At 70.5% G+C, this 86908-nt stretch carries 80 protein-coding genes, 4 tRNA genes and 1 pseudogene (1 of these 85 only partly in view); 25 read left to right on the top strand and 60 right to left on the bottom strand.

The features are described 5' to 3' along the window. The 9 genes from rplL to IG54_RS0114420 all read right to left on the bottom strand — a co-directional run. Positions 1–299: the 5' portion of a 50S ribosomal protein L7/L12 gene (gene rplL, locus IG54_RS0114375; protein ID WP_030782597.1), read on the bottom strand. The gene continues 85 nt to the left of window position 1, outside the view; only the first 299 of its 384 coding nucleotides appear in the window; it begins with the start codon at positions 297–299; its stop codon lies off the left edge, out of view. Between the two features lie 108 nt (positions 300–407). After that, the gene (gene rplJ / locus IG54_RS0114380; RefSeq protein WP_030782600.1) at positions 408–938 is read right to left on the bottom strand and encodes a 50S ribosomal protein L10; all 531 of its coding nucleotides are present in this window, start codon (positions 936–938) and stop codon (positions 408–410) included. Between the two features lie 260 nt (positions 939–1198). Beyond that, complete coding sequence (locus IG54_RS0114385) at positions 1199–2056, bottom strand: LppX_LprAFG lipoprotein (protein WP_030782602.1); 858 nt, start codon at positions 2054–2056, stop codon at positions 1199–1201. 122 nt (positions 2057–2178) lie between these two features. After that, complete coding sequence (locus tag IG54_RS0114390; RefSeq protein WP_030782605.1) at positions 2179–3084, bottom strand: hypothetical protein; 906 nt, start codon at positions 3082–3084, stop codon at positions 2179–2181. 170 nt (positions 3085–3254) lie between these two features. Next, entirely contained in the window at positions 3255–3977 is a 723-nt protein-coding gene (rplA, locus tag IG54_RS0114395) for a 50S ribosomal protein L1 (protein WP_030782609.1), read from the bottom strand. Positions 3978–4066: 89 nt separating this feature from the next. Continuing rightward, positions 4067–4501 carry a 50S ribosomal protein L11 gene (gene rplK / locus IG54_RS0114400; protein ID WP_030782612.1) on the bottom strand — a complete coding sequence of 145 codons (435 nt, stop codon included), beginning with the start codon at positions 4499–4501 and terminating at the stop codon, positions 4067–4069. A gap of 194 nt (positions 4502–4695) precedes the next feature. Continuing rightward, on the bottom strand, positions 4696–5631 hold the full coding sequence (nusG, locus tag IG54_RS0114405) for a transcription termination/antitermination protein NusG (RefSeq protein ID WP_030782615.1): 936 nt from the start codon (positions 5629–5631) through the stop codon (positions 4696–4698). Positions 5632–5708: 77 nt separating this feature from the next. Then, the gene (gene secE / locus IG54_RS0114410; protein ID WP_030782618.1) at positions 5709–5993 is read right to left on the bottom strand and encodes a preprotein translocase subunit SecE; all 285 of its coding nucleotides are present in this window, start codon (positions 5991–5993) and stop codon (positions 5709–5711) included. 107 nt (positions 5994–6100) lie between these two features. Then, positions 6101–6173: transfer RNA gene (locus IG54_RS0114420), tRNA-Trp, on the bottom strand. A gap of 181 nt (positions 6174–6354) precedes the next feature. Between IG54_RS0114420 and IG54_RS0114425 the strand changes: the two genes are divergently transcribed. Continuing rightward, positions 6355–7581 carry a pyridoxal phosphate-dependent aminotransferase gene (locus IG54_RS0114425; protein ID WP_030782621.1) on the top strand — a complete coding sequence of 409 codons (1227 nt, stop codon included), beginning with the start codon at positions 6355–6357 and terminating at the stop codon, positions 7579–7581. Positions 7582–7710: 129 nt separating this feature from the next. Then, positions 7711–8739: an adenosine deaminase gene (locus IG54_RS0114430; RefSeq protein WP_030782624.1), complete on the top strand. Its 1029-nt coding sequence runs from the start codon at positions 7711–7713 to the stop codon at positions 8737–8739. Here the strand turns inward: IG54_RS0114430 and IG54_RS0114435 are convergent. From IG54_RS0114435 to IG54_RS0114470, 8 genes are all read right to left on the bottom strand, one after another. After that, entirely contained in the window at positions 8729–9784 is a 1056-nt protein-coding gene (locus IG54_RS0114435; protein ID WP_030782627.1) for a UDP-N-acetylmuramate dehydrogenase, read from the bottom strand. The two genes, IG54_RS0114430 and IG54_RS0114435, sit on opposite strands and share 11 nt — an antisense overlap. A 60-nt stretch (positions 9785–9844) precedes the next feature. Continuing rightward, on the bottom strand, positions 9845–11287 hold the full coding sequence (locus tag IG54_RS0114440) for a DHA2 family efflux MFS transporter permease subunit (protein WP_030782629.1): 1443 nt from the start codon (positions 11285–11287) through the stop codon (positions 9845–9847). Between the two features lie 101 nt (positions 11288–11388). Next, positions 11389–11946 (bottom strand): TetR/AcrR family transcriptional regulator, encoded by a 558-nt coding sequence (locus IG54_RS0114445; RefSeq protein ID WP_030782632.1) that lies wholly within the window; start codon positions 11944–11946, stop codon positions 11389–11391. 131 nt (positions 11947–12077) lie between these two features. Then, entirely contained in the window at positions 12078–12506 is a 429-nt protein-coding gene (locus IG54_RS0114450) for a MaoC family dehydratase (protein WP_030782634.1), read from the bottom strand. Between the two features lie 4 nt (positions 12507–12510). After that, the gene (locus IG54_RS0114455) at positions 12511–12975 is read right to left on the bottom strand and encodes a MaoC family dehydratase N-terminal domain-containing protein (protein WP_030782637.1); all 465 of its coding nucleotides are present in this window, start codon (positions 12973–12975) and stop codon (positions 12511–12513) included. A gap of 90 nt (positions 12976–13065) precedes the next feature. Further along, positions 13066–13230: a 50S ribosomal protein L33 gene (gene rpmG, locus IG54_RS0114460; protein WP_006604855.1), complete on the bottom strand. Its 165-nt coding sequence runs from the start codon at positions 13228–13230 to the stop codon at positions 13066–13068. An 88-nt stretch (positions 13231–13318) separates the two neighbouring features. Next, positions 13319–13391, bottom strand: a tRNA-Met gene (locus IG54_RS0114465). 47 nt (positions 13392–13438) lie between these two features. After that, positions 13439–13511: transfer RNA gene (locus tag IG54_RS0114470), tRNA-Thr, on the bottom strand. Positions 13512–13870: 359 nt separating this feature from the next. Here IG54_RS0114470 and IG54_RS0114475 point away from each other — a divergent pair. Together IG54_RS0114475 and IG54_RS0114480 are read left to right on the top strand one after the other, a co-directional pair. Continuing rightward, on the top strand, positions 13871–15166 hold the full coding sequence (locus IG54_RS0114475; RefSeq protein ID WP_037897097.1) for an amidohydrolase family protein: 1296 nt from the start codon (positions 13871–13873) through the stop codon (positions 15164–15166). A gap of 114 nt (positions 15167–15280) precedes the next feature. Next, positions 15281–15937, top strand: a complete 657-nt coding sequence (locus IG54_RS0114480; RefSeq protein WP_030782647.1) for an SDR family oxidoreductase — start codon at positions 15281–15283, stop codon at positions 15935–15937. 112 nt (positions 15938–16049) lie between these two features. Here the strand turns inward: IG54_RS0114480 and IG54_RS40245 are convergent, their stop codons facing one another. Further along, positions 16050–16262 carry a hypothetical protein gene (locus tag IG54_RS40245; RefSeq protein ID WP_078594090.1) on the bottom strand — a complete coding sequence of 71 codons (213 nt, stop codon included), beginning with the start codon at positions 16260–16262 and terminating at the stop codon, positions 16050–16052. A gap of 222 nt (positions 16263–16484) precedes the next feature. Between IG54_RS40245 and IG54_RS37950 the strand changes: the two genes are divergently transcribed. After that, the gene (locus tag IG54_RS37950; RefSeq protein WP_078594092.1) at positions 16485–19205 is read left to right on the top strand and encodes an NACHT domain-containing protein; all 2721 of its coding nucleotides are present in this window, start codon (positions 16485–16487) and stop codon (positions 19203–19205) included. 90 nt (positions 19206–19295) lie between these two features. On the opposite strand, the gene IG54_RS0114490 is transcribed toward IG54_RS37950, so the two are convergent. Then, a tRNA-Tyr gene (locus IG54_RS0114490) sits at positions 19296–19377 on the bottom strand. Between the two features lie 196 nt (positions 19378–19573). On the opposite strand from IG54_RS0114490, the gene IG54_RS0114495 reads away from it, so the two are divergent. After that, positions 19574–20062, top strand: coding sequence for a YajQ family cyclic di-GMP-binding protein (locus IG54_RS0114495; RefSeq protein ID WP_030782653.1), 489 nt, complete (start codon positions 19574–19576; stop codon positions 20060–20062). A gap of 256 nt (positions 20063–20318) precedes the next feature. Further along, on the top strand, positions 20319–20612 hold the full coding sequence (locus tag IG54_RS37955; protein WP_158708872.1) for a hypothetical protein: 294 nt from the start codon (positions 20319–20321) through the stop codon (positions 20610–20612). A gap of 31 nt (positions 20613–20643) precedes the next feature. Here IG54_RS37955 and IG54_RS0114505 read toward each other — a convergent pair whose 3' ends face one another. After that, a complete protein-coding gene (locus IG54_RS0114505; protein WP_030782659.1) occupies positions 20644–20910 on the bottom strand; it encodes a GlsB/YeaQ/YmgE family stress response membrane protein in 267 nt (88 codons plus the stop codon). A gap of 103 nt (positions 20911–21013) precedes the next feature. Between IG54_RS0114505 and IG54_RS0114510 the strand changes: the two genes are divergently transcribed. Then, positions 21014–22249, top strand: coding sequence for an APC family permease (locus tag IG54_RS0114510; RefSeq protein WP_030782663.1), 1236 nt, complete (start codon positions 21014–21016; stop codon positions 22247–22249). Positions 22250–22518: 269 nt separating this feature from the next. On the opposite strand, the gene IG54_RS0114515 is transcribed toward IG54_RS0114510, so the two are convergent. The 13 genes from IG54_RS0114515 to IG54_RS0114575 form a co-directional block, all read right to left on the bottom strand. Continuing rightward, positions 22519–23067 (bottom strand): SMI1/KNR4 family protein, encoded by a 549-nt coding sequence (locus IG54_RS0114515; RefSeq protein ID WP_030782667.1) that lies wholly within the window; start codon positions 23065–23067, stop codon positions 22519–22521. A 91-nt stretch (positions 23068–23158) separates the two neighbouring features. Continuing rightward, the gene (locus IG54_RS0114520; protein ID WP_030782671.1) at positions 23159–23554 is read right to left on the bottom strand and encodes a YccF domain-containing protein; all 396 of its coding nucleotides are present in this window, start codon (positions 23552–23554) and stop codon (positions 23159–23161) included. Beyond that, complete coding sequence (gene htpX / locus IG54_RS0114525) at positions 23551–24414, bottom strand: zinc metalloprotease HtpX (protein ID WP_030782674.1); 864 nt, start codon at positions 24412–24414, stop codon at positions 23551–23553. Before htpX ends, IG54_RS0114520 begins: the two co-directional genes overlap by 4 nt. Before the next feature lie 183 nt (positions 24415–24597). Next, positions 24598–26142: an NADH-quinone oxidoreductase subunit N gene (locus IG54_RS0114530; protein WP_420712252.1), complete on the bottom strand. Its 1545-nt coding sequence runs from the start codon at positions 26140–26142 to the stop codon at positions 24598–24600. Positions 26143–26144: 2 nt separating this feature from the next. Then, on the bottom strand, positions 26145–27734 hold the full coding sequence (locus tag IG54_RS0114535; protein ID WP_030782680.1) for an NADH-quinone oxidoreductase subunit M: 1590 nt from the start codon (positions 27732–27734) through the stop codon (positions 26145–26147). A 6-nt stretch (positions 27735–27740) separates the two neighbouring features. Further along, on the bottom strand, positions 27741–29735 hold the full coding sequence (locus IG54_RS0114540; RefSeq protein WP_030782684.1) for an NADH-quinone oxidoreductase subunit L: 1995 nt from the start codon (positions 29733–29735) through the stop codon (positions 27741–27743). Then, on the bottom strand, positions 29732–30148 hold the full coding sequence (nuoK, locus tag IG54_RS0114545; RefSeq protein ID WP_030782687.1) for an NADH-quinone oxidoreductase subunit NuoK: 417 nt from the start codon (positions 30146–30148) through the stop codon (positions 29732–29734). Before nuoK (IG54_RS0114545) ends, IG54_RS0114540 begins: the two co-directional genes overlap by 4 nt. Beyond that, entirely contained in the window at positions 30148–30762 is a 615-nt protein-coding gene (locus IG54_RS0114550; RefSeq protein WP_030782690.1) for an NADH-quinone oxidoreductase subunit J, read from the bottom strand. The genes nuoK (IG54_RS0114545) and IG54_RS0114550 overlap by 1 nt, the downstream gene beginning before the upstream one ends. Further along, complete coding sequence (locus IG54_RS0114555; RefSeq protein ID WP_030782694.1) at positions 30759–31319, bottom strand: NuoI/complex I 23 kDa subunit family protein; 561 nt, start codon at positions 31317–31319, stop codon at positions 30759–30761. Before IG54_RS0114555 ends, IG54_RS0114550 begins: the two co-directional genes overlap by 4 nt. A gap of 2 nt (positions 31320–31321) precedes the next feature. Next, positions 31322–32290, bottom strand: a complete 969-nt coding sequence (locus IG54_RS0114560) for a complex I subunit 1/NuoH family protein (protein ID WP_030782697.1) — start codon at positions 32288–32290, stop codon at positions 31322–31324. Beyond that, a complete protein-coding gene (locus tag IG54_RS0114565) occupies positions 32287–33756 on the bottom strand; it encodes an NADH-quinone oxidoreductase subunit C (protein ID WP_030782700.1) in 1470 nt (489 codons plus the stop codon). Before IG54_RS0114565 ends, IG54_RS0114560 begins: the two co-directional genes overlap by 4 nt. Further along, the gene (locus tag IG54_RS0114570; protein ID WP_030782703.1) at positions 33753–34361 is read right to left on the bottom strand and encodes an NADH-quinone oxidoreductase subunit B; all 609 of its coding nucleotides are present in this window, start codon (positions 34359–34361) and stop codon (positions 33753–33755) included. The genes IG54_RS0114565 and IG54_RS0114570 overlap by 4 nt, the downstream gene beginning before the upstream one ends. Continuing rightward, positions 34352–34741 (bottom strand): NADH-quinone oxidoreductase subunit A, encoded by a 390-nt coding sequence (locus tag IG54_RS0114575; RefSeq protein ID WP_030782706.1) that lies wholly within the window; start codon positions 34739–34741, stop codon positions 34352–34354. Before IG54_RS0114575 ends, IG54_RS0114570 begins: the two co-directional genes overlap by 10 nt. 208 nt (positions 34742–34949) lie before the next feature. Between IG54_RS0114575 and IG54_RS0114580 the strand changes: the two genes are divergently transcribed. The 5 genes from IG54_RS0114580 to IG54_RS0114600 all read left to right on the top strand — a co-directional run bounded on the left by IG54_RS0114580 (position 34950) and on the right by IG54_RS0114600 (position 41974). Continuing rightward, positions 34950–36245: a sensor histidine kinase gene (locus IG54_RS0114580; protein WP_420712253.1), complete on the top strand. Its 1296-nt coding sequence runs from the start codon at positions 34950–34952 to the stop codon at positions 36243–36245. Between the two features lie 112 nt (positions 36246–36357). After that, positions 36358–37713 carry a sensor histidine kinase gene (locus IG54_RS0114585; RefSeq protein ID WP_030782712.1) on the top strand — a complete coding sequence of 452 codons (1356 nt, stop codon included), beginning with the start codon at positions 36358–36360 and terminating at the stop codon, positions 37711–37713. A 222-nt stretch (positions 37714–37935) separates the two neighbouring features. Beyond that, entirely contained in the window at positions 37936–38595 is a 660-nt protein-coding gene (locus IG54_RS0114590) for a response regulator transcription factor (RefSeq protein WP_030782716.1), read from the top strand. A 393-nt stretch (positions 38596–38988) separates the two neighbouring features. Continuing rightward, positions 38989–40920: a 2-oxoacid:acceptor oxidoreductase subunit alpha gene (locus tag IG54_RS0114595; RefSeq protein ID WP_030782719.1), complete on the top strand. Its 1932-nt coding sequence runs from the start codon at positions 38989–38991 to the stop codon at positions 40918–40920. Next, positions 40913–41974 carry a 2-oxoacid:ferredoxin oxidoreductase subunit beta gene (locus tag IG54_RS0114600; RefSeq protein WP_030782721.1) on the top strand — a complete coding sequence of 354 codons (1062 nt, stop codon included), beginning with the start codon at positions 40913–40915 and terminating at the stop codon, positions 41972–41974. Before IG54_RS0114595 ends, IG54_RS0114600 begins: the two co-directional genes overlap by 8 nt. A gap of 37 nt (positions 41975–42011) precedes the next feature. Here IG54_RS0114600 and IG54_RS0114605 read toward each other — a convergent pair whose 3' ends face one another. Next, positions 42012–42383, bottom strand: coding sequence for a winged helix-turn-helix transcriptional regulator (locus IG54_RS0114605; protein WP_030782724.1), 372 nt, complete (start codon positions 42381–42383; stop codon positions 42012–42014). A gap of 121 nt (positions 42384–42504) precedes the next feature. Between IG54_RS0114605 and IG54_RS0114610 the strand changes: the two genes are divergently transcribed. Further along, positions 42505–43365 carry an SDR family oxidoreductase gene (locus IG54_RS0114610; protein WP_030782726.1) on the top strand — a complete coding sequence of 287 codons (861 nt, stop codon included), beginning with the start codon at positions 42505–42507 and terminating at the stop codon, positions 43363–43365. Between the two features lie 146 nt (positions 43366–43511). Next, positions 43512–44504 carry an EamA family transporter RarD gene (rarD, locus tag IG54_RS0114615; protein WP_051819508.1) on the top strand — a complete coding sequence of 331 codons (993 nt, stop codon included), beginning with the start codon at positions 43512–43514 and terminating at the stop codon, positions 44502–44504. A 351-nt stretch (positions 44505–44855) separates the two neighbouring features. Here the strand turns inward: rarD and IG54_RS0114620 are convergent, their stop codons facing one another. Beyond that, entirely contained in the window at positions 44856–45770 is a 915-nt protein-coding gene (locus IG54_RS0114620) for an NAD(P)H-binding protein (protein ID WP_078594098.1), read from the bottom strand. Between the two features lie 80 nt (positions 45771–45850). On the opposite strand from IG54_RS0114620, the gene IG54_RS0114625 reads away from it, so the two are divergent. From IG54_RS0114625 to IG54_RS0114640, 4 genes are all read left to right on the top strand, one after another. Next, positions 45851–46780, top strand: coding sequence for an AraC family transcriptional regulator (locus IG54_RS0114625; protein ID WP_030782735.1), 930 nt, complete (start codon positions 45851–45853; stop codon positions 46778–46780). A gap of 32 nt (positions 46781–46812) precedes the next feature. Next, positions 46813–47265 (top strand): VOC family protein, encoded by a 453-nt coding sequence (locus IG54_RS0114630; protein WP_030782739.1) that lies wholly within the window; start codon positions 46813–46815, stop codon positions 47263–47265. 174 nt (positions 47266–47439) lie between these two features. Next, the gene (locus IG54_RS42010; RefSeq protein WP_158708873.1) at positions 47440–49158 is read left to right on the top strand and encodes a hypothetical protein; all 1719 of its coding nucleotides are present in this window, start codon (positions 47440–47442) and stop codon (positions 49156–49158) included. 149 nt (positions 49159–49307) lie between these two features. After that, positions 49308–49904: a flavodoxin family protein gene (locus IG54_RS0114640; protein WP_030782745.1), complete on the top strand. Its 597-nt coding sequence runs from the start codon at positions 49308–49310 to the stop codon at positions 49902–49904. A 17-nt stretch (positions 49905–49921) separates the two neighbouring features. On the opposite strand, the gene IG54_RS0114645 is transcribed toward IG54_RS0114640, so the two are convergent. From IG54_RS0114645 to IG54_RS0114660, 4 genes are all read right to left on the bottom strand, one after another. Then, entirely contained in the window at positions 49922–50818 is an 897-nt protein-coding gene (locus tag IG54_RS0114645) for an ABC transporter permease (RefSeq protein ID WP_030782748.1), read from the bottom strand. Further along, positions 50805–51803 (bottom strand): ABC transporter ATP-binding protein, encoded by a 999-nt coding sequence (locus IG54_RS0114650; protein WP_051819509.1) that lies wholly within the window; start codon positions 51801–51803, stop codon positions 50805–50807. Before IG54_RS0114650 ends, IG54_RS0114645 begins: the two co-directional genes overlap by 14 nt. Positions 51804–52292: 489 nt before the next feature. Continuing rightward, complete coding sequence (locus IG54_RS0114655) at positions 52293–53558, bottom strand: LolA family protein (protein WP_030782757.1); 1266 nt, start codon at positions 53556–53558, stop codon at positions 52293–52295. Between the two features lie 271 nt (positions 53559–53829). Further along, a complete protein-coding gene (locus IG54_RS0114660) occupies positions 53830–54840 on the bottom strand; it encodes a polyprenyl synthetase family protein (RefSeq protein ID WP_030782759.1) in 1011 nt (336 codons plus the stop codon). Positions 54841–55282: 442 nt separating this feature from the next. On the opposite strand from IG54_RS0114660, the gene IG54_RS0114670 reads away from it, so the two are divergent. Continuing rightward, positions 55283–57289 carry a CocE/NonD family hydrolase gene (locus IG54_RS0114670; protein ID WP_030782762.1) on the top strand — a complete coding sequence of 669 codons (2007 nt, stop codon included), beginning with the start codon at positions 55283–55285 and terminating at the stop codon, positions 57287–57289. Positions 57290–57577: 288 nt separating this feature from the next. Here IG54_RS0114670 and IG54_RS0114675 read toward each other — a convergent pair whose 3' ends face one another. Then, positions 57578–58414, bottom strand: coding sequence for an HAD family hydrolase (locus IG54_RS0114675; protein ID WP_030782769.1), 837 nt, complete (start codon positions 58412–58414; stop codon positions 57578–57580). A gap of 270 nt (positions 58415–58684) precedes the next feature. Here IG54_RS0114675 and IG54_RS37965 point away from each other — a divergent pair, with 270 nt between their 5' ends. Then, positions 58685–59125: an SUKH-3 domain-containing protein gene (locus tag IG54_RS37965; RefSeq protein WP_078594100.1), complete on the top strand. Its 441-nt coding sequence runs from the start codon at positions 58685–58687 to the stop codon at positions 59123–59125. Positions 59126–59166: 41 nt separating this feature from the next. Beyond that, positions 59167–60594 carry an SUKH-3 domain-containing protein gene (locus IG54_RS40250; protein WP_078594102.1) on the top strand — a complete coding sequence of 476 codons (1428 nt, stop codon included), beginning with the start codon at positions 59167–59169 and terminating at the stop codon, positions 60592–60594. Positions 60595–60838: 244 nt separating this feature from the next. Here IG54_RS40250 and IG54_RS0114690 read toward each other — a convergent pair whose 3' ends face one another. Further along, positions 60839–61102 (bottom strand): hypothetical protein, encoded by a 264-nt coding sequence (locus tag IG54_RS0114690; protein ID WP_030782779.1) that lies wholly within the window; start codon positions 61100–61102, stop codon positions 60839–60841. Positions 61103–61344: 242 nt separating this feature from the next. On the opposite strand from IG54_RS0114690, the gene fahA reads away from it, so the two are divergent. Next, positions 61345–62664 (top strand): fumarylacetoacetase, encoded by a 1320-nt coding sequence (gene fahA / locus IG54_RS0114695; RefSeq protein WP_078594104.1) that lies wholly within the window; start codon positions 61345–61347, stop codon positions 62662–62664. A 355-nt stretch (positions 62665–63019) separates the two neighbouring features. Here the strand turns inward: fahA and recQ are convergent, their stop codons facing one another. The 15 genes from recQ to IG54_RS0114770 all read right to left on the bottom strand — a co-directional run bounded on the left by recQ (position 63020) and on the right by IG54_RS0114770 (position 81372). After that, positions 63020–64999, bottom strand: a complete 1980-nt coding sequence (recQ, locus tag IG54_RS0114700; RefSeq protein ID WP_030782784.1) for a DNA helicase RecQ — start codon at positions 64997–64999, stop codon at positions 63020–63022. A gap of 253 nt (positions 65000–65252) precedes the next feature. Further along, positions 65253–66902: an NADH-quinone oxidoreductase subunit NuoN gene (gene nuoN, locus IG54_RS0114705; RefSeq protein ID WP_030782788.1), complete on the bottom strand. Its 1650-nt coding sequence runs from the start codon at positions 66900–66902 to the stop codon at positions 65253–65255. Beyond that, on the bottom strand, positions 66899–68470 hold the full coding sequence (locus IG54_RS0114710; protein WP_030782791.1) for an NADH-quinone oxidoreductase subunit M: 1572 nt from the start codon (positions 68468–68470) through the stop codon (positions 66899–66901). Before IG54_RS0114710 ends, nuoN begins: the two co-directional genes overlap by 4 nt. 5 nt (positions 68471–68475) lie before the next feature. Next, entirely contained in the window at positions 68476–70371 is a 1896-nt protein-coding gene (gene nuoL / locus IG54_RS0114715) for an NADH-quinone oxidoreductase subunit L (RefSeq protein ID WP_030782794.1), read from the bottom strand. Positions 70372–70381: 10 nt separating this feature from the next. Beyond that, a complete protein-coding gene (nuoK, locus tag IG54_RS0114720) occupies positions 70382–70681 on the bottom strand; it encodes an NADH-quinone oxidoreductase subunit NuoK (protein ID WP_030782797.1) in 300 nt (99 codons plus the stop codon). Further along, entirely contained in the window at positions 70678–71517 is an 840-nt protein-coding gene (locus IG54_RS0114725) for an NADH-quinone oxidoreductase subunit J (protein ID WP_030782800.1), read from the bottom strand. Before IG54_RS0114725 ends, nuoK (IG54_RS0114720) begins: the two co-directional genes overlap by 4 nt. Continuing rightward, positions 71514–72221, bottom strand: coding sequence for an NADH-quinone oxidoreductase subunit NuoI (gene nuoI / locus IG54_RS0114730; RefSeq protein ID WP_051819512.1), 708 nt, complete (start codon positions 72219–72221; stop codon positions 71514–71516). Before nuoI ends, IG54_RS0114725 begins: the two co-directional genes overlap by 4 nt. Beyond that, positions 72214–73563 carry an NADH-quinone oxidoreductase subunit NuoH gene (gene nuoH, locus IG54_RS0114735; RefSeq protein ID WP_234336171.1) on the bottom strand — a complete coding sequence of 450 codons (1350 nt, stop codon included), beginning with the start codon at positions 73561–73563 and terminating at the stop codon, positions 72214–72216. The genes nuoI and nuoH overlap by 8 nt, the downstream gene beginning before the upstream one ends. 38 nt (positions 73564–73601) lie before the next feature. Next, positions 73602–76112 carry an NADH-quinone oxidoreductase subunit G gene (locus tag IG54_RS0114740; protein ID WP_030782809.1) on the bottom strand — a complete coding sequence of 837 codons (2511 nt, stop codon included), beginning with the start codon at positions 76110–76112 and terminating at the stop codon, positions 73602–73604. Further along, positions 76109–77470: an NADH-quinone oxidoreductase subunit NuoF gene (nuoF, locus tag IG54_RS0114745; RefSeq protein ID WP_030782812.1), complete on the bottom strand. Its 1362-nt coding sequence runs from the start codon at positions 77468–77470 to the stop codon at positions 76109–76111. The genes IG54_RS0114740 and nuoF overlap by 4 nt, the downstream gene beginning before the upstream one ends. Further along, entirely contained in the window at positions 77470–78342 is an 873-nt protein-coding gene (gene nuoE, locus IG54_RS0114750; protein ID WP_030782816.1) for an NADH-quinone oxidoreductase subunit NuoE, read from the bottom strand. The genes nuoF and nuoE overlap by 1 nt, the downstream gene beginning before the upstream one ends. Continuing rightward, the gene (locus IG54_RS0114755; RefSeq protein WP_030782819.1) at positions 78339–79661 is read right to left on the bottom strand and encodes an NADH-quinone oxidoreductase subunit D; all 1323 of its coding nucleotides are present in this window, start codon (positions 79659–79661) and stop codon (positions 78339–78341) included. The genes nuoE and IG54_RS0114755 overlap by 4 nt, the downstream gene beginning before the upstream one ends. Then, positions 79661–80380, bottom strand: coding sequence for an NADH-quinone oxidoreductase subunit C (locus IG54_RS0114760; protein ID WP_030782822.1), 720 nt, complete (start codon positions 80378–80380; stop codon positions 79661–79663). Before IG54_RS0114760 ends, IG54_RS0114755 begins: the two co-directional genes overlap by 1 nt. Positions 80381–80436: 56 nt before the next feature. Continuing rightward, the gene (locus tag IG54_RS0114765; protein ID WP_030782826.1) at positions 80437–80991 is read right to left on the bottom strand and encodes a NuoB/complex I 20 kDa subunit family protein; all 555 of its coding nucleotides are present in this window, start codon (positions 80989–80991) and stop codon (positions 80437–80439) included. A gap of 21 nt (positions 80992–81012) precedes the next feature. Next, a complete protein-coding gene (locus IG54_RS0114770) occupies positions 81013–81372 on the bottom strand; it encodes an NADH-quinone oxidoreductase subunit A (RefSeq protein WP_003992243.1) in 360 nt (119 codons plus the stop codon). A gap of 782 nt (positions 81373–82154) precedes the next feature. Between IG54_RS0114770 and IG54_RS0114775 the strand changes: the two genes are divergently transcribed. Continuing rightward, positions 82155–82988, top strand: coding sequence for a C40 family peptidase (locus tag IG54_RS0114775; RefSeq protein WP_030782829.1), 834 nt, complete (start codon positions 82155–82157; stop codon positions 82986–82988). A gap of 90 nt (positions 82989–83078) precedes the next feature. Here IG54_RS0114775 and IG54_RS0114780 read toward each other — a convergent pair whose 3' ends face one another. Genes IG54_RS0114780 through IG54_RS0114790 form a run of 3 tightly spaced genes read right to left on the bottom strand, consistent with a single transcriptional unit; the run spans position 83079 to position 85483 of the window. Continuing rightward, on the bottom strand, positions 83079–83408 hold the full coding sequence (locus IG54_RS0114780) for a putative quinol monooxygenase (protein WP_030782832.1): 330 nt from the start codon (positions 83406–83408) through the stop codon (positions 83079–83081). A 48-nt stretch (positions 83409–83456) separates the two neighbouring features. Then, complete coding sequence (locus IG54_RS0114785) at positions 83457–84203, bottom strand: IclR family transcriptional regulator (protein ID WP_199809539.1); 747 nt, start codon at positions 84201–84203, stop codon at positions 83457–83459. Further along, entirely contained in the window at positions 84200–85483 is a 1284-nt protein-coding gene (locus tag IG54_RS0114790) for a geranylgeranyl reductase family protein (RefSeq protein ID WP_030782836.1), read from the bottom strand. Before IG54_RS0114790 ends, IG54_RS0114785 begins: the two co-directional genes overlap by 4 nt. 97 nt (positions 85484–85580) lie before the next feature. Between IG54_RS0114790 and IG54_RS0114795 the strand changes: the two genes are divergently transcribed. Next, positions 85581–86129 (top strand): GNAT family N-acetyltransferase, encoded by a 549-nt coding sequence (locus IG54_RS0114795; protein WP_234336167.1) that lies wholly within the window; start codon positions 85581–85583, stop codon positions 86127–86129. Positions 86130–86167: 38 nt separating this feature from the next. Here the strand turns inward: IG54_RS0114795 and IG54_RS0114800 are convergent. Beyond that, positions 86168–86908: pseudogene (locus IG54_RS0114800) on the bottom strand (hypothetical protein); the annotation flags it as partial.

The raw sequence follows: 86908 nt of genomic DNA on the forward strand, positions 1-86908 counted from the left end.
GGCTTCGGGGTGCCGTCGACGAGGTCCTTGGCCTCCTTCAGACCCAGCGAGGTCAGCTCACGCACGACCTTGATGACCTGGATCTTCTTCTCGCCGGCGCCCGTGAGGATGACGTCGAACTCGTCCTGCTCGGCCTCGGCCTCGGCCGGGGCGGCAGCGGCGCCACCGGCGGCAACGGCGACCGGGGCGGCGGCGGTGACGTCGAACTTCTCCTCGAAGGCCTTCACGAACTCGGAGAGCTCGATGAGGGTCATCTCTTCGAACTGCGCGAGCAGGTCGTCCTGGGACAGCTTCGCCATGATGGCGTCCTTCCACTAATTCGGCAGGTGCCGGGTGTATATGGAGGCGGGCGTACGTTGGGCCCGCTGTGACCGTCGCCTCAGGCGGCGGTCAATGTGCGAGCCGAATTACTCGGCACCGCCCTGCTCGGCCTTCTTGGCACGAAGCGCCTCCGCGGTGCGGACGAACTTCGAGGGAAGCGCCTGGAAGAGCGCGGCAGCCTGCGACTGCTTGCCCTTCATGGCGCCCGCCAGCTTGGCGAGCAGAACCTCGCGGGACTCGAGGTCCGCGAGCTTCTTGATCTCATCGGCGGACAGCGCCTTGCCATCAAGGACACCGCCCTTGATGACGAGGTTGGGGTTCTCCTTGGCGAAGTCACGAAGACCCTTCGCCGACTCCACCGGGTCACCGGTGACGAAGGCGACCGCCGTCGGACCCGTGAACAGGTCGTCCAGCGTGTTGATCCCGGCCTCGTTGGCCGCGATCTTGGTCAGCGTGTTCTTCACCACGGCGTACTCGGAGTTCGCACCGAGGGAACGGCGCAGCTGCTTGAGCTGGGCCACGGTGAGACCCCGGTACTCGGTCAGCACGGCGGCGTTCGAGCTGCGGAACTTGTCCGTGAGCTCGGCTACCGCGGCAGCCTTGTCGGGCGTCGGCATGAGCGTCGGCCTCCTTCCGGGTGATGAGGACCGCTCAGAAGGGGCTGGGAAAAACGAGACGCCCCGGCGCAGGCGCACGGGGCGTGAGCTCGACCGAACAGAACCCGTCCGGGAGCACATCCACAGTCACCTACGCGGGTCGTCCGCAGTTTCAGCGGATCCTTCGGCCACTGCACCCTCATACGAGAACACAGCAACGACCAGCGGTCTTTGGCTTCTGGGGAAGACTACGCGAAGGGGTTTGCGTCAGGCAAATCGGGTCAGCCCCCGAGGCCCTTCATCTCCTTGGCGAGGTCCATGACCAGCTTCTTCGGCGGAGCCTCGACGTTCACCGGCTTGTTGTAGTCGACGAAGGTGATGGTCATGTCGAGGGGGCCCTTGTCGCCCTTTCCGCGGGCGCGGAACTGCTTGGTGTGGTCCTCGCCGTCGACCCACAGGTCCATCGTGAGCTTCTCGACGCCCATTTCCTCGTACTGCTTGATGCTCTTCTCGTGACGCTTGCGGGTGGCCGCGTCCTTGTCCTTGTTCAGCTCGCGGATCCGGTCCAGCGTGACCGTGCCGGTGTAGCGGGTGGTCTTGACGCCGTCGACCGACTCGCCGCCGACCTTCTTCAGGTCCTTGGAGTTGGTCAGGAGCGTGGACTGGTCGGCCGGGTTGTTCTCGGCCTGCCCGGCCGCCGAGGTGGCGGCGGGCTTGCCGCCGGCCTTGCCCATGGCCGCGGCGTCGAACTTGATCCAGCTCTTGCCGTCCATCTCCTTGGCGGCTTCCTTGCCGCCGCCGAGGTAGACCGCGCCGTCGACGAAGCGCAGCTCCATCTTCTCCGGGCCCTGGTCGGGCGCGGACATCTTCATGCTCATGGCGAGCGGCTTGGTGCTCATCGCCGCGTCGGCCTTCACCCGCCCGTCCCCCGGGACGGTGCCCTTCATCCGGAAGGTGAACGAGGTCAGCTCCTCGGTCTTCTCCGCGGCCTTCTTCACGGCCGCCGCCGGGGCCATGTCCTCCCCCGCCTTGTCGGACTTCTCCGACCCGCAGCTGACCGCGCCACCACCGGCGAGCAGCACGGCGGCCAGCGCGGCGCCCGCGGTTCTCTTGCGTCCCGTACGTACGGAAATACTCATGACCCCACCCCTAGGAACATCAAAACATTTGATCAACTTTATGCGGTGGGCTGAGATTACCCGAAGGAAAGGGGCGCTTTCCTCCGGGTTATCCGCCGGTCAGGGCCACACGTTCCTCGTCATCAGGCGGCGGGCTGCTTGTTCATGACGTCCTGGAAGCTCACCGTGTCCGAGGCCGGGGGCTTCTGGACGGAGAGCGGCGTGCCGTAGTCGCTGTAGTGGGCGGTCTGGGAGAAGGAACCGGTCTTCATGTCCGCCTTCTCGACCTTCTTGACGAGCAGGTCGTCGCTGTTCACCCAGATGTCGATCGTCTCGGTGGTCAGCCCGGCCTGCTGGAACTGCTGCTTCAGTTCCTTCATCTGCTGCTCGTCCAGGTCGGAGTTCTTACCCGTGAAGTCGGCGACGTCGACGGTCCCGCGGTAGTGGGTCGCCTCGGTCCCCCGGACGGTCTCCTTGCCCACGCGCTTCACGTCGCCCGAGGCCAGCAGCATCTTCACCGACTGGTTCGGGGTGGTCTTCTGCGCCTGGTCCTTCAGGGCCGCACCGGCGGCGCCGGACAGCTTCTCCAGCTCCGCGTAGTCGTACGCGATCCAGTGCTTGCCGCCACCCGCCTGGGCCGCGAACTTGTCGCCCATGTTCGCGTAGAAGCCGTTCTTCAGGTAGCGGTACTCGATCTTCGTCTGGCCGAGCTGCCGCATCTGCTCGGCCTGGGTGCCGCCCGTGATGGTCGCCTGGACGTTGCCGGTGAGGCCGTCCGACCAGCCCATGACGCCCTTCATGTCGGTCGATATCTGCGACCCCATGACGGTCTGAACCTCGACCCGGGCGGTGTCCGCCTTGTCCGTGCTGGTCTCGACGCTGCGCAGTGCGGCGACCGGGCTGAGCTTGATGCCGCCCTTGTCCCCCGCCCCGCCCCCGGCCTTGTCGGAGGAGTCGCCCGAGTCGCCCGAGCCGCAGGCCGCCAGGCCCGTCAGCGCGGCCGCCACCGCGATCGAAAGGCCCGTACGCCGCATGGTCGTGCTGTTCATCTCGTCCCACCCCTTGGCTTAGTGACGCCCGCGCACACCGGCGCGGGCCTGTGACAGACGTATCCGAATGACTCGTACACAAACTCGCACATAAACAGGACGGGCCCCGCACCTCGAAAGGTTGCGGGGCCCGTCCACAGAACGCGTGCGCGACGCGGCTGCCGTCAGTTTCAGACGGCGGCCGGGTCCTCCTCGACGAGGAGGTTGCGGGTGCGGTTCGAGTCCAGCGGGATGCCGGGGCCCATCGTGGTGGTGATGGCGGCCTTCTTGATGTAGCGGCCCTTGGCGGCCGACGGCTTCAGACGGAGGATCTCCTCCAGGGCCGCGGCGTAGTTCTCCACCAGCTTGGTCTCGTCGAAGGAGACCTTGCCGATGATGAAGTGCAGGTTCGAGTGCTTGTCGACGCGGAACTCGATCTTGCCGCCCTTGATGTCGTTGACAGCCTTCACGACATCGGGGGTCACGGTGCCGGTCTTCGGGTTCGGCATCAGACCACGCGGACCGAGCACGCGGCCGAGGCGGCCGACCTTGCCCATGAGGTCCGGGGTGGCGACGACGGCGTCGAAGTCCAGGCGGCCCTTCGCGACCTCGTCGATCAGCTCGTCGGAGCCGACGATGTCGGCGCCAGCGGCTTCCGCGGCCGCAGCACGGTCACCGGTCGCGAAGACCAGGACCCGGGCGGTCTTGCCGGTGCCGTGCGGGAGGTTCACGGTGCCACGGACCATCTGGTCGGCCTTGCGCGGGTCGACGCCCAGACGCATGGCGACCTCGACGGTGCCGTCGAACTTGGTCGCGGAGGTCTCCTTGGCGAGACGGACGGCCTCGAGCGGGGCGTACAGCTTCTCCCGGTCGATCTTGGCGTCCGCAGCGCGGAGAGTCTTGCTGCGCTTCACTTCTGCTCCTGGTGTGTTCAGGTATGGAGTCGTGGTGCGGGCCAGCGCTTGGCCCTACCACTGGAGAAAGGTCAGACGGGGGAGGAGTCTCAGCCCTCGACCGTGATGCCCATGGAACGGGCGGTGCCAGCGATGATCTTCGACGCGGCGTCCAGGTCGTTGGCGTTGAGGTCTTCCATCTTGGTCTGCGCGATCTCGCGGATCTGCGCCTCGGTGACCTTGGCGACCTTGGTCTTGTGGGGCTCGCCGGAGCCCTTCTCGACACCAGCGGCCTTCAGGATCATCTTGGCGGCCGGCGGCGTCTTGGTGATGAAGGTGAAGGAACGGTCCTCGTAGACCGTGATCTCCACCGGGATCACCCAGCCACGCTGCGACTCGGTCGCGGCGTTGTAGGCCTTGCAGAACTCCATGATGTTGACGCCGTGCTGGCCCAGCGCGGGGCCGACCGGCGGGGCCGGGTTGGCGGCACCAGCCTGGATCTGGAGCTTGATCAGCCCCGTGACCTTCTTCTTCTTGGGAGGCATTGCTCTCTCCGGGTCCTAGTGAGAGTTTTCAGCCGGCCATCCGGTCATCCGGATGGAGGCATACCGCACAACGATAACGGGTATAGTCGCGCGGCTAAAAACCGAGCAGGTCAGACCGGCTTTGGCAGCCCGTCTGACCTGTTCGGAGGCGTGTGTTCCAGAGGAAGCCGAGGAGCCCTGGGGGCTCGGCCCGGCTAGTTCTTCTGGATCTGGTCGAAGCTCAGCTCGACCGGGGTCTCGCGGCCGAAGATCTCGACGAGGCCCTTGACCTTCTTCGAGTCGGCGTTGATCTCGTTGATCGTCGCCTGGAGCGTCGCGAACGGGCCGTCGGTGACGGTGACCGAGTCGCCGACCTCGAAGTCCAGGACCTGGACCTCGACCTTGCGGGCGGGAGCGGGCTTGCCCTCGGCCTCGGCGGCCTCGCGGGCGGCCTTCTCCTCGGCCTCGGGGGCGAGCATCTTGACGATCTCGTCCAGGGTCAGCGGGTACGGGTCGTAGGCGTTGCCCACGAAGCCGGTGACGCCGGGGGTGTTGCGGACGACGCCCCAGGACTCGTTCGTCAGGTCCATGCGCACCAGCACGTAGCCGGGGAGCTTGTTCTGACGGATCGTCTTGCGCTCGCCGTTCTTGATCTGGGCGACCTCTTCCTGCGGCACCTCGGCCTGGAAGATGAAGTCCTCGACGTTGAGCGAGACGGCGCGCTGCTCGAGGTTGGTCTTCACGCGGTTCTCGTAACCGGCGTAGGTGTGGATGACGTACCACTCGCCGGGGAGGGTGCGCAGCTCTTCGCGCAGGGCGACGATCGGGTCGACCGGCTCGGACACCTCGTCCTCGGCGGCCTCGTCCTCGGCGGCGTCGTCCTCAGTGGCCTCTGCGGTGTCGTCCGCGGCGGCTTCGTCGGCGTCCTCGGCGAGGGCGGCCTCGTCCTCCTCGGACTCGGCGACAGCCTCGGCGTCGCCCTCCAGGTGGATGGCGGCCTCTTCGGCGGGCTCGCCCGCGGCGGCGTCGGCAGCCTCGGCCTGATCCGGCTCCTCGGCGTCCGCCGCCTCGACGATGTCGAGCTGGTCCTCCACGGACTCCGCGTCCTCTCCGCGAGGCGCGACGGCGTCGTTCAGGTTCGGGTCAGACACGGTGGCTGCTTCTTCCTGGATACAAGGGGTGGAACACGCGAATAGGGGCGCCGGATAGGGCGCCCTTCGCTCTCGGCTCAGCCGAAGATGTACTTGACAGCGTGGCTGAAGCCATAGTCAATCACGGTCACAAGGCCGATCATGATGACGACGAAGACAATCACCACTGAGGTGTAGGTCGTGAGCTGGCTGCGAGTCGGCCAGACGACCTTGCGGAGTTCCGCGACGATCTGGCGGTAGAAGAGCGCGAGACGGCCGAGAGGGCCCTTCTTGCCGCGCTTGCCGCCCTTGCGGGCCTTCTTGGACTCCGGCGCCTCGTCCTGGGCATCAGGCATGTCGATGGAGCCCACGGCGTCCGTCACTCGTCCTCACCTGATTCCGGGTCGTGGCCGTGCCGCGCCCGGTTGAGCCGCACGGCGGTGCATTGCAGTACGTACATGCGCACACATCCTGGCGAAGGAGTGTGTAGCAGGGCCGGAGGGACTTGAACCCCCAACCGCTGGTTTTGGAGACCAGTGCTCTACCAATTGAGCTACGACCCTTTGATTTCCCCCAACCTACCGCATCCGCCCACATGCACGGAGTGCGTCGAGAGGGTGCGGCCGGTGAGGGCCAACGAGCAGTGAGTGTACGTGCTCCACGGCCCCCCGTCGAACAGAATGGGTCCCGATGGTCTTGGAAACCCGCGCGCCGGGGGCGTTTCAGGTCTGGAACGATGGGGCCATGAGCGCTGAAACTTCTCCGACCGAGCGCCGGGTGTCCGCGCGCATCGGCGCGATCTCCGAGTCCGCGACCCTCGCCGTCGACGCCAAGGCCAAGGCCCTCAAGGCCGCCGGGCGTCCGGTGATCGGCTTCGGCGCGGGCGAGCCCGACTTCCCCACTCCGGACTACATCGTCGAGGCGGCCGTCGAGGCCTGCAAGAACCCGAAGTTCCACCGCTACACACCGGCCGGCGGCCTTCCCGAGCTGAAGGCCGCGATCGCCACGAAGACACTGCGCGACTCCGGGTACGAGGTGGACGCCTCGCAGATCCTGGTGACCAACGGCGGCAAGCAGGCCATCTACGAAGCCTTCGCCGCGATCCTCGACCCGGGTGACGAGGTCATCGTCCCGGCCCCCTACTGGACGACGTATCCGGAGTCGATCCGTCTCGCCGGCGGTGTCCCGGTCCCGGTCGTCGCCGACGAGACCACCGGCTACCGCGTCTCCGTGGAGCAGCTGGAGGCGGCCCGCACGGAGCGCACGAAGGTGGTGCTCTTCGTGTCGCCGTCGAACCCGACGGGTGCCGTCTACAGCGAGCCCGACGCCGAGGCGATCGGCCGCTGGGCCGTCGAGCACGGCCTGTGGGTCATGACCGACGAGATCTACGAACACCTCGTCTACGGAGACGCGAAGTTCACCTCGCTCCCCGCGATCCTTCCCGAGCTGCGCGACAAGTGCATCGTGGTCAACGGCGTCGCGAAGACGTACGCGATGACCGGCTGGCGGGTCGGCTGGATCATCGGCCCGAAGGACGTCGTGAAGGCCGCGACGAACCTCCAGTCGCACGCCACGTCCAACGTCTCCAATGTCGCGCAGGCCGCCGCGCTCGCGGCCGTCTCCGGTGACCTGGTCGCCGTGGAGAGGATGCGGGAGGCCTTCGACCGGCGCCGCAAGACCATCGTGCGGATGCTCAACGACATCCAGGGCGTCATCTGCCCCGAGCCCGAGGGCGCCTTCTACGCCTACCCCTCGGTGAAGGGCCTGATCGGCAAGGAGATCCGCGGCAAGCGCCCGCAGGACTCCGTCGAGCTGGCCGCGCTGATCCTGGAGGAGGCCGAGGTCGCGGTCGTCCCGGGCGAGGCCTTCGGGACGCCGGGTTATCTGCGCCTGTCGTACGCGCTCGGGGACGAGGATCTCGTCGAGGGCGTGTCGCGGCTCCAGAAGCTGCTCGCCGAGGCCCGCGACTGAGGTCGGACGCGCCACGCGCGCGTGCGGGCCGTCTCTCCCCGGAGAGGCGGCCCGTTTCTGCGTTCGGGGAAGCCCACGAAGGTGGAAAGGCGCTACCGGGACACCAGGTGCGTACGGCAAGATCCTGGAATGGAGCGCGTACGACACGTAAGAGAGCTGCCGAAGGCCCATCTGCACCTGCACTTCACGGGGTCGATGCGGCCGGCCACCCTGCTCGAACTCGCCGACAAGTACGGGGTACGGCTCCCGGACGCGCTGACCGGCGCCGAACCGCCGAAGCTGCGCGCCACCGATGAGCGGGGCTGGTTCCGCTTCCAGCGGCTCTACGACGCGGCGCGCTCGTGCCTGCGGGAGCCCGAGGACATCCAGCGGCTGGTGCGGGAGGCCGCGGAGGAGGATCTGCGGGACGGTTCGGGATGGCTGGAGATCCAGGTGGACCCGACGTCGTACGCGCCGCGGCTCGGGGGGCTCATCCCGGCCCTGGAGGTCATCCTGGACGCCGTCGAGAGCGCCTCGCGGGAGACCGGCCTCGGAATGCGCGTCCTCGTCGCCGCGAACCGCATGAAGCACCCGCTGGACGCGCGCACGCTGGCCCGGCTCGCGGTGCGCTACGCGGACCGGGGCGTCGTCGGCTTCGGGCTCTCGAACGACGAGCGGCGCGGCATGGCGCGGGACTTCGACCGGGCGTTCGCCATCGCGCGGGACGGCGGGCTGCTCGCGGCGCCGCACGGCGGCGAGCTGACGGGGCCCGCTTCGGTGCGGGACTGCCTGGACGACCTGGAGGCGGTGCGGATCGGGCACGGGGTGCGGGCCGCCGAGGACCCGCGGCTCCTGAAGCGGCTCGCGGACCGGGGTGTCACGTGCGAGGTGTGCCCGGCGTCCAACGTCGCCCTCGGGGTCTACGAGAAGCCGGAGGACGTGCCGCTGCGGACCCTGTTCGACGCCGGGGTCCCGATGGCGCTCGGCGCCGACGACCCGCTGCTCTTCGGGTCGCGTCTGGCCGCCCAGTACGACATCGCGCGCAAGTACCACGGCTTCGACGACGCCGAACTGGCCGAGCTGGCGCGCCAGTCGATCCGCGGCTCGGCCGCCCCCGTCGACATACGGGAGAAGCTGCTGTCCGGGGTCGACGCCTGGCTGACCGCCCCTACAGGCTGACGCCGACCGTCACCGGTTCGTTGACCAGCGTGATCCCGAAGGCGTCCCGCACCCCGGCGACGACCTCGCGGGCGAGGGCCAGCAGTTCCTCGGTGGTCGCGCCGCCGCGGTTGGTGAGGGCGAGGGTGTGCTTGGTGGAGATGCGGGCCCGGCCCTGTCCGTAGCCCTTGGTGAAGCCGGCCTTGTCGATGAGCCAGGCGGCGGAGGTCTTCACGTGGCCGTCGCCCGTGGGGAAGGCGGGCGGGGCGGTGTCCGGCCCGAGTCGGTCGGCCACGCGCGCGTGGAAGGCCCCGAACTCCTCGTCGGTGAGGATCGGGTTGGTGAAGAAGGATCCGGCCGACCAGCTGTCGTGGTCCTCGGGGTCGAGCACCATGCCCTTGCCCGCGCGGAGCTTCAGGACCGTCTCGCGGGCGGCCGCCGCGGGGACGCGCTCGCCCGCCTCGACGCCGAGCGCGCGGGCCGTCTCGGGGTACTTCAGGGGGGCGCTCATCCCCTGCGCGTCCTCCAGTTCGAAGCGGACCCGCAGGACCACGAAGCGCTCGGGGTCGGCCTTGAAGCGGCTGTGGCGGTACGAGAAGTCACACTCGGCGTTCGGAATGACGACCGTCTCGCGCGTCTTTCGGTCGTACGCGACCACTTCGGTGATCGTGGACGACACTTCCTGGCCGTACGCCCCCACGTTCTGGATCGGCGTCGCGCCCGCGGAGCCGGGGATGCCGGCGAGGCACTCGATGCCCGCGAGGCCCGCCTCGACGGTGCGGGCGACCGCGTCCGTCCAGATCTCGCCGGCCGCCAGCTCCAGCTGCGTACCGTCGAGTGCGAAGCCTTGGGTGGCGATGCGCAGGGCGGTCCCGTCGAAGCCCTTGTCGCCGATGACCAGGTTCGAGCCGCCGCCGATGAGCAGCAGCGGGGTGCCGGTGTCGTCGGCCTCGCGGACGGCGGCGATCACCTCGGCGTCGGTCGTCGCGGTGATCAGGCGGGTCGCGGGGCCACCGAGACGGAAGGTGGTCAGCGGGGCGAGGGGGGCGTCGTGGAGTTCCTGCACGTGCTCAAGAGTACGAGAACGGCCCCGCCGGTCCTGGCGGGGCCGTGTCCATGCGAGCGGTCAGGCGTCGGCCAGGGCGTCCTGGCGCTCCACGCGCCCCACCTGGCCGGGCGCGGGCGCGTCGGGCTTCCGGCGGCCGGGGATGCACAGCGCGGCCACCGCGGCGAGGGCCACCACCGCGGCACCCACCCACAGCGCGGGCTCCAGGCCGTCCACGAAGTTCCACGGGGAGCCGTAGCCGCCGCGGGCCGAGAAGATCGAGGACATCACGGCGATGCCGAGGGCGCCGCCGACCTCGCGCAGCGCGTTGTTGGCGCCGGAGGCGATGCCCTGCTCGTGCGGCCGGACGCCGGACATGACCAGGTTGGAGGCGGGGGCGAAGAACAGGGACATGCCGATACCGCTGATGATCAGGGCCGGGAGCTGCACGGCGTACGAGGCGTCGGGCGCGACCACGACGGCGTACCAGCCGAGGCCGGTGGCCTGGAGGAAGAGCCCGGCGGCGACGACGGGGCGGCCGCCGAACCGGTCGGAGAGGTAGCCCGCGAGGGGCGAGACGAGCATCGGCATGCCGGTCCAGGGCAGCATCCGCAGGCCCGCCTCGGTGGGCGAGTAGTGGAGGACGGTCTGCATGTACTGGCTGAGCAGGAAGATCGAGCCGAACATCCCCAGGAACATCAGCAGGCTCGCGGCGTTGATACCGGAGAACGCGCGGCTACGGAAGAGGCGCATCGGCAGCATCGGCGCCTTGTGGCGTATCCCGTGGCGGACGAAGCCGCCGAGGAGCGCGGTGCCCGCGACGAGGCCGCCGAGTACGGTGCCGCCGGTCCAGCCGTCGAGGGGCCCGCGGATCAGGGCGTACACGATTCCGAAGAGGCCGCCGCTGGCGAGCAGGGTGCCCACGATGTCGAGGCGCGCTCCGGGGGCGTGCGACTCGGCGAGGCGGAGGCGGGCGAGCGGCAGCAGGGCCAGGCCGAGCGGAACGTTCAGCCAGAAGATCCACTGCCAGGAGACGTGCTCGGTGAGGCTGCCCCCGATGAGCGGGCCGCCGGCTACCGCGAGGCCGTTGACGGCGCCCCATATTCCGTACGCCATTCCGCGCTTCGCCTCGGGCACGGCGGCCGTCAGGAGGGTCAGCGTGAGCGGCATCATCACCGCGGCGCCGACGCCCTGTACCGCGCGGGCGGCGATCAGGGCCTCGATGCCGGGTGCGAGGGCCGCGGCGGCGGAGGCGCCGGTGAAGACCGTGAGGCCGATGATGAAGAGCTTGCGGCGGCCGAAGCGGTCGCCCAGGGCCGCGCCGAACATGAGGAGCACGGCGAAGGTGAGGGTGTAGGCGCTCACCGTCCACTCCAGGTCGTGCAGCCCTCCCCCGAAGTCCTCTCGGATGGACGGCAGGGCGGTGGTGACGACGAGGTTGTCGAGAGCCGCCATGAATCCAGCGGCGCTGGTGATGACCAGGGCCCAGGCCGCTCCCCCGGCCCGCGCGGTCTTCTGTGGCATTGCTTTCCCTGCTTTCCCCTGTGAATGACTGGTTGGTTAGTTATTGATTACTAACTTTCGCGGGCGCAAAGAAACACGCCCCCTGCGGGGACGGGCCCGACCTACTCCGACGACCGCACCGCGTGCTCGAAGCCGCTCCACACGCGGTGATCGGACCGGTAGCCCATCGACACCAGGACATTGATCAACATCCCGTACGCGAGGAAGGTCGTCCCCTCGTCGATGTCGGCGCCCAGAGCCAGGCTGACCGTGTCGTACATCTCCATCCAGGCGGCGCGCAGCGCCTCGCCGAACTCCCGGTCCCCGGACGCCTCCGCGGAGGCCACCGCGACGTACATCTGCATCTGCATGAGCAGCTTGTCCGGGTCATCGGCGATGAGCGCCCGGTAGGCGTCCCCCATGGCGAGCGCGGCCTCCTCCGCCTCCAGCCCTTCGGACGCCCGCCTGAAGACCTCGGTGATCTCCTGGCTGCACCGCAGGGACGCGGCGAGGAAGATGGCCTGCTTGCTCGGGAAGAGGCGGAAGAGGTACGGCTGCGAGACGCCCACACGCTTGGCGATCACCTCGGTGGAGGTGCCCTTGTAGCCGCCGCGCGCGAATTCGACCATCGCCGCGCGGATGACGCTCTCGCGCCGCTCCTCTGCGCTCATCCTGACCATGCAGGTAAGTTAGTGGCCAATCACTAAGGGAGTCAAGGGGCGCGTTCATGGGCGGTCATGGGGCGCACACAGGTAAGGGGCGCTCCTCAATAGAGGGCGCCCCTTACCGCGTATCCGTGAACGGCCGTCCGTCAGGCCAGCTGCACGACCGCCCGCGACATGCCGAGGACCTTCTGGTCCGCGCTCTTGGCGAGCAGGTCGACCCGGACGCGCCGGTCGTCCAGCTTGGCCGCGACCTTGGCACCGACCTCTATGGTGGCGCCCTTGTCGTCGTTGGGGACGACGACCGGCTTGGTGAAGCGCACGCCGTACTCGACGATCGCTCCCGGGTCGCCCACCCAGTCGGTCACGACTCGGATCGCCTCGGCCATGGTGAGCATGCCGTGCGCGATGACGTCGGGGAGGCCGACCTCGACCGCGAACTTCTCGTTCCAGTGGATCGGGTTGAAGTCCCCCGAGGCACCCGCGTATTCGACGAGCGTGGCGCGTGTCACGGGAAAGGCCTGGGCCGGCAGCTCCGTGCCGACCTCGACATCGTCGTAGGAAATCTTCGCCGTCATCGCTTCAGGCCCCCTCTGCCGCGGGCTCCGCCGCACGCGCGACGAGCTTCGTCCAGGCGGTCACGACGTGCTCCCCGGCTTCGTCGTGGACCTCGCCGCGGACGTCCAGGATGTCGTTGCCCGCGAGCGACTTGATGCTCTCGATGGTCGAGGTGACCGTGAGCCGGTCCCCCGCGCGCACCGGGCGGGTGTAGGAGAACTTCTGGTCGCCGTGCACGACGCGGCTGTAGTCGAGTCCCAACTGCGGGTCCCGGAACACCTGTCCCGCGGCCTTGAAAGTGATCGCGAACACAAAAGTCGGCGGGGCGATCACATCGGGGTGACCGAGTGCCTTGGCGGTTTCCCTGTCGGTGTACGCGGGATTGGCGTCCCCCACCGCCTCGGCGAACTCGCGGATCTTCTCCCGGCCGACCTCATAAGGATCAGTGGGCGGATAGGACCGCCCCACGAAGGACTGGTCGAGCGCCATGGACTCGGTACCTCCTGTGGTTGGTTTCGTAAAAAACGACGCGAGGCCGCCCCCAACAAACGGGGACGGCCTCGTGTACGAGCCTGTGTGTCAGCGCGTTTCGCGGTGAGCAGTGTGCGAGTTGCAGCGCGGGCAGTGCTTCTTCATCTCAAGACGGTCCGGGTCGTTACGCCGGTTCTTCTTGGTGATGTAGTTCCGCTCCTTGCACTCCACGCAGGCCAGCGTGATCTTCGGGCGGACGTCGGTGGCAGCCACGTGAGTGCTCCTTGACGGACGGATGGACGGATGAACGCATACAAGAGTAGCCGATCGAAGGACCGACCCCACAATCGGCTACCAGGAGTAGCGGTGACCGGACTTGAACCGGTGACACAGCGATTATGAGCCGCTTGCTCTACCGACTGAGCTACACCGCTGCGATGCCGGATCCCCTCGCCCGAAAGCGAGGATCACTCGACATCAGAGCCCCAATGCGGAATCGAACCGCAGACCTTCTCCTTACCATGGAGACGCTCTACCGACTGAGCTATTGGGGCGAGCGATGAAGACATTACACGGTTGGTCGCCGATCGCCCAAATCCGTTTCGCCAGGGCCGTCCGGGGGGATCTGGAGGGCCGCCTCAGAGGTCTCCGAATGCCTCGTCCGTGCCGTTGCGCCACACCGATGCGGCTTGTGGCATCCCGCCGAGACGGCTGGTGACAGCACGTCGGTACGGCTCGTGGCATCCGGCCGGTTACGGCTCTGGGCATGGCACCAGTACGGCTCGTGCCACCACACCGGTACGACTATTGCGCTCCTCCTCGAAGCGGACGTTTCGCCGTCCTAGGCTCGGCACACGCTGCGTGATCTTGACGCCCCGAACGACAGCAGCCGCCCCCGAACGCCAGGAGCGCGATGCCCGACAGCCAGCCGCAGCAGCCCCACTCATCCGGCTCCTCCGGTTCCTCCGGTTCCGACCCCACGGCCGACTCGGGGTCCCTGCTGCTCTGCGGCGCCCGGCTCACCGACGGCAGGACCGTGGACGTCCGGCTCGGCGGCGGGCGCATCGAGGCGGTCGGCACCGTCGGCAGCCTGACCGCGCACTCCGCGCGCGTGGACCTCGCCGGCTATCTGCTGCTGCCGGCCGCCGCCGAGCCGCACGCCCACGGCGACACCGCGCTCTCGGCGGACGTGCCGGGCCCGGTCTCGTACGACGTACCCGACGTGCAGCGCAGGGCCACGGAGGCGGCTCTGCTCCAGCTCGGGCACGGCGCGACGGCCCTGCGGTCGCATGTGCGGATCGGGGACGTCCAGGGGCTGGGCCCGATGGAGGCCGTGCTTCAGGCGCGGCGCTCGCTGCGGGGTCTGGTCGATCTGACAGCCGTCGCGGTGCCGCGGCTGCTGACCGGCGCCGCGGGTGCCGATGGGCTCGCGATGCTGCGGGACGCGGTGAAAATGGGCGCCTCCGTAGTAGGCGGTTGCCCGGATCTCGACCCCGATCCGACGGGGTACGCGGAGGCGGTCCTGGAGCTTGCCGCCGAGCACGGCTGCCCCGTCGACCTGCATACGGACGGTGACGATCCGGCGCGGCTCGGGCGGCTCGCGGCGATGGCGGCCGGGGTGCGGGCCGGGGTGACGATCGGCCCGTGCGGCGGCCTCGGACGGCTGCCGAGGGAGGTGGCCGCGCGCGGCGCCGAACAACTGGCGGCGGCCGGCGTGACCGTGATCTGCCTGCCCCAGGGCGGCTGCGGCAGCACGGATCGACGTGGACTCGCGCCGGTGCGGCTGCTGCGGTCGGCCGGGGTGCGGGTGGCGGCGGGGAGCGGGGCGATGCGGGATGTGTCGAACCCCGTGGGGCGGGGGGATCCGCTGGAGGCCGCGTATCTGCTGGCCTCGCGGCGCGGGCTGCGCCCCGAGGATGCCTACGACGCGGTGAGCGGGGCGGCGCGGACGGCCATGGGCCTGCCCGAGATCCGGGTGGAGGCGGGCTTCCCCGCCGAGCTGCTCGCGGTGCGCGGCGACCGGCTCGCGGGCGCGCTGTCGCTCGCGTACAGCCGGATCGTGGTGCACCGGGGGCGCGTGGTGGCGCGGACCAGCGCGGTACGCGAGTACTGCGACTCGGCCGCCGCCGTGGCCCTGGACCTGCCGCGCCAGGGGCGGGCCAAGGGAGGCGAGCCGGGGCGGCCGAGAGGGGACGAGGCGGCGCCTTGAGGGTGACGCTTCGGGAGTGCGGCGGCGCCTTGAGAGCCAGGTGGGGCGGGCGGGGCGGGCGGTCGGGACCTCCGCGTGCGGCGAACGCGCCCGTGCTGCCGTACGGTCGGAGACATGCGCATTGTCATCGCTGGAGGTCATGGTCAGATCGCGCTGCGGCTCGAGCGTCTGCTCGCCGCGCGTGGTGACGAGGTCGCCGGACTGATCCGCGACGCCGGGCAGGAAGCCGATCTGCGCGAGGCCGGTGCCGAACCGGTGCTGTGTGACCTGGAGTCGGCGTCGGTCGACCAGGTCGCCGAACACCTGCGCGGAGCCGACGCGGCGGTCTTCGCGGCGGGCGCGGGACCGGGCAGCGACGTCGCCCGCAAGAACACCGTGGACCGGGGCGCCGCCGTGCTCTTCGCGGACGCGGCGGAGCGGGCCGGGGTGCGGCGGTACATCGTCGTGTCGTCGATGGGCGCGGACCCCGCGCACCAGGGCGACGAGGTCTTCGACGCGTATCTGCGGGCCAAGGGCGAGGCGGACGTGAACGTACGCGCGCGTGCCGCTCTGGATTGGACGATCCTGCGTCCCGGGATGCTGACGGACGACGCGGGCACGGGTCTCGTACGCCTGGAGGCGTCGACCGGGCGGGGGCCGATCCCACGCGACGACGTCGCCGCGGTGCTCGCGGAGCTTCTGGAGACACCGGCGACGGCCGGCCTGACGCTGGAACTGGTCAGCGGTTCGGTGCCGGTGTCGGTGGCGGTCAAGTCCGTCGCGGGGAACTGAAAGGTTTTCCGGGCCGCCGCCTCCGGCACACGATCCACGGGTTCAGATGAGCCCCGCGAAGCCCGGGAGGCCTGGAGGCGCCTGGGAGGCCCTGAGGGCCCCTCAGGGGCGCTCAGAACAGCGGGAGCTGGCCCGGTAGGTCCGGGACCGTGTAGCCGTCCAGGGCGGGCTGTGCGGCGCCCAGCTGGGCGTGCCGGCGGGATCCCGGACAGGAGACCAGGTCACCGGTGGCGCGCGAGCCCGGCGGGTCGTGACGGGCGAACCGCCCGCCTACGACGGCGATCTCGCGGCGGCACTCCGGGCAGCTTCTGCGACGGGATGACATGGTCCCATTCTGAGCCCTGCGGATCTGATCTCGGCTTCGAGCAGTGCGGACCTCGGCTTCGAGCCGTACGGACCTCGGCTTCGAGCCCTGCGGACCTCGGCGGCGCCCGCGATCCAACTCCGCCCCCGGTTTGTCAAGTTGGGCGATGCCTGCGAGCGCTCCGCCCTATCCTGCCCCGAAGGCGACGTGCACATCGCGCCGCATGGACGCCTCGGAGGGCTGATGGAACCCGCCGTGATCGGGGCTCGGCTCGCGTCGAGCATCGTGGGGCCGCTGGTCAGAAAACTGTTCGTATCCGAAGGCCCCGGGGCCGACCTGGTGGACCGTCCCGTGGCCGTATCCGGTCTCGTCTCGTTCCGGGGCGAGAAGCGGACGCTCTCCGACAAGGACCTGTACAAGATCGCGGAAGAGCTGGTCAGGCGGGCCGCCCACTCGACAGGCGTCGAGGACGAACTGCCCTCCTTCGAGAAGCGGGCCGTCGTCCACGCCGTCACCGATTCACTGCGTTCCCTCGGCACACTCGCGATGGACGACGTCCAGGCCGTACGCCTCGGTCATCTCGCGCTCTCCAGACAGCTGCGCGCCCAGAACAGGACGGCCACGCTCGGCCTGTCCCACGACGCGGTCACGCTGCATGCCGGCGTGATGGACACCGCCTGTCTGCACATTCTGAACTTCTTCACCCAGCGGTCCACCTTCGTGCCGCGCACACTCCTCGAACAGAGCCGCGGCATCGAGGAGCTGACCCGGAAGATCGACGCTCTGATCACCCGGTCGCCGCCGCCCGCGGACGGTCCCTTCGAGAAGCGGTACGCGCACTACATCGCCGCCAAGCACGGCAAGTTGAGCATCTTCGGTCTCGACCTGTCCGGGGCTCCGGAGAGCTGGCGACTCGACGTGGCCTATCTCCGCTTGGACGCGGCCGTCGACGCGCTGAGTCCCGTCCCCACGGTGGTCTCGGCCGACCATGTCCTCGCGGGCCGCGACCGCGTACTCCTGCGCGGCGTGGCGGGCTCGGGGAAGACCACCCTCATCCAGTGGCTGGCGGTGTCCACGGCGAACAAGTCGCTCAACGAACAGTTGCTCTACCTCTATGGGCTCGTACCGTTCGTGCTGCCCCTGCGCACGCTGACGCGCAGCGGCGCCCCGCTCCCCGCCCCCGACGGATTCCTGTCGGCGGTGGACTGCCCGATCGCCGGGAGCCAGCCGCCCGGGTGGATCGACCGGGTGCTGCAAGCCGGCCGGGGGCTCATCCTGATCGACGGGATCGACGAGATTCCCGAGGACGACCGCGGTGACGCCCGCCGCTGGCTCCGCGAACTCCTCAGCGCCTACCCGGACAACCGCTGGCTCGTCACCTCCAGGCCCTCGGCCGTACGGGAACGCTGGCTGGCCGAGGACGACTTCGCCGAGCTGGACCTGGCCCCCATGAACCGGGACAACATCGCCGAGTTCATCCAGCGATGGCACAAGGCCGCCGGTATCAGCGACCAGTACGCCACCGAGTTGCTCCGTGCGGTCCGGGCCCAGCAGGATCTGAGCGGGCTCGCGGTCAACCCCCTGATGTGCGGCCTGATCTGCGCCCTGCACCAGGACCGCCGCGGCTATCTGCCCGACGGCCGCAAGGAGATCTACGACGCGGCCCTGTCCATGCTGCTCTTCCGGCGCGACCGCGAACGCGGAGTCCTCAAATCCGGCCCGATCCACATCAGCGAGGCCGAACACATCCAGCTCATCCAGAAACTGGCCTACTGGATGATCCGCAACGGCCGCTCCGAGATGAACCGCACCGACGCGGTGGAGCTGCTGCGCCGCGTCCTGCCCGCCATGCCCAAGGTCGCGGAGCAGGGCACGCCGGAAGCCGTGTACCGGCATCTGCTCGTCCGCAGCGGTCTGCTCCGGGAGCCGAGCGCGAACTCCATGGACTTCGTCCACCGGACGTTCCAGGACTACCTGGGAGCCAAGGCGGCGGTCGAGGAGCTGGACTTCGACTTCCTCATCGCCAACGCGCACCTGGACCAGTGGGAGGACGTCATCAGGATGGCCGTCGCCCACGCGCGGCCCACGGAGCGGACGCACCTCCTGACGGGCCTCATCAGGCGTGAGAACGCCTCCCGGCAGGGCCGGGACCGTCTCCATCTCCTCGCGGCCGCCTGCCTGGAACACGCCACGGAGCTGGATCCAGCGGTGCGGGCCGAGGTGCAGGAGCGAGCCGCGGCGCTGATCCCGCCGCGTTCGACGGACCGGGCCCGCGCCCTGGCCGCGATCGGCCCTGTCGTACTCGAACTGCTGACCGGCCCCCGGGAACTCCCGCCGCGCCCTGCCGCCCTGGACCCCTTCGCCACGGACGAGCAGAAGGCCGAGGCGGCGGCGGCCGAAGCCGCGTACCAGGCGGTGGCGGATGAGGCGTACTTCACAGTGCTCACGGCCACGCCCATCGCGACCGATGCCGCCGTCGAGGTGCTCGCCCTGTACCGCGACCATCCGGACCTGCGGGTGCGCAGCGAACTCGCCCAGGCGTGGAGCAGGTACGACACCGACCTGTACGGCCAGGAAGTCGTCGCACACCTCGCCGAGGACGGCCTCTACTTCCCCGTCTCGAACCTGCGGGAACTCTCCGCGCTGCGGAGTTTCGGCGGCCGTTCCCGCATCAAGATCACCGGGGAGTTCGCCGTCGACGAGTTCATCGCCACGTGCCCGAGCCAGCGCCTCACGCACCTCTGGGTCGAGTCCGACATGGGCCCCGCCTGGGACTGGCTGAGCCACTTCCCCGCACTGCGTGTACTCACCATTGAGACACTCCATCCGAGCATCGACCTCAGCACGCTGGAGAGGGTGCGCTCCTTGCTCACGCTCCGCGTCCCGGAAGACGCCGAACTCGTCGGCTCGCATCTGCTTCCGGAGTCCACGAAGGTCGTACGGGGCTGCCCCAGTACGGCGTGATGCCGCGCGAGAACTGGCACGCGGCCGGGCGAAACGAAGAAACCCCCTCCGGTCTACGTTTCCGCAGATCGGAGGGGGTTTACCTTCATGTGGCGGCGCCAGGATTCGAACCTGGGAAGGCTGAGCCGGCAGATTTACAGTCTGCTCCCTTTGGCCGCTCGGGCACACCGCCGGGGTTGCTGCCTCGCTCCGCTTTCGCGGCGCTCCGTGGCAACGACGTAAACGATACCTGATGCACCGGGGTGCTTCGCCACCCGATTGATCGGCACCCGGCGCGGGCGCGGTGGCTAGGCTTTGCGGATGCGGCCAGCGTCAGGCGGCCGTGTATCCGCTGAGTACGCACACCCCGATACAAGGAGCCACAGGACATGGCCGACTCCAGTTTCGACATCGTCTCGAAGGTCGAGCGGCAGGAAGTCGACAACGCCCTCAACCAGGCCGCCAAGGAGATCTCGCAGCGCTACGACTTCAAGGGCACGGGTGCCTCGATCTCGTGGTCCGGCGAGAAGATCCTGATGGAGGCGACCGGTGAGGAGCGGGTCAAGGCGATCCTCGATGTCTTCCAGTCCAAGCTGGTCAAGCGCGGCATCTCGCTGAAGGCACTGGACGCGGGCGAGCCGCAGCTGTCCGGCAAGGAGTACAAGATCTTCGCGTCCATCGAGGAGGGCATCTCCCAGGAGAACGCGAAGAAGGTCGCAAAGATCATCCGCGACGAGGGCCCGAAGGGCGTCAAGGCGCAGGTCCAGGGCGACGAGCTGCGCGTCAGCTCGAAGAGCCGCGACGACCTCCAGGCCGTGCAGACGCTGCTCAAGGGCCAGGACTTCGACTTCGCGCTCCAGTTCGTCAACTACCGGTAAGCAAGAACTACCGGTAAGCACGTTCGCAGGGCGCGACGGGGGCACATCGCCGAGGACGGTCTCGGCGGTGTGCCCCCGTCGCGTCTCCGCCGTCCGGGCGGCGCCGCTCCTGGCTCATTCTCGCCCTGTTCATGATCGTCGCCCCGGCAGTACCGTCCCGAGCCATGAACATGAGGGGGATGCGGACGTACTGGGGCTACATCGCGGCGCGGCTCTGATCGCCGCCTGGAGCAGTCGTGCCGCCACCGCTGTGATCGTGGTTCTCTCACTGGCGGTCGTCTCGTACGCGACCTTTCAGTTTCCCGTGTGGTGCGGGGCGGTCAATCGCAACGGCACCTACTGCCGGCGCAACGCTTCAGGGATCTTGATGGGCTGCAATCTCCGTCAGCACCGGTGGCAGAAGATCAAGCTGGTGGTTCTGCGGAGCAAGGCGGGAGACATCTCCAGGGCGGTCTTCCCGACCGCGAAGGAGAAGTTCGCGGCATTCATCGCCATCGGTGGTCTCGCGTCCGCCATCGCGGCCGTGATCGTGCCGGTGGTGACCGACTGAGCCGGCCGACGCAGTACGAGGGAACGGCCTCTCAGCGCCGCGAGTGGCCGAAAAGGATGCGGTAGGCGACGAGCAGGACGAGGGAGCCGCCGATGGCCGCCGCCCAGGTGGCGCCGTCGTAGAAGTCGTTGACGATCGGGCGGTCGAGGTAGCGGGCGGAGATCCAGCCGCCGATGAAGGCGCCCGCGATGCCGATGACGGTCGTGCCGATGAAGCCGCCGGGGTCGCGGCCGGGCAGCAGCAGTTTGGCGACGGCTCCGGCGAGCAGCCCCAGAACGATCCAACTGATGACGCCCATGCGATGACCCGGCCTTTCTCGCGCGGTGAGCTTTTGTGCGCTGTTGTCCTGAAGGACGCCTCTACGGAGAGCCGCGGTTGCGGTGATCCGTAAGGTGCGGCGCATGACACAGCAACCAGAGCTGCGGCGGACCCTCGGTGTCTTCGACGCGGTGGTGATCGGCCTCGGGTCGATGGTGGGCGCGGGGATCTTCGCCGCGCTCGGGCCCGCGGCGGGCGCGGCGGGGTCGGGGCTGCTGCTCGGGCTCGCGATCGCCGCGGTGGTGGCGTACTGCAACGCGACGGCGTCGGCGCGGCTCGCCGCCCGCTACCCCGCGTCGGGCGGGACCTACGTCTACGGGCGGGAGCGGCTCGGGGAGTTCTGGGGGTACCTGGCGGGCTGGGCGTTCGTCGTCGGCAAGACCGCGTCGTGCGCGGCGATGGCGCTGACCGTGGGGGCGTACGTCTGGCCGGGCCAAGCCCATGCGGTGGCGGTGGCAGCCGTGGTGCTGCTGACGGCCGTGAACTACCTGGGCGTCCAGAAGTCGGCGTGGCTGACGCGGGGGATCGTGGCGGTGGTGCTCGCCGTGCTGGCGGCGGTCTTCGCCGTCTGCCTCGGGTCGGGGGCGGCCGGCGCGGAGCGGCTCGATGTGGGGCTCTCAAACGGGTTCGGTGGGGTGCTGGAGGCCGCGGGGCTGCTGTTCTTCGCCTTCGCGGGGTACGCCCGCATCGCGACGCTCGGCGAGGAGGTGCGCGATCCGGCGCGGACCATTCCGCGGGCGATCCCGGTGGCGTTGGGCATCGCCTTGTGCGTGTACGCGTGCGTGGCGGTCGCCGTGCTCTCCGTCCTCGGGCCCTCGGGGCTCGCCGGGGCGACCGCACCGCTGGCCGACGCGGTGCGGGCGGCGGGCGTGCCGGGGCTCGTGCCCGTCGTGCGGGTGGGGGCCGCGGTGGCGGCGCTCGGCTCGCTCCTCGCGCTGATCCTGGGCGTCTCCCGGACGACGCTGGCCATGGCGCGGGACCGGCACCTGCCGGGCGCGCTGGTGGCCGTGCATCCGCGCTTCCGGGTGCCGCACCGCGCGGAGCTGGCCGTGGGCGCGGTGGTGGCGGTGGCCGCCGCGACGGTGGATGTGCGTGGGGCGATCGGCTTCTCCTCCTTCGGGGTGCTCGTCTACTACGCGATCGCCAACGCCTCTGCGTGGACGCTCGGTTCGTCACCCACCGCGCGGATCCTGCCCGTGGTGGGCGGCCTCGGGTGCGTGCTACTGGCGTTCGCGCTGCCGGTGACCTCGGTGGTGGCCGGGGTGGCTGTGCTGGCGGTGGGGGTGGCGGCTTATGGGGTGCGGATGCGGATGCGTTGAGGGCGGGGGGCCTTCGGGTGGGCGCACCTTTAGGCAAGAGGCCCAGCGGGCGTGGGCGTGCGGCACGGCCCGGACGTGGGCGCGTGCGGCATGCGGGCGTCGACCGGACGTCGTAGGGCCGTCGTACGGGCGCGCTTGCCGGGCGAGCGGCACGCGCGAGGGTGCTTGCCAGGCGAGCACGGCGCCGCCGCGCGCCGCAGCTCCTCAGGGGAGCGGCACGCGCGGCGCGCTTCTCGGCCGAGCGGCACGCGCACGCCCCCGGTCGACTGTCACGCGTGCGCTATCCGCACCTGGGCGTCGTGCCAACTCGGCAGCTCCAGGCCCTCGTTGTCCTCCTCGTACCACCCGGTGCCGTCGAGCCACGCGGTCAGCCAGACCGTGAGGCTCGGGGAGTCGACGAACCAGGCGTGGTCGGGGTCGCCGCCGTTCGGCTCGAAGAGCAACACCTGGGCCGAGTCCGTGCGGCAGTCCACGCACGCGTACATTCCGCAGCCCCAGTGGGATATCGGCAGTACGCCTTCCGGCCAGCCCCAGTCGTCGGCGTGGCGCATCGCTAGGTACTTCTCGACGACCGCGGGCTCGCCTCCGGAGGACTTGTTCTCCAGCAGGGGCAACAGGCCGTACTCCGGGCCGAATCCGCCGTCGCCTATGCGGGTGTACAGCGCGGCGAGCAGCGGAGGCAGGCGGAAGCCCAGGGCCGCCTCCGCCCGGGCCAGGGTGTCCGCGTCCACGGGGGCGGGCAGGACGTCCCAGCCCCAGGGGCGGGTGGCGCGCGCCTCGGCGGCGACGCGGGCCAGCAACTGCTCGGTGTCCGTCATGAGTTCATGGTGGACCACGGCACTGACAATCGGCGCCGAGCGCGGTGTGCCCCCAAGGCCCTCGGGGGCCGCGTCCCGGAAGGTGCTGGCTCTAGTAGCGCGCGGTGAACGGCTGGTCCGTGCGGACGATGTCGCGGCCGAGCGGCAGCAGCGAGACCGGGATCAGCTTGAAGTTGGCCACGCCCAGGGGGATGCCGATGATCGTGACGCACAGGAGGATGCCCGTCACGATGTGACCGAGGGCGAGCCACCAGCCCGCGAGGACCAGCCACAGGACATTGCCGACGCAGGAAGGCGCGCCCGCGTCGCGGCGCTCGACCGTGGTGTAGCCGAAGGGCCACAGGGCATAGCGGCCGATGCGGAAGCTGGCGAGGCCGAACGGGATGCCGATGATCGTGACGCAGAGCAGCACGCCCGCCAGCAGGTAGGCCAGGAACATCCAGAAGCCGCAGAGGACGAGCCATATGACGTTGAGGATTGTCTTCACTGGTGGCGACCTGCCATCTGCTCGAGTCGGGCGATGCGCTCCGCCATCGGCGGATGCGTGGAGAACATCTTGGACATGCCCTGCCCCGGGCGGAAGGGGTTCGCGATCATCATGTGACTCGCCGTCTCGAGACGGGGCTCGGGCGGTAGCGGCAACTGCTTCGTGCCCGCTTCGAGCTTGCGCAGGGCGCTCGCGAGCGCGAGCGGGTCGCCGGTCAGTTGCGCGCCGGACGCGTCGGCCTCGTACTCCCTGGAACGGCTGATCGCCAGCTGGATGATCGAGGCCGCCAGCGGGCCGAGCAGCACGATCAGGAGCATTCCGAAGATGCCGGGGCCGTCGTTGTCGTTCGAGCGGCCGATGGGGATCAGCCAGGCGAAGTTGACCAGGAACATGATCACGGAGGCCAGGGCGCCCGCGACCGAGGAGATCAGGATGTCGCGGTTGTAGACGTGACTCAGCTCGTGGCCGATGACGCCGCGCAGCTCGCGCTCGTCGAGAAGGCGCAGGATGCCGTCGGTGCAGCACACCGCCGCGTTGCGCGGGTTGCGGCCGGTCGCGAAGGCGTTCGGGGCCTCGGTGGGTGAGATGTACAGGCGGGGCATGGGCTGGCGGGCCTGGGTGGAGAGTTCGCGGACCATGCGGTACAGCGCGGGGGCCTCGAATTCGCTCACCGGGCGGGCGCGCATGGCTCGCAGGGCGAGCTTGTCGCTGTTCCAGTACGCGTACGCGTTGGTGCCGAGGGCTACCAAGAGCGCGACGAAAAGGCCCGTACGCCCGAAGAAGCTGCCGATGACGAGGATGAGTCCGGACAGTCCCCCGAGGAGTACGGCGGTCTTCAACCCGTTGTGCCGGCGGTGCACGGTACGCCCTCCTGGTGGTGCGTGGGGGAACCCTCTGCTGGTTGGTGCTTCCACTGTTCAGTGGACCCTCCCGTACTGGTCAACGCCAGGCGGGGAGCACTAGTTCCCTTGTGCGCTCAGGAGCGGTGTAGGCCACGCGGGTGAGGGGCCGCGTGGCACGCCGGGGCGGCCCGGGGGCCCGTGTCAGAACAGGCCGGTGTCCGAGAACCTCAGGACGAGCTGGGGCGCTCCGGAGAGCGCGACGCCGAGGACCGCGGTCAGCGCGATGGCCGCCGTGAGGGGGGCCGGTACGCGGTGCCTGACCGGCTCGCCCTCGGGGGCGCGGAACAGGAGCGCGGTCCACTGGAGGTAGTAGTAGAGCGCGATCACGACGTTCGCGGCCATCACCACGGCCAGCCAGCCGAGGCCCGCGTCGACCGCGGCCGAGAAGACCGTGACCTTGGCGAAGAGGCCGATGATGCCGGGCGGCAGGCCCGCGAGGCAGAGCAGGAAGAAGGCCAGGACGAGGGCGGCCAGAGGACTGCGCGCGTACAGGCCCCGGTAGTCGCTGACGCGGTTCAGGCGCTGGGTGCGGCCGACGAGCGCGGCCACGGCGAAGGCGCCGAGGTTCACTGCCGCGTACATCAGGGCGTACGCGACGGTGGAGCCGATCGCCTTCTCGGCGCCCGCCTCGTGGTCGGCGTATCCGGCGGCGGCGATCGGCACCAGGAGATAGCCGGCCTGGCCGACCGAGGACCAGGCGAGGAGGCGGACCGCGCTGTACGCGCGCGTGCTCTGCTGCCGCAGGGCGGCGACGTTGCCCGCGGTCATGGTGAGCGCGGCGAGGACGGCGAGCACGGGGCCCCAGACATCCGCGTACGAGGGGAAGGCGACCACGGTGACGAGGATGAGGCCGGTGAACCCGACGGCCTTGCCGACGACCGACAGATAGGCGGCGACGGGCAGCGGCGCGCCTACGTAGGTGTCCGGTACCCAGAAGTGGAAGGGCACGGCGGCCACCTTGAAGGCGAAGCCGACGAGGGTGAGGGCGACACCGGTCTGGGCGAGGGTGTGCAGCTGTCCGTCGGTGACCTGGTCGCCTTGGAGCTTGGTGGCGATCTCCGTGAGGTGCAGGGTGCCGGTCGCCGCGTACACGAAGCTGACGCCCAGGAGGCTCACGGCGGTCGCGGTGACCGAGGACAGGAAGAACTTCAGGGCCGCTTCGGAGGAGCGCTTGTCGCCGTGCCTGAGGCCGACGAGGGCGAAGGCGGGCAGGGAGGCGACCTCCAGGGCGACGATGAGCGTCGCGAGGTCGCGTGAGGCGGGCAGCAGGGCGGCGCCCGCGGCGGAGGAGAGCAGCAGGAACCAGTACTCCCCCGCGGGGAGTTCGCCCTTGGTGCCCTTCTCGTCCTTCAGGGTGCTCATGGAGAGCAGGGCGGCCAGCAGGGCGCCGCCGAGGACGAGGAGTTGGATGACGAGGGTGAAGCGGTCGGCGGTGTAGCTGCACGCGTGCGTGCCGCCTCCGGTCAGGCAGAAGGTCGAGCGGTCGTCGTCCAGGAGGGGCAGCAGGGAGAGTGCCGCCGCGGCCAGGCCCGCCACGGACATCCAGCCGAGGAGCGCCTTCTTGCCGTCGCCTACGAAAAGGTCGGCTACGAGCACGACGAGGCCGACGACGGCCGCGATGGTCGGCGGCGCGATCGCGAGCCAGTCGACGGACTGGACCAGGCTTGCGGCGCTTTCGGCGGCCACGATCACGACTTGCCTCCAGTGAGGAGCTTCTGCACGGCCGGGTCGGTCAGGCCGAGGAGAGCCGCGGGCCAGAGTCCGGCGAGGACGGTGAGGGCGACGAGCGGGGTCCAGGCGGCGAGTTCGTAGCCCTGGACGTCGGCGAGCGCCTGGGGCGCGGGCTCGGCGGCGGGCCGCGGCATGGGGCCCATGCAGACACGGCGTACGACGATGAGCATGTACGCGGCGGTGAGCAGGGTGCCGAACGCGGCGATCGCCATGAAGGTGAGGAAGGCGGGGCGGCTCAGGTCGTCGGCGGGCTCGAACGCGCCGAACAGCGCGAGCATTTCGCCCCAGAACCCGGCGAGGCCGGGCAGGCCGAGCGAGGCGACGGCGCCGAAGGCGAGCAGGGCGCCGAGGCGGGGAGCCTTGCCGTAGAGGGCGGCGCCGGACTCCTGTGCGAGGGAGTCGAGGTCGGTGGTGCCGGTGCGGTCCTTGAGCGCGCCGACGAGGAAGAAGAGCAGGCCGGTGATGAGGCCGTGCGCGATGTTGGCGAACAGCGCGCCGTTCACGCCGGTCGGGCTCATCGTGGCGATGCCGAGCAGGACGAAGCCCATGTGGCCGACGGACGAGTACGCGATGAGGCGCTTGAGGTCGCCCTTCGCGCCCCGCTTGGCGAGCGCGAGGCAGGCGAGGGAACCGTAGATGATCCCGACGACCGCGAAGGCCGCGAGGTAGGGCGCGAACTCCCGCATCCCGTCGGGAGCGATGGGCAGCAGAATGCGGACGAACCCGTACGTACCCATCTTCAGCAGTACGCCGGCCAGCAGGACCGAGCCGACGGTCGGCGCGGCGGTGTGGGCGTCCGGCAGCCAGCTGTGCAGCGGCCACATCGGCGTCTTGACCGCGAGCCCGATCCCGATCGCCAGAACGGCGATGACCTGCACGGATGCACTCAGGCCCGGGTCGTTGTCAGTGGCGAGTGCCACCATGTCGAACGTGCCGGACTTGAGACCGATCAGGAGGAGGCCGAGCAGCATCACGACGGAGCCGAGCAGCGTGTAGAGGATGAACTTCCAGGCCGCCTGGGTTCGTTGTTCGCCGCCCCAGCGGGCGATGAGGAAGTACATCGGGATGAGCACCATCTCGAACGCCAGGAAGAACAGCAGCAGATCGAGGACGGCGAAGGTCGCGAGGGTGCCGGACTCCAGGACGAGGATCAGTGCCACAAATGCCTTGGGGGACGGCCCGGAAGGCATTTTGAAATAGCTGTAGAGCGCGCAGAGGAAGGTCAGCAGCGCGGTCAGGACCAGAAGGGGGAGCGAGATGCCGTCGATGCCGAGGTGGATGCGCACGTCGAGTGCGGGGATCCAGCTGATATCGGTCGTGGCCTGCATCTTCGACGGGTGGTCGTGGTCGAAGCCGAGCGCGAGGATGATCGCGGCGAGCAGGATCGCGCCGGTCACGATCACGCCGTGGCGCAGCACGGCCTGGTCGGGCGACTTTCCCTTCAGCCCGGGCGGGGCCGGCAGGAGAGCGGCCACCGCGCCGATGAGCGGGCCGACGACGATCAACGCCAGAAGAAACTGCATCACGGACTCACTGATACCGATCACGGCTGCTCACGCTCCGGCGGTGGCGACGAGGACGGCGGCGACGGCCAGGACGACCGTGCCTGCGAGCAGCGCGCTCAGATAGGTCTGTACGTTGCCGGTCTGCGCGCGCCGGACGGCCGCGCCGAGCCAGCGGGGTGCGGTGCCCGCGCCCCGCACGTATGTCTCGACGACCTCGCGGTCGAGGAAGCGCACGAGGCGTGCGGCGGCCTGGACCGGGCGGACGAACAGGACGGCGTAGACGGCGTCCAGGCGGAAGCCGGCGGCGGCGTGGCGGTGCAGGGGGCCGAGCAGTAGGCGGCCCGGGTCGGCCGGGTCGTGGGCCGAGGCCACATCTCCGTACGCGGGGGCGTGCGAGGCGATGGCCTCCGACTCGACCTGCCCCCCGTCTCCGTCCGGGCTCACCGCGACCGCGCCCATCGGGACGCGGGCGGCCAGCGAGGTGGTGTGCCGCCAGGCGCCGTAGGTGACGAGACCGCCGATGAGGGCGAGGCCCGTCCCGAGGACGGAGGTCGTGAGCGTCGGGGAGAGCGAGCGGCCGTCGAACCAGTCCGGCAGGACACCGACGGCCAGGCCGAAGGCGAGGGAGGGGACGGCGAGCACCCACAGCACGGCCGTCATGGCGAGGGGCTGCCGTCCGTGGTCCGGGGCTTCGGCTCCGCGGCCGTTGAAGGCGAGCAGCCACAGGCGCGTCGCGTAGGCGGCGGTGAGGAGGGCGGTGAGCAGACCGGCGACGAGGACGATCCAGCCGGCGGCGGTGGGCACGGACGCGGCGTGGCCCGTGGCCGTGTGCTCGGCGGCGCCGAGCACGGCCTCCTTGGAGAAGAAGCCGCTGAACGGCGGGATCGCGGCGAGCGCGAGGAGCGCCACGGTCATCGTCCAGTAGGCGTCGGGGATGCGGTCGCGCAGGCCCTTCATACGGGACATGGCGGCCAGCGAGTTGGTGCCGGCGGCGTGGATGATCACGCCCGCGGTGAGGAACAGCAGCGCCTTGAAGGCGCCGTGGGACAGGAGGTGGAAGACGGCGGCACCGCGGTCGCCGACGGCGAGGGCGCCGGTCATGTAGCCGAGCTGGCCGATCGTCGAGTACGCGAGGACGCGCTTGATGTCGTCCTGGGCGAGCGCGGCGAGGGCCGAACCGGCCATCGTGACGGCCGCCATGACGGCGAGGACCACCAGGGCCGCCCCGGAGGCGGCGAAGACGGGCAGGAGGCGGGCCACGAAGTAGACACCGGCGGCGACCATCGTCGCGGCGTGGATCAGCGCGGAGACGGGCGTCGGGCCCGCCATCGCGTCGGGCAGCCAGGTGTGCAGCGGGAACTGCGCCGACTTGCCCGCCACGCCCGCGAGGAGCAGCAGGGCGATGAGCGTGGGGTGGTCCAGGCGGCCGTCCGCGACCGTCGCCAGGATCGTCGTGACGCGGAACGAGCCCGCGTCCGCGGCGAGGGCGAACAGACCGATCAGGAAGGGGACATCGCCGAGCTTGGTGACCAGGAAGGCCTTCAGGGAGGCGGCGCGCGCCTCGGGCGTCTCCCAGTAGTGGCCGACGAGGAAATACGAGCAGATGCCCATGATCTCCCAGCCGACCAGGAGCACCATCAGGTCGCCGGAGTAGACGACGAGCAGCATCGCGGAGGTGAAGAGGGAGACGAGGGCGGCGTAGGAGGGGTAGCGCGCGTCGTCGCGCAGGTAGCCCGTCGAGTAGATCTGCACACAGGAGGCGACGACGCCGACCAGGACGGCGACGAGGGCGGCGAAGCCGTCGATGTGCAGGGCGAGTTCGATGGGGACCGAGCCGGTCGGGGTGAGTTCGGTGGCGGCGTCGACGGACTTCTCGCCGCCCTGGCGGACGGCCACGAGCACGGCGAGGAGCAGGGCCGTCAGCGTGGGCAGGACCGCGAGGGGGCGTACGAGTCCGGGGGTCCTGCGGCCGAGCAGCAGGCCCGCGGCCGCGCCCAGGAACGGGAGGAGGGGGACGAGGACGGCGAGGGTGGTCGTGGTCACGCGGTGGCCTCGGCCTTCTGCGACTGCGGTGACTGCTGCGGTTTCTGGGACTCGTCCGGCTCCTGGGACTCCCGTGCGTCCTGGGAGTCGTCCGGCGCGGAGGGCTCGGCGGTGTCGCGGAGGTCGTCGACGGCGGAGGTGCCGCGGTTGCGGTAGACGGCGAGGACGATCGCGAGGCCGATGCCGATCTCGGCGGCGGCGATGGCGATGACGAAGAGGGTCAGGGCTTGGCCGGCGTGGAGGGAGTCGCGGAGCCAGACGTCGAAGGCGACGAGGTTGAGGTTGACGGCGTTGAGCATCAGCTCGACGGACATCAGGACCAGGATCGCGTTGCGCCGGGCGAGTACGCCGTAGAGGCCCACGCAGAAGAGGAGGACGGCGAGGACGGCGGGATAGGCGAGGTGGAGGTGCATCAGCGGTCTTCCTCCGGGGCGGGTGTGCCCTTGGCCGTCTTGCGGGACAGGACGATCGCGCCGACGAGGGCGGCGAGGAGGAGGACCGACAGCGCCTCGAAGGGGAGCACCCAGTGCCGGAAGAGGACCGAGCCGGTCACGTCGGTGGAGCCCTGGGCGGCGCCGTCCAGGTCGATCACCGTGGTACGGAAGGCGTCCACGACGACCCAGACCAGGGCGGCGGCAGCGGCGGCCGCCACCGCGAGCGCGACCGGGCGGTTGCCCGAATCGGCGTCCGGGGAGCGGCCGATGGGTGCCCTGGTGAGCATCAGTCCGAAGAGGAGGAGGACCACGACGGAACCGACGTAGATGAGGACCTGCACCCAGGCGATGAACTCCGCGGTCAGCAGGAGGTACTCGACGGCGAGGCCGCCGAGTGCCACGACCAGCCATAGGGCGGCGTGCACCAGTTGGCGGGTCGTGACGGTGATGACCGCCGCGCCGAGGGTGACGAGGCCGACGAGGAGGAAGGCGATCTCGACGCCGGTCGGGGAGAGGAATCCGTGGGTTTCGGCGGTCCTGGCGGTCTCGGCGGCCTTGGCCACGGACGCCGCGGTGGCTGCTGCGAAGGTCACGACTGCCCCTCCTTCGGCCCGGGCGGGGTGGCCTCGGCGGCGGCCAGTTTTTCGGCGGCCTTGCGGGCCGCGGCGATTTCCTTCGGCTCCTCGGCGCCGGGGTCGAGGGCGGGCGGGGCCGGGACCGTCCACATCCACTCGCGGAGTTTGTCGCGCTCGTGGGTGAGTTCGTGGATGTCGGTCTCGGCGTACTCGAACTCGGGGGACCAGAAGAGGGCGTCGAAGGGGCAGACCTCGATGCAGATGCCGCAGTACATGCAGAGGGAGAAGTCGATGGCGAAGCGGTCGAGGACGTTGCGGCTGCGCTCGCGGCCGCCGGGGGCGGCGGGCGGGACCGTCTCCTTGTGGGAGTCGATGTAGATGCACCAGTCGGGGCACTCGCGGGCGCACAGCATGCAGACCGTGCAGTTCTCCTCGAACAGGCCGATGACGCCCCGGGTGCGGGGCGGCAGTTCGGGCTGGTGCTCCGGGTACTGCTCGGTGACGGTCTTCTTCGTCATCGTGCGGAGGGTGACGGCGAGCCCCTTGGCGAGGCCGGATCCGGGGACGGGAGACATGGTTAGGAGATCGCCACCTTCACGATTCCGGTGAGCGCGATCTGCGCGAGAGCGAGGGGGACGAGGGTGGTCCAGGCGAGTTTCTGGAGCTGGTCCTCGCGGAGACGGGGGTAGGAGACGCGGAGCCAGATGACGACGAAGGCGAGGACGGCCGTCTTGAGCAGGGTCCAGACCCAGCCCAGGCCGTCGGCGCCCCAGGGGCCGTGCCAGCCGCCCAGGAAGAGGACGGTGGTCAGGCCGCACAGGACGACGATTCCGGCGTACTCGGCGAGGAGGAAAAGGGCGAAGCGCAGGCCCGTGTACTCGGTGTAGGCGCCGAAGATGATCTCGGAGTCGGCGACGGGCATGTCGAAGGGCGGGCGCTGGAGTTCGGCGAGGCCCGCGATGAAGAAGACGAGGGCGCCGACGATCTGCCAGGGCACCCACCACCACACGAACGCGTCGACGATGCCGGGCAGGGAGACCGTGCCGGCCGCCATCGCGACCGAGGCGGCGGCGAGGAGCATCGGGAGTTCGTAGGCGAGGAGCTGGGCGGCGGTGCGCAGGCCGCCGAGGAGGGAGAACTTGTTGGCGCTGGCCCAGCCCGCCATGAGCGAGCCGAGTACGCCGATGCCCATGACCGCGAGGACGAAGAAGATGCCGGCGTCGACGACTTCGCCGACCGCGCCCTCGTCGGGGCCGATCGGGATGGCGACCAGGACGAGGAGGTAGGGCAGGAGGGCGATCGCCGGGGCGAGCTGGAAGACGCGGCGGTCGGCCTCGGCCGGGACGATGTCTTCCTTCTGGGCGAACTTGACGCCGTCGGCGACGAGTTGGGCCCAGCCGTGGAAGCCGCCCGCGTACATGGGGCCGAGGCGGCCCTGCATGTGGGCCATCACCTTGTGCTCGGTCTGGCCGATGACGAGGGGCAGGACCAGGAACGCCGCGAAGACGACGAGGAGGCGCAGGGCGACGTCGAGGGCGTCGTTCACTCGGTGCCTCCTGGGCGTTCGCCGTTCTCCGGGTTCTTGTCGGGGTCGGGCTCTGTCGTGGGCTCGGGGGCGCGGGCCTGTTCCGGCTCCGCCGGGGTCTGTTCGGGCTTCGCCCCGGCTTGCTCGGGCTCCGCGAGGGGCTGCTCCGTGGCTTCGGGCTGCGCCGAGGCCTCGGGCTGCTCCGGCGCGGTTTCCGGCCGGTCGGCCCCAGCGGGCTTCGCGTCGTCGAAGGTCGGGCGGGCGTGGTGCCACGGGGCGTCGGAACTGCGTGGCGCCGGACGCCGCTTGGCCTCGGGCTCGGCCTTGGACTGGGCCTCGGGCTCGGCGGCGGGCGCGGCTTCGGAGGCGGGGGTCGCCTGAGTCGCCGGGGCCTCTCCCGTCGCGGGGGCCGATTCCCTCACCGGCGGTGCCACCGGCGCCGCAGCAGCGGGCGAGGCCCCAGCCGTGGGCGAGGCTTCCTCCGCAGGTGGAGTCGCCGCTCGCTGGGACGCCGAGCCCTGGCTGACGCTGCGCGAGCGCCTCGGGGGGCGGGACCCGGGCGCGGGCTGCTGCGCCTCGACGGACCCAGCAGAACGAGCGGACCCAGCAGACCCACCAGGCCCAGCCGACCCAGCCGACCCAGCCGACTCCCCGGACCCACCGGACGCACCGGTCCCGCCGGACCCACCAGACCCAACCGCCCCCTGCCCCGCAGCCGAACCCGAAGCCACAGGCCCAGCCGTGGGCCCAGCCCCGATCCCAGCATCGGGCCCAGCCGCAGGCCCAGCCGCCGCCTGGCTGGCCGAACCCTCGCTCACGGAGCGAGCCCGCCGCACCGGACGCTCACCGGCCGCCGCACCCGCCGCACGGCCAGCCGCACCCGCGCCCCGGGCCGGGCGGGCCGGGCGGGCCGGGGCTGCTGGGAGCTGGCCCTTGAGGGGGCCCCACTCGTTGGGGTCGGGGACGCCGGGGGGCAGCATCTGCCGGCGCTTGGGGCCGCCGTGTTCGGACTCGCCCGGCTCCTTGGCGCCCGGCCAGGCCTTCGCGACGCGGGCCGCGAGGACGAAGTCCTTGCGCAGCGGGTGGCCTTCGAAGGTCTCGGGGAGGAGGAGCGGGGTCAGCCCGGGGTGGCCCTCGAACACCACGCCGAACATCTCGTGTGTCTCGCGCTCGTGCCAGGCGGCGCCCGCGTAGACGTCGACCGCGGAGGCGAGTGCCGGGGCCTCGTGCGCGACCGTCGTGCGCAGGAGGAGACGGCGTACGGGAGCGAGCGCCACCACGTGGGCGCAGACCTTGAAGCCCGTGCCCGGCTCGTCGACCGCGCTCAGCCAGTCGAAGTAGGTGCAAGCCAGTGTGGTGCGCGCGGTCTCAAGGGCGGTGGTCCACGCGGCGGGCGGGACGTCGACGGTCAGTACGTCGTACGACTCGTCGGCCGTGGCCTCCGCGCCGAACAGCTCCTCGACGGGGCTCGGCAGCCAGCCGGTCATGCCTGGGCCTCCCCCGGCGCGGGCGCCTTCACCAGGCCGCTGCGCAGCGCGGCCGGGGAGGGGCGGGGGCCGGTGCCGTTCCCGTACCGCTCCCCCAGCGACTCGGCGGCGATCTTCTCCTGGAGTTTGAGGATGCCCTGGAGCAGCGCCTCGGGCCGGGGCGGGCAGCCGGGCACGTACACGTCGACGGGGATGATCTGGTCGACGCCCTTGGTGACGGAGTACGAGTCCCAGTAGGGGCCGCCGCAGTTGGAGCACGCGCCGAAGGAGATGACGTACTTCGGTTCGGGCATCTGCTCGTACAGGCGCTTCACGGCGGGGGCCATCTTGTCCGTGACCGTGCCGGAGACGACCATCAGGTCGGCCTGGCGCGGGCCCGGTGCGAACGGGATGACGCCGAGCCGGATGAAGTCGTGGCGCGCCATGGAGGCGGCGATGAACTCGATGGCGCAGCAGGCGAGGCCGAAGTTGAAGACCCAGAGGGAGTAGCGGCGGCCCCAGTTGAGGACCACCTTCATCGGCTCGGGGGCCAGGCGGGAGAGCACGCCGAGCCGCTTCGGCTCCGGGAGGTCCACGGGGGCGGGGGTCACGGCACTCACGTCCATGTGAGGACGCCCTTCTTGTATGCGTACAGCAGGCCCACGGCGAGGAAGCCGAGGAAGATGAACATCTCCACGAGTGTCGTCGCGCCGTAGCCGGGCGCGGCGAAGACCGTCGCCCAGGGGAAGAGGAAGATCGAGTCGACGGCGAAGATCACGTAGAGGAAGGCGTAGACGTAGTACCGGACCTGGGTGTGGGCCCAGCCCTCGCCGACGGGGTCGACGCCGCACTCGTACGTCAGGAGTTTCTCGGGGGTCGGCACCACCGGGCGCAGCAGCCTGCCCGCCCCGAAGGCGACGGCGACGAACAGCACGCCCACCAGGGCGAGCAGTCCGACGACGGAGTACGACTGGTAGTAGCTCGCCGCGACGTTCGTCACGTGCACGTCAGCCCCTCACACACGTCAGCCCCTCACTCCCTGACCGCCCTTGGTCCTGATCCTGATCCTGTTCGACGATCTGTACGCACGGGAGTCTAGGGCCTGCTAAAGGTTCAGTAAGCAGAGCGTCACGCTTCGGTGCGGGTGGGGTGGGGTTATCCCCCGGACGCCCGGGCGGGGGCCCTCATGGCGTTCCGGCGGCGCGCCGGGCACTCTGGCGCGTATGACCGCACGCACCACGCCCCTGCCCGAGGACCGGCCGCCGACCGGACCCTTGGATGATGTCCGGCCGCCGACCGGACCCCTGGATGATGTCCGGCCGTCGGCCGGGGCCCTTGACGACGATCGGCCGCCGCCCGCGCGGCTCGCGTTCGGGGGGCACACCTGGAGGGAGATCGCGCAGCTCCTGGGGAACCTGCCGATGGGCATCGCGGGCTTCCTCTACGCGGTGTTCACGTTGTCGCTGGGCGCGGGTCTGACGGTGACGGTCGTCGGTCTGCCGCTGCTCGCGGTGGGGCTGGTCGGCGCGCGCTGGCTGGGCAAGGTGGAGCGGGCGCGGGCCAGGAAGCTGCTCGGGGTGCGGGTCGAGGAGCCGAGCCCGATGGCGGTGTTCGGCGGGAGCGGCTTCTTCGGGTGGCTCTGGTCGAGCCTGAAGGACCCGGTGGGGTGGCGCGCGATGCTGTACGCGTTCGTCCGGTTGCCGTGGGGGGTGTTGACCTTCGTGGTCACGCTCGTGGGGCTGTTGGTGCTCTGGCCCGTGCTGCCTTTCGTCGTGCGGGGGCTCGCCAATGCCGATCGGGCGATGGTGCGCGGACTGCTCTGCCCCTCCGACGAGTTGGAGCGGCGTATCGCCGAACTGGAGTCCGACCGGGGGGTGGTCGTGGACACGGCCGCCGCGGATCTGCGCCGTATCGAGCGCGATCTGCACGACGGCGCGCAGGCCCGTCTCGTCGCCCTCGCGATGGGGCTCGGCCTCGCCAAGGAGAAGCTCCTGGAGGACCCCGACGCCGCGGCGACGATGGTCGACGAGGCGCACGGCGAGGTGAAGCTGGCCCTTCAGGAGCTGCGCGACCTGGCCCGCGGCATCCATCCGGCCGTCCTCACCGACCGGGGGCTGAACGCGGCTTTGTCCTCCGTCGCCTCCCGGTGCACGGTGCCGGTGAAGGTGAGCGCCGATCTGCCGGCCCGCCCGGCGGCCGCCATCGAGGGCATCGCGTACTTCACGGTCTCCGAGCTGCTCCAGAACATCAGCAAGCACAGCGGGGCGAGGAGCGCGAGCGTGGAGGTGTGGCGCGCGGAGGACCGGCTGCTCATCCAGGTGCGGGACGACGGCCGGGGCGGGGCCCGGCTGGACGGCGGCACGGGCATGGCGGGCCTCGCGGACCGGCTCGGCGCGGTCGACGGTCTCTTCGTGATCGACTCCCCGCAGGGCGGCCCGACGACGATCACCGCGGAGCTGCCGTGGCGCGACCGCGCGGGGGACCACGCTTCCGGGACGCGCCGGGCGTGAGGTAGGGAAAACCCCCGCCTCAGGACGCCGACGCGCTCCATGGCCCGGGCGCCCGGCGGAGGCGAGGCTGGAGGCACGAACACAGACAGCTCGGCAGAAACGGATAGCAGCGATGGCCGCGGAGTACGGACAGGGGCACATACACATGGACCGGCCGGAATTCCGGGGGCCCGACATCAAGGGGTGGCGGCGCCTCCCCGCGGGACTGCGCGCCCCGTTCGAGGCGCGGACCTGGAAGGAGTTCGGCTACCTCCTGCTGAGCCTGCCGATCGGCCTCACGTCCTTCGCCTTCGCGGTCACGATGCTCTCGCTCGGCGTGGGCCTGCTCGTCACCTTCGTAGGCATCCCGGTGCTGGCCGGTGCCCTGGCCGGCTGCCGCGGTATCGGCGCCCTGGAGCGCACGCGGGCCCGCGGCCTGCTCGACCTGGACGTCGCCGCCCCGGAGCCGCTGCGGCCCAAGGGCCGCGGCCCGATGGCGGTCATCGGCGCCGTCCTCAAGAGCGGCGCGTCCTGGCGGCATTTGCTCTACTCCGTGGTGCTGCTGCCGTGGTCGCTGTTCTCGTTCACCGTGGCGGTGATCTTCTGGTGGTACGGCTGGCTGATGGTCACGTACCCGCTCTGGTTCTGGCTCTTCCCGATGTACGCGGGTCAGGACGGCATCCAGCTCGTCGGCGGCGACGGCCGCAACATCTACCTGGACAACCCCTTCGAGATCGGCGTCACCGCGGGCACCGGCCTGCTGATCACGCTGGCCACGCCGTGGATCCTGCGGGCCCTGACGACCGTGGACCGCCTGCTGGTGATCAGTCTGCTCGGCCCCTCGCGGCTCGCGACCCGCGTCGTCGAGCTGGAGTCGGACCGGGGCGTGGTCGTGGACACCGCCGCCGCCGACCTGCGCCGCATCGAGCGCGATCTGCACGACGGCGCGCAGGCCCGCCTGGTCGCCCTCGCCATGGATCTGGGTCTCGCCAAGGAGAAGCTGACCGAGGACCCCGAGGCCGCGGCCCGCATGGTCGACGAGGCGCACGGCGAGGTGAAGGTCGCCCTCCAGGAACTGCGCGACCTGGCCCGCGGCATCCACCCGGCCGTCCTCACCGACCGCGGCCTGGACGCGGCGCTCTCCGCGCTGGCCGCGCGCTGCACCGTGCCGGTCCAGGTCGAGGTGGACCTGGCGAGCCGGCCGGCGGCGGCCATCGAGGGCATCGCGTACTTCACGGTCTCCGAGCTGCTCCAGAACATCAGCAAGCACAGCCGGGCGACGCGGGGTTCGGTCGACGTGTGGCGGTCCGAGAACCGGCTGATGCTCCAGGTCACGGACGACGGCTCCGGTGGCGCCGACGCGTCGGCGGGCTCCGGGCTCGCGGGCCTGGCCGAGCGCCTCGACGCGGTCGACGGGATCCTCGTGGTCGACTCGCCGAGCGGCGGCCCGACCGCGATCACAGCCGAACTCCCCTGGCGCAAGGCCTGAGTCGGCCCCCGCCCGCACACCCCGCGCCGCCCCCGGTCCCGCGTACGGACCGGGGGCGGCGCGGCACGTGCGGGAGGTACGAGTTTTGACGACTGCGCCGGTGGGCGGCCCCGGATCGGGCGATACTGAGGTGCCGGATGTCCGGGCGACGGGATGAATGTACGTCGGGCCGGGGCCGGTCGGACAAGCGCGCCCGGGGGGCCGAGAACAGTGGAGGACAAAGTGCGGGTGGTCATCGCCGAGGATTCAGTGCTGCTCAGGGAGGGCCTGACCCGGCTGCTGACCGACCGCGGACACGATGTGGTCGCCGGGGTGGGCGACGCCGAGGCGCTGATCAAGACGATCACGGACCTCGCGGCGCAGGACGCCCTGCCGGACGTGGTCGTCGCCGATGTGCGGATGCCGCCGACCCACACCGACGAGGGGGTGCGGGCCGCGGTGTACCTGCGCCACCAGCATCCGGGGCTCGGAGTGCTGGTCCTCTCGCAGTACGTGGAGGAGCAGTACGCCACCGAGCTGCTCGCCGGGTCGAGCCGGGGCGTGGGCTATCTGCTCAAGGACCGGGTGGCCGAGGTCCGCGAGTTCGTGGACGCGGTGGTGCGGGTGGCCGAGGGGGGTACGGCGCTCGACCCGGAGGTCGTGGCGCAGCTGCTCGGCCGCAGCCGCAAGCAGGACGTCCTCGCGGGGCTTACCCCGCGTGAGCGCGAGGTACTGGGTCTGATGGCCGAGGGCCGGACGAACTCGGCGGTCGCCCGGCAGCTCGTGGTGAGCGACGGCGCCGTCGAGAAGCATGTGAGCAACATCTTCCTCAAGCTCGGGCTGTCCCCGAGTGACGGAGATCACCGCCGCGTGCTGGCGGTCCTCACCTACCTGAACTCATGACGAGCTGACACCCTGCCAGTGATCGGCAGGGCCGGAAGGGCGGAAGCCGTAGCCGAGCCGGGCCGAGCCACGCCGGAGACCAGAGCCACACCAACGCCAGACCGAAGCCAGACCAGAGCCACACCGAAGCCAGACCAGAGCCAGACCAGAGCCAGACCGGAGATCAGCGCCACGCCAAGGCAGTCCTAGACCGAAGGATGAGCGGGGAGCGTCATCTATGAAGGGCCGGGGGGTAAGGCAAATCATGGCAAACCAGGACATCGATGCGTCTCAAAAGGACGTCCAAAATGCGATCTACCCGAGGAAGGCACCCCTTACAGACGTAGGGTGGGCCTTGGGAACGCCGGGCGTCCCGGCGTTATCCCTCAGCCGCCTCGAGGGAGGTCCAGTTCAGTGACCAGCCAGGTCAGTAGCCAAGCCGAGCAGGCCGACGGGGCACGCGTCGGAGAGCAACGCAAGCCCGCGGGTGAGAAGGACGTACGGCGCCTGGACCGGGTGATCATCCGCTTCGCGGGTGACTCCGGTGACGGGATGCAGCTCACGGGTGACCGCTTCACTTCGGAGACCGCGTCCTTCGGCAACGACCTGTCGACGCTGCCGAACTTCCCGGCCGAGATCAGGGCGCCCGCCGGCACCCTGCCGGGCGTCTCCTCCTTCCAGCTGCACTTCGCCGACCACGACATCCTCACACCGGGTGACGCGCCGAACGTCCTGGTGGCGATGAACCCGGCGGCGCTGAAGGCGAACATCGGCGATGTGCCGCGCGGCGCCGAGATCATCGTCAACACGGACGAATTCTCCAAGCGGGCGATGCAGAAGGTCGGCTACGACGTCTCGCCGCTGGAGGACGGCTCCCTGGACGGCTACAGCGTGCACCCCGTGCCGCTGACCACGCTGACGGTCGAGGCCCTCAAGGACTTCGACCTCTCACGCAAGGACGCGGGCCGCTCCAAGAACATGTTCGCGCTCGGCCTGTTGTCGTGGATGTACCACCGGCCGACGGAGGGCACCGAGAAGTTCCTGCGGACCAAGTTCGCCAAGAAGCCCGAGATCGCCGAGGCGAACATCGCGGCGTTCCACGCGGGCTGGAACTTCGGCGAGACCACCGAGGACTTCGCGGTCTCCTACGAAGTCGCCCCGGCCGCCAAGGCGTTCCCGACCGGCACCTACCGCAACATCTCCGGGAACCTCGCGCTGTCGTACGGCCTGATCGCGGCCGGCCGCCAGGCCGATCTGCCGCTGTACCTCGGCTCGTACCCCATCACGCCCGCCTCGGACATCCTCCACGAGCTGTCCAAGCACAAGAACTTCGGGGTGCGCACCTTCCAGGCGGAGGACGAGATCGCCGGGATCGGCGCGGCGCTCGGCGCGGCGTTCGGCGGTTCGCTGGCGGTGACGACGACCTCGGGGCCCGGTGTGGCGCTGAAGTCGGAGACCATCGGCCTCGCCGTCTCGCTCGAACTGCCGCTGCTCATCGTGGACATCCAGCGCGGCGGCCCCTCCACCGGTCTGCCGACCAAGACCGAGCAGGCCGACCTGCTCCAGGCGATGTTCGGCCGCAATGGCGAGGCGCCGGTGCCGATCGTGGCGCCGAGGACCCCGGCGGACTGCTTCGACGCCGCTCTGGAGGCGGCCCGGATCGCGGTCACCTACCGGACGCCGGTCTTCCTGCTGAGCGACGGCTACCTGGCCAACGGCAGCGAGCCGTGGCGGATCCCGGAGGTGGACGAACTGCCCGACCTGCGCGTGCAGTTCGCCTCGGGGACCAACCACACGGAGGACGACGGCACCGAGGTCTTCTGGCCGTACAAGCGCGACCCGCAGACCCTGGCCCGCCCCTGGGCGGTCCCCGGCACCCCCGGGCTCGAACACCGGATCGGCGGCATCGAGAAGCAGGACGGCACGGGCAACATCTCGTACGACCCGGCCAACCACGACTTCATGGTCCGCACCCGCCAGGCCAAGGTCGACGGCATCCAGGTCCCCGACCTGGAGGTCGACGACGCGCGCGGGGACGCCACCACGCTGGTCCTCGGCTGGGGTTCGACCTATGGGCCGATCACCGCGGCGGTCCGGCGGCTGCGCGCGGCCGGTGTGCCCATCGCCCAGGCCCATCTGCGCCATCTGAACCCGTTCCCGCGGAACCTGGGCGAGGTCCTCGGGCGTTACGAGAAGGTGGTGATCCCCGAGATGAACCTCGGTCAGCTCGCCACCCTCATCAGGGCGAAGTACCTGGTGGACGCGGTCTCGTACAACCAGGTCAATGGAATGCCGTTCAAGGCCGAGCAGCTCGCCACGGCTCTCAAGGAGGCCATCGATGACTGACGCCGGAAATGGTCTGCTGAAGCTGGTTCCCAAGGCCGAGGCGAAGCAGTCCATGAAGGACTTCAAGTCCGACCAGGAGGTGCGCTGGTGCCCGGGCTGCGGTGACTACGCCGTGCTGGCCGCCGTGCAGGGCTTCATGCCCGACCTCGGCCTGGCGAAGGAGAACATCGTCTTCGTCTCCGGGATCGGCTGCTCCTCCCGCTTCCCGTACTACATGAACACGTACGGGATGCACTCCATCCACGGCCGAGCCCCGGCCATCGCCACCGGCCTCGCCTCCTCGCGGCGCGACCTGAGCGTGTGGGTGGTGACCGGTGACGGCGACGCGCTGTCCATCGGCGGCAACCACCTCATCCACGCGCTGCGCCGCAACGTGAACCTGAAGATCCTGCTCTTCAACAACCGGATCTACGGCCTCACCAAGGGGCAGTACAGCCCCACCTCCGAGGTCGGCAAGATCACCAAGTCGACGCCGATGGGTTCGTTGGACGCGCCCTTCAACCCCGTCTCCCTCGCCATCGGCGCGGAGGCGTCCTTCGTCGCCCGTACCGTCGACTCCGACCGCAAGCACCTCACGTCGGTGCTGCGCGAGGCCGCCGACCACCCGGGCACCGCGCTGGTGGAGATCTACCAGAACTGCAACATCTTCAACGACGGCGCCTTCGAGGTCCTCAAGGACAAGCAGCAGGCCGAGGAGGCGGTGATCCGCCTGGAGCACGGGCAGCCGATCCGCTTCGGCACCGACGGCTCCAAGGGCGTCGTACGCGACCCGCTGACCGGCGATCTGGCGGTCGTCGCGGTCACCCCGGAGAACGAGCGCGACATCCTCGTCCACGACGCGCACTCCGCGTCCCCGACGACCGCGTTCGCCCTCTCCCGGCTGGCCGACCCGGACACCCTGCACCACACCCCGATCGGCGTCTTCCGCGACGTCGAGCGTCCGGTGTACGACACGCTCATGGCCGACCAGCTCGACAGCGCCATCGAGCAGAACGGCAAGGGCGACCTCGCGGCGCTGCTCGCGGGCGGCGACACATGGACGGTCGTCGGCTAGCGCCACCCGTGCGACAAGGAAGCCCGGTTCTGGAGCGTCAGAGCCGGGCTTCGTCGTACTCCCGCCGCGCCTTCTGTACGTCGTCCATGCGCCGTTCCGTCCAGGCCGCGAGGGTCCTGACCTGCTCGGCGGCCTCGCGGCCGAGGTCCGTGAGGGAGTAGTCGACGCGGGGCGGGATGACGGGCTTGGCGTCGCGGTGCACCAGGCCGTCGCGCTCCAGGGTCTGGAGGGTCTGGGTCAGCATCTTCTCGCTGACGCGCCCGATGGCGCGGCGCAGCTCGCTGAAGCGGTACGAGCGCTCTTCGAGCGCGATCAGGATGAGGACACCCCAGCGGCTGGTGACGTGCTCCAGGACCAGGCGGTAGGGGCACATCTCCTCGCCGTCGCGGCTCCAGCTACTTACGGACATGCCAGTACCTTACTTCAAAGTGGGTACTTACGGATAGTTAGTGCCGGGCCTAGGGTGAGTGGCAGACCGCTTCGAACCTCTTTGAACCGCCCCGAACGGCCACCAATAGGAGATTTAAGACATGAGCATCGTCATCACCGGAGCCACCGGACACCTCGGCCGCCTCGTCATCGAGGGCCTGCTCACCGCCGATGTCCCCGCCGGGGAGATCGCCGCCGTCGTACGCGACATGGACAGGGCCGCCGACCTCGCCGAGCGCGGCGTCGAGCTGCGGGTGGCCGACTACAACGCCCCCGAGACCCTGCGCGGCGTCTTCACCGCGGGCGACCGCGTGCTGCTGATCTCCAGCAGTGAGGTCGGGCGGCGGGTGGCGCAGCACGGCGCGGTGGTCGACGCGGCGCGCGAGGCGGGTGTGGCGCTCCTCGCCTACACGAGCATCCTGGGCGGTCCCGACGCCGACTTCGACCTGGCGGCCGAACACAAGGTCACCGAACGGCTGATCGCCGAATCCGGCCTGCCGTACACCTTCCTGCGCAACGGCTGGTACCACGAGAACTACACCGAGCACCTGGCCCCGGTCCTCGAACACGGCACCGTCATCGCCTCCGCGGGCGAGGGCCGGGTCGCCTCCGCCGCGCGCGCCGACTACGCGGCGGCCGCCGTCGCCGTCCTGACCGGCGAGGGCCACGAGGGCAAGGCCTACGAGCTGAGCGGCGATGTCGCGTGGAGCATGGCCGAGTACGCCGCCGAGGTCGCGGCGCAGAGCGGCAAGGACATCTCCTACACCGACGTGCCCGCCGAGCGGCATCTCGCGGTGCTGACCGGGGCGGGAGTGCCGGAGCCCATGGCGGCGATCCTCGTGGACGTCGACGCGGCCGTCGGCCGGGGGCGCCTCGCGGGCACGACCGGCGACCTGGCCCTGCTGATCGGGCGGCCGACCACGCCGCTCGCCGACGCGGTGTCCGCGGGGCTGCGGGGGTGACACGCGGCTCCCGGCCGCCGTGTCAGGAGTGTCACGGGCGTACGGGTATGACAGACGGGGGCTTTCGGCGCTACCTTCAGTGCGGGCCCGCGTTTTCGCCATAGGCCCGCGGGCAGCGTCGGACTGCCGTGTGCCGAGGAGGGGCCGTGGACAGCGGGGAAGCCGGACAGGCCAGGGGTGAGCAGCGCACAGGGCTGCTGAACGGTTTCGCGGCCTACGGGATGTGGGGCCTCGTCCCTCTTTTCTGGCCGCTCCTCAAGCCGTCCGGGGCCGCCGAGATCCTCGCGCACCGCATGGCGTGGTCGCTCGTCGTGGTGGGTGTCGTGCTGCTCTTCGTACGGCGCTGGGGCTGGGCGCGCGAACTGGTGCGCCAGCCGCGCAGGCTGGGCCTGGTGGCGATCGCCGCGGCGGTCATCACCCTCAACTGGGGCGTCTACATCTGGTCCGTGAACACCGGCCACGTCGTTGAGGCCTCCCTTGGATACTTCATCAACCCCCTGGTCACCATCGCGATGGGCGTCCTGCTGCTCGGCGAGCGGCTGCGGCCGGTGCAGTGGGCGGCCGTCGCCGTCGGGCTCGCGGCGGTCCTCGTGCTGGCGTTCGGCTACGGACAGCCGCCGTGGATCTCGCTCTGCCTCGCCTTCTCCTTCGCGACGTACGGCCTGGTGAAGAAGAAGGTCAATCTCAGCGGCCTGGAGTCGCTCGCGGCCGAGACCGCCGTGCAGTTCCTGCCCGCCGTCGGCTATCTGGTGTGGCTCGGCTCGCGGGGTGAGGCCACGTTCGGCACGCAGGGCGCCGGGCACGCGGCGCTGCTGGCCGCGACCGGTGTGGTGACCGCCGCTCCCCTGGTCTGCTTCGGGGCGGCGGCGATCCGGGTCCCGCTCTCCACGCTGGGGCTGCTCCAGTACCTCGCGCCCGTCTTCCAGTTCCTGCTCGGGATCCTGTACTTCCACGAGGCGATGCCGCCCGAGCGGTGGGCGGGCTTCGGGCTGGTGTGGCTGGCGCTGTCGCTGCTGACGTGGGACGCGCTGCGGACGGCTCGTCGCAACGCGTCCCGTATCGCCGCCGCCCGGCGGACGGCGGCGGCCGCGCGGCCCGCGCCGCCCGCGGTCGACGGCGAGCGGGAGCCGGCGGCCTGACCCGCGGGGCACTCCCCGCGAGCGGGCACAGTCTCCACAGCTGCCGCCGCTGGTTCCAACACCACGCGGGGCTCGTTTCGCCGCCGCTCGGCGGGCGGCGGCGGGCGGAGGTCGGCGGCCTGATGCGCGGGGCACTCCCGCGAGCGGGCCAGTCTCCACAGTTGCCGCCGCTGGTTCCAACCCCACACGGGGCTCGTATCGCCGCCACCCGGCGGACCGCGGCGGTCGCGCGGCTCGCGGCCGACGGCGGGCGGAGGTCGGCGGCCTGATGCGCGGGGCACTCCCCGCGAGCCGTCACAGCTGCCACCCCTGCCCCCGCTGCCATAACGGTCGCGGCTGCCACCGCCGGCTCTAACCCCACGCGCCCGCCGCCGCGGCCCTCTTCGCGTACTCGGTGAAGTCGCGGGGCTCGCGGCCGAGTACGTCGCGGACGCCGGACACGGGTGCGGAGTTGTGGCCCCCGGCCAGGAAGGCGAGCACCTCCGCCAGTGACGTGGCGGCTTCCTCGGGCAGGCCCCGGCCGATCAGCTCGGCCACGTACGCCTCCTCCGTGACGTCCTCGAACCGCATCGGCCGCCCCGACGCCTCCGCCATCTCCGCCACCGCTTCGGCGAAGCTCAGCGAGCGCGGCCCGGAGAGTTCGTACGTACGACCTGTGTGCCCGTCCTCGGTGAGCAGGGCGGCGACCACCTCCGCGATGTCCTCCACGTCGATGAACGGCTCCGGCACGTCGCCGACCGGCAGCGCGAGACGGCCTTCGACGAGGGGCGCGTGGAAGACGTCCTCGTCGAAGTTCTGGGAGAAGTTGTTCGGGCGGATCACCGTCCAGTCCACGCCGGCCTCGCGGACCACGCGCTCGGCCTCCGCCATGGACGGTTCGAAGGAGTCGCCGTAGACCTCGATGCCCCGGCCGGACAGGACCACGAAGCGGCGTACGCCCGCCGCCTTCGCCTGCTCGACGAAGGCGGCGATCGGCTCGGGGTCGGGCGGGCCGACCAGGTAGAGGGCGCCCACCCCGGCCAGGGCGGGGGCCCAGGTGGCGCGGTCGGTCCAGTCGAACGGGGTTTCCGCGGTGCGGGACGCGGCGCGGACGGTGCGGCCCGCCGCGCGGAGCGTGGCCACCACGCGGCGGCCGGTCTTGCCGGTGGCGCCGAGGACGAGGATGGGGGCGTCGGGGCCGGGGGCCTCGGCGGTGCTAGCGGTATCGGCGCTATCGGTGGTGATCGCGGTGACGGCGGTCGTGGGGTTCTGCGGGTTGTTGGTCATGCGTTCAGCCAACCTCCCGGGCCGCCGCGGTGACATGGGCATCCGTCTCGGGGGGATGGGTGTCCGTCTACCGTGGGGCCATGGACGCTCTGGGGGATCTGCTGCGAGGGGTGCGCGCGGACGGCGCGCTGTTCAACCGGACGGTGCTGACGCGCCCTTGGGAGACGAGCCGCGCCGACGGGGTGGCGCTCGAACTGATCACAGTGGTGCGGGGCGCGGCGCGGATCTCCGTGGCGTCGGGCGAGCCGCGGTTCCTGCGGGAGGGCGGGGCGGCGATCGTGTGCACGGGCGAGCCGTTCACGCTGGCCGCGGCGGGGGGCGGTGATCTGCGCGCGGCCGGGCTCGATGCGGGACTCGGTGCCGGGGCCTCCGCCGGATCCTCCGCCGGATGCGAACTGGTGACCGGCGCCTACCAGTTGGACAGTTCCGTCGGGCGGCGGCTGATCAGCGCGCTGCCGCCGCTGCTCGCCGTGCCGGCCGGCGAGGAGTGCATGCCCATCGTGGAGCTGATCGCCGCCGAGATCGCCGCCGACCGGCCGGGACGGCAGTACGTGATGGACCGGATGCTCGACTGGATGCTGGCCTGCACCCTGCGCGAGTGGTTCGACCTGCCCGAGGCCTGCCCTCCCGCCTGGTACCGCGCGCTCGGCGACGACGTGGTCGGCCCCGCGCTGCACGCCATGCACGACGAGCCGGCCCGGCCCTGGACGGTGGCGGCGCTCGCCGCGCGCGCCCAGGTCTCGCGCGCGGCGTTCGCCAGGAACTTCACCGACCTGGTCGGCAGGCCCCCGATGGCCTACCTCACCGAGTGGCGCATGACGCTCGCCGCCGAACTGCTCGCCGAGCCCGGCGCGACGGTCGCCTCGGTGGCGGCACAGGTGGGGTACGCCGACGGGTTCGGCTTCAGCGACGCCTTCAAGCGGATCCGGGGCATCGCGCCGAGCGGCTACCGCGCCTCGCTGGCGTCCCGCGGCGAGAACGCACGCGCCCTGAGCGCGCGCTCCGCGTGACCCGCCCCCTCGTAACCGGTATAACTAGTTACATGACCACTCTGCACTGGAAGCTAGTCATCGACGCGACCGACCCGCATGCCCAGGCCGCCTTCTGGGGCGAGACGTTGGGGTACGAGGTCGAGGACAACAGCGCGCTGATCGAGCGTCTCCTCGGCTTCGGCGCGGTGCCCGATGAGGCGGCCGTCGACTTCCGCGGCCGCCGCGCCTGGCGCGACCTCATCGCCGTACGACACCCCGATGACCCCTACGAGGAGGAGACGGGGGTGGGACTCGGCCGCCGGATCCTCTTCCAGCGCGTCCCGGAGGCCAAGACCGGCAAGAACCGGCTGCATCTCGATGTGCACTCCGCGCCCGGGTGCCGGGACGAGGAGGTGACCCGCCTGAAAGGGCTCGGCGCGACCGTCGAGCGGCACGTCAAGGAACCGGGCGGCGAGTGGGTGATCATGCGGGACCCGGAGGGGAACGAGTTCTGTGTCCACTAGGGGTGACGGGTCGGCGATGGCAGGCTTGCGGTGACGTTTCCTCCCTGACCGGACGTCAGCGAGGCGCCCGCCATCTCCGCCATCTCTGCCAGCGAGGAGGCCGTCCCTTATGGCCATGAACGGTCGGCTCGTGGAGATCGCGGCGGCGAGGACACGGTGAGCGCCGAGGAGCGGGTGAGCGTCAGGAGGGGCGCGGGGGGCGCGGCCGGTGAGGAGCCCGCGGTCGGCGAGGGGGCCGCAGGGCATGCCGGAGCCCGTGACGGAGCCGTGCTCCGGGCCCACCGGATCCTGCTCGGCGTCTGCTGCGCCTTCGCCCTGCTGTCGGCGGTCCTCGTACCGCTCACCCTGCCTCTCGGCTGGGACGAACTCGTCTACGCCAGCCGGTACTCCCCTTACGGGCCCGCCACCCCCTTCAGCGCGCCCCGCACCCGCGGAGTGCCGCTCCTCATCGCGCCCGTGGCCCTCTGGAGCGACTCCGTCGTACTCCTGCGGGTGTGGCTGACGCTACTCTCGACCGCCGCCCTGTACCTGGGGTTTCGGCCCTGGCTGCGCGTCGCGTACCAACCCTCGGTGGCCCCGGTCGCCGCCGCGCTCTACGGCGGGCTGTGGATCACGCTCTTCTACGCGAGCGCGGCGATGCCCAACCACTACACCGCCATGGGCGCCGTCGGCGCGGTCGGCCTCTTCGTCAGGTCGCGGCAGACGCCCCTCACGTACGCGGGGGTCGCGGCGGGCGTCGCCCTCGCCACCCTGATGCGGCCCAACGACGGCTTCGCCATAGGGCTGCCCCTGCTCCTCGCCGCCCTGCTGGTGCCCGCCTGGCGGGGGCGCGGCCGCGTCACGGCCGTGCTCGGGGGGCTCGCGGCGGGCGCGCTGCCCTGGGCCGTCGAGGCGTACGTCCGTTTCGGCGGCGTCCGCGAACGTCTGACGGAGGCCAGCGAGGTGCAGGGCGATCTGCGCCCGCTGCTCTCGTTCGTCCACCACCTCACGGTCATGGACGGGCCCCTGCTCTGCCGCCCCTGCGACAACGACGGCATCCGTCCCGTGGCGGCGGAGTGGTGGCTCCTGTTGTCCTTCCTGGTCGCCGTCGGCCTGTGGGCCCTCCGCCGGGGCCCCGCGGTCGGGAGCGGGGGCGGGAGCGGTAGCGGGCCCGCAGCCCGTCAGGACCTCCGTCAGGACCTCCGTCAGGACCTCCAGCAGGACCTCCGTGAGGACCGCCAGCAGATCCTCCGTCAGGACCGCCGTCAGGACCGCCGTCAGATCCTCCGGCAGGACCTCCGTCAGCCCGATGGTCCACGCATCCCCACCATCGCCCTCCCCCTCCTCACCGCCCTCGCCATCGCCCTGCCCTATCTCCTCCTCGTCCCCTACGCCGCCCCCCGTTTCCTCCTCCCCACCCACGCCCTGCTCGCCCCTACCGCCGCCCTGGGCCTGCTCACCCTGCTGGGCCACGCGCGGGCGTTCCGGCCGCGGTGGGCCGGTGTCGTCGTGCCGGGGCTCGTGCTCGGCGGGCATCTGGCCGTGCAGGTTCTCCTCGCTCACGGCAACGCCACGATCCAGGCGGGCGCCCGCGGCGACTGGACGCGGATCGCCGAGGCGCTGGAGCGGCACGGCGTCGGCAACGGCTCACGGAGCGGCAGCGACACCGACGACCCGTGCGTGCTGGACGGCAACACCGCCGTCATCCCGCTCGCCCATGTCGCCGGATGCGCGCCCGGCGGCTCGGCGGGCGGCTCGGAGGGCGGCTCGGAGGGCGGCTCGGAGGGCGATCCGCGTGAGCCGGACGCCCTCGTGCTGCGCAGGGCGGCGCCCCCGCACTGGGCGCGCGACTGGCCCCACCACGCCGTGCCCGGCACGTACGCCTCCGGGTGGGTCATCCACGTACGCCCCTAAGGGTTCAAGCTCCCGCTCCCCTAGAGCCCGGGGCGCCCAGTACCGACCCCCGCCGACCCCCTGGACGACATTGCTTGCGCATGCATATAGTGCGCGTGCAAGCAATTGCCGCGCCCGGTCGCACCGGGCCACACCCAGGGGGGATACCCATGACCCGCTCGTTCCTCTTCGTCGTCGGCAGCGCCCGCCGCGAGGGCAACACCGAGATCCTGGCCCGCAAGGCCGCCGAGCAGCTGCCCGCGGAGGTCGAGCAGCGCTGGATCCACCTCGCCGACCACCCGCTCCCCGACTTCGAGGACCTGCGGCACGACGCCACCCGCCCCCGCGCCCGGACCCGCCCCGAAGGCAACCAGGAGGCGCTGCTCCTCGACGCCACCCTCGCGGCCACGGACATCGTCATCGTCTCGCCGCTGTACTGGTACTCGGTGTCGGCGACCGTCAAGCGCTACCTCGACTACTGGGACGCCTGGCTGGAGACCCCGGAGCTGGCGTTCAAGGAGTCGCTGAAGGACCGCACCCTGTGGGGCGTGACCGCGCTCGCGCACTCCGAGGAGGAGGTGGCCGAGCCGCTGATCGGCACGCTGAACCACACCGCCGCGTTCTTCCCCATGCGCTTCGGCGGGGTCCTGCTCGGCAACGGCAGCCGCCCCGGCAACGTCCTGGACGACGAGCAGGCGCTGCTGCGCGCCAAGACGTTCTTCGCGCGGGAGGCGCCGCCGGCCCGCTTCCCCTACGACGAGGCGTGATCACGGCGGCGCCCGGCTCACGCCATGATGTCCTTCGCCCCGAACCGCGCCCACGCCGCCGAACCGAAGACGGCGGCGTAGAGCCCCTGGATCTGGAAGTTCTTGATGAGGTCGTCCCAGTAGACGGGCTCGCGCATCAGATCGGCGAAGGACAGCCAGTAGTGGGAGAAGAAGTAGGGGTGCAGGGCGTCCAGTTGCGGGATCTGGTCGAGGATCTGGACGGTGATCAAGAGCCCGACCGTCGTCGCCATCGCCGCGATGCCGCTGCTGGTGAGCGTCGAGACGAACAGGCCGAGCGCCGCCACACCGATCAGTGACGCGGCGACGACGAGCGCGATGAGCAGGGCCCGCGCCAGCCCCTCGCCGAAGCTCATGCGCGTACCGGAGATCGTCGTGACCTCGCCCAGCGGGAACAGCAGCGCGCCCGTCGCGAGCGCGGACGCGGCGACGACCAACGTCGCGACCAGGCAGAACGTCAGCGTGGTCGCGTACTTGACGAGGAGCAGCCGGGTGCGTCCCGCGGGCGCGACCAGCAGATAGCGCAGGGTGCCCGCGTTCGCCTCGCCCGCGATGGCGTCGCCCGCGACCACGCCGATCGCCATCGGCAGGAAGAACGGCAGCGTCGCGGCGAGCGCGGTGAAGACCAGGAACAGGCCGTTGTGGGTGACCTGCGCGATGAACGCGGGGCCGCCGCCCTCACCGCCCCCGCCGACCGTCGAACCGTCGCTCGTCTCGATCCTGACGGCGACGCCGACGAGTACCGGCACGGCCGCGAGCACGCCGAGCAGCGCGATGGTCCGCCAGCGGCGGAAGGTGATCACCAGCTCGCTGCGGAAGAGGCCGAGCGTCCAGATCCACCGCGGCTCCCTCGGGGCGCTCGCCCCGGATACGTCCACGACCTCAGCCCGCGACATCGAAGCCCTCCCCGGTGAGCGCCACGAACGCGTCCTCCAGCGAGGCCCGTTCGAGCCCGAAGCCGCGGACGCGTACGCCCGCGCCGACCAGCGCGGCGTTCAGATCGGCGAGGTCCGTCTCCCGGCCCGAGCCGTCCTCGCCCGGCGGCTCGCCCGTCACGCGGTCCTCCGCCAGGACGAGGTCGCTCACGCCGTGCTCCTTCAGGACGCGGGCCGCCTCGCCCGGGTCCGGTGTCGTCACGACCAGCCTGCCGCGCGCGCCCGCCGCCAGCTCGGCGACCGGGCCCTGGGTGATCAGGCGGCCCCGGGTCATCACGGCGGCGTGCGTGCAGACCTGCTCGATCTCGTCGAGGAGGTGCGAGGAGAGGAAGACGGTCGTGCCCTCGGACGCCAGCTCCCGCACCAGGGTGCGGATCTCGCGCATGCCCTGCGGGTCGAGGCCGTTCGTCGGCTCGTCCAGGACGAGGAGCCTGCGCGGCTGGAGGAGGGCGGCCGCGAGGCCGAGCCGCTGCTTCATGCCCAGCGAGTACGCCTTCGCCTTCTTGCCGGCAGCCGCGGTCAGGCCCACCCGGTCCAGCGCCGCCTCGGCCCGCGTCCGCCGGGTGCGGGGGTCGGCGGCCGGGTCGGCGGAGTCGTACCGCAGGAGGTTGTCGCGGCCCGAGAGGAAGCCGTAGAGGGCGGGGCCCTCGATCAGCGCGCCCACGTGCGGGAGCACGGCGCGGGTGGCGCCGGGCATGGGCCTGCCGAGGACCCGGGCGGTGCCCGAGGTCGGCTCGATGAGGCCCATCAGCATGCGGATGGTGGTCGTCTTGCCCGAGCCGTTCGGCCCGAGGAACCCGAAGACGCTGCCTTCGGGGACGGCGAGGTCCAGCCGATCAACGGCGAGATGCCTGCCGTAACGCTTGGTGAGCCCGCGCGTCTCAATGACGTACGCCGCCCCGCCCCGGCCACCGGGCACCCGGGCCCCGCTCCGGCCACCGGCCACCCGGGCCCCACTTCCTCCGCCGAGCACCCGGCCCTCGTCCCGGCCACTGGGCTCCTGGCCCTCGCCCCGGCCACCGGGCTCCCGGACCCCGCTCCGGCCACCGGCCACCCGGGCCCCACTTCCGCCGCCGGGCACCCGGCCCTCGTCCCGGCCACTGGCCTCCCGATCCCCGCCTTGGCCGCCCGGCTCCCGGCCCCCATCCCGGCCGCCGGGCTCCAGTTCCCCGTCGAGCGCGTCGGCACCACACACCGGCCCCCCATCACGCGGCTCCGCACCACCGGCCGTCGCTCCACCGGCCGTCGCTCCACCCCCAGGCGGCTCCTCGTCACCCTCCGCCCGCGCCTCGCCCGGCGTGGGCCATCCCCCGATGGTGTCCGGCACCGCTTCCTCCCGTCACCCGGCTCCCCGGCTCCCCGGTTCGCCGCTCCCGGTGTTCCACGGTGGTGCCGCCACCCGGCGCCGCCGTGGAACACCGCTCAGGCCCCACGCCTAGTGGGCCGCGTTCGCCGCCTTGACCAGCGCGTCCTTCGTGACCGCGCCCGCGTACACCGTGCCGTCGTCCGTGATGAGGGCGTTCACCAGGCGGGTCGAGAAGACCGTGCCGGAGCCGAACTTGCCGCTCACCTGGTCGCCCAGCGAGTCGAGCAGCCTCTGCGCGTCCGGCGGGACATCGCCCGAACCGGACGTCGGCAGGCCCTTGCCACCGGGCAGCTTCAGCTCGGCGATCGCGCTCCAGCCCTTGCCGATGACCTTCAGGTCGTCCAGGCCGTTCAGGTCCTCGTCCCTGAACTTCTTGCCGCCCTTGTTCCTGTCCTCGGTGTCACGCTCGCCCGCGGCGTCTTCATCCGCCTCGGTGACCTTCGCGCCCTTGGGCGGCGCGAAGTCGAACGTGTCCGCCGACGGCTTACCGAAGTCGACCTTCGTGAAGCCCGCGTCGATCACCGCGGCGCCCCCGGCGGCCGGGGTGAGGGTGAACTTGAGCGGTGTACCCGTCTTCGCGTCCACGGCGACCGTGATCCGGCCGACCGTCGAACCGGCCTGCTTCGGCTCGATGACCAGGCGGTACGCGTCGCGGCCCGCGACCTGCGCGGTCCCGTCGACCTTCACCGACGTCGTGTCGTCGACGGCCTTCAGCGCCTGCTCGGCGAAGTCCTCGGGCGTGGCGGGAAGATCCTTCCGGGCCTCTCCCTTCGGGGCCTCTCCCTTCCCGGACTTGTCGCCCGAGACCTGGAAGCCCTTCGCGTGGTACGCCTCGTTCGACGCGCTGTCGTACGCCCACATCTCGTCGCCGTTGTGGATCAGGCTGTACTCGGAGGCGTCGCCGAGGACGGACACCTTCTGCTTGTCGGGGCCATCGGCCGCGACCCGTAGGGTGTGCGTGCCCGAGGCCAGCTCCATCAGCTTGTCCTTGGGGTCGGCGGCCGAGCCCTCGCCGTCGCCGCCGCGGTCCGCGCCGCCACCGCCGCCGAGCCCGCCCGGCACGCCGCCCAGCGACGGCAGGCCCAGATCCGTGCTGATCTTGACGTTGCCGGAGAGCTGCTGCGTGTCCGACGCGGCTATCTTCTCGACGAGTTCCTGAGCCGTGACCTTCGGCAGATCCGGGTCGCCCGAGGTGGCGAGCGCCGGGACGAGCCCGATGGTCGCCGCGGCCACCCCCGCCACCGCGACCGGGACCACGTAACGCGCCGCCTTGCGGCGGCCGGTGCGCAGCTCCCCGGCCTCACTGGTGTCCTGTTCCGGTTCGTACGGTGCCATTGTGTGCCCTACCTCCGTGGTCGGCGGCGGCCTTCCCTGTACGTGCTTGTACGTGCATACATGCGTACGTGCCATCGTCCACCCCGCGCCGCCATTCTCACCCGAATTGGTCAGGAGTGGTGGTCCTTGATGGGTTCTATCCGATCAAATCGGCCGACGTTTGGCGTCAGACCCCGGGCGCAACTCCACGTACTGCCCAGGGATGACATGAAGCGGCGGCGCCTCCCCCGTCCCGTAGGGGTGACGCCGCCGACCGTCGGTACCGGATCGCTCAGCCGGCCCGGTGCACGACCAGGTCGCAGAGTTCCACCAGGGAGATCTTCGCGTCGCACGCCGGCAGCGGCGCCAGCGCGGCCCGCGCCTCCTCCGCGTACCGCACGGTGTCCCGGCGGGCCTGCTCCAGGGCGGGGTGCGCGCGCAGCAGGGCGAGCGCCTCGGCGTGCCGGGCGTCGTCGGTGAGATCGGAGTCGAGCAGCTCGCTCAGGGCGATGTCCTCGGCCAGGCCGAGCCGCGCGACGCGCTCGCGCAGCCGCAGGACGGGCAGGGTGGGGATGCCCTCACGCAGGTCCGTGCCCGGCGTCTTGCCGGACTCGTGCGAGTCGGAGGCGATGTCGAGCACGTCATCGGCGAGCTGGAAGGCGACGCCGAGCCGCTCGCCGTACTGCGTCAGGACGTCCACGACCGTCTCGTCGGCGCCCGACATCATCGCGCCGAACCGGCAGGCCACGGCGACCAGCGAGCCCGTCTTGCCGCCGAGCACGTCGAGGTAGTGGTCGACCGGGTCGCGTCCCTCGCTCGGCCCCGCGGTCTCCAGGATCTGTCCGGTCACCAGGCGTTCGAACGCCTCGGCCTGGATGCGGACGGCCTCCGGACCGAGGTCGGCCAGGATGTACGAGGCGCGGGCGAAGAGGAAGTCACCGGTCAGCACGGCCACGGAGTTGCCCCAGCGCTGGTTGGCGCTCTCGACGCCGCGACGCACGTCCGCCTCGTCCATCACGTCGTCGTGGTAGAGCGTCGCGAGGTGCGTCAGTTCGACGACGACGGCGGAGGGCACGACGCCCGGCGCGTACGGGTCGCCGAACTGGGAGGCGAGCATCACGAGCAGCGGGCGGAAACGCTTCCCCCCGGCGCGGACGAGGTGCTGGGCGGCCTCCGTGATGAAGGGGACCTCGCTCTTGGTGGCCTCTAGCAGGCCCTCCTCGACAGCCGCCAACCCTGCCTGGACATCGGCTTCGAGAGCCTGGTCCCGCACGCTCAGCCCAAAAGGCCCGACGACGGTCACGAGAGGTTCTCCTGTCTGCTGACGATCACATGGCGAACTCGGTCGATCATTGGATCTCGGTCGATGACACGGTTTGTCGATGTGTCGCTGCCATCACTCAAGTCAGCGTATCCGGTCGCGTTTCGATCACAGCGAGCACCTGCCCGCACAAACGCGGCCGGGCACTCCCCGATCACCACCGGTATGTTCGTGATCAGCCCATACGACCGACAGGACCGACCCGCACCACTACGCGGGCAACGACCGGGAGCATCCGCTTTGTCCCGTACTACTGGCGAGTACGAGCCGTCGGCGGCACCGTCGGCGGACCCGCCCCCGGGCGGCGATGACGTGGGGCGGTGCTCACGGGCCTCGCCGTGATCGCGGGCCTCGCCATGACCGCGCTCGCGCCGTGGCTGGGCCGCACCCCGAACCTCGCACCCCGTCCACTGAGGTACCTCCCATGACGCACCTGAAGATCCGATCCGAAAGCGACTTCCCGTACGGGACGACGCACGAGGACGTCCGCGTACCCCTCGCCGACGGGACCACGCTCTTCGCGCGCGTGTGGCGCCCGGTGACCGACGAGCCCGTCCCGGTGCTCCTCGAATACCTCCCCTACCGCCTCAGCGACTGGACGGCGCCCCGCGACTGGCAGCGCCACCCCTGGTACGCGGGACACGGCTACGCCTCCGTGCGCGTCGATGTCCGCGGCCACGGCAACAGCGAGGGACTGCCCACCGACGAGTACTCCGCGCAGGAGCTGGCCGACGGCGTGGAGGTGGTGAACTGGCTGGCCGCGCAGGACTGGTCGACCGGCAAGGTCGGCATGTTCGGCATCTCCTGGGGTGGCTTCAACTCCCTCCGGATCGCGGCCCTCGCGCCCGAGCCGCTCAAGGCGATCGTCACCGTCTGCTCGGCGGACGACCGCTACGACAACGACGCGCACTACATGGGCGGTTCCGTCCTCGCGGCGGGCATGCACGCGTGGGCCGCGACGATGCTCGCCTTCGTGGCGCGCCCGCCGGACCCGTACTTCGTCGGCGACGCGTGGCGCGAGATGTGGCTGACGCGCCTCGAAGCCGTCGAGCCGTTCCTCCACACCTGGCTGAGCCACCAGACCCGCGACGACTACTGGCGGCACGGCAGCGTCTGCGAGGACTACTCCGCGATCGGAGCCGCGGTCCTCGCGGTCGGCGGCTGGCACGACCCGTACCGGGACACGGTCCTGCGCCTGGTCGAACACCTCCCGGACGACCGGGTACGGGGACTGATCGGCCCGTGGTCGCACCAGTACCCCGACCGGGGCCTGCCGCCCGGCCCGGCGATCGGCTTCCTCCAGGAGACGCTGCGCTGGTGGGACCACCACCTCAAGGGCGTCGACACGGGCATCATGGCCGAGCCGAAGCTCCGCTCCTGGATCAGCGACTCGCACCCGCCGGCGACGGTCTACCCGGAGCTGCGCGGCGGCTGGGTCGGCGACCCCGCCTGGCCCTCCCCGAACGTCACCCCCACCACCTACGCCCTCCAGGGCACCCCCCAGCCGGTCGACTCCCCGCAGCACACCGGCCTGGACGCGGGCCGCTTCCTCCCCTTCGGCAACGACGCCGACCTGCCGCCCGATCAGCGGGCCGAGGACGCCAAGTCGGCGTGCTTCGAATTCGAGGTCCCCGCGGAAGTACGGATCCTCGGGCGCCCCAAGGTGACCCTGCGGCTGCGGATGGACGTGCCCTTCGGCCAGGCGATCGCCCGCCTGTGCGACATCGCGCCGGACGGTTCGTCCACGCTCGTCACCCGGGGCGTGCTGAACCTCTCCGCCCGGCACGGCAGGGACCGCGCGGACGCGTGGCCGCTCGGCGCCACCGAGGACGTGACCTTCGACCTCAACGGCATCGGCCACACCTTCCCCCCGGGCAACCGCATCCGTCTCTCAATCTCCTCCGCGTACTGGCCGTGGATCTGGCCGCAGGCGGACTCGGCCGGCTTCACCCTGGACCCGGTCGGCAGCTCCCTGGAACTGCCGGTGCGCACCGGCGACTTGGACCCGACGATCACCTTCGAACCCCCCGAGCAGGCCGAACCGCTCGGCGTGATCCACCCGGCGACACTCGACGAGGAGCGCCCCGAACGTCTGGTCGTACGCGATGTGGCCAAGGGCGAGTGGCGCCTGGAGGTCGACCCGCGCTACGGCGGTACGCGCGTGTACCCCGACGGCCTGGAGTCCACCGAGGACGCCGTGGAGACGTACACGATCCACGAGAAAGACCCCCTGAGCGCCCGCACCCACTCCGCCTGGACGATCCGCCTGCACCGCCCCGAACTCGCCTGGGACACGAGGATCGAGACGCACTCGGAGATCACCTGCGACGCGGCGGACTTCATCACGACGAACGAGGTCATCTGCCGGGACGGCACCGAGGTGGTCTTCCACCGCACGTGGGAACGGCGGATTCCGCGGATGGCGGGGTAGGGCGGGCGGGGAGGCGGATCGACGGGTCGGCAGGTCGTCAGGGCGCAGGTCGTCAGGTCACAGATCGGCAGATCGGCAGGCCAGCAGGGAGACCCGGCGGGCGCGAGCCGGGAATGGCGCGATCACGGAATCGGGCGGGTCGACACGCCCGGCGCGCGCGCCCGGCAACTCGCTTCCGCCCTACGGGAGCTGGCCACGACCGGGCGCGCTCTGGCCTAGGTGTACGCCCCCTCGCCGTGCCGGCCGCGTTGCTCCACCCGCGCGTCGACGAACGAGCCGTGGGCGCCCTCAGCTCCGGGCGTCCGTGGCGCCCTGGGCGGCCGCGAGTAACCCCTCCAGGAAGACCGCGACCCCGTCCTCCTCGTTCGACCGGGTCAATTCGTCCGCCACCGCCTTGAGTTCGCTGTGGGCGTTGGCCATCGCCACGCCGTGGGCCGCCCACCGGAACATGGGGATGTCGTTCGGCATGTCACCGAAGGCGACCGTGTCGGCGGCCGTCAGGCCCATGCGCCCGGCGGCCAGCGCGAGGCCGGTCGCCTTGGTCACCCCGCACGGTTGCAGCTCCACGGTGCCGGGCCCCGACATCGTCACCGTGGCGAGCGAGTCGACCGCCCCGCGCGCCACCTCCGCCAACTCGTCGTCCGTCAACGTCGGATGCCGGACAAGCACCTTGCTGATGGGCACCTCCCAGAGCACGTCACGTCCGGGCACGCGGACCGCGGGGAGCGTGGGGTGCGGCATCTCGTAGCCGGGCTCGATCAGCGTGAGGCCGTCGACGCCGTCCTGGTCGACGGCCGCGAAGACCTGCCCGACCTCCGCCTCGATCTTCCCGAGCGCGACCTCGGCCAGCTCGCGGTCGAGCGTCACCGACCACACCATGCGGTGCGCCCCGGCGTCGTAGAGCTGCGCCCCCTGCCCGCAGACGGCGAGACCGGCATAGCCGAGATCGCCGAGAAGCGACCGCACGCGCGGCGCGGGCCGCCCCGTCACCACGAGGTGCCGCGCGCCCCCCTCACCCGCGGCGGCCAGCGCCCGCCGCGACCGGTCCGAAACCGTGTCGTCGCCGCGCAGCAGCGTCCCGTCCAGGTCAGTGGCGATAAGTGCATATGCGAGGGGAGCGGCCATGATCCAGAGAATACGGATCCTGAGCCGCGCCGGAAGCGGCTTGGCAAGGCCCGTGCGGGAGGAGGGAGGTGGGAGCCATCAGGGTTCACCAGAAAGTGGAACCTCTCATTCCGCAGAACGGACTTGGCGGGGCGCGCGAGCCGGGGGCCCGACGCCGGGTGATCCGCATCGGGTGATCGCACCGGGTGATCCGCACCGGGTGCGCAAGCTCGCCAAGGACCTGCATGACTTCCGACTTGGACGACTCAGCATCAGAGCGGTGAGCTAGAGATGAGTGATGAGAAACCACGGCGTTGGTCCGCGGTGACCGACCGCGTGCTGCGGAGAGCGGGATGGAGCCCGGGCCGCTCGGTTCCCACAGCACAGTGGGAATCCGTACTGCTCGAAGCGGCCGACTTTGACATTCATGAGGCGGCCCGCCGCTTCCTTGCTGAGTTCGGCGGCTTGGAGGTCATCAGGGAGCCGGACCACGCCAAGGGCTGGCGTCAGTTCCAGTTGGATCCGCTCCTGGCCAAGTGGGACAGCGTGATCTTCGAAGAGCTGAGCGAGGAGGCCGGCGCCGACCTCTTTCCCCTCGGAATGGCGGATCACCGAAACTTCTACTTGGGCATGGCCCCAGGTGGTGCGGTCTACGTAGGAACGGACTACCTGAGCCTTTTGGCGGACAGCCCCGACGGCGCCCTGGAGAAGCTCATCCGAGGGACGCCGTAACAGCCGACGCCCCTCTCGGATACGACTCGCACTGGTGGCCCATGAACGACAGGACGCGGTATTGGTCCGCAGGGACCGAGCAGATCTTGCGTAAGGCGGGCTGGCACCCCGGCCGTGAGGTGTCCACCGAGGAGTGGCGGCGGGCGCTGCTGGGACGCGGCGGGATCGACATGTCCGCGGCGGCCCGGGGGTTCCTGGCCGAGTTCGGGGGCCTGGTCGTCGCGGGGGACGCCGGACGGTTCCGGATCGACCCGCTCACGGCCGACTGGGACGACAAGGTCTTCGACGTGCCGGGCGAGGGCTCACCGGCGTACCTCTACCCCGTCGGCGCCACGGACCGTGGTGACGGCGTGGGCGTGGCTCCGAGTGGAGCGGTCTACATCGGCCGGGAGAGCGTGCGGCTGCTCGCGCCGTCCCTCGGCGAGGCGTTGGACAGGCTCGTGTCGGGCGAGGGCGAGGGCGAGGGCGGGGGCGGGGACGCGGGAACGTACGGGAGAACGGGTACCGGAAAGGGCGGCGGGCCCGAACTCCGCTCCCGATGGTCCGCGTTGACCAAACGTGTACTCCGGTCATCCGGCTGGGATCCGGACCGCTGGGTTCTCCGGCCGGAGTGGGAGAGCGAGCTGCGGGAGCGCGGTTTCCCGGTCCATGAGGCGGCCCGGCGGTTCCTCGCCGAGTTCGGCGGGCTACGGACCGACGAGTGGACGCCAGGACCGGTCATGCCTCAGTCGCCGTACCGCTTCGATCCGCTCTCCGTACCGATGGAGATCGAGGCCTTCGCCAGGTTCAGCGACACGGCCGGGGAGGACCTCTGCCCCATCGGCCGGGCGGACAACGGTGACAGCTATCTGGGCATGGCCGCGAACGGCGCGGTGTATGTCGGCACCGACCGCGCCGAGCTGCTCGCGGACAACGGCTACGACGCCGTGGAGAAGCTCGTGATGGAGCGCCGCACCGATGCCCCGCTGCCGTTCGTCCTGGTGGGGGGCCACCTCGTGCTCCCCCACAGCTCCGCGCACGACCTGAGCGCGGAGATCGGGACCCGGTGGTCCGCCGAGACCGACCGCGTACTGAGGCTCGCGGGGTGGTGCCCCGGCCGGTCCGTCTCCACGGAGGAGTGGGAGCGGAGACTGCACGCGGCCGACGAGGACTTCGAGATCCACGAGGCCGCGCGGGGCTTCCTGCGGGAGTTCGGCGGTCTGGAGATCCACCAGCGCGGCCCCGGGCGGACGGCAGCGCGCTCTCCGTTCCGGCTCGATCCACTGGTGGCCGAGTGGGACTGCGAGATCTTCGACGACCTGGGCGAGCGGGCGGGGAAGTACCTCTACCCCATCGGCGGGATCGGCCGCGGTGTCTCCTACCTCGGCATGGCCGTGGACGGCACCGTCCATGCCGGCATGGACAACGTGGAGTTTCTGGCGGAGACGGGCGACGAGGCCTTGAGGAAGCTCATCGAGGGGGTCCGGTAGCCCGGTGATCCGGCGCAGTGGTCCGGCACAGTGGTCCGGCACGGTGGTCCGGCGCAGTGGTCCGGCACTGTGGTTCGACACGGAGCTTCCGTCAGCCAGTTCTCCGCACCGAGCGGCACCCTCACCTGCATGCCCGAACGGCACCCTCACCCGCACGCCCGAGCGGCACCCTCACCCCAACACCCGCGCACATGCCCGTCCCCCGGCCTCGGTGACGCGAACCGTGTGCCCCACACCAACCGCATCACCGGCCCCTACGACGCACCGCCAGCATGCCGGTGAAGGATGGGCCCGGTATGGACGAGGCACAGCCCGCGCCCAGCCTCGGCGTGCCGCGGCTCACCGCGAGGCGGGCGCGCAGGGCGTTGCCGATGCAGTAGCGGCCCCGCAGCCACCACGCGCCGAGCGGCCCCAGGACGCGCCGGACCAGGAAGTGCCGGACCAGGAAGTGCCGCGCCTGCGGCGGCAGACGGCGGTACAGGCTGGCGTGGTAGCTGATCGCGTACATGACCAGGCCCTACCGAAGGACGGCCCGGTGCGGAACTTCGGTTGCCACCAGGGGAGTTCACCGAAGGGAAGACCCACCCCGCCCGTGTCCACCAAGAAACGCTGAGGCAAAAGACGCTAAAGGCCTAATTGCCCCCTCCAGTAAGGCCTATCCGGACATTACGAACTCTTTAGGCACTGCCGAAACAGGGGACTACACACGTAACGTGTGGCACACCCCTATGGAAAGCGAGGCAGGTACGCATGTCCGAGCAGACCCCGCTCGACCCGGCCGCCGGTGACACCCCCGGCCTCCCCGAGAGCGACTCCATCGGCCTCTCCGAGGGCGACCCCTTCGGCCTGCCCGAGGGCGATCCCTTCGGACCGCACAACCTCCCCTACGGCGTGTTCTCCCTGGCCGGGGAGCGCACCGACCAGCGCAGGGTCGGCGTACGACTCGGCTCGTACGTCCTGGACGCGGGCGCCGCCGCCGCCGCGCTCGGCTCCCCCTACGTGTCCCTCCTCGCCCGGCCCACCCTGAACGCTCTCCTCTCCGCGGGCCGCACCGCCTGGTCCGACGTGCGGCGCGCCCTGACGGCGTGGGTGACCGTCCCGTCCTACCGGGATTCCGTACGCCCCCTGCTGCACCCCCTCTCCGACGTCACCCTGCACCTGCCGTTCGAGGTAGCGGACTACGTCGACTTCTACGCCTCGGAGAACCACGCGACGAACCTGGGCAGGATGTTCCGCCCGGACTCGCCGACGCCGCTCACCCCCAACTGGAAGCACCTGCCCATCGGTTACCACGGCCGGTCCGGCACCGTCGTGGTCTCCGGGACGGACGTGGTGCGCCCCTCGGGCCAGCGCAAGGCACCCTCCGACGCCGCCCCCGTCTTCGGCCCCTCGGTCCGCCTCGACATCGAGGCGGAGGTCGGCTTCGTGGTCGGCGCCCCCTCGACGCACGGAACTCCCGTGCCCCTCGCCGACTTCCGCGAGCACGTCTTCGGCCTCACCCTCCTCAACGACTGGTCGGCGCGCGACATCCAGGCCTGGGAGTACGTCCCTCTCGGCCCGTTCCTCGGCAAGTCCTTCGCCACCTCGGTCTCCGCCTGGATCACCCCTCTCGACGCACTGGACGCGGCCCGGGTCGCGCCCCCGGAGCGCACGCACCAGCTGCTGCCCTACCTGGACGACTCCGCCGAGTCGGCCACGGATGAGCCCGGCGGCTACGACCTGCGCATGACGGTCACACTCAACGGCCACGTCATCTCCGAGCCGCCCTTCTCCACCGTGTACTGGACGGCCGCGCAGCAGCTCGCGCACATGACGGTCAACGGCGCCTCCCTGCGCACCGGTGACCTGTACGGCTCGGGCACGGTCAGCGGCCCCTCGGCCGGTCAGTACGGCTCACTGATTGAGATCACCTGGAACGGCCGGGACCCCCTCGAACTCCCCGACGGCAAGCGGACGTTCCTGGAGGACGGCGACGAGGTCACGCTCTCGGCGTGGGCCCCGGGGCCGGACGGCACCAAGGTGGGCCTCGGCGAGGTGACGGGCCGGATCGTGGCGGCGCGGGCGCGGTAGAACCACCTCGCGGCGATTCGGTCGCGGGGCGGCGCGATAGAGCCACCTCGCGGCGCGATCCCTTCGCGGGGCGGCGCCGCCGAGCCCGGCGCCACCCCGCGGCCAGCACGGCCCCGCGGCCCGGACGGCCCGCGACCAGCACGGCCCCGCGACAGCTCCTCCCGCGACCAGCACGGCCTGCGGCCCGGGCGGCCCCGCGACCAGCACGGCCCGCGGACACCACGGCCCCGCGGCCAGGACCGCCCTCCCGCCCAGTCGGCCCGTGAAGGCGGCCCGTGAAGGCGGCACCGTCAAGGCGGCCCTGCCAACCCTGCCCGCCAAGTCCGCCCCGTCACGACAGCTGCCAGGGCCGACCTCAGGACGTCCAGTCCGGCTCCTCCTCGTCCCCCCAGCCCAACTCGGCGTCCCCGCCCGGCGCCGCCGACCGCGGGCCACCGGGGGAAGCCTCCCCGGCGGGCGGCACATCCCCTCCGGGCGCCCCGCCCGCACCCGCGAACTCCGCGACGACCCCGACCACCCCCTCGCCATACGTCGCCCGCTTCTTCTCGCCCACCCCGCTGATGCCCGCGAGGTCCCCCACAGACGTGGGCCGCAGTGTGGCGATCTCGCGCAGCGTCGCGTCGTGGAAGATCACATAGGCGGGGACGCCCTGCTCCTTGGCCTGGGCGCCGCGCCAGGCACGCAGCGCCTCGAAGACCGGCACCGCCTCCGGGGGCAGCTCGGCGACCGCTGCCGCCGCCTTCGCCTTGCGCTCACCCTTCGCGGCCCGCGCGGCCGGGGCCCGCTTCGGCTCCTTGCGCAGCCGCACCTCGCGCTCCCGGCCGAGGACGGAACCGCTCGTCTCGGTGAGCACCAGCGTGCCGTACTCCCCCTCGACCGCGAGCAGGCCCTGCGCCAGCAACTGCCGCACCACACCCCGCCATTCGGCCTCGGCCAGCTCCTCGCCGATGCCGAAGACCGAGAGCTGGTCGTGGTCGAACTGGATGACCTTCGCGGTCTTCTTGCCGAGCAGGATGTCGATGATCTGGCCCGCGCCGAACTTCTGGCCGCGCTCACGCTGAAGGCGCACCACCGTGGAGAGCACCTTCTGCGCCGCGACCGTGCCGTCCCAGGTCTCGGGCGGGGCGAGGCACGTGTCGCAGTTCCCGCACGACTGCGGCGCCTCCTGGCCGAAGTACGTCAGCAGCTGGGCCCGGCGGCAGCGCGCGGTCTCGCAGAGCGCCAGCATCGAGTCCAGGTGGGAGGCGGCCCGGCGCCGGAACGCCTCGTCGCCCTCGCCGCCCTGGATCAGCTTGCGCTGCTGGACGACGTCCTGAAGGCCGTACGCCATCCAGGCCGTCGAGGGCAGGCCGTCGCGGCCCGCGCGGCCCGTCTCCTGGTAGTACCCCTCGACCGACTTGGGCAGGTCGAGGTGGGCGACGAAGCGGACGTCCGGCTTGTCGATGCCCATGCCGAAGGCGATCGTGGCGCAGACGACGAGGCCTTCCTCCCGCAGGAAGCGGGACTGGTGGCGCGCGCGTGTGCCGCCGTCGAGCCCCGCGTGGTACGGGACCGCCTCGATGCCGTTGTGGCACAGGAACTCGGCGGTCTTCTCCACCGAGTTCCGCGAGAGGCAGTAGACGATGCCGGCGTCGCCCGCGTGCTCCTCCTTCAGGAAGGACAGGAGCTGCTTCTTCGGCTCGGCCTTGGGCACGATGCGGTACTGGATGTTGGGCCGGTCGAAGCTCGCCACGAAGTGCTTGGCGTCCGGCATGCCGAGCCGCTCGGTGATCTCCCGGTGCGTGGCGTGCGTGGCCGTCGCCGTCAGCGCGATGCGCGGGACGTCCGGCCAGCGCTGGCCGAGCACGGAGAGCGCCAGGTAGTCGGGCCGGAAGTCGTGCCCCCACTGCGCGACGCAGTGTGCCTCGTCGATGGCGAAGACGGAGATCTTGCCGCGCGAGAGGAGGTCCAGGGTGGCGTCCAGGCGCAGCCGCTCCGGAGCGAGATAGAGCACGTCCAGCTCGCCCGCGAGGAACTCGGCCTCCATCACGCGCCGCTCGTCGAAGTCCTGCGTGGAGTTGATGAACCCGGCGCGGACACCGGCCGCCCGCAGCGCGTCCACCTGGTCCTGCATGAGTGCGATGAGCGGGGACACCACCACGCCCGTGCCCGGTCTGACCAGGGCCGGGATCTGATAGCAGAGGGACTTGCCGCCGCCGGTGGGCATGAGGACGACGGCGTCACCGCCGGCCACCACGTGGTCGATGACCGCTTCCTGCTCGCCGCGGAAGGCGTCGTACCCGAAGACGCGGTGGAGCGTGCGCAGCGCGTCGCTCTGCGTCACCCCGCCGGTCATCGTCCCGGTCGCTCCGCCCGGCGCCGATACCGAAGCCGTCACCTCGCTCATGCCCTTGGTCCCATCCATCGCCCTGTCCCCCGCCGTACGTCCTGCCTCGGTCACCGCTCCGGTCGCTGCCCCGACCACTGCCCCCACGATAGGGCCCCGCACCGACAGCCCGAGAAGTTATCCACAGGCCACCGCCCGGCATCCCCAGATCGGGATGCCGGGCGGGCGACACACAGACGCGACACACAGACGAACGGGCGGGTTACCGGACGAAGACCCCCGCCTGCCCCGCCAGATCCAGGAAGTACTGCGGGGCCACACCGAGCACCAGCGTCACCGCGACACCCACGCCGATCGCCGTCATGGTCAGCGGCGAGGGCACGGCGACCGTGGGGCCGTCCGCCTTGGGCTCGCTGAAGAACATGAGCACGATCACACGGATGTAGAAGAACGCGGCGATCGCCGACGACAGCACACCGACCACGACCAGCGCGCCCGCGCCGCCCTCCGCCGCCGCCTTGAAGACCGCGAACTTCCCGGTGAACCCGGAGGTCAGCGGGATGCCCGCGAAGGCCAGCAGGAAGACCGCGAAGACCGCGGCGACCAAGGGAGACCTGCGCCCGAGCCCCGCCCACTTCGACAGGTGCGTGGCCTCGCCCCCCGCGTCGCGCACCAGGGTGACCACGGCGAAGGCGCCGATCGTCACGAAGGAGTACGCCGCCAGGTAGAAGAGCACCGAGGAGACGCCGTCCGGGGTGGTGGCCACGACACCGGCGAGGATGAAGCCCGCGTGGGCGATGGACGAGTACGCGAGGAGCCGCTTGATGTCGGTCTGCGTGATGGCGACGATCGCGCCGCCCAGCATCGTGATGATCGCGATGCCCCACATGACCGGCCGCCAGTCCCAGCGCAGGCCCGGCAGGACCACGTACAGCAGGCGCAGGAGGGCGCCGAACGCGGCCACCTTCGTCGCCGCCGCCATGAAGCCGGTGACCGGAGTCGGCGCTCCCTGGTAGACGTCGGGGGTCCACATGTGGAACGGCACCGCGCCCACCTTGAAGAGCAGCCCCATGACGACCATCGCGACGCCGATCAGTAGCAGCGCGTCATTGCCCATGGTGTCGGCGAGGGCCGGGTCCATCGTCGAGATGTCGCCCTCGACGACGTTCGCGATCGTCGCGTACGACACCGAGCCCGCGTACCCGTACAGGAGCGCGATGCCGAAGAGCGTGAACGCGGAGGCGAACGCGCCGAGCAGGAAGTACTTGACGGCGGCTTCCTGCGACATGAGGCGCTTGCGGCGGGCAAGCGCGCACAGCAGGTACAGCGGCAGGGAGAAGACCTCCAGCGCGATGAAGAGCGTCAGGAGGTCGTTCGCCGCGGGGAAGACGAGCATGCCGCCGATGGCGAAGAGCGCCAGCGGGAACACCTCGGTGGTGGTGAACCCGGCCTTCGTGGCGGCCTGTTCGCCCTCGCTGCCCGGCACGGCCCCGGCCTGCGCGACGAAGGAGTCCACGCGGTTGCCGTGCGTCACCGGGTCGAGCCGCCGCTCCGCGAAGGTGAAGACGGCGACGAGCCCGGCGAGCAGGATGGTGCCCTGGAGGAAGAGCGCGGGTCCGTCGACCGCGATCGCGCCCATCGCCGCGATCTGCGCCTTCGTCGTACCGAATCCGCGGGCCGCGAGCCCGACCACGGCGGCGAAGGCCGCGGTGAGGGCTACGACGGTCACGAACAGCTGGACGTAGTAACGGGACTTGCGCGGGACGAAGGCTTCGATGAGCACTCCGAGGACGGCCGCGCCGATGACGATCAACGTCGGCGACAACTGCCCGTACTCGATCTTGGGCGCGTCGATCTTGTCGATCGGATCGGCGGCCATTGTCCACAGGCTGTGGACGGCTGATGCGCTCACTTGGCCGCCTCCACCTCGGGCTCGGGGTCCTTCTGCTGTACGTCGGACATGGTGTGCTTGACCGCCGGGTTCACCAGCTCGGTGAGCGGCTTCGGGTAGACCCCGAGGCCGATCAGGAGCGCGATCAGCGGGGCGACGACGAGCAGTTCACGCACCCGCAGGTCCGGCATGGCCGAGACCTCCGGCTTCACGGGGCCCGTCATCGTCCGCTGGTAGAGGACGAGGGTGTAGAGCGCGGCGAGCACGATACCGAGGGTCGCGACGATCCCGGCCACCGGATAGCGCGCGAACGCGCCGACCAGGACGAGGAATTCACTCACGAAGGGCGCGAGCCCCGGCAGCGAGAGCGTGGCCAGGCCGCCGATCAGGAAGGTGCCCGCGAGCACCGGGGCGACTTTCTGCACCCCTCCGTAGTCGGCAATCAGACGCGAGCCGCGCCGCGAGATCAGGAAACCGGCCACCAGCATCAGCGCGGCGGTCGAGATTCCATGGTTGACCATGTAGAGCGTCGCGCCCGACTGGCCCTGCGAGGTCATCGCGAAGATGCCGAGCACGATGAACCCGAAGTGCGAGATCGACGCGTACGCCACCAGGCGCTTGATGTCGCGCTGGCCGACCGCGAGCAGCGCGCCGTAGATGATGCTGATCAGTGCGAGTACGACGATGACGGGCGTCGCCCACTTGCTCGCCTCCGGGAAGAGCCCGAGGCAGAACCGCAGCATCGCGAACGTGCCGACCTTGTCGACCACCGCCGTGATCAGCACGGCGACCGGGGCCGTGGACTCCCCCATCGCGTTCGGCAGCCAGGTGTGCAGCGGCCACAGCGGCGCCTTCACCGCGAAGGCGAAGAAGAAGCCGAGGAAGAGCCACCGCTCGGTGCTGGTCGCCATGTCGAGCGTGCCGTTGGCGCGGGCCTCGGCGATCTCCTGGAGCGAGAAGTTCCCCGCCACTACGTAGAGCCCGATCACCGCGGCCAGCATGATGAGGCCGCCGACGAGGTTGTAGAGCAGGAACTTCACTGCCGCGTAACTGCGTTGCGCCGAGGCGTTCTCGTCGCTGCCCGCGTGGGCGCGGTCCCCGAAGCCGCCGATGAGGAAGTACATCGGGATGAGCATGGCTTCGAAGAAGATGTAGAAGAGGAAGACGTCGGTGGCCTCGAAGGAGATGATCACCATCGCCTCGACGGCCAGGATCAGGGCGAAGAAGCCCTGCGTCGGCCGCCACCGGGACGACTTGGTTTCGAGGGGATCGGCGTCGTGCCACCCCGCCAGGATGATGAACGGGATCAGCAGCGCGGTGAGTCCGATGAGCGCGACGCCGATGCCGTCGACCCCCAGTTCGTACCGGACCCCGAAGTCCGCGATCCACGCGCGTGACTCGGTGAGTTGATAGCGGTCGCCGTCCGGGTCGAACCGCACGAGCACGGTCACGGCCAGGGCCAGCGTGGCGAGTGAGACGAGCAGCGCGAGCCACTTGGCGGCGGACCGCCGGGCGGCCGGAACGGCTGCCGTGGCGATCGCGCCGACCGCGGGCAGCGCCGCCGTCGCTGTCAGCAGAGGAAAGGACATCGGTATCAGACCGCCCTCATCAGCAGGGTCGCCGCGATGAGTACCGCAGCGCCGCCGAACATCGAGACCGCGTAGGAGCGGGCGTAGCCGTTCTGGAGTTTGCGCAGCCGTCCGGAGAGGCCGCCCATCGAGGCCGCCGTGCCGTTGACGACCCCGTCGACCAGGGTGTGGTCGACGTACACCAGGGAGCGCGTGAGGTGCTCGCCGCCGCGCACCAGGACGACGTGGTTGAAGTCGTCCTGGAGGAGGTCGCGGCGGGCGGCCCGGGTGAGCAGCGAGCCGCGCGGGGCGGTGACCGGGACGGGCCTGCGCCCGTACTGGACGTAGGCCAGGGCGACGCCGATGACCAGGACGACCATGGTGGCTCCGGTGACCGTGGCGGCGCTCAGCGGGGAGTCGCCGTGGTCGTGGCGGGTGACCGGCTCCAGCCAGTGCGTGAAGCGGTCGCCGATGCTGAAGAAGCCGCCCGCGAAGACCGACCCGAAGGCGAGGACGATCATCGGGATCGTCATGGATGTGGGCGACTCGTGGGGGTGCGGTTCGTTGCCGTCGGCGTCCGGCTGCCAGCGCTTGTCCCCGAAGAAGGTCATGAGCATTACGCGCGTCATGTAGTACGCGGTGATGGCCGCGCCGAGGAGCGCCACCGACCCGAGGATCCAGCCCTCCGTGCCGCCCTTGGCGAACGCCGCCTCGATGATCTTGTCCTTGGAGAAGAAGCCGGACAGGCCAGGGAAGCCGATGATCGCGAGATAGCCGAGCCCGAAGGTGACGAAGGTGACCGGCATGTACTTCCTGAGGCCGCCGTACTTCCTCATGTCCACCTCGTCGTTCATGCCGTGCATGACCGATCCGGCGCCGAGGAAGAGCCCCGCCTTGAAGAAGCCGTGCGTCACCAGGTGCATGATCGCGAAGACGTAGCCGATGGGGCCGAGGCCGGCGGCCAGGATCATGTAGCCGATCTGGGACATCGTCGAGCCCGCGAGGGCCTTCTTGATGTCGTCCTTCGCGCAACCGACGATCGCACCGAACAGGAGCGTGACCGCTCCGACGACCGTGACGGCGAGCTGTGCGTCCGGGGCGCCGTTGAAGATCGCTCCGGAGCGGACGATGAGGTAGACACCTGCGGTCACCATCGTGGCGGCGTGGATGAGGGCCGAGACCGGGGTCGGGCCCTCCATCGCGTCACCGAGCCAGGACTGGAGCGGCACCTGCGCGGACTTGCCGCACGCGGCGAGCAGCAGCATCAGGCCGATGGCGGTGAGCTTGCCCTCGCCGGTCTCACCCGTCGCCTCCAGGACGGGCCCGAAGGCGAACGTCCCGAAGGTGGTGAACATCAGCATGATCGCGATCGACAGGCCCATGTCGCCGACGCGGTTGACCAGGAAGGCCTTCTTCGCGGCGGTGGCGGCGCTGGGCTTGTGCTGCCAGAAGCCGATCAGGAGGTACGAGGCGAGACCGACGCCCTCCCAGCCGACGTACAGGAGGAGGTAGTTGTCGGCGAGGACGAGGAGGAGCATCGCCGCGAGGAAGAGGTTCAGGTAGCCGAAGAAGCGGCGGCGCCGCTCGTCGTGCTCCATGTACCCGATGGAGTAGATGTGGATCAGGGTGCCGACGCCGGAGATCAGCAGGACGAACGTCATCGACAGCTGGTCGAGCTGGAAGGCGACGTCCGCCTGGAAGCCCTCGACGGGGATCCAGCTGAACAGGTGCTGCGACAGGGCCCGCTCCTCGGCGCCCTTGCCCAGCATGTCCGAGAAGAGCACCACGGCCACGACGAAGGAGGCGGCCGCCAGCAGCGTGCCGAGCCAGTGGCCCGCGCGGTCCAACACCCGCCCGCCGCACAGCAGTACGGCCGCTCCGAGCAGAGGCGCCGCGACGAGCAGCGCAATCAGGTTCTCCACTTTCAGCCCCTTACAGCTTCATCAGGCTGGCGTCGTCGACCGAGGCCGAGTGGCGGGAACGGAAGAGCGACACGATGATCGCGAGCCCGACCACGACCTCCGCGGCGGCGACGACCATCGTGAAGAAGGCGATGATCTGGCCGTCGAGGTTGCCGTGCATCCGGGAGAAGGCGACGAACGCGAGGTTGCAGGCGTTGAGCATCAGCTCGATGCACATGAAGACCACGATCGCGTTCCGCCTGATGAGTACGCCGCTCGCGCCGATCGCGAACAACAGGGCGGCGAGATAGAGGTAGTTGACGGGGTTCACTTCGACGCCTCCTCGGTCCGCCCGCTGCCGGTGCCGCGCAGGTCGGGCCGCTCCAGCCGGTCGGCGGAGCGCTGCTCCAGCGCCCGCAGGTCGTCCAGGGCCTCGCTCGACACGTCACGGATCTGGCCGCGCTCGCGCAGGGTCTTGTTGACCGTCAGCTCCGACGGGGTGCCGTCCGGGAGCAGGCCCGCGATGTCCACGGCGTTGTGCCGGGCGTACACCCCGGGGGCGGGGAGCGGCGGCAGGTGCTTGCCCTCGCGCACCCGCTCCTCGGACCGCTCGCGCTGGGTCTTGGCGCGCTCCGTGCGCTCCCGGTGGGTGAGCACCATCGCGCCGACCGTGGCGGTGATGAGCAGCGCACCGGTGATCTCGAAGGCGAAGACGTACTTGGTGAAGATGAGCCCCGCGAGGCCCTCCACATTGCCGCCGGCGTTCGCCTTGCCGAGGCCGTTGAACTCCTTCACCGAGGCGTTCCCGATGCCCGCGAAGAGCAGTACCGCGAAGCCGAGGCCGCACAGGGCGGCCAGCCAGCGCTGCCCCTTGATGGTCTCCTTCAGGGAGTCGGCGGCGGTGACGCCGACGAGCATGACCACGAAGAGGAAGAGCATCATGATCGCGCCGGTGTAGACGACGATCTGGACGATGCCCAGGAAGTACGCGCCGTTGGCGAGGTAGAAGACCGCCAGGATGATCATGGTCCCGGCGAGGCAGAGCGCGCTGTGCACGGCCTTCTTCATGAGGATCGTGCACAGGGCGCCGATCACGGCGACCGTGCCGAGGATCCAGAACTGGAAGGCCTCGCCCGTGGAGGTGGTGTAGGCGGCGAGCTGCGTCATCGGCGGATCACCTTCTCCGACCCCGGCCCGCCGGCCACCTTCCCGGAGGCCGGTTCGCCGTCCCCGAAGTCGGAGGCCGCCTCCTGGGGCGTCTCCCCCTTGGAGAGGGCCACTTGGGGAACCGTCCCGGGAGCGGCCTCGGTCACCAGGCCTCGGTAGTAGTCCTGCTCGTCCATGCCCGGGAAGATCGAGTGCGGACTTTCGACCATGCCCTCCTCGAGCCCGGCGAGCAGCTGCTCCTTGGTGTAGATGAGGCTCTCGCGGCTGCTGTCGGCCAGCTCGAACTCGTTCGTCATCGTCAACGCGCGCGTGGGGCACGCCTCGATGCACAGGCCGCACAGGATGCAGCGGGCGTAGTTGATCTGGTAGACGCGGCCGTACCGCTCACCGGGGGAGTACCGCTCCTCCTCCGTGTTGTCCGCGCCCTCCACGTAGATGGCGTCGGCGGGGCAGGCCCAGGCGCACAGCTCGCAGCCGACGCACTTCTCCAGGCCGTCCGGATGGCGGTTCAGCTGGTGCCTGCCGTGGAAGCGGGGAGCGGTGATCTTCTGCTGCTCCGGATACTGCTCGGTCAGCCGCTTCTTGAACATGGCCTTGAAGGTCACGCCGAAGCCCGCGACAGGGTTCTGGAACCCCTGCTTCGATTGGTTCGACTCGTGGGGTGAATCCGGCGATGCCGGTGATTCGTTGTTCGGCTCAGCCATCGGACGCCTCCTTTCCGTCACTTGGGGTTCCACCACTTCGACTTCCGTCACTTTGAGTATCCGACCCACCACTGACAATCAGCTCCCGCTCCTGGCGCGAGCGTCGGCGCGGGACGGGCGGCAGGCTCTGGCCGGGCAGTGGCGGCACCGGGAATCCGCCCGCCATCGGGTCGAAGGCGACCGGCTTCTCCTCGGCGGCGGCCTCCTTCTCCCGCTTGTCGCGGAAGATGTCGACGACCACGGAGAGCAACAGAAGCGCGATGACCCCGCCGCCCACATAGAGCGCGATCGAGGTGAAGTCGTAGTCCTCGTTCCGCATCGCCCTGACCGTGGCGACGAGCATCAGCCAGACGACCGAGACCGGGATGAGGACCTTCCAGCCGAGCTTCATCAGCTGGTCGTAGCGGACGCGTGGCAGCGTGCCGCGCAGCCAGATGAAGAAGAACAGCAGCAGCTGGACCTTGATCACGAACCAGAGCATCGGCCACCAGCCGTGGTTCGCGCCCTCCCAGAAGGTGCTGATCGGATACGGGGCCCGCCAACCGCCCAGGAAGAGCGTGACGGAGACCGCCGAGACGGTGACCATGTTGACGTACTCGGCCAGCATGAACAGCGCGAACTTGATGGAGGAGTACTCGGTGTTGAAGCCGCCGACGAGGTCACCCTCGGACTCCGGCATGTCGAACGGCGCGCGGTTGGTCTCACCGATCATCGTCACGATGTAGATGAGGAACGACACCGGCAGCAGGAGGACGTACCAGCGGTCGGCCTGCGCCTCCACGATCGCCGAGGTCGACATCGACCCGGAGTAGAGGAAGACGGAGGCGAACGCCGCGCCCATCGCGATCTCGTACGAGATCATCTGCGCGCAGGAGCGCAGACCGCCGAGGAGCGGATAGGTGGATCCGGAACTCCAACCCGCGAGCACGATGCCGTAGATGCCGACGGAGGCGACCGCGAGGATGTACAGCATCGCGATCGGCAGGTCGGTGAGCTGCATCGTCGTGCGCTGGCCGAAGATCGAGACTTCGTTGCCCGCGGGCCCGAAGGGGATCACGGCGATCGCCATGAAGGCCGGGATCGCCGCGACGATCGGCGCGAGGACGTAGACCACCTTGTCCGCGCGCTTGACGATGACGTCTTCCTTCAGCATCAGCTTGATGCCGTCGGCGAGGGACTGGAGCATGCCCCACGGGCCATGCCGGTTGGGGCCGATGCGCAGCTGCATCCACGCGACGACCTTGCGCTCCCACACGATGGAGAAGAGGACCGTCACCATCAGGAACGCGAAGCAGAAGACCGCCTTGAGGGCGATCAGCCACCAGGGGTCGCGGCCGAACATGGACAGGTCTTCCGCCGCAAGCGGCACCACGGTGTGCGTCACGACGTCACCTCCGGGGCCTCGATGGGCTCCGGCAGGACCGCCGGGCCGATACGGACGAGATCGCCGGGGCGGGCACCGGTGTCCGAAGTGACGCCTCCCCCAGTCGAGTTCAGCGGCAGCCAGACCACCCGGTCGGGCATCTCCGTGACCTGGAGCGGCAGCGCGGTCGAACCGGCGGGGCCGGTGACCGCGAGGAGGTCGCCGTCCTTCACGCCCGCCTCTGCCGCCGTGGCCGCCGACACGCGCGCGTGGGCGGCGTGCCGCGTACCGGCCAGCGCCTCGTCGCCGTCCTGGAGGCGGCCCTGGTCGAGCAGCAGCCGGTGACCGGCCAGGACGGCCTCTCCGGAGGCGGGCCGCGGCGGCTGTGCCGCCGTCTCGCGGGGCTCGCCCGCGTACGACCCGTCCCAGCCGCCGAGCCGATCCAGCTCGCGGCGGAGCGTCACCAGGTCGGGCAGTCCGAGGTGGATGTCACCGGCGTCGGCGAGCATGTGGAGCACACGCGCGTCGGTGGGCGCCAGCCTGCGCGTCATGTGGTCCGGCTTGAGCGCGGCGTCGAACATGCGCGCACGGCCCTCCCAGTTGAGGAACGTGCCCGGCTTCTCCGCGACCGCGGCCACCGGAAGAACGACGTCCGCACGCTCCGTCACCTCGCTGGGCCGCAGCTCCAGCGAGACCAGGAAGCCCACCGCGTCGAGCGCCTCACGCGCGCGTGCCGGGTCGGGCAGGTCGGCCACCTCGACGCCCGCGACGAGCAGCGCGCCGAGTTCACCGGTCGCGGCGGCCTCGACGATCTGTCCGGTGTCGCGGCCGTAGCGGTGCGGGAGTTCGGCGACGCCCCAGGCGGCCGCGACCTCGTCCCGCGCGCGCGGGTCGGTCGCCGGGCGCCCGCCGGGCAGCAGCGACGGCAGCGCGCCCACCTCGACGGCGGCCCGCTCCCCCGCCCTGCGCGGGATCCACACCAGCTGGGCGCCGGTCGCGGACGCGGCCCGCGCGGCCGCGGTGAGCCCGCCGGGCACCGCCGCGAGCCGCTCCCCGATGACGATGACAGCGCCTGAAGTGCGCAGCGCCTCGGCTGCCTTGGCCCCGTCGTCCGCGAGGACCGTCGCGCCGGCGAGCGCGTCCAGCCACTCGGTCTCGGTGCCGGGAGCCGCGGGCAGCAGCGTGCCGCCCGCCTTCTCCAGACCCCGGGTCATGTGCGTGGCGAGGGAGAAGGTGCGCTGGCCGTGCTTGCGCCAGGCCTTGCGCAGCCGCAGGAAGACGCCGGGTGCCTCCTCCTCGGACTCCAGGCCGACCAGCAGGACGGCGGGGGCCTTCTCCAGAGCCGCGTACGTGACACCGGTCCCGTCGAGGTCCAGGCCCCGTCCGGCCACCCGCGCCGCGAGGAAGTCGGCCTCCTCGCTGCTGTGCACGCGCGCGCGGAAATCGATGTCGTTCGTGTCGAGCGCCACGCGCGCGTACTTGCTGTACGCGTAGGCGTCCTCCACGGTCAGCCGGCCGCCAGTCAGCACCCCGGCCCGGCCGCGCGCGGCGGCAAGGCCACGGGCCGCGGCGGCAAGGGCCTCGGGCCAGCTGGCGGGCTCCAGCTCACCCGCGGCGTTGCGCACCAGGGGGTGGGTGAGCCGGTCGGGCCGCTGGGCGTAGCGGAAGGCGAAGCGTCCCTTGTCGCACATCCACTCTTCGTTGACCTCGGGGTCCTCCGCGGCGAGGCGCCGCATGACCTTGCCGCGGCGGTGGTCCGTGCGGGTCGCGCAGCCACCCGAGCAGTGCTCGCACACCGACGGCGAGGACACCAGGTCGAAGGGGCGCGAGCGGAAGCGGTACGCCGCCGAGGTCAGCGCGCCGACCGGGCAGATCTGGATGGTGTTCCCGGAGAAGTACGACTCGAAGGGGTCGCCCTCGCCCGTGCCGACCTGCTGGAGGGCGCCGCGCTCGATCAGCTCGATCATCGGGTCGCCGGCGATCTGGTTGCTGAACCGGGTGCAGCGCGCGCACAGCACGCACCGCTCGCGGTCGAGCAGTACCTGCGTGGAGATCGGCACCGGCTTCTCGTAGGTCCGCTTCTTCCCGTCGAAGCGGGAGTCCGGGTCGCCGACCTGCATCGCCTGGTTCTGCAAGGGGCATTCACCGCCCTTGTCGCACACCGGGCAGTCCAGCGGGTGGTTGATGAGCAGCAGCTCCATCACACCGCGCTGCGCCTTCTCGGCGACCGGCGAGGTCAGCTGCGACTTCACGACCATGCCGTCGGTGCAGGTGATGGTGCAGGACGCCATCGGCTTGCGCTGGCCCTCCACCTCCACGATGCACTGGCGGCAGGCGCCCGCCGGGTCGAGCAGCGGGTGGTCGCAGAACCGGGGGATCTCGATGCCGAGCAGCTCGGCGGCGCGGATCACGAGCGTCCCCTTGGGGACGCTGATGTCGATGCCGTCGATCGTCAGCGACACGAGGTCCTCCGGCGGGACGGCCGCCTCACCGCCCCCGGAGGGAGCGCTGTTCGTGGTCACTGTCATGCGTTCACCTCCGAGTTTTCGGCGGGCCGGTCGGCCCAGAGAGTCGACTTGGCCGGGTCGAAGGGGCAGCCCCTGCCGGTGATGTGCTGCTCGTACTCCTCGCGGAAGTACTTCAGCGAGGAGAAGATCGGCGAGGCCGCGCCGTCGCCGAGGGCGCAGAACGACTTGCCGTTGATGTTGTCGGCGATGTCGTTGAGCTTGTCGAGGTCGGCCATGACGCCCTTGCCCGCCTCGATGTCGCGGAGCAACTGCACCAGCCAGTACGTCCCTTCACGGCAGGGCGTGCACTTGCCGCAGGACTCGTGGGCGTAGAACTCGGTCCAGCGGGTGACGGCCCGTACGACGCACGTCGTCTCGTCGAAGCACTGGAGCGCCTTGGTGCCGAGCATCGATCCGGCGGCGCCCACGCCCTCGTAGTCGAGGGGGACGTCGAGGTGTTCGTCGGTGAACATCGGCGTCGAGGAGCCGCCGGGCGTCCAGAACTTGAGCCGGTGTCCGGCGCGCATGCCGCCGCTCATGTCGAGCAGTTGGCGCAGCGTGATGCCGAGCGGGGCCTCGTACTGGCCGGGGTTCGTGACGTGGCCGCTCAGCGAGTAGAGCGTGAAGCCCGGGGACTTCTCGCTGCCCATCGATTTGAACCAGTCTTTTCCGCGGTGGAGGATCGCGGGAACCGACGCGATGGACTCGACGTTGTTCACGACAGTGGGGCATGCGTAAAGGCCCGCGACAGCAGGGAAGGGGGGACGCAGTCGCGGTTGGCCTCGACGGCCTTCGAGCGAGTCGAGCAGCGCGGTCTCCTCACCGCAGATGTACGCGCCCGCGCCCGCGTGCACGGTGAGTTCCAGATCGAGTCCGCTGCCCAGGATGTTCTTGCCGAGGTAGCCCGCCGCATAGGCCTCGCGGACGGCTTCGTGCAGCCTGCGCAGCACGGGGACGACCTCGCCCCGCAGATAGATGAAGGCATGCGACGACCGGATCGCGTAGCACGCGATCACGATCCCCTCGATGAGGGAATGCGGGTTCGCGAAGAGGAGCGGGATGTCCTTGCAGGTCCCCGGCTCCGACTCGTCGGCGTTGACAACTAGATAGTGCGGCTTGCCGTCTCCCTGCGGGATGAACTGCCACTTCATCCCGGTGGGGAATCCGGCGCCGCCGCGGCCCCGCAGACCCGCGTCCTTCACATACGCGATGAGGTCGTCCGGGGCCATGGCGAACGCCTTGCGCAGACCCTCGTACCCCTCGTGGCGCCGGTAGGTCTCCAGCGTCCAGGGCTTCTCCTCGTCCCAGAAGGCGGAGAGGACCGGCGAGAGAAGCTTCTCGGGGCTGGTCTCGTTGTCGATCTCGGCTGCCAAGGTCATCACTCCCCCTCCTCGGCGGTCGGTCCGGCCGGGTGGGCCGGGTCGGATGCCGAGGTCTGCTGCGGTGCGTCGTGCGAGCTGAGGTGCTCGGCGGCGTCCTTCGTGCCCGCGTGGGAGCCGTCGTCCTGCGGGCCGCCCGCGCGCGGGTGGACCACGCGGCGTTGCGGAGCCTCGCCCTTGGCCAGGCGCAGTCCGATCAGTGAGGCGGGGCCCGCCCCGCCGCTCGCCTCGACGGCTCCGGGCCGCTCGTCGGGGAAGCCCGCCAGGATCCGGGCGGTCTCCTTGTAGGTGCAGATCGGCGCGCCGCGGGTGGGTTCGACGGGGACGCCCGCGCGCAGGTCGTCGACGAGGCGCTTGGCGGACTGGGGGGTCTGGTTGTCGAAGAACTCCCAGTTGACCATCACCACGGGGGCGAAGTCGCAGGCGGCGTTGCACTCGATGTGCTCAAGGGTGATCTTGCCGTCCTCGGTCGTCTCGTCGTTGCCGACGCCGAGGTGGGCCTTGAGTTCGTCGAAGATCGCGTCGCCGCCCATGACCGCGCACAGGGTGTTGGTGCAGACGCCGACCTGGTAGTCGCCGGAGGGCTTGCGCCGGTACATGGTGTAGAAGGTCGCGACGGCCGTGACCTCAGCGGTGGTCAGGCCCAGCGTCTCGGCGCAGAACCGCATGCCCGTGCGCGTGACGTGGCCTTCCTCCGACTGCACCAGGTGCAGCAGGGGCAGCAGCGCGGACCGCGCATCCGGATAGCGGGCGATGATCTCCTTGGCGTCCGCGTCGAGCCGGGCGCGGACGTCGGCCGGGTAGTCGGGGGCGGGGAGTTGGGGCATGCCCAGGCTGACGCCCGTGGCCTGTTCCGAAGGAGTGGTGGTCACCGGTCGACGCCTCCCATCACGGGGTCGATGGACGCGACGGCGACGATGACGTCGGCCACCTGGCCGCCCTCGCACATCGCCGCCATGGCCTGGAGGTTGGTGAAGGACGGGTCGCGGAAGTGGACCCGGTAGGGGCGGGTGCCGCCGTCGGAGACGACGTGCACGCCGAGTTCGCCCTTGGGCGACTCCACCGCGGTGTACGCCTGTCCGGCGGGGACCCGGAAGCCCTCGGTCACCAGCTTGAAGTGGTGGATCAGGGACTCCATGGAGGTGCCCATGATCTTCTTGATGTGGTCGAGCGAGTTGCCGAGGCCGTCCGGGCCGAGCGCCAGTTGGGCGGGCCAGGCGATCTTCTTGTCGGCGACCATGACCGGTCCGGGCTTCAGCCGGTCCAGGCACTGCTCGACGATGCGCAGCGACTGGCGCATCTCCTCGAGGCGGATGAGGAAGCGCCCGTAGGAGTCGCAGGTGTCCGCGGTCGGGATGTCGAAGTCGTAGTTCTCGTAGCCGCAGTAGGGCTGGGACTTGCGCAGGTCGTGCGGCAGGCCCGCCGAGCGCAGGACGGGGCCCGTGGCGCCGAGCGCCATGCACCCGGCGAGGTCGAGGTAGCCGACGTCCTGCATACGGGCCTTGAAGATGGGGTTCCCGGTGGCGAGCTTGTCGTACTCGGGGAGGTTCTTGTTCATCTTCTTCACGAACTCGCGGATCTGGTCCACCGCGCCGGGCGGCAGGTCCTGGGCGAGTCCGCCGGGCCGGATGTACGCGTGGTTCATGCGCAGGCCGGTGATCAACTCGTAGATGTCGAGAATGAGTTCACGATCACGGAAGCCGTAGATCATGATCGTGGTCGCGCCCAGTTCCATGCCGCCGGTGGCGATGCACACCAGGTGCGAGGAGAGGCGGTTCAGCTCCATGAGGAGGACGCGGATGACCGAGGCGCGGTCCGGGATCTGGTCCTCGATGCCGAGGAGCTTCTCGACCCCGAGGCAGTACGCCGTCTCGTTGAAGAACGGCGTCAGGTAGTCCATGCGCGTGACGAACGTCGTGCCCTGCGTCCACGTGCGGTATTCGAGGTTCTTCTCGATGCCCGTGTGCAGATAGCCGATGCCGCAGCGGGCCTCGGAGACGGTCTCGCCCTCGATCTCCAGGATCAGGCGGAGCACGCCGTGCGTGGAGGGGTGCTGGGGCCCCATGTTGACGATGATGCGCTCGTCGTCGGCCTTCGCGGCGGACTGGACGACCTCGTCCCAGTCGCCGCCGGTGACCGTATATACGGTCCCCTCGGTCGTCTCCCGAGCAGAAGCATGAGAAGCAGACATCAGCTGTACGACCTCCGCTGGTCCGGAGCCGGGATCTGGGCGCCCTTGTACTCGACGGGGATGCCGCCGAGGGGGTAGTCCTTGCGCTGCGGGAAGCCCTGCCAGTCGTCCGGCATCATGATCCGCGTCAGGGCCGGGTGACCGTCGAAGACCAGGCCGAAGAAGTCGTACGTCTCGCGCTCGTGCCAGTCGTTCGTCGGGTAGACGGAGACGAGCGAGGGGACGTGCGGATCGGCGTCGGGTGCGCTGACTTCGAGCCGGATCAGCCGGTTGTGGGTGATCGAGCGCAGGTGGTAGACGGCGTGCAGCTCGCGGCCCTTGTCCTCCAGGAAGTGCACGCCCGAGACGCCCGTGCACAGTTCGAAGCGCAGGGCGGGGTCGTCGCGCAGCGTCCGGGCGACGCGCGGCAGGTGCTCGCGCGCGATGTGGAAGGTCAGCTCGCCGCGGTCGACGACCGTCTTCTCGATCGCGTTCTCCGGGAGCAGGCCCTGTTCCTCCAGGGCACCCTCCAGCTCGTCCGCGACCTCGTCGAACCAGCCGCCGTAGGGGCGCGCGGAGGCGCCGGGCAGCGTGATGGTCCGTACGAGCCCGCCGTAGCCGGAGGTGTCGCCGCCGTTCTCGGCGCCGAACATGCCCTTGCGTACGCGGATGACCTCACCGGCCGCGTCGCGCGGGGCGGGGACGCCGTTGCCGTTCAGGTGCTCGTCGTTGCCGTTCAGCTGCCCTTCGGACGCGTCAGGCGTGCCGGGCGAGTCCTGCTTGTCGTGCGAGTCGCTCACCGCAGCAGCCCCTTCATCTCAATGGTGGGGAGCGCCTTGAGGGCCGCCTCCTCAGCCTCGCGGGCCGCGTCTTCCGCGTTCACGCCGAGCTTGGAACCCTGGATCTTCTGGTGGAGCTTGAGAATCGCGTCCATCAGCATCTCGGGCCGCGGCGGACAACCGGGCAAATAGATGTCAACAGGGACGACATGGTCCACACCTTGCACAATCGCGTAATTGTTGAACATCCCGCCCGATGAAGCACAAACCCCCATCGAGATCACCCACTTGGGGTTGGGCATCTGGTCATAGACCTGCCGCAGGACCGGCGCCATCTTCTGGCTCACCCGGCCGGCCACGATCATCAGATCCGCCTGGCGCGGCGAGCCGCGGAAGACCTCCATACCGAAGCGCGCCAGGTCGTACCGCCCCGCGCCCGTCGTCATCATCTCGATGGCGCAGCACGCGAGGCCGAACGTGGCGGGGAAGACGGATGACTTGCGCACCCAGCCCGCGGCTTGTTCGACGGTGGTCAGCAGAAAACCGCTCGGCAGTTTCTCTTCGAGTCCCATGCTCTTTGGCCCCTCAGACCTTTAGTCCCATTCCAGGCCGCCGCGCCGCCATACGTACGCGTACGCGACGAAGACGGTGAGCACGAAGAGCAGCATCTCCACGAGCCCGAAAATCCCCAGCGCGTCGAAGGTGACGGCCCAGGGGTAGAGGAAGACGATCTCGATGTCGAAGACGATGAAGAGCATCGCCGTCAGGTAGTACTTGATGGGGAATCGCCCACCACCGGCCGGCGTCGGCGTCGGCTCGATACCGCACTCATAGGCCTCTAGCTTCGCGCGGTTGTACCGCTTTGGACCGATAAGCGTGGCCATGACCACGGAGAAGATCGCAAAGCCTGCCCCGAGGGCTCCCAGCACGAGGATGGGCGCATAGGCGTTCACGCTCCTCGCTCCTCTCAGTCGGCACTGACTGTTGGCGGTTACGTCGGACCCGGCCCGGCTCCCACCGAAGATCGCTTACATGTGAAGCAGGTCACAAGCCCAACTGCCCCGCATCTTATGCCCGCCGGTCTGTGATCTGCGACACGGGGTGCGACAACGGCTTTGTGATCTCCACCACCTGACGAAGGATCATGAAGTCGGATGAGCGGTGATCTTCGTACGCGAAGCGCCTGAGTGATCACTAGAGGTGACATCCCGGCGCGTCATGCCTGGTCGAAGGCGTGTCGCTCTATCAAGAGGTGGTCAGCCCAGGCAAATTGGCGCTGGACGCGTTCCCTTGATAAAGGCGTCGCGTTCACACTTTGGCGGCAGCGGCGGGGACAGATGTGGACGCGTGCGTCGATTCACGAGGAACCGTCGGCGTCCGCGCGAACGGTTGGGAATCCACGCGTAGGGCAGCCGAAAAGTACGGAAGATCTCAGGGAGGTCTCAGCGAGATCTCAGGGAGATCCCCGAGCGGGTACCCCTGTGACCTGCGTCACAGCCCCCCCCTATGCCCAATCAACCGGGCTTGGCCAACGGCCTCAACCGGTGGTAGACCGTGGGCAATTCGGGCGTATCTCAGAAAACCCATGATCACAGGCGTGATCACCGGTGTCCGCATTGCCCGTTACGGCGTCAATAAAGAGCGACACGCCCGGGATTCAGGGCCGCGAGTGACAACTGTGGCGCAGCACACGTTTCTTGAAGGGAACCACGAGTCCCTGATAGCGGTTGTTCTCATGTCCCACACCGCTCACATACCCAGCCACCGGAAGCCCCGTCGCAGCGCCTCCAAGCTCGCCCTGCGCGCCGGAGTTGCCGGTGGCGTCCTCAGCACCCTGGCAGTGGCCGCGGCGGCCGGTACGGCGAACGCGGCCGAGCCGGTGACCGAGACCATCGAAATGCCCACCCTCACCACCGATCTGTCCGCGCAGATCGCGCAGTCGGCCGACCTCACCCAGCAGGCCGCGGACACCTACGAGTCCCGCGCCGAGCAGGACGCCGCCGCCGCCAAGGCCGCCAAGCAGGCCAGGGAAGACCAGGCGCAGGCCGAGAAGAAGGCCGAGGCCAAGCGCAAGGCCGAGGCCGCCGCGAAGAAGAAGGCCGACGCGGAGCGCGCCTCCCGTGCCACCGAGCGCACCCCGCTCTCCACCCAGTCGACGTCCGGCTCCGGTTCCGGTGGCGCCGCCACCGCCTCGGACTCCGTCGCCCCGGCCAGCGGCAGCGTCGGCACGGTCATCAGCTTCCTCAAGGCGCAGCTCGGCGACGCCTACGTGATGGGTGCCTCGGGCCCCAACGCCTGGGACTGCTCCAGCCTGGTGCAGGCCGCGTTCAAGCAGGCGGGCGTGGACCTTCCGCGCGTCTCGCAGGACCAGTCGGTCGCCGGTACGCCGGTCTCGCTCTCCAACATCCAGGTGGGCGACATCCTTTACTGGGGTGGCGCCGGCTCCGCGTACCACGTCGGTGTGTACATCGGTAACGGCCAGTACCTGGACGCCGCCAACCCCAGCAAGGGCGTTGTCATCCAGGACCTGTCCGGTTACCCGGCCTCGGGCGCCGTGCGCGTCCTCTGACGGCCTCACACAGACACGAGCGAGGGCCGGAACCCCCTGGGTGGGGTTCCGGCCCTCGGCGTGCCCTGAGACGGCTTCTCAGGCCTTTTCTCAGGCGTTCTTCGGGGAAAGCTCGGCCATCCGGGACCAGTCGTCGCCCGGAACTTCCGTGTTCACGATCCGCGGGACCTCGGCGATCGCCTCGGCCATCGTCTCCATGCCGGCCTTGAAGTGGTCGGACTCGACGTGCGCGGCACCCGCCTCGGGCGAGGCGAAGGCCTCCAGGAGCACGAACTGGTGGGGGTCGTCGACGCTGCGCGACCACTCGTAGAAGAGGTTGCCGGGCTCGGCGCGCGTGGCCCGGGTGAATTCGGCGGTCCGCTCCAGCCAGGTGTCGGCGTGCTCGGGGCGGACGGTGAACTTGACGGCGATGAAAATCATGCGGCCAGCGTCCGCCCGCCCGCCGTGCCCGGCAACCGCAGGGGCCCGCTATTCCGACGCTGCCGGAAAGCCGTGCCGCGCGGCCCGCGTGAGGACCCGCGCCAACTCCGCGCGACGCCCACGGAAGTGCGCCGTCGGCAGCGAGACCGACAGCGCCCGTGTCCCGTCCCCGAGGGGTACCGCCACGCAGGTGTACGCCGGGTCCGTCTCCCCCACCGACACCGCGACGCCCGCCGCGCGCACCCGGCGCAGCTCGGCCTCGAAGCGGTCCGGGCTCGTGATGGTGTGCTCGGTCAGCCGGGGCAGCCCGAACTCGTCGAGATAACGGCGCCGGGCCCGCCGCGGCAGGGAAGCGAGCAGGACCTTGCCGTGCGCGGTGGCGTGCGCGCCGTGATCGGGGCCGACCTCGAACGGGTCGGCGCCGTGGGCCGTGACGGCCGTGGTGCTGTCGATCACCGCGATCCGTCCACCGCGGCGCACGCTCAGATACGCGTGGGCGCCCGCGGCGCGGCGTACGTCCATCAGCAGCCCCCGGGTGCCCGTGTCGATCCCCGCCTGCCGCTGGAACGAGCGGTACAGGGAGGGCACCCGCGGCCCGAGGACGTACCCGTCCGGAGTACGGGCCACGTGGCCGCGCGCGGTCAGCGGGGCCAGCAGGTGGTAGACCGTCGAGAGGGCGCAGCCCAGCTCTCTCGCGAGGGCCTTGGCGCCGACCGGCTCCGCGGACCGGGCGACCGCCTCCAGGAGGTCGAGCGCGCGGTCCACCGAGGCGGGGCCGCCGTGCACGTCGTTCACGCCTTCGGCGCCACCTTGCTCAGTCCGTTGATGATGCGGTCCATGGCGTCGCCGCCCGTCGGGTCCGTGAGGTTCGCCAGCATCTTCAGCGTGAACTTCATCAGGAGGGGGTGCGTCAGGCCGCGCTGCGTGGCGATCTTCATGACCTTCGGGTTGCCGATGAGCTTCACGAAGGCGCGGCCCAGCGTGTAGTAGCCGCCGTAGGTGTCCTTGAGGGTCTTCGGGTAGTTCTGGAGGGCCAGTTCGCGCTGGGCGGGGGTGGCACGCGCGTGGGCCTGCACGATGACGTCGGCGGCGATCTGGCCCGACTCCATGGCGTACGCGATGCCCTCGCCGTTGAAGGGGTTCACCAGGCCGCCCGCGTCGCCGACGAGCAGCAGGCCCTTGGTGTAGTGCGGCTGGCGGTTGAAGGCCATCGGCAGGGCGGCGCCGCGGATCGGCATCGTCATGTTGTCGGGGGTGTAGCCCCAGTCCTCCGGCATCGAGGCGCACCACGCCTTGAGGACCTCGCGCCAGTCCAGCTCGCGGAAGGCCTTGGAGGAGTTGAGGATGCCGAGGCCCACGTTGGACGTGCCGTCGCCCATGCCGAAGATCCAGCCGTAGCCGGGAAGGAGCCGGTCCTCGGGCCCGCGGCGGTCCCACAGCTCCAGCCAGGACTCCAGGTAGTCGTCGTCGTGGCGGGGCGAGGTGAAGTACGTCCGTACGGCGACGCCCATCGGGCGGTCCTCGCGCCGGTGCAGGCCCATGGCCAGCGAGATCCGCGAGGAGTTGCCGTCGGCCGCGACGACGAGCGGGGCGTGGAAGGTGACCGGGGTCTTCTCCTCGCCGAGCTTGGCGTGCACGCCGGTGACGCGGCCGGTGCGGTCGTCGATGACCGGCTCGCCCACGTTGCACCGCTCGTACAGCCGTGCGCCCGCCTTCTGGGCCTGCCGGGCGAGCTGCTCGTCGAAGTCGTCGCGCTTGCGCACGAGGCCGTAGTCGGGGTACGAGGCGAGGTCGGGCCAGTCCAGCTGGAGCCGTACACCGCCGCCGATGATGCGCAGGCCCTTGTTGCGCAGCCAGCCCGCCTCTTCGGAGATGTCGATGCCCATGGACACGAGCTGCTTGGTGGCGCGCGGGGTGAGTCCGTCGCCGCAGACCTTCTCGCGCGGGAACGCGGTCTTCTCCAGGAGGAGGACGTCGAGCCCGGCCTTCGCCAGGTAGTACGCCGTGGTCGAACCGGCGGGCCCGGCTCCGACGACGATGACGTCCGCTGAGTGTTCGGAGAGGGGCTCGGTCACGGCGGGTTCTCCCCAAGGCTCGAAATCTGTGTGCCGACCGGCACGGGATACGGGCAGTCTATGAGGCGGTACCGATCAGACAGCCGAAGGGCCACACGTGACCGAGCAGACCGAGACCCTGCCCGCCGTACAGCTTCCCGCCGTACGGCTGCGCGTTCCCACCCATGAGGACGCCTTCGTATGGCACCGGCTCTTCGACGATCCCGAGGTCATGGAGTTCCACGGCGGCGTGCCCGCGGAGCTGTCCATGTACGAGGAGCTGACCGCGCGCCAGCGCAGACACGACGCCGAACTGGGGTACTGCCTCTGGACGTTGCTCGACGGGGCCGGTGAGCCGATCGGCTTCGCGGGCGCCCAGCCGTGGGCCCGCGCGTGGGGCCCCGCCGGCGAGATCGAGATGGGCTGGCGGCTGACGCGCGCGGCCTGGGGCAAGGGGTACGCGACCGCCGCCGCCCGCGCCACCGTCGAACGGCTGCGCGGGCGTGGCGTGCCGAGCGTGGTGGCGATGGTCGACGCCGGCAACGAACGCTCCGTCGCGGTGACCCGGCGGCTCGGCATGGACCTCGGCGAGACGTTCACCACGCCGCCGACGCCGGGCGACGGCGAGGGGCGGCGCGTGGCGTACTGCTTCCGGCTCACGCTGTAGCGGGGCGGCGGCGGGGGGCGTGACGGGGGCAGCGGGGGTCAGTCGGTGAGCCGCCAGGTCTCCAGCGCGGTCCGGTGCGTCCGCATGCCCTCGCCCGCGCTCCAGAAGCTCTCGCGCCAGGAGAGCTGGATCGCGTACTCCGTGCCGTTCTCCGCGACGTAACTCTGGTTGACGGCGTGGATCGTCCGGCCCGCCTCGTCGGTGTACGTGTACTCCCAGATCGCGCCGTCCCGCCCCCGGAAGGTGTTGTGCTCCAGCCGGATCCGGTCGTAGTCCGACTTGTCCGGGGCGGACTTGGTGACCTTCTCGATCTTCGTGAAGTTCTCGTACGACGTGTAGGGCGCGTCCTTGACCACGCCGACGAGGAACTGCTCACGGCCGACCGAGGCGTACGTGATCTGCCCCGGGCGCTCCGGGTTCACGGGCTGCCGCGTCCAGCCCTCCGGGACCGCGAAGGAGAACTTCTCGGTGTCGGTCACCCGCTCGAAGCCCTCGGGGGCGCCGGTGTCATCGGCCCCGTCGGCCGCGCCGGAACCCGCGCCGTCGCTCGGCTCCGCACTCCGCCGGGGCTCCGGCGAGGTGGCCGGTTCGGGAGCCTGGCTCGGCTCCTCCGACCGGCTGACCGCGGGCTTGCCGTCCTTGCCCGCGCTGTCCGTCTTGTCGTCGGCGTTGTCCTGCCAGATCAGGACCCCGGCCGTCGCGCCGCCGCCGATGAGGAAGGCCCCGGCGAGCGTGCCCACCCAGACACCGGCCCGGCCGCGCGGCCGGGCCGGTGTCTG

This window comes from Streptomyces sp. NRRL S-920 (genome assembly GCF_000717945.1).
Lineage (GTDB): Bacteria > Actinomycetota > Actinomycetes > Streptomycetales > Streptomycetaceae > Streptomyces > Streptomyces alboniger.

Bases quoted from the DNA above. Each gene is read 5' to 3' on its own strand.
- rplJ (WP_030782600.1), bottom strand. From the start codon at position 938: ATGCCGACGCCCGACAAGGCTGCCGCGGTAGCCGAGCTCACGGACAAG.
- IG54_RS0114385 (WP_030782602.1), bottom strand. From the start codon at position 2,056: ATGAGTATTTCCGTACGTACGGGACGCAAGAGAACCGCGGGCGCCGCG.
- IG54_RS0114390 (WP_030782605.1), bottom strand. From the start codon at position 3,084: ATGAACAGCACGACCATGCGGCGTACGGGCCTTTCGATCGCGGTGGCG.
- rplK (WP_030782612.1), bottom strand. From the start codon at position 4,501: ATGCCTCCCAAGAAGAAGAAGGTCACGGGGCTGATCAAGCTCCAGATC.
- IG54_RS0114425 (WP_030782621.1), top strand. From the start codon at position 6,355: ATGAGCGCTGAAACTTCTCCGACCGAGCGCCGGGTGTCCGCGCGCATC.
- IG54_RS0114430 (WP_030782624.1), top strand. From the start codon at position 7,711: ATGGAGCGCGTACGACACGTAAGAGAGCTGCCGAAGGCCCATCTGCAC.
- IG54_RS0114440 (WP_030782629.1), bottom strand. From the start codon at position 11,287: ATGCCACAGAAGACCGCGCGGGCCGGGGGAGCGGCCTGGGCCCTGGTC.
- IG54_RS0114445 (WP_030782632.1), bottom strand. From the start codon at position 11,946: ATGGTCAGGATGAGCGCAGAGGAGCGGCGCGAGAGCGTCATCCGCGCG.
- IG54_RS0114450 (WP_030782634.1), bottom strand. From the start codon at position 12,506: ATGACGGCGAAGATTTCCTACGACGATGTCGAGGTCGGCACGGAGCTG.
- IG54_RS0114455 (WP_030782637.1), bottom strand. From the start codon at position 12,975: ATGGCGCTCGACCAGTCCTTCGTGGGGCGGTCCTATCCGCCCACTGAT.
- IG54_RS0114475 (WP_037897097.1), top strand. From the start codon at position 13,871: ATGCCCGACAGCCAGCCGCAGCAGCCCCACTCATCCGGCTCCTCCGGT.
- IG54_RS0114480 (WP_030782647.1), top strand. From the start codon at position 15,281: ATGCGCATTGTCATCGCTGGAGGTCATGGTCAGATCGCGCTGCGGCTC.
- IG54_RS40245 (WP_078594090.1), bottom strand. From the start codon at position 16,262: ATGTCATCCCGTCGCAGAAGCTGCCCGGAGTGCCGCCGCGAGATCGCC.
- IG54_RS37950 (WP_078594092.1), top strand. From the start codon at position 16,485: ATGGAACCCGCCGTGATCGGGGCTCGGCTCGCGTCGAGCATCGTGGGG.
- IG54_RS0114495 (WP_030782653.1), top strand. From the start codon at position 19,574: ATGGCCGACTCCAGTTTCGACATCGTCTCGAAGGTCGAGCGGCAGGAA.
- IG54_RS0114505 (WP_030782659.1), bottom strand. From the start codon at position 20,910: ATGGGCGTCATCAGTTGGATCGTTCTGGGGCTGCTCGCCGGAGCCGTC.
- IG54_RS0114510 (WP_030782663.1), top strand. From the start codon at position 21,014: ATGACACAGCAACCAGAGCTGCGGCGGACCCTCGGTGTCTTCGACGCG.
- IG54_RS0114515 (WP_030782667.1), bottom strand. From the start codon at position 23,067: ATGACGGACACCGAGCAGTTGCTGGCCCGCGTCGCCGCCGAGGCGCGC.
- nuoK (WP_030782687.1), bottom strand. From the start codon at position 30,148: ATGCACCTCCACCTCGCCTATCCCGCCGTCCTCGCCGTCCTCCTCTTC.
- IG54_RS0114555 (WP_030782694.1), bottom strand. From the start codon at position 31,319: ATGTCTCCCGTCCCCGGATCCGGCCTCGCCAAGGGGCTCGCCGTCACC.
- IG54_RS0114565 (WP_030782700.1), bottom strand. From the start codon at position 33,756: ATGACCGGCTGGCTGCCGAGCCCCGTCGAGGAGCTGTTCGGCGCGGAG.
- IG54_RS0114570 (WP_030782703.1), bottom strand. From the start codon at position 34,361: ATGGACGTGAGTGCCGTGACCCCCGCCCCCGTGGACCTCCCGGAGCCG.
- IG54_RS0114585 (WP_030782712.1), top strand. From the start codon at position 36,358: ATGGCCGCGGAGTACGGACAGGGGCACATACACATGGACCGGCCGGAA.
- IG54_RS0114600 (WP_030782721.1), top strand. From the start codon at position 40,913: ATGACTGACGCCGGAAATGGTCTGCTGAAGCTGGTTCCCAAGGCCGAG.
- IG54_RS0114605 (WP_030782724.1), bottom strand. From the start codon at position 42,383: ATGTCCGTAAGTAGCTGGAGCCGCGACGGCGAGGAGATGTGCCCCTAC.
- IG54_RS0114610 (WP_030782726.1), top strand. From the start codon at position 42,505: ATGAGCATCGTCATCACCGGAGCCACCGGACACCTCGGCCGCCTCGTC.
- IG54_RS0114620 (WP_078594098.1), bottom strand. From the start codon at position 45,770: ATGACCAACAACCCGCAGAACCCCACGACCGCCGTCACCGCGATCACC.
- IG54_RS0114625 (WP_030782735.1), top strand. From the start codon at position 45,851: ATGGACGCTCTGGGGGATCTGCTGCGAGGGGTGCGCGCGGACGGCGCG.
- IG54_RS0114630 (WP_030782739.1), top strand. From the start codon at position 46,813: ATGACCACTCTGCACTGGAAGCTAGTCATCGACGCGACCGACCCGCAT.
- IG54_RS0114640 (WP_030782745.1), top strand. From the start codon at position 49,308: ATGACCCGCTCGTTCCTCTTCGTCGTCGGCAGCGCCCGCCGCGAGGGC.
- IG54_RS0114645 (WP_030782748.1), bottom strand. From the start codon at position 50,818: ATGTCGCGGGCTGAGGTCGTGGACGTATCCGGGGCGAGCGCCCCGAGG.
- IG54_RS0114655 (WP_030782757.1), bottom strand. From the start codon at position 53,558: ATGGCACCGTACGAACCGGAACAGGACACCAGTGAGGCCGGGGAGCTG.
- IG54_RS0114670 (WP_030782762.1), top strand. From the start codon at position 55,283: ATGACGCACCTGAAGATCCGATCCGAAAGCGACTTCCCGTACGGGACG.
- IG54_RS0114675 (WP_030782769.1), bottom strand. From the start codon at position 58,414: ATGGCCGCTCCCCTCGCATATGCACTTATCGCCACTGACCTGGACGGG.
- IG54_RS37965 (WP_078594100.1), top strand. From the start codon at position 58,685: ATGAGTGATGAGAAACCACGGCGTTGGTCCGCGGTGACCGACCGCGTG.
- IG54_RS40250 (WP_078594102.1), top strand. From the start codon at position 59,167: ATGAACGACAGGACGCGGTATTGGTCCGCAGGGACCGAGCAGATCTTG.
- IG54_RS0114690 (WP_030782779.1), bottom strand. From the start codon at position 61,102: ATGTACGCGATCAGCTACCACGCCAGCCTGTACCGCCGTCTGCCGCCG.
- fahA (WP_078594104.1), top strand. From the start codon at position 61,345: ATGTCCGAGCAGACCCCGCTCGACCCGGCCGCCGGTGACACCCCCGGC.
- recQ (WP_030782784.1), bottom strand. From the start codon at position 64,999: ATGACCGGCGGGGTGACGCAGAGCGACGCGCTGCGCACGCTCCACCGC.
- IG54_RS0114710 (WP_030782791.1), bottom strand. From the start codon at position 68,470: ATGTCCTTTCCTCTGCTGACAGCGACGGCGGCGCTGCCCGCGGTCGGC.
- IG54_RS0114725 (WP_030782800.1), bottom strand. From the start codon at position 71,517: ATGACGCAGCTCGCCGCCTACACCACCTCCACGGGCGAGGCCTTCCAG.
- nuoI (WP_051819512.1), bottom strand. From the start codon at position 72,221: ATGGCTGAGCCGAACAACGAATCACCGGCATCGCCGGATTCACCCCAC.
- nuoH (WP_234336171.1), bottom strand. From the start codon at position 73,563: ATGTTCGGCCGCGACCCCTGGTGGCTGATCGCCCTCAAGGCGGTCTTC.
- IG54_RS0114740 (WP_030782809.1), bottom strand. From the start codon at position 76,112: ATGACAGTGACCACGAACAGCGCTCCCTCCGGGGGCGGTGAGGCGGCC.
- nuoF (WP_030782812.1), bottom strand. From the start codon at position 77,470: ATGACCTTGGCAGCCGAGATCGACAACGAGACCAGCCCCGAGAAGCTT.
- IG54_RS0114755 (WP_030782819.1), bottom strand. From the start codon at position 79,661: ATGTCTGCTTCTCATGCTTCTGCTCGGGAGACGACCGAGGGGACCGTA.
- IG54_RS0114765 (WP_030782826.1), bottom strand. From the start codon at position 80,991: ATGGGACTCGAAGAGAAACTGCCGAGCGGTTTTCTGCTGACCACCGTC.
- IG54_RS0114775 (WP_030782829.1), top strand. From the start codon at position 82,155: ATGTCCCACACCGCTCACATACCCAGCCACCGGAAGCCCCGTCGCAGC.
- IG54_RS0114780 (WP_030782832.1), bottom strand. From the start codon at position 83,408: ATGATTTTCATCGCCGTCAAGTTCACCGTCCGCCCCGAGCACGCCGAC.